Origin of the sequence: Paenibacillus taichungensis, assembly GCF_047302525.1 — a bacterium.
Classification (GTDB): Bacteria; Bacillota; Bacilli; order Paenibacillales; family Paenibacillaceae; genus Paenibacillus; species Paenibacillus taichungensis_B.
In genome coordinates, this window is the sequence record NZ_CP168020.1 from 2,013,419 (window position 1) to 2,128,761 (window position 115,343).

The window sequence follows — 115,343 nt, forward strand, 5'->3', positions numbered from 1 at the left end:
GGGTCCGGATATGATTGGTCTCGGTGAAGTAATGAACTTCCCTGGGGTTGTGTACGGGGACGAGACGATGATCGGTGAGATTCAGGCGACGCTCCGAGCAGGCAAGGTGGCAGACGGTCACTTCACCTGGGCAGCGGATGACTGGCGTCTGCCAGCCTACGCAGCAAGCGGCGTTACGGGGGATCATGAATGTGTTACGAAGGAAGATGTGGTGGAACGCCTGCGGCTTGGCATGTACGCCAAAATGCGTCAGGGCTCCGCATGGCATGACGTTGCGGAAACGATCAAAGCCTGTACAGAGCTTGGCCTGGATACACGTCGCATGATGCTGGTGACTGATGACAGAAGTTCAGAATCGCTGCTCAAAGAAGGTCATATGGACTTTGTTGTGCGTTTGGCCATTTCTCAAGGGGTGAAGCCAGTTACCGCTTTCCAGATGGCGACGATTAACACGGCTGAACGTTTCGGTGTAGCTCGCGACATTGGTGCGGTTATTCCGGGGAATATCGCCGATATTATTTTGCTGGATGGACGCCTGGCTGATGTCCGTGTAGGCATGACGATTGCCGCAGGGCATGTCGTGGCAGAGAACGGCAAAATGACAGCGGTCTGGGACAGCTTCACATACCCGGAAGAGGCGCTGAACACTGTAAAGCTGGAAGCCAACATCCAGCCGAAGGACATGGAGCTGTCTGCGCCGATTACCGAAGGTACGATTGGAGCAAAAGTCATTCATGTGACGGAGAATCATGTGGATACCAAGGAGAAGCATGTTAATGTCACGGTGGAACATGGCAATGTAGTCATCTCAACATCAGGTGAAATCTGCAAAATTGCGGTGCTGGAGCGTCACAAACAAACGGGGAATCGCGCCGTTGCTCTTGTTGGAGGGATTGGCTTCACAGGTCCTGCGGCCATTGCGATGACCGTTGCACATGATAGCCACAATCTGCTCATTATCGGGAATGATGACGCATTGATGGCTGAGGCGGGCAACCGGGTCATTGGAATGCAGGGCGGTGTAGCCGTCGTGACTGCCTCTGGTGTGACCGAATTCCCGTTGCGCATTGCAGGCTTGATGTCCACGGAATCTTTTGAAGTGGTAGCAGTTCAATCTGCGGCTATAAGTGAAGCGTTACAGTCTGCGGGCTGTACGTTAAATAACGCATTTATGACGCTGTCTCTGCTGGCGCTTGTTGTTATTCCGGAATTGCGCTTGTCTGATAAAGGACTGGTACGCATTTCGGCAGAAGGCATTGAGCTGGTATCCCTGTTTGATGAGATGGTGGAGAATACGCCAGCTGCTCCAGCTGGTAATTAACGAATAATAGCGTGTCCATTCTTCCTTGAAACGGGGAGAGAAGTATAGGTCGCCTTTGGGCGGCCTTTTTTTATTTTCACAGGAAAACGCTTACTAGGTCTTGAGTCGTCTGTTGTACATATGCAAAAAATGACCCATGTTGAGGTGAAATTAAGCTTAAATTAAAAAGTTTTTCATAAATGAGACTTTAGAACTATAAATACAGAAGTGTGAATACCCGAAATAATGTTATATGATTCTTTCGTCGTGAGTCTAAGAGATGATGTTGCATATAAAAGCAATGTAAATAGTCGTACTTCGAAATAGTATCCAAAGAATGAATATAAAACGACAGAATTTCATCCGGATTTGCACGTTAGAGCTGAATAACATCAAAGGGAGTGTACAAATATGAAAAGCAAAAAGAGATACCAATTCATTTTGTTAATTAGTTGTTTCATGCTGTTTACGGGGAATACTTATGTTTGCAAGGCCACTGCACTTGGCTCAGTCGACAGTTATGAAACCATCCATGGAACGGTACAGGGATCCGTAAGAGCGACCTGGGTATGGGATACCACACAGATTCAAAATAACCCTCAGCTAGTGCTGAAGTTTGCCACAACGAACAAAATCAATACGATCTACCTACAAATGAATCGGGATGTAAAGCTTCCGTACTATACATCTTTCATTCGTCAAGCCAGAGAGAAAAATATTGCTGTGGACGTTATGGATGGAAGACCTGCCTGGGGACTGACGGAGAGCCGGGGTCAAATTGCAGATTTTCTGGACTGGGTTGAAGCGTATCAAAATCAAGTAGAGCCCAATGAGAAATTTGCCGGCATTCATCTGGACATTGAACCTCATGTACATCCAGAGTGGAAAACCAATCAGGCCAGTGTGATTACGCAGTGGCAGGGGAACGTTCAATACATCGTCGATCGGGCTGCACGGATGAAGATGCCTGTAGCCGCTGACCTGCCTTTCTGGCTGGATGGTTATAAAATTCCGGGTTCCACGATGAATGTAAGCAGCTGGATGATCCGCAAGTTTGACTCGATTACCATTATGGCTTACCGGGATACGGCTGCGGCCATCTATAATGTAGCGAAGGATGAGCTTGAGGAAGCGTCACTTTTGGGTAAAACGGTATCGATTGCCGTGGAGACCAAGCAAAGCAAGGAAGGCGATTTTATTACCTTTTATGAAGAGGGTACAGTGTATATGGAAGCACAGCTCAAGCTGGTAGAGAAAATGGCAAGTGTGCATTCGTCCTTTAACGGATTCTCGGTGCATGAGTATAGCTCATGGGAGACATTGAAAAAGTAAATGATATTCCATTCATCAGAATGATAAAGAAGGTGCTAACGACCGAACGGGCTGTAGCACCTTCTTTGCGTCTGCTATCTAAATATAAGTGGAGAACATTAAACAATCGTCAGTTCAATGTGCTGAGTGCCGTACCGGAAAGACGTTTAAGCTTAGACCAGTGCAGGTTCCATCGCCACTTTCTCATAAAACATTTTGCGATATTGGGACGGGGTAATGTTCTTGTGTTTTTTGAATGTTGTAATGAAATAGCTCAAATGCTCAAACCCGACGTCCATGGCAATATCCACAATTTTGTGATCGGTATTCTCAAGCTGATAACAGGCCTGCTGGATGCGATAATAGTTGATATAGTCGACCGGACTTTTCTGCACCATCTGTTTGAAAAAGCGGCAAAAATGTCCTTCGCTCATGTTGGCCTCATCTGCCAGTTCTTTTAACTTGAGTGGTTCGGGATAACGCTTGTGAATATAGCTTAGCACTGATTTCAGGCGCTCCACTTTATCATGACTGCCTGACGGAACGGTGCCTTTGAGTGCAGCAGGTCTCATATGTTCAAACATTTGTGCAAATATTAGATAGAGGTAAGCTTTTGTTGTCATCTCGCAGGTTGGTGTCCCGGCGGCATGATCGGCGAAAATCCGTTTCAAATGAAAAATAATTTCTTGTCCCCAGGCTTCATCGGTTTGGATATGGTAAGGGGGGAGAACCGTTTTGTGTACTAGCGGGCCAATGAACTTCTCCTGTACAGCATCGAACGTCCGACTGCCTAACAGCTCCGGGTTAAATACGATGGATGAAAAAACACAGGGGACATCGCCTTTCAGATAGCCTGCGTGAATTTCCCCCCGATTGATAAAGATGGCTTCTCCCGCCTGAACCTCTACCGTATTCATATCAATTTGAAAAACAGCACTGCCCTGAGTCACCATGGTGAACTCCATCTCATCGTGCCAGTGGCAATCGAGAATGCTGTCGCCATTCAATTGTTGAATATCCGGGTACACACTGACTGGATACATGGCATTGCCGTGAATCCGGTCTTCCCGTAATCGTTCACGTTCCATATGAGAATCTCCTTTTGCATCATTATTAATGTAAACGTTCCCATAGATTGGTGGTGTTTATAAAGAATCGGATAAGAAATATCAGAATCGTGATATATTTGGTCAAAATATGAGAAGAAATTCGTTATTAATGTCAATATTATTATAGTATAACCGAAGGGGGAAAGAAAACATGAAATTTACTGATGGATTCTGGATGACTCGTGAAGGGTACCACGTTCAAAACCCGACTGACATTCGTGATATTGTGCAAAAAGAGGATTCTTTGACCGTATATGCGGCAACTAAATATATTCGCACCAAAGGCGACACTTTGAACGGTACATTGCTTAAAGCAACGTACAGCTCACCTATGCCTAACGTTATTCGTGTAACCTTGAACCATCATAAGGGCAGAGTGAAGATAGGGCCTGAATTTGAGCTTAACAATCAAGATGCGAAAGTTGACATCTCAAAAAATGAACAAGGCGCTGTTTTGAAAAGCGGCAATCTGGAAGTTCATATCGACAAAACGAACGGTTGGGACGTCAGCTTCCTGTATGGAGGAAAACGGATTACAGGTAGCGGTCAAAGAGCGGCTGGTTATATTACAGGTCCGAGTAAAGAAGCGTACTTCCGCGAGCAGCTTGATCTCGGCATTGGTGAATACGTTTATGGACTCGGTGAGCGCTTCACGCCGTTTGTTAAGAATGGCCAAGTGGTTGACACTTGGAATGAGGACGGCGGTACAAGCAGTGAGCAGTCATATAAGAACATTCCTTTCTACTTGTCCAATAAAGGATATGGCGTATTTGTAAACCATCCTGAACGCGTATCGTATGAGATTGCATCTGAAAATGTATCTAAAGTGCAGTTCAGCGTAGAAGGAGAGACTTTGGAATACTTCATTATCGGCGGTGATAATCCAAAGGATGTACTTGATAATTATACTAAATTAACAGGTAAACCAGCGCTTCCACCGGCATGGACGTTTGGTCTGTGGCTGACAACATCATTCACAACGGATTATGATGAAGCAACGGTTAACCATTTCGTAGATGGCATGGCTGAACGTGATCTTCCGCTTTCTGTATTCCATTTTGACTGCTTCTGGATGAAGGAATACCAATGGTCTGATTTCGTATGGGATGAAGCGATGTTCCCAGATCCGGAAGGTATGCTTGCACGTCTGAAAGAGAAAGGACTTAAAATCTGTGCGTGGATCAATCCATATATTGCAGAAAAATCCTACTTGTTCGATGAAGGCATGGAGAACGGTTATCTGGTAAAAACAGCTGATGGCAGCGTATGGCAATGGGATATGTGGCAAGCAGGTATGGCTCTGGTTGATTTCACGAATCCGGATGCTGTTAATTGGTATAAGAGTAAGCTGGAAGTTCTGCTTGATCAAGGTGTCGATTCATTCAAAACAGACTTTGGTGAAAGAATTCCGACAGATGTCGTATACTTCGATGGCTCTGATCCGGTTAAAATGCACAACTATTATACACAGCTCTATAACAAAGCTGTATTTGAATTGCTTGAAGAAAAGATTGGCAAAAACGAAGCTGCCCTGTTTGCACGCTCTGCAACAGCAGGTGGTCAACAGTTCCCAGTTCACTGGGGCGGAGACTGCTCTTCTACTTATGAATCCATGGCTGAATCACTTCGGGGCGGTCTCTCGCTTGGACTTTCCGGTTTCGGATTCTGGAGCCATGATATCAGTGGCTTTGAAAGTACAGCAACCCCTGACGTATACAAACGTTGGGTACAATTCGGACTTTTATCTTCTCACAGCCGCTTACACGGAAGCACTTCGTATCGTGTGCCTTGGCTGTTCGACGAGGAATCCGTGGACGTTGTTCGTGACTTTACCAAACTCAAAATCAGCTTGATGCCGTATCTCTACAATTCTGCGGTGGAGTCGACTGTAAGAGGTATTCCGATGATGCGCGCTATGCTGCTGGATTTCCCAGAGGATCCAACAACATACACTCTGGATACTCAGTACATGTTTGGTGATTCGATCCTGGTGGCTCCAATCTTCAACAAGGAGGGTGATGTTCGTTATTACCTGCCTGAAGGTACATGGACCAACTATCTGACAGGTGCCAAAGTTGAAGGTGGACGCTGGATTAGCGAAAACCATGACTTCAAAACACTGCCAATGATGATCAAACCAAACAGTCTGATTGCAGTCGGTGCTGTAGATAGCAAACCGGATTATGACTTTGCGGATAATGTGTCCCTTCACTTGTTCGAACTGGCTGACGGCAACTCCGCTCAAGCGGCGGTTGTGAACCAAAGTGCTGAGCAGGAGCTGGTTGTTAACGTATCCCGTAACGGCTCTGTTCTGGAAGTTCGTGCTGAAGGTGCAGGCAAACCATGGAATCTCGTGCTGCGTGGCATCGAGAGTGTATCCGGCGTAGAGGGTGGTTCCCAAGCGTCTGGTGCAAATGGTGTTGTCGTTACGGCAGCTGCAAGCTCGCTTACAATTCAACTGTAATGTTTATTGGATAAACAGAAGGACGGTGCCGCAAGGTGCCGTCTGTTTGTCTACTGTCGTGCCATTGGAAGTATGGTTCTAGCAAAGAAATGGTAGTATCATTTATAGATTGAACTGAACTTTTACATGAGAACGTAGAGGACAGAAATAACCTGAAGAAGCGTAGCGTTCGCCTTTATCCCCAGATTTGCTCCTTTGTAAAAGTGATTCAAAAAAAATCTGGGGATAACAGCGATCGGAAGGTTGTTCTGTCATCGAAGTGGTAAATGTAAATATTCTTTAGTTCAATTTATAAAGCGACAGATAAAGATAGGGGACTATACCAAATGAGTACAACGAATTCAGGTTTACACCAAACCATTACAGCAGAAATGCTGCATAAGTTGGTAGAAAATACTTTTGGAACCGCTACCATTGTGAAGAGTTTTGCACTTTTGCAGGGTGGACTTTTTAATACAACGTATCGAATTCAGCTTGAACATGCGTCGTACGCGGATGTGATATTACGTTTGGCTCCAGAGCGGGTAGAGATGCCGCTGGGATCTGCTGGAGATCCGTTATTTTCATTTGAACGTACAATGATGTCTGCTGAACCTGTTGTTTATGAATATTACGGTAAAGCAGGCATTCCCGCTCCAAACATAATTGCCTGTGATGACAGCGGATCGATCATTCCGAGAACCTACATGTTTATGGAGTTTATACCCAGTAAGCAATTGGATCATCCATCGATTTCGGAGTCAGATAAAGAGCGATTATATCATCAGCTCGGCGCTTATACCGCTGTCATGCATCAGTTTGGGGGTGCATCGTTTGGCTGGCCGCAGGGCGATGGGACGATTAAAGGCTCGGATCATTGGTCCGAGGTGCTGCACTCTTTTGCAGAAGAGACGGCACTCAAAGCTTCAATAGCCGGGTATATGCCAGGTGTGGGGGAAGAAATCGCAGATTTGTTCAAAATAAATAAGGATTTATTTGATCAGGTTACTGTTCCAGTTCTTGTTCATAACGATCTGTGGGAAGCCAACGTGCTTGTCCATGAGGAGAACGGGCAGCTAAACATTGCCGCCATCATTGATGGGGATCGTTCCATGTTTGCGGACAGGCAGTTTGAGGCTATTTTATCGACAGAATCATCAGCTGGTTTTCATGAAGGTTATGGCCGGCCACAGGATATGTCCGATGAGGGACAGGCACGCCTTCTTGCCTATCGCATACTTTCCTCTTACTTTAACGCATATGTGCATGAACATCAGGTGGATCAGCCGGAGGCAGGACAGAAGTATCGTGAGCGTACACTGGATCTATTGAAAGAATGGAAGAGATTTCAAACTTAACGAATAAGTAGGAGGGTTTAGTATGAAAGAGTATATTCAATATCCGATGTGGGACGCAACATTACCATTGGAAGAACGATTGAATGACTTGATTGCGCGTCTGACAACGGAGGAGAAAATCCGATTAATTCCTACACGCGAAGCCGCAGTACCCCGATTGGGAATACCCGGTTACAATGTGGGAGGAGAAGCGGCTCACGGGGTTGCCTGGATAGGTGAGGCTACCGTTTTCCCGCAGCCGCTCGGTCTGTCGAGCACCTGGAATACCAAGCTCATGCGCGAGATTGGTTCCGTCATCGGAGATGAAGCCAGAGCATACCACCATCGTGCACCGGAGCGTCACGGCTTGACCTTATGGGCGCCAACTGTCGATCTGGAACGGGATCCGCGCTGGGGGAGAACGGAAGAAGGTTATGGTGAAGATCCCGTATTGACAGGTGAAATGTCGGCAGCTCTTGTGAAGGGTATGCAGGGTAATCACTCTTTCTATCTGAAAATGGTAGCGACGTTGAAGCACTTTTTTGCCAACAATAATGAGAAGGATCGGTTAAATTGTTCATCCAGCATCGATCCGCGTAACTTGCGTGAATATTATTTAAAAGCATTCGAGACGCCTTTCGTAGAAGGTGGGGCCTTGTCCATGATGACAGCCTACAATTCGATCAACGGCACACCAGCCATTGAAAGTCCATATGTGAATGATGTGGTCAAGGGTGAGTGGGCCATGCCTGGATTTATCGTGTGTGATGGGGGAGACTTGTCCCAGACGGTCAATTATCACGGTTATCATGCCACGCATGCGGAATCGGCGGCAGGGGCATTAAAAGCAGGTGTGGACTGTCTGACAGACGAGGTTGACTTAGTCGTATCTGCCTTGGAAGAGGCGCTTGAGCGAAACTTGCTGGAGGTCGAGGATCTTGACCGGGCCATTCGCAATATTTTTGGCGTGCGGATGCGGCTTGGGCAACTGGATCAGACGGGACTTAACCCGTATGCTTCGATATCGGAATCTGTATTGTGTGCGCCTGAACATGCCAAATTAAGTTATAGAGCAGCAGCTGAGTCTATCGTTTTACTCAAAAATGACGGACTGCTTCCGCTCCAATCGGAAAGATTGCAGAAGGTTAGTGTAATCGGTCCCCTTGCGGATGTGGTCTATACTGATTGGTACAGCGGTACACTGCCTTATCGTGTTACCGCTTTGGAAGGACTGCGCAAGCAGCTTGGCGGTGCGGAAGTATCTTTTGCAGATGGGAATGATCGCATCACCCTGAAGACAGGCGATGGAAAGGTGATCACGCTCGGTGCTGAAGGAAAGCTTGTAGCCGTGCCGGAAGGCAGTGCGGAGGACGCCGAGTTCATCCATCAGGACTGGGGCTGGGGAAGTCACACGCTTCGCAGTGTGAAAAACAATCGCTATGTTTCGTTAACCGAACAGGGCATCTATCAGGCGAATGCACCTGAGATTGGTGGCTGGTTCGTCAAGGAAGTGGTACAGATTGATTCACAAGCGGATGGAAACAGTACGTTGCGTACATGGAACGGATTGCCATTGGTGCTGAATGAACGTCAGGGGCAACTGGTGCTGTCCCCAACGCAGGAACAAACAGCCGAGGACTTGAGTTCATCTGGTAATCCGGATGCCACAGAAGGGACGCAGGAACCTGCTGTGTTCAAGCTGGACGTTGTTGCTAACGGAATAGAGCAGGCATTAGAAGCTGCACAGAACAGTGACGTCTCCGTGGTCGTTGTTGGCAATAGCCCGTATATTAACGGCAAAGAGGAAATCGATCGTCCAAGTCTGCTGCTTCCGCCAGAGCAGGCCCGACTGGTGAGAGAGGTCTGCCAAGTGAACCCTAATACGGTCGTTGTCATTGTTGGCAGTTATCCATTTGCACTGCAAGAGTTGAAAGATGTGGCTCCGGCAATCGTATACCTGACGCATGCAGGCCAAGAATTGGGGAATGCGGTTGCGGATGTTCTGCTCGGAAATTATGCTCCTGCTGGCAGACTGAACATGACATGGTATGAGGATGAATCACAGCTTCCTGACATCATGGATTACGACATTATTCATAACAATACAACCTATATGTATCATGAAGGTCCAGTCCTGTATCCCTTTGGTCATGGGTTGACCTATTCGGAATTTGAGTATAAGGCGATTCGAGTGGAGCGGGCACAGGGATCTTTTGGAGATGATGTGCTGAAGATTGAAGTGCAGGTCGAGAACAAAGGGGAGCGTGCCAGCGATGAAGTGGTGCAGCTGTATGGGCACGCTCAAACTTCACGGGTGAAGCGCCCACAACGTCAGTTGATCGGCTTCCGGCGGATTCATCTTGCGCCAGGCGCAGTGGAAAATGTTTCTTTCGAAATTCCTGCTCAGAAACTGGCCTTCTGGGATGTCACTCGTGACAGATATTGTCTTGAAACAGCCACCTGGTCGATCATGGCTGGACGTTCCTCGGCAGATATTCGTCAGACCGCAGAAATCCAAATCGAGGGTGAAACTATTCCTGCACGCGCGCTGAATGTGCCTACGTTTGCGGAAAATTACGATGCATATGCAGGTGTTCTGTTGGATGAGTGTCTGGAAGGTCGTTCAGCCGTCCGAGCCATTGCTTCAAGCGAACCGCTGTATCATGAAGGTCGTTCTTCCTGGATTTCATTCCACGACAATGCTTTCCGGCAAGCTAGTGAGTTTGAGTGTCGGGTGGCTGCCTTCGGAGAGGGTGGCGAATTGGAGATTCGGGCGGAAGGTCCGGAAGGCCCACTGCTCGGCACTTGTGTCGTTCCTGGTTCCGCTGGAACAGTTAACGGGAAGAATCTTCAGTGGAACACAGCTCGCTGTTCCCTGAAGGCAGAGCGTGAGATCGAGCAGCTCTGCATTGTTTTCAGGGGCGGTGCAGCCCTTCAACAATTTGTGTTGAAATAAGTTGATTTGTTGATCTTCATAATGCATAGCGAAAAGGCTGTCCTGACACTGAATTTAGTGCGACAGCCTTTTTGCGCTGTCATCCCAAGTGACCTTTTTTACATAGGCCGTATATTCAGCTGCAGAACAACCCACAATAACGTTGTTGTTTTCTGATTCTGTAAAGGTGGTTGAGGTATGAAAGATAAAAAGTGGGACCTCGTCGCACTCGCTTCCATCCCGGTTATTATGACACTGGGTAACTCTATGCTGATCCCCATCCTTCCCCAGATTGAGCGTGAATTGAAAGTGTCCTCATTCAAGGTCAGCATGTTAATTACGGTTTATGCGGTCGTCGCAATCCTGCTCATTCCACTTGCAGGATATCTGTCGGATCGATTCGGCAGGAAAGCCGTTATTATCCCCAGTCTCATCATTGCAGCCGCAGGAGGCGCGGTAGCAGGAGGAGCAGCCTGGATGCTGAATGGAAATGCGGCATACTGGAGCATTCTCGGTGGCAGACTTTTGCAAGGGATAGGGGCAGCAGGGGCATTCCCGATTGTCATTCCATTGGTGGGTGACATGTTCGATGATGAAAACGAGGTGAGTAAAAGCCTTGGCATTATTGAAACCTCGAATACCTTCGGCAAGGTACTAAGTCCGATTTTGGGTGCAGCTTTGGCTGTATGGATTTGGTATTTGCCTTTTATGGCTATTCCGGTACTTTGTGTGCTTTCATTGGTCCTGGTTATTTTCCTGGTGAAAACACCCAAGAGGAAGGAAGAACCAAAGAGCTTTCCCGAATTTGTTGCTTCCATCCGCAGTGTGCTGAAAGAAAAGGGCCGCTGGCTGTATGCGATTTTTGCGATCGGCGGTATTTGCATGTTTGTTCTCTTTGGTGTGCTCTTTTATCTGTCGGAGACGTTGGAATCGGAGTTCAAATTAAAGGGTGTACTTAAAGGACTTGTACTTGCTATACCACTGGCAGCCTTGTGTCTGGCGTCTTTCTTTGCTGGAAAATGGATAGGAAAGAACAAGACACGGATGAAATGGCTTGGTTTTATCGGACTTGCTGTTTTAACAGTATCTCTTGGCGTGATCGGGCTTTTTGACAACATTTATGTAGTTGTTGGTTTGTTCACCCTTGGTGGAGCGGGAATAGGCGCTACACTGCCATGTCTGGATGCTATGGTTACTGAAGGGGTGGACAAGGAACAACGCGGCACCATTACGGCGTTATTCAGCAGCATGCGTTTTATCGGTGTGTCTCTCGGTCCTCCTGTCGTGTCATTGTTGATTTCTTCCCACCATTTCCTTCTGTTTGGTATTCTCGCCGCATCCGGGGCAGTGGGAGGGCTACTCACGTTATTGGCAGTCAAGCCAGATCAGGGAAATCAGCCTACATCAGGCAGTGGTCAAAATCAACGTGAACATGATTATGATGAAGTGAAACAGCCCGGTGGTTATCTGCCAGGGCGGAGAAAGAAAAGTCCACTCTGATTTAAAATATAAAAATGCGTTTACTCTGAGGGATGTATCTCTCCTCACAGAGTAAACGCGTTTTAATGAATCGAAGGATAGCAGTGTATTTGCATCAATTATCTTTTTGCTGAGTAGTTGTGTTATTTTCAGATGCAGTTTCGGTATGCTCATGCCGATCGGAATCCTGCGCAGCGATATGTGTATGAGACAATAGCGGATGCACAGGCACCGCAAAACCTCCATTTCGTTTCCCTTGAATCAGGTATATCAGGAGAAATAGGATCATGAACACAGTGGAATAACGGTACATATCGGTATAACTTGTTATGGAAGCAATAGCGCCCAGCAGAAGTGCTCCCAGAGCAATCCCCAGATCCAGCGTATTCAGAAACATGCCGTTAGCCATACCGCGCTGTGAGGGGGATACAATCTGAATCATCCAGGTCTGCATGGAAGACTGTATCGAACCATATCCGATTCCATATAAAAATGCAGCGACAAACAAGATGGACATCGACGAAGCGTAAGAGAGCATGATCAGTCCAGCAGCGATGAATATCGCTCCGGGAATCAGTAACGCTTTTGGACCTTTACTGTCATAGATCCGACCTGCAAACGGTCTAACCAGCAGTACAGCGAGAGCATTAAACAAAAAGAACAATGCAGGGTTAGCCAGGTTGGCTTCCTTTCCGTACAAAACGATGAATCCGACCAGTCCGCCATACGTGATGGACAGCAAACAATTCAATACACTTGGCAGAATCAGTTTGCGGTTGAAAGGTGTCTTTACCTTGGTGCCTGATATTGCAGCAGTTCCAACGGGTGGCGTTGGTATCGCCTCATCATTGACCCTACGAGCTTTCTTGCGTGTCAGTGAATAGCTGAGCGGATAGATGACCACAATAACACCTGCCGTACATAACATGAGTGTCACGAACCCGGCACCCTGAAGCACGGTGACCCCAATAATGGGACCCATGGACATGGCCAAGCTTGTGGACAGACCGAAATAGCCCATACCTTCACCCATCCGTTTCACAGGCACAATATCCGACGCCATAGTCGGGAAAGCCGTGCTACTCATACCGAATCCGATACCGAACACCATCCGCAGCAACAACAGGACCGCAATCCCAGCAGCAAAATAATATCCAAGTGTAGCGAGTAAGGCAACTGTCAGGCCAATATAGATCATGGCATTACGAAGACCCTTCTCTAATGCTTTGGCTGAATAGAGCCGGGCAGCAATGGCGCTAAGGGCAAAAAGACAGGTAAAGAGGCTGACTTCAAAGGCATTGGCGTGAAAACGGTCCTGCACATAAGAAGGCAGTGGGGATACAATCATGTGAAGTTGTAGAAAGAGTAGAAAGTTACATAACATGAGCAGGATAAAATCGGTGGTCCATAGTTTGACTTGCGATGATTGTGATTTCATTAGTTGTTCATTCCCCCTTGGTGTAAAATTCGTTACAGGTTGCTGTTCATGAGGGAAAGAGTATGTCTAAATGCTTCCATCTGGTCTTCGGGTATACCTTCAATCAGATTTTTATTCATTTCTCTTTCGAGCGGAACAAGCTGGTCAAGCAATTTTTTTCCTTCTTCGGTCAAATAGAGCAAGTAGGCTCTGCGATCCTGTTCACTGGTCCGGCGCTCGACCCAGCCTTTCTTTTCCAACAGATCAATAATGCGGGCAGTTGTGGGCTGGTCCTTATAAACGCGAGTAGCGACTTCCTTCTGATTCACGCCTTCGCCTCTGCCGATATTGAACAAAACGGAAAACTGCTCTGTCGTAATATCATAGGGTTTGAATCGTATGGCTAGTAAAGCCGACGCCTTGCGATGTGTCATGCCCAGCATGAATCCAATGGATTGATCGAGCGAATAGTCGTTCCCCATATAATCCTCTCTTTCTTTAAGCAAAATAGCCTCAATTCATTTACTTGTTATAACAACTATATGCTAAACAATTAATTTTGTCAAAACGGATTTATGAATATCAGCGCAGTGATAAGATCCGTTCATATGTGAATTCACTTTGGAATAACCGTTATGCGAACATTGAAATATGCAAACGTTGGAAATTACTGATAAAATGGAAGTGCCGCTGTATCGCGGTAATTGGGCTACATGATGGTGAGGTTACGAAGACGAATCTGCTCCAGCTAATTCTGGAGCTGACTGAGGAGAGCTGAGTATGCTGAAGAACATTCCCGCAATAATACCTCCGGAACTGCTAAAGATCATGTCTGAAATGGGCCATGGAGACGAGCTGGTACTGGCTGATGGCAACTTCCCCGCAGCTAGTCATGCCCAGCGGCTGATTCGCTGTGATGCGCTCGGTACAGTGGAGTTACTGGATGCCATTTTAAGTTTGTATCCACTCGATACGTACGCTGAGCGTCCGGCAGCCGTTATGCAGGTCGTCAAGGGGGATCAAGTGGTGCCCATCATCTGGGAAGACTATCGCAGGCTGATTCTTGACCATGAGGGCATAACGGATGCCTTTGATCATGAAGAGCGTTTCGCGTTTTATGAGAGAGCTTCTCGCGCCTATGTCATTGTTGCAACCGGTGAACGTGCGCAGTATGCCAATTTGATTTTGAAAAAAGGGGTCATTTTCCCAGATACAGATCCTTACCCACAAGCGAAAAAAGTTGAACTGAACTGAATTCAAAGTCAAGGCGACGGGGCGGAAGAAGCCTCGCTCGTCTTTTTGCCTTTCCCGAAACGCAGCCAGTAAACAACAACATACAATATAGGCATGCATTCGATAAGTACGCCATATGTAGCAATGGCGAAAGAACGAATGGCTAATTCATAAGAAGCCGCGTCTTTTGCATACTGAAGTACATATGAAGCCGCTGTTCCTGCCAGCAGATAGACGACCGTCCTATCCTTCCGGACCCCAGTAAGTTTAGCAAGACAAATGGATGCGACGTATAACAGAAACGAGCTGCGCGTAAACATGGTCGTAGACCAGATGGCAATCAGGAAGGGATCCAGGTTATCCAGAAAATCGCCGTAACGGGCAAAACGTATCATCTCCAGCAAAGGGTAGCGAAGACTGCTGGCTTCGTAAGGTCCAAAATTCATTAAAGTAAACATCCAGAACACGATAATGAATAATGCAAGTGTAGAGCCTGCAAATAACATACTTCGTAGAAGCGGCCGCCTGAAAGCAATGGCAGGGGCGAGGAATAGGAACATCATCCATTCTGAAAACCAAGGCATGGTTGAAATCGAGCCTGTCAATATTTCTTTCAGATCATGATGAGTTACCATGGCAAGAAGGACGTCAGGATTTCCTCCACCCATTACAGCAGGCATGAGAAAAGTAGACGTGAAGACTTGCACCAGAAATATCCCTTCTGATAAATAGACAATGGTAATTAAACCCGAGCGTGCTGAAAGGCTGATACATAAAATGGTTATAGTTGCTGTCAGCCATATGGGTGTCTCGGGTAAATACATGGATTGCAGAAAAACGATGAAATTCTCTACGTCAACAGATATCAAATACAGGCACAGCAACACAATGAGACCGAGGAACAGCTTGTGAATGACCTTACCCACAATTTCTTCACCAAAATCAATCCAGGGTCGATCAGGGTGAACGGCTCCCAATCTGTATGTGAAAAAGAGAAGAATCAGACTAATCGCAAACCCGCCAAGGATGGATATCCACCCTTGATAACCGCTCATTTTGAACAAGCGCTGCAGAAGGAAAGCAATGGGTTCGGAATATAGGTAGACAAACATAAAACGGTACGCCTGTCCGGCTGACAATTTGATCATGGCGTGCTCCTTTCTTAGCCAAACAAGCGGTCTGCCCAGCCAAAGACCAGCCTGATGACATCATTGGGATTAGGCCAGCTCGGTACAGAGACAGCCAACGTATTCCACAGCAGAAATATCCCCAGCAGAACGAAATAGGTCCGTTTCATTCCTTTTTTGCTGGACTTAATCATGGGCCACTCGAGTATGTACAGTACGGCAAACAAAACAACAGCAATCATTGGTTTACCTCCTAAAGTGGCCTGAAGCTTTCCTCTGTTCCTATCAGTAGCTGGATTCCGAACCTACGAACTGGATGTTGATTTGGGCATGCACATTAAACTGCAATTCGTTTTTGACATAATCATTCCAAACGGGGCGCAACTGTTCCCAGACCCGAGGATAAGCCCATTCTAGGCGATAACCGAGCATCAGAATATCGGCTTTCTTACGTTGGCCGGTCCTTATTGCGTCTGTTAGAAAGGTGCTCACTTTTTCATTGGCCTTTTGCTCGATCTGTTTCACACCCACAATATCTTTTACCTTGAGAATCGGAATCACGGAATTCAGCTCTGCTTGCCCCCGCAAAGTGATGTCAAAGAAAGGTTGTCCATTGACAAGCCTGACCTTGATTTTGGAATTCATATTATAGACCGTCATGCTCGCTTTCTCATCATCGGTTTCCACGGAGACGGCCAAGGTATCCAATTTGCGATTGGCCCAGGCGATGGTCCTTGTTTCATCGGGCGAGATCGAATCAACCATCTTCATCTGTTTGAAAAGAGCGCCACCTCTCTGACTGGTCCATTGCTTTCGTCTATTATCCTCACTTGCCATCGCGGTTCCTTTTGATTCCAGCAAGGGGGCGGCAAAGCCCTGATTCATTTTGTCAGCCATAAGTACACTGAGCATTTGCGTCTTTAACATGTTTTCTTCGGTTGCAAATTCTCTTAACACATCGCTGGGTGTTTCTTCGAAAACCGGAGTCAGATCAGCCACGTCTCTGGCTCTGCCCTTCGAAACCATGACGTAACTGCTAAGATGGAACAAAGGTTCACGTGAGATCCATTCCATCGCATCTTGAATTCCCTCTCTGGCGTATGCCTCACCGAATACCACTACCCGTGTGTGCCCCCAGGAAATCTTTCGTGTGAGATCTGTTTGGATTTTCTCCATGGCGTCAGCGATGGTGGATGCGGTAGCCGAAACGAGAGCATATGGATTTTTTCCGGGCCCCCCCGTTCCTTCCGGAGAGAGACGGTTGGGCAGTGGCATACTTAGTGAAATATCGATTTCACCCGGTTTTTCACCTTTATCAACATACATGGCTGTAATAAACGTACGTTCATTTATCTCTACTTTGGACCAGCAGCCACTGCACAGTAAAACGCATATCATAACGACACTCAGTTTGGTTGTAACCATCAACGTTTTCATGTTTTTTGCCTTTTCTTATTAGCATCTTCGTAGGCTGCTGGTCGCTTCTTCATCAGGAACCAAGGCACACGAACGATAGTATCCTTGATATCACGCAGCACGAGGGGGGCAAAGGGCTGCATGTATGGTACGCCAAATGAACGCAGACTAACCATGTACCAATAGATCAGATAGATCGAGATCACAATGCCGAACAGACCCAGCGTTCCGCCCATAAACAGTACCGGAAAACGAAGTAGCCGGAAGGCCAGTCCGAGCTCGAAGTGCGGGATGATAAAGGCGGCAATACCTGTGATGGATACGACAATAACCAGTGGTGCTGAGACTATCCCAGCCTGTACAGCCGCCTGACCAATAACAATCCCACCGATAATAGACACCGTTTGGCCCAGCGGCTTCGGAATACGAATCCCCGCTTCGCGCAAACCTTCAAAAGTTACTTCCATAATGAGCGCTTCAATCAAGGCAGGGAAGGGAATGTTTTCTCTCGCAGAAGCAATCGTAATCAGCAGGTTGGTCGGAATGATTTCCGGGTGAAATGTAGTAACGGCGACATAAAAGGATGGCAGCAGGAAGGCTATAAAGGCAAACAACAGACGAATAAGCCGGATAAAGGAGGCAGAATAAAATCGTTGATAATAGTCCTCCGAAGACTGCATTAAAGAGAAAAAGGTTACCGGAATGAGCAGGGAAAACGGTGTTCCGTCCTGCATGACCCCGATCCGTCCTTCAACCAGTGCAGCAGCCACCGTATCCGGCCGTTCGGTATATTGATATTGCGGAAAAGGAGAGAGCGGATGATCCTCCAGAAATTCAGATAAATAACTCACGCCCAGGCTGCTGTCCATATCAATATTACCAAGGCTTTCCAACACATTTTCCAGAATGTCCGTTTTGCATAACCCTTGAATATATACAACGAACACCTCGGTTTTAGTATATTTTCCAATGGTGAATTTGATCATCTTCAAATCAGGGTGTTTAATTTTGTGCCGAAGCAGAGACATATTCACATGAATATCTTCGATAAAGGCTTCCTGGGGCCCTACAATCACGACTTCGTTGGTTGATTCCGGTACGGAACGTCTTTGATAATTTTGAAGTGAAAAATGGATCATTCCCGAAATACCCTCGATATATAAGGCTGCATTACCTGACACGATATTATCCACTATTGCTTCTGGTGAATTCGAGTGGTGGCTGTTAAGAGTGAAAAATGATCCGGTCACGACACGAGTAATGAATTGATGATCTATTTCATTTCGTGAGGCTTCCTCAAGCAATGGTTTGACGATGGCTTCCCGCATGGTAGGGGTATCCACAATGGACTGAATATAGATGAGTTCACAATGGAAAGGTCCAACTTGAAAAGGCTGATAGATTATGTCGGCAACACCCAACAGATTAGCTTTAACCTGTTCATAGATATTGTCTTTTTCCATTTCAGTTTCGCCTCCCTATGCTGTAATGCCGAGCCTGTAATCTGACTATAGTGTGCGACGCTTCCACTGAAATATACTTTTAAGTTTGGATTATCGAAATATATTACAAACTTTGATGCAGATGATGAATGGGGAGATTTTCGGATCTGCCTTAAAATAAGAGGATGGAATGAAGTAGGTAGACGTTGTACATAAGGAGATGAGGGAAGATGGCGTATCGGATCAGACGTGCTGAGCTTAGCGATGTTAACGGAGTGGCACAGTTGTTAAATGACTATAGAATGTTTTACGAACAGCGTACCGATCTGGAGGGAGCAAGTGAATACATAAAAGAACGAATGGAACGCAATGAATCCGTAATTTTGATTGCAGAATCGGAATTGGAGACAGAAAAGGAAGAGGAGTGCAGTTTGACGAATAGACCCTTAGCGGGTGAGTTTGGTGGATTTATACAGCTGTATCCTAGCTTTAGTTCAGTGTCCATGAGGCCAATCTGGGTACTAAATGATCTGTACGTACATGCGGATCATCGCCAGCGAGGAATTGCGCGTAAGCTGCTGGAAGCTGCACGACTATGGGGAAATGAGAGTGGGGCTGTACGAATAGTGCTCTCTACGGCGATAAGCAACAAGAAGGCTCAGGCATTATATGAGTCGGAAGGCTATACGCTGGACACCAAGTTCATGTATTATGAACTTCATATATAAGAAAGACTTGGAGAACCCTAAAGTTCAGGATAAGCAGGAGGGATTAGCACAAAATGATGCAATGGATAGCCATGATCACGATGTTGATCGATCATATAGGAGCCGTCTTTTATCCACAGGTGGGTGAGCTGCGGATCATTGGTCGGATAGCTTTTCCAATCTATGCTTTTGCCGTTTATATCGGTTATAAACATACGCGCAACGTACAAAAATACATATGGCGATTGTTCTGGATAGCAGTGATCTCTCAATTGCCGTTTATGGCGGCTTTTAATCATTTTTCGCTGAATGTGGTATGGACATTGTGGTCTGCCCTGCTTGTATTGATCGTGCTCGATAAACTTCCGGTACGTATGCTGAGTATCCCGATTGTCGTCGGTGCAGGCTTGATCATGGAAATGACCCATATGGATTACGGTATGTATGGCTTACTGCTTGTATTGCTATTCCGTTACTTCCAGGGTCCAGTACTGGTAGTGGCTCATCTACTCTTAAATGTGTTGTATATTTTTCTGCACAGCAGCTCTATTCAGATGTACAGCGTGATTGCTACGGCAGGAATTGCAATGGCCCAGTATTATAACGCAGGCTTCCGTCTGAAAGGTCCGCGTTGGATTTGGCGTTATTTTTATCCTGCACATTTGGCTGCCATTGCCTTGATCCGCTTGATTTGAGAAGCCTTCATGAAGAAAAGAAGCCACCTTATCCGTCATCACTGACGTTGAGGTGGCTTCTTTATATTCATTAATGGATGCAATATATGCATTCACTTTATTGGAGTTATTCCATTGTTGGCGAAGTACCAAACTGCGGTCGGACGGCCTTAGGGAAATAACCAATCTCGATGGCATGTTCCAGCATTTTTGAGATGAAATGATCATCTGTTTTGGCGCATGTAATGCCGGCTGGTTCCACATAAGCGGTTGTTACAGGAGAAGCATACACATATGCCGAATCCTTGGCACCGTCTCCTTCAAGCTGGGCGATAGCCAGTTGAAGCGCCTCAGGGTCCTTGCTCACACTGCCATCGAACAACCAGCTGGTGTATTCTGCAAAAGGCAGAGTCTCCACTTCATATCCAGCCCGATTTACAGATCGGATCAGATCATCATAGCTGATAGGTTCCGGGTTACAGATATGGAATACACGTCCTGCTGTATCCTGACGTAATGCCAGATGTACAATTGCCTGACTTGCATAATCAATAGGTGTAAAATCAACCATCCAGTCGGCTGCCGGAGCTTTGCCCAGCAATAACATCGCTTTAATCATACGGTAAAAGGCGTTGCTATCGATATTAGACTGGAAACGTCCCGTCTCGGAATGACAGGTCAGGTTACCTGCACGATAGATGCTCACAGGTACACCTTCTTCAGCAGCAATCATAAGCACTTTCTCGGCTTCAAGCTTGCTGTCCGAGTACAGGTTGTCCACGTGCAGGTCCGCTGGGAAGCGATCATATTGCAATGAAGACTCCCACTGTCCACTGAGTGCAAGATCTTCCGGTATCCCCATCGTGGATACATGGTGGAAGGAGGCACCTGGTTTACTGCGAACGAGCTTAAGCAATGCGGTGGTTCCATCCACATTGGTTTTGGCGAATTGTGCTACATCCCCGAAATGTCGTACATCCGCAGCGCAGTGTATCACACGGTCAATTCGTTCTTGCACGTAAGTTGTCTGCTCGACTGAAAGACCAAGATTCGGTTGCTCCAGATCGCCTTCGATAATCTCGACGCGGGATGCGAGGAGAGGTAGCAGTTCCGGTCCAAAGTAACCTTTCATGACGCTGCTCAGTCGTTCCATCGCAGAGCTTCCGTCTGCGGGGCGGCGAACAAGAGTATAGATGCGTGTATTCGAAGTTAGAATTAACTGTTGCAGCACATGGGATCCAAGATATCCGGTAGCTCCTGTCAGGAGCACATGCTCGGGATTCAGAATTTCCGGATATCCAATCTGGGATTTCAGCTCTACAGGATGTTCTGACAATTGGGTGATTACGCCGTCATTCACAGAGGAATGGGCAGTTTCTTCTTTAGCTTGAGCCAGCGTCTCCACGCGTTGTGCCAGGGCACGAATTGTTTTCTCGGCAAAAAAGTCGGCAATTTTCAGCTGTGGATAATGCGGCTTCAGAATGACCAATACATGGATGACCCGAAGAGAATCGCCACCAATGGCGAAGAAGCTATCCTCCACACCAAAGTCATCGTGCTGAAGAATTTCTTTCCAGGATTCCAGAATAATCGCTTCGGTTTTCGTCTCCGGTAGTACCCGATCAGGTCGATCTTCATGACGCTCTACATGTGGCAGAGATACCATCGCTTTGCGATTTATTTTGCCTGTCGGTGCGATCGGCATTTCATCAAGCTGACAAATCCATTTAGGTACAAAATAGGAAGGAAGCTTAACCGTCAGCTCGGCTTTAATGTCTGCAACGGAAAGTGTACTGCCATCTTTGGATGTAAAGTACCCTACGAGCATGTTTTGACCATCCGATTCTTTTTTCGGAATCACGGCAACATCCTGAACTTGATCAAGACGGGCAAAATGGTCCTCAATCTCACCAATCTCAATTCGGTGACCTCGGATTTTTAACTGGGAGTCGCTGCGTCCGACATATTCCAGCTGTCCGTTATCGAGCATTTTGGCAATATCGCCAGACTTATAGATTTTCTCATCGATGGCAAATGGATTTTCAATGAATGCCTGCGCTGTACGCTCTGGCTGGTTCAGATAACCTTTGGCCAGGGCGGGTGTTGCTATATATACCTCGCCAGGAACGCCTACCGGGCATAACTGCTGTTCTTCATTGACGATATACACTTTATAGTTATGAATCGGTCTGCCGATTGGAATGTTAACGACACTTTCCGGAACTTGCTCACTAATTCGATGGGTCGCTGTTGCTACCGTACATTCCGTAGGTCCGTATACATTGACGATATCAATTTGGTTGCCGAATTTGCGCTGGAAGGCACGAACCTGCTCACCATACAGTGCTTCTCCAGCCACGGTAATGATTTTGACTTTGGCCAGCTTGTGGAAGCCTTCATCAGATAGGAAGGAAGCAAGCTGGTTGAAAAAGATGGTTGGCAGTATTGTAATAATCGTTGTGCCTGTGCGCTCAATTGCACTTGCAAATTCTTCAACGGATACACGTTCTTCCGCCGACAACAGGTACAGTTCTGCTCCGTAGAACAAGGCGCCAATCGTATCCCACACTGATGCATCGAAGCTGTATGTAGCAAACTGGGTTAATACGTCACCTGGTTGAATATCGCAATCCCGTTGCACCACACTACCGAGATTGGCAACACCCCGATGGGCAATAAGTGCACCTTTGGGCTTGCCGGTAGATCCCGAGGTATAGATGATATACGCCAGGTCGTCTGGCTGAATATCCAGATTGGGGTTGCTTGCTGCAAATCCGGCAAGGCGTCCGTCCACGGCCAGGATTTGGCGAACGGTAGTAATTCCTGAGAATAACCGTGAAGCTTCAGGTAAAGAGGACTCTTTGGTCAGGACAAATGATGAAGCTGTATCTTCGACAATATAACTGTTGCGTTCTTGTGGATGCTCAGGATCGACAGGAACGTAGACTCCGCCAGCTTTGAGAATACCGAGCAAAGAAATAATCGTTTCCAGACTCCGCTCCATAAAGATGCTGACGAATTCTCCTTTTTGCAATCCGTTGGATAACAGCACACGGGCAACCTGATTGGCACGTTCGTTCAATTCTCTATAGGTGTACCGACCAGTTGATGACGTAATTGCTGGCGATTCCGGATATTCGGCTGCTGTTGCTTCGAACCAGCCATGAATCGTCTGATGCTCCGGTTCGAGAACGGCGGTATCATTCATTTCTCGGTATAGCAGCCGGTCTGAAGCGGATAAAATGTCCACTGTGCCGATGGCCTTGTCTTGGTCACGCAACATAGCCAGAAGAAGAGTCTGATAGTACTCTGCATATCTTGTGACCGTAGATTCATTTAAAAGTGACCTGTCATAGAACAGATCCAGCGTGAGCATATTCTGATCATCACGAATATTCCAATTTAACAATTGAGGAGCTTTAGGCAGCTGTACACTGTTAAACATGAACAGCGTTTCCGGATTACCTCCCGCTTGGAGCGTGTAATGAAGCTGGAGTTGATCTGAAATCTGATGAATCAGATCTTTAAAGGTTAACTTGCCTTGAATCTGCAATAACACATGGGAAGCTGCCTGATCGGGAGCCAGCGTGCCGATGGCAAGTTCCTGCTCAGCTGATAAACGGAACAACAAGGCTGCGTAGGCAGACAATAAAGCTGGATACACGCCCTCTGAGCCGAATTTTTGTTTCAGTTCCCGACCCAGGGACGATTCCAGTGAAATATGAGTAGACTCATAAGTGAATGATTGTTGACGGCGCCCAAAATCCAGTGGAATCTGAAGAACCGGCAGGCCAGATTCCACTGTTTGGGGAGATGATGATTGATTTTCGACCACTTCAGTTGTTCCTCCTTGGTTCAAACTGTTCAAGTTGTGGGTTGAATTATTGTTTGCTTACATTAAAATGCGAAATCAGTTCTTGCAGTTCCTCAGACATGCTGTTCAAACGGGTAGAGGAATCAACAAGTGTAATCAGTGATGCTTTTTGTTCATCAACGGATGAAGAAATCCGTTCACTGTTGTCAGCTGTCTTACTCACACTCGCAGACAAATCATCCGCAGTTGCGGTCATTTCTTCTGTACCTGCAGAAATTTCTTCTGTAGCACTGGATACTTCCTGAATCTGATTCGATACTTTCTTGGCTGCTTCAAGAATTTCTTCGAACAATTGACCGGTTTGATCAGCTACACTTAGCCCGGTATCCACTTCAGACGTTCCTTGTTCCATCGCACGAACGGCTTGTCTGATTTCTGCCTGAATCTCCTGGATCAGTACAGCAACCTGGCTCGTGGATTGTTCGGACTGCTCGGCAAGCTTACGTACTTCACCTGCTACAACCGCGAATCCTCGGCCTTCTTCACCAACACGTGCTGCTTCAATGGATGCGTTGAGTGCAAGCAAGTTCGTCTGGCTGGAAATGCCTGAGATGATGTTCAGAATATCGCCAATTTCCTGAGAGCGGCTCTCCAGAACCTGAATGGCAGAAGCGGTGTTTTTAACAGATTCCGTAATCAGATTCATCTGTTCGGACACCTGACGAACCACACTGTTTCCTTGTTGGGATCGACGTTCCATCTCATAGGCCTCATCAGCTACGCTCGCTGAACTGCTGGCAATAGTCTGAATGACGATAGCCATCTCGGACATCGCACGGGCACTATCCCGGGTTGCCTGTTCCTGTGCACGAATATTGGATGTAATCTGAGTAACGTTGCTATTAATAGAATCAGCATTCTCGCTGTTTCTTTCGGAGACTTCATACAATTCCTTGGCAGACTCGTTAACTTCTTGCGAAGTGAGTTGCACTTTGACAATGGTGTCGTTGATCTTGCGAACCATGGTATTGAACTTTTCGTTCACAATGCCCAGATCGTCTTTGCCTGTCGGAATTTTGACATTCAAATTACCCCGGCTTACGTCATCAATCCCTTTGATCAGGTGACGAATAGGGGAAAGCGTGTTTTTGACAACAAGATATTGGATAATCAGGAACAACAGCAGGAACGCTACCAGGATGATAATTCCGTTCTTAAGCAATTTGTTCAGTCCGGCAGGTACTGCTGATGCGTCTGCATCGACTGCAAAGTAAGAGTAGATCTTGCCGTTACTATCCTTGATAGGATAAGCAATGGTTGTCCAGGTACCGAAATCGTCGGAATAAAATGTGGTGAACGTCGGGCGATCAGTATTCAGCATTTCTTTCAGTGCATTTGCCACAACGACAGGCTGTTCATACATGTCCCCGATATTTACATTTTCACTCTGGAAGGCTTCCTTTAGATTGGTTGGCATAGCAACAAGGGAAGTTAACCGCTTGTTATCTCCACCCAGCTCGACGCCAAAGATGTAGGCTTGTGCAATGTTAGGATAATATTGCTGCATTTCATCGAAATAGGCACGCAATTTGGTTTGTGCTTTTCCATCATAATTGCCTTCTGCAATAGCAGCCTGCACTTCGGTGGAATCAATACCCTCTGCCCATTTCTTGGTAATTTGTTCTACTTGGCCATGTAGCTGGTCGACGAGAATCGTTTTTTGAAAGTAATAGCTGCTGGCAATAAGTGCCACGCCGATAATAATAATGTTAGTAAATGAAAGCAACAGATTTTTGGAGAAAAAAGACATGCTTTTCCAACTTAATGATTTCACTAAAGTCCACTCCTGATCTTCTTTGAATTGATAATATGCTGATGTCTTCATGATGCAAATTAAGTCATTCCCGTATCCCCTCCAAAGGCATAATATGAGACCATGGTCTTGGGTTCCTGGTCGCTATGTAGAGATATTTTTACCTAGATACCCATGGGTGTCTAATTATTAAAACACATCTATACTTAATATGTCGTATAAAATGTCGTCAAATTGAATAGTTTTGTTAAAACTTTTTTAATATTTTACGTATTTATGGACATATGAAAGTAAGATGTAGGTATTTAGAACTGTTTATTTAAAATAATTCCCATTTTTTAGTTTCATTCTGTATTCTATAACATGGTGGGTTAAAAAACATCCTAAAACATTGAAAAAATAGTGAAAACGACAGAAAACGGACTTTCTTCTGCCACACAAATAAGATATCAGGGAGGAGAATCTAACCAAGAATGTACATAAGCAACATCAATGATACATGTGAAGCAGAGAAACAGGCCAAGTCTCCCAGTTGAACACGTCATGCACAGATATACATCGGAAGCGGTTTTATCTATAATAACTACAGTATGCATTTCTCAAATCATGAGCAGGCGGGGGTTTATAGATGAATCTTAAACAGATAGCAGCTGAGCGCGCGGCAGAATATGTTCAAGATGGAATGAAGGTTGGATTGGGTACAGGGTCAACGGCGTATTACGCTATTTGTCGAATTGGTGAGAGGGTACGCGAAGGGTTGAACATTCAGGCTGTAGCTACTTCGGAAGCATCGGACAAGCTCGCCAAAGAGTGGGGAATTCCGATCGTTCCATTTGATCAAATTGGACGTCTGGATCTGACCATTGACGGTGCAGATGAAGTTGACCCCGAGTTTAACCTGATCAAAGGTGGCGGCGGTGCGCTTTTGCGTGAAAAAATTGTAGCTGCAAACAGCGACAAACTGATTATTGTGGCCGATGGCAGCAAAGCCGTACAAAAGCTGGGAAAATTCCCGTTGCCAGTTGAAGTGGTTCCGTTTGCTTCAGAATGGACCTTCCAGGCGCTGGAGAAACTTGGGTGTCACCCGGAATGGCGCATGGATGGGGATCAACGTTATCTTACGGATAATGGAAACCTCATTGCAGATTGCCGCATGGAAGCCATAGAACATGCTGCGGAGCTTAACGTTCAGTTAAATATGCTCCCAGGTGTTGTCGATAATGGACTGTTTATTAAAATGGCGGACACCGTCATTCTTGCGAAGGATGATGGCAGCATCGATGAGCGTCATCGTTCATGAACGGAAAGTGAGGTCATTGCATAGATGAGGGAAAACCCGTTAGTGGATGGTGAGATTGTTCTTCGATGTGTGGAGAAAGAGGATCTGACTGAACTCTATGAATTGATCTACAGTGAAGACGTACCGGAATGGAAACAATGGGATGCGCCATATTATGCCCTTGAACATGAGAGCTACGAAGACTTCGAACGGAGCATGTTAAGAAGACTTGAAGCAACTCAGAGCAATGCTGATCCGGAATCCATTCGAATTATTGAGTTGAATGGCCGAATCGTCGGTACAATCAGCTATTATTGGGAACATCGTCCATCCTTGTGGCTGGAAATGGGAATAGTGCTATATCGATCAGCCCAATGGGGGCGCGGGATCGGCACGCGAGTAATTCAGATGTGGTCCAGTCACTTATTCGAGCAATTGCCCCTGGCCCGGGTTGGATTGACAACCTGGTCAGGCAATGAACGGATGATGCGTTCAGCTTCGAAGGCTGGACTGCAAGTGGAAGGACGTATGCGCAAATGCCGCATCGTGGATGGCAAACATTATGATTCAATTCGTATGGGAATGCTGCGCGAAGAGTGGGAGCAGATACGATCTTCAGGCGCAGGTCGAAATGTAAACAACTGATGGAGGATTAAGAAATGCCGAACAACGAGGACAATCGGGAACTGTCTTTACAATTATTTGTGGTTCTCGCTCGCGCATATAATTCCGTTACATCCAGGTCCAACCGGGATATCCAGAGTCATGGACTGAATACGACAGAATTTGGCGTGCTTGATTTGTTATACCATAAAGGGCCGCAGGCGTTGCAAAAGATCGGTGAGAAAGTGTTAATGTCCAGTGGCAATATCACGTATGTTGTGGACAAGCTTCAGAACAAAAATCTGCTGATTCGTCGAGCATCCAAGGAAGATCGGCGTGTCATATACGCTGAATTGACGGAGGAAGGAAGACATCTGTTCACACAAATCTTTCCTCAGCACCACCAGGTGATCATTGATGCGGTGGATGGACTGGAACCTTCGGAAAAGGCAGATGCAATTCGTTTGTTAAAAAAGCTTGGACTCGCCGCAGAGGGGAAAACTGACTTGCGTTAATAACGCAGGTCAGTTTTTTTATATGAATGTATGCCATTCGTCGTTCATGTATAATGAATAAATAGGTTGTATTTGAACGGGGACGATCGAGGCTGTTGAAGTTGCTGCAAAAGATTGAGTGAGGCCTTCGTATAAGCAGTAGGGCTTAATTCGCGATTAGGAGAGTGATCATGTGATGTCTAATTCTAATGAACATGGCGAGATGAAATCATCGCACAGAACGAATGAATCGTTATCCAATCAGATGGTTCACGGCAAGGAGAACCAGGAGCAGAATCGTACATCTCTTCCGATATCAATCTTGCTGGCAGACGATAACGTCATAAATCGGCAAGTTGTGCAAATGCAACTCAAAAAGCTGGGCATGACGCAGGTGGATGCCGTCTCTAATGGGGAAGAGGCTAGCGAGGCTTTTCTCAGCAATAAATATAGTATGATCCTGATGGATAACATGATGCCTGTAATGGACGGACTGGAGGCGACACGCCATATCAGAGCCATAGAACAGGATAAGTTGTGGCATCCCATTCCGATTATTGCGATGACAGGAAATGTTATGGATGGAGAGAAAGAGAAATGTTTTGAAGCCGGAATGGATGATTTTATTGGTAAACCCTTCACGCTTGAAGCTCTAAACAACGTGATTCAGAAGTGGCAACAAGCATCTTTGTCCGGAGAAATTACGAAACGATAGATAGTATACATACATGTTTCACGTGGAAGATCGACTGAAAGAGAGGGAAATGTTCATGTTATTATACAGCCTTGCCGTTCTGGTGCTGATCGTTCTTGCCTTACTATGGTTAGGTGGACTTTACTTCTTCAAAACCGCCATTCGGCGTGCTCCAAAATCATTTCTGGTTGACAATCCGAATCTGATGCCCGAACCGGATAACGAAATAATAAGCAGTGCGTCTGACTTGACGTGGCTTGATACGCAGCCAACCAAAGATATATATGTTGAATCCCATGACGGATTAAAGCTGCATGGAACATGGCTTCCTTCCCGCAGGGGATCGCAGCAACCAACAGTTATCCTGGCTCATGGTTATTCGGGAAAAGGCAGAGAGATGGCAGGTTTTGCGCGCTTTTATGCTGAAAAGATGGGCTACAACGTGCTCATGCCGGATGATCGGGGTCATGGCCAAAGTGAGGGCAATATCATCGGATTCGGCTGGCTGGACCGTAAAGATTATGTTCAATGGGTCCATTGGGTTCTGGGCAAGCTCGGTACGGAGACGGAGATCATTTTGCATGGAATTTCGATGGGAGGCGCTACAGTATTGATGACAGGTGGTGAAGCTCTCCCTGATCAGGTAAAGGCCATCGTATCGGATTGCGCTTATACCTCCGTGAAGGAGGAGCTGACCTTCCAGCTCAAACAGCTATACAAGCTGCCTGCATTTCCGTTTATTCCCGTTACCAGTCTTATCTCTAAATGGAAGGCAGGCTATTTCTTTGGGGAGGCATCGGCACTAAATCAACTCGCCAAAGTTCAAGTTCCTGTTCTTTTTATTCATGGTGAGGCAGATTCGTTTGTACCGACGGAAATGGTTTACAGACTATATGAAGCTTGTCCGACAGAAAAGGAACTGTTGACAATTCCCCGTGCGGGTCATGGAACAGCGTTTCAAGTGGATCGTACCCGATACGAGCAGGTACTTGAGTCCTTTTTGACCAAGAACCAGCAGCATTCATCTGATTCCAATTAAGCATCCTGGGTATTAAGTAGAAGATGTACTTAAGGGGAGGTGCGAGATGCCCTATACACCTAGAGTTTGTTCGTATTGTCATGAAAAAATGGCAGAAGATGAGTTCAAATGCAAATCCTGCGGCAATCTGGTTACTACCAAAACGGTTCAGCCTGAACAACCCTACATGATTGAAAATGACGAAGTAATATTGGATCGATATTCGATTGTGTTGCTTGTTCTGTTGACACTGTTTCTCCCTCCGGTAGCCATGACCATTGGCGGCGTGATGTTATTTAATGACAATACGTATAAGCAGGATACAGGTAAATTGCTCGTCACCGGGGCATTTGTAGTGATGGTTATTCTCACCATTATTCTGTTTGCAGGTTCGGGGACATTGACGATTAACATCTAAGCTATGGAGGTGCTTTTATGGGAAATGAACAATTTGAGGCTGCACGGAAAGCAGAGGCAGGTTACCATTTCAACTTCTATCAGAATAATGAATTATTTGCATCCGGTACCTGGATGGCGAGGCCCATGCCTATGGTTATGGACATGCTTGAGCGTCTACTTGCCCATAAGACGGAACTGCGAGTTCTTGATTTGGGATGTGGTGTAGGCAGACATACGATACCCATTGCACAGCGTCTCGGGCAAACGAACAGTGAAGTTATCGGGGTGGATTTGCTGGATGAGGCTGTAGATGGACTTCGCAAATATGCGAAAGAATATCAGGTTGATCATATCGTGCAAGTAGAGAAGGCGGATGTTGAGCATTACGCTGTCAAGCCGGATCATTTTGATTATATTGCTGCTTGCTCTTGCCTGGAACATGTTTCAAATAAACAAGCCTTAGTGGAGGCTATTGAACGTTTGCAAGTGGGAACTCGTACAGGCGGCATCCATTGTATCACGATGAGTACGAGTGTAGAGGAAAAGGAAATCAACACAGGTCGGGAGATTGAGCCGTTGATTGAGTTGAATCTGCCCACAGCTGAAGCTATCGCATTACTGGAGAAGGCTTATGCTAATTGGAACATTCTGCTTCAGGAACATGTAACACAGACGATCGAAGAGGAAAAATATGATGAACCGACACAGTTCCGTTGTGAACTGCTTCGTTTCGCTGCACAGAAGCAGTAGCAGCCTGCCGGGATCGCGTAGTAAGGTCCCGGCAGTTCGTATTACTCAGTAGCTTAATAGGAACATCACAAGAAGCGTCATGGGACAGGGAACATCATCACACCAGAACATGGGGGATCAGAATGAGTACATATGTGATTGGGATGGATGGTGGGGGAAGCCATACACGTGTGGCATTGGCCGATGAGAACGGAAAGGTTTTGACTTATGTGCAAAAAGGCGGTTGCAACCGCTATCATGATGCCAATGCAGAGCAGAATGTATTGGAGGGCATTGCTGAAGCCATTCGCGGAGCTGGGTTAGAAGTGAAGAAGATTGCTTCCATTCAGGCGGGGATGGCAGGCCTGGATCGGCCTGAAGATACAGTCTGGGCTGAAGCGTTACTCGCCCAAACCGGTATATTAGGCAGAATCAGCGCAGTAAATGACACGCATATTGCACATACGGCAGCTTTTGGCGGTGAGCCGGGCATTGTAGCTATTGGAGGCACAGGTTCTCTGATTCTGGGTAAAACGGAACAAGGGATCTGGCTCCGCAATGACCAGTTCGGCCACTATGCGCCAACAGCAGCTCGCTTTTTGGCTTATGACGCGGTGCATTCCATCCTTGCGGGACGTTATGTTCCGCAGGATCAACCCTGGATCGAACAGATATTAGCCTATTGGAATGTAACTTCGATTCCGGAGCTTGCTGCACTGGGCGTATCAGGTTTTGCTGAAAATAGACAGGCCATCAATCGGATATTTGGTCAAATGGCTCCTTTAGTTACCGAAGCAGCAGCCGAAAATATTCCCCTTGCGGTCAGAGTATGTGATTCAGCAGCGGATACGGCCGTTGTGGGTATTCTCATGCTTGCATCGTGTTTTAAAGATCAGCAGGTGCGCATGACGCTAACAGGAAGTTGTCTGAGTACACCTTATATGGTGGAGGCCGTTCGAAAGGGGCTGGATGCAGCCTATAAACCGGGTGGACAACAGATTCATTACATTACCAGCCATGTGCCGGCAGTCGGAGGTGCGCTGCTGGATGCATATCATTTGGCAGGAATTCAGGTGCCTGAAGGTATCACGTCTGATCTCCAATCGGAGCTGAAACTGCATATGACTTGAACTTTTAAAGGCTAACGACTACAATACGATAACGGAATCAAGCAAGTTATAGGAGGAATCAGGGTGTTAATTCAATTGAAATCACGCATACAGGAGCCGGAAGTGCAGGAGCTGTTGTCCTACTCGGTCTTTCCCGACCCGGATCACCTGAATCGTGCGTTACAACAGTATGTTAATAAGGACGAGCTGCATTTGGACGGTTATGAAGACGAAGGCCAGCTGATCGGTCTGATTGGATATGAAAGTACAGGAACGAGTGAGATCACTATTCATCACATCGCTGTCCTGCCTGAGAACCGTTTTAAAAATTATGGTCGTGGCATGATTTCACAGGTGCTGGCCAAATATAACCCCGACAGACTGATCGCAGAGACCGATGTGGAAGCGGTAGAGTTTTATCGAAATACGGGATTCGTAGTGTACAGCCTGGGTGAGCTGTATCCGGGTGTGGAGCGCTTCCGCTGTGTATTGGAGAAGGACGAGGAGCAAGGCGAAGACTAGTAACTGTCTACTACTGTGTAACGTAAAGAGAGCATAATCATAACAGGATGTTGGATTTGGCGAAGCAGCTGAGTCGGACGTCCTGTTTTTTTGTCGTTTGTTTAATAAAAATAGGAAAAACGTATTGCTTTGCAATATAGTTTCATTATAGAATAGTTTCATTGAAGAATAGTTCTATGAGTGAACTATATTTTTAGGGAAGGAGAATGAAGAATGAACACACCGGATGCTAGAAGTTTGGTTAACCGCTATTTGGATGCTTCTTTCCTGGTAACCAAACGGTTTGATACCCAGATACGTGAACGCCTGGGCCAAACCATTACCACAGATCAGTTCTGTGCACTTCGTATGATCGAGGAGAAACCGTTGTGTACGCCCTCTGATCTCGCAGAACTTCTGTGTGTAGGCAAGAGCAGTATCACTGCTCTGGTCAACAAGTTGGTGGATCGGGATCTGGTCCATCGGGCCGGGGATGAGCGCGACCGCAGAGTTGTTTATTTGACCCTGACGGACAATGGACGGGAAGTATACAGGGAAACGGAACAGGAAATACAGCAGCTTCTGGAACCGTATTTGGTCCATTTCAAACCGGAAGAGGTTCAGAATTTCATTGAATCTTTTGAGAAGCTTGCTGCTCTGCTAACGCATGAAGGAGGACAGGAGAACGAATGAGAACGATTTTGAAAGCGCGATGGTGGTTGATGGGGCTATGGGTTGTTGTGGCCGCCGTATTAATGTTCACCGCCCCTAACATGAGTGAATTGATTCGGGAAAAGGGACAGTTTTCGGTTCCTGAAGGACACTCTTCCACCCAGGCAGCGGCGATTCTGGAAGAAGCCGCAGCACAAAAGGGAGAGCAGCAGGGCAGCCAGTTGGCTCTTGTATTTTATAATCCGGATGGTTTGGGTGCCGAGGGTAAAGAAGAGGCAGAACAGGCCGTTAAGAAACTGGAGGCCGAAAAAGAGAAACTGGGCATTCTGTCCATACTGGAACCGTTCTCTCAACCAGAATTATCAGACAAAATGATCTCTGCCGATGGCAAGACGATCCTAACGTCGCTTTCCATTGATCAGGGAGATCGTACAGTCAAGGAAATGCGCGAAGATCTCAATGAAGCTTTGTCATCGGTCAATGTGGAGCATTACATAACCGGTAAAGGCTTAATTGATGAGGATACGGTGGAAAGTTCCCAAGAAGGACTCAAAAAATCGGAGTACATTACCGTAGTATTTATTTTGCTCATCCTGTTCCTTGTATTCCGTTCTTTTGTCGCTCCATTTGTTCCACTGCTTACGGTGGGGATCAGCTACATTGTTTCACAGCAGATTGTTGCGTTCCTTGTGGACGGACTAGACTTCCCTATATCGACGTTTACGCAGATCTTTATGGTGGCAGTCATGTTCGGGATCGGTACGGACTATTGCATCCTGTTGATTAGCCGGTTCAAGGAAGAATTGGCTCATCATGAAAATACGTGGGATGCCATTATTGCTACTTATCGAACTGCAGGCAAAACGGTATTCTTCTCCGCACTCGCCGTGCTGGTTGGATTCATTGCCATTGGTTTTGCACAGTTTATGTTATATCGTTCCGCGGTAGCAGTTGCTGTTGGTATTGCCGTGATGATGCTGGCATTAGTCACGATTGTTCCATTTTTCATGGCAGTGCTGGGCAAAAGGCTGTTCTGGCCTTCCAAGGGTTCACTGGAGCATGCCGAGAGCAAGATTTATGGTGCAGCCGGTCGTTTCTCCCTAAAACGTCCATGGGCAGCCCTGCTCATCGTTGCAGCGGTATGTGTGCCATTGCTGGCAACTTACGACGGCAAATTGTCGTTTAACAGTCTTGATGAGATTGGTGAGAAATATGATTCGGTCAAAGCATTCAATATCATTTCCGACAGCTTCGGTCCTGGTGAATCCTTGCCGGGTCAGGTCGTTATCCAGAATGATGAAGCCATGGATAATGCCAAATATATGGCGCTCGCCGAAAAGATCAGCCGGGAAGTGGAGAAGGTGCCAGGGATCTCTGGTGTCCGCAGTATGACACGTCCAACCGGTGATGAGATCAAAGATTTTGAAGTGACACAACAAGTAGGCACATTGTCTGATGGTTTGGGCGAAGGTAAAACGGGTCTGGATAAAATCCGTGATGGTCTGAGCGAAGCCAGCAGTCAGTTAAGCAAAAATGAACCCCAACTTAAAGAAGCTGCGGATGGGGCTGGAGAACTGACCAAAGGTACTTCCCAATTGCAGTCTGGTATTACACAGTTGTCGGAAGGACTTCAGCAGATTGAAAAAGGGATTCGTGACGGCTCCTCGGGCGCCGGTGATCTAAAAGCAGGTCTGCAGAAAGCCAAAACGAGTGCGGATCAACTTGCACAGGCAAACAATCAGCTGCTTCAAGCCTATCGTCAGGCAGGAGCAGGTGTAGCTGCACTGGGTGATGTTGTAGGTGAACTGCAACAACAGCTCAAAGGTGTATCTACAGCGTTGACCAGCTTGAATGAATCGTTCACAGCGCTTGAAGAGCGCTATCCTGAGTTGCTGCAAGATGCCGATTATCAGCGGGTCAAAGGAACCCTCGGTGAAACAGGTACCGGCACGGCACAGCTCGCTCAAGGTTTAGGTCAAATTCAAACCAAGCTGGGCGAAGCCGCGGCTGGAATCAATCAGGCGAACGTTGGCTTTGCGTCCGCAGCATCCGGACAGAAGGCACTTGCCGATGGTCTGGGTCAGATTGTGACGGGAATCAGTCAGTTACAATCCGGTCTCAAACAGGCCGCTGACGGTCAAGGTAAAGTGATTAGTGAAATTCCTTCAATCCAGAATGGACTTGGTCAGCTTCAGGGGGGTCAGGAGAAAATTCAGCAAGGCTTCTCGGATCTGAGTGGTCAACTGACTCAATTGACAGATGGTCTTAATCAGAGTGTAGATGGAATCGAACAGGTATCAGGTGGACTCGATTCAGCACAGGACTACCTGACACAATTGCAAAACTCTCCTGATTCCGATCTGGCAGGCTGGTATGTTCCTGAAGAAGCACTGAATAGTAAGGACTTCACACAAGTATTCGATACGTATCTGTCCAAAGATCGGAAAACGATGACAATTGACGTTATTTTTGCCGAGAATCCATATGGAACTGAAGCGATTGATCGTGTGCCGGATATCGAAGCTGCTGTACATCGTGCCGTACAGGGTAGTGCACTTGAAAAAGCGGATATTGCAATTGGCGGGGTAACCAGTACATTTGCAGATCTGCAGGAAGTCTCCAACAACGACTACACACGCACAGTTATGCTGATGCTTGCAGGAACGTTTATCATTCTGGTCCTGCTGCTCCGTTCGGTTATTATGCCGCTGTATCTGATTGTCTCGTTGTTGCTGGCTTATTTCACATCCATGGCCCTGACTGAAGCGATCTTTGTGAATATACTTGGGTTCTCGGGTATCAGCTGGGTTACACCGTTCTTCGGCTTTGTCATGCTGATTGCACTGGGTGTGGATTACAGCATCTTCCTGATGGACCGTTTCAATGAGAACAAAGGCATGAGAGTACAGGATGCCATGCTATATGCCATGAAAAACATGGGTACGGTTATCCTGTCTGCAGCCGTCATTCTGAGTGGAACCTTTGCCGCAATGTATCCATCGGGAGTTCTTTCGATGATGCAGATTGCGACGGTTGTACTCAGCGGACTGATCTTGTATTCTCTGTTGTTCCTGCCATTCTTCGTTCCTGTAATGGTGAAAATGTTTGGCCGTGCCAACTGGTGGCCATTCCCGAACAAGGAACAGGCAGATTCCGTTGATTCGGATCGTAACATAGGTATGTAATCAAATGATATATGAACAGCCCCGCTGGATTCCCGGCGGGTTTTTTGTATGGTTTTGTGCAAAACATTGGTGAAACGAACAAATAAATGTGTATGCCTACGGACACCATCCCGCGCCTTGTCTCCGTTCCTCTCATACGATATATAGGAATTGTATATGGAGTAGTTTATAACACAGCAGAGAGGGGCGGCGGGATGGTATATCGATATGTGGCTATAGGAGATTCATTAACGGTAGGTACAGGAGCGCTGCTGGGCACCGGCTTTGTTCCTTTATATCGGAGAATGGCAGAAATGAATGTGCGTACGTTTGTATCGATGGATAATTTGGGAGTGAATGGACTTACGTCAGGGGAAATGCTGCAGATGATATCCAACAATCCAAGAGTACGGCAATCGCTGCGTGAGGCGGATATTATTACGTTGTCGATTGGTGGGAATGATCTGATCCGTACATTCAAAGCGAGCGGCGGGATCCCGAATGCAAGTAAGATGACACAGGTGCTTGGGGATACTCGCAGTAACGTGTCACAGATTATGAGGCACATCCGGCAGTTGAAAGGAAACAGTGTATATATGGTCCGTACGATTGGGTTGTACAACCCGTATCCGCAAGCGGCAGAAGCTGCATACTGGGTGCGGCAATATAATTCCTTTCTGAATGGTGCAGGATCGGGGAACTATGCCTGTGCTCAGGTCTATGACCGGTTTGAAGGGCGTGAACGTGAACTATTATTTTGGGACAGGGTTCATCCAAATGCAAAAGGCTATCGCGTGATTGCAGAACAATTGAATCGTACAGGATACTATCCATTTGCCTGATCAGCAGGCAGTGAAGCTTATAATGACTATTACCTCGAAGCTGACTAGACCGAAAGAAATACTTCCGTTAAGATGAGGACATATAGAGGTTGTATTACGTGAGATAAAGGAGTTATTTTTGGTGCACATCATCGATTCAGGTTCCCTAAACGATTCAGAACAGCAGCTCATATCCACAGTTTTATCCTCATATGGCTTCACGTCCAATTGGAAAGCTCAGCGTGGAAAGGGAGGCATGAACAACTCTACCTTCATGGTAGATGTAGACGAAGAATGTTACGTGCTGAGGCAGTATGAAACGCATAATGATCAAATGAAAATTGCTTTTGAACACGAGGTGCTGTCTGCCTTGTCACGTTCAGAGTTTGAGCTTGATGTGCCTGCGCCCGTTAGCCTTCCTGATGAGAAGCATGCAACATTTCTTGCTGTGCAGGATCGTTCCTCGGGCCGGAGCAAAATCGTGACGTTGTTCCATTATCGTGAGGGCCATAATCCCGTGTGGAATACACCCGATCAGCTGAGTGGGCTGGGCAGGGCGGCTGGCATGCTGTCTTCCGTTATGGCGCACCTTCCCATATCCCTGGCTCCCGTTTATCCGCCCTATTATCAGATTCAGGAAGCTTACCCGCTCTGTTCACCGGAGAAACTGTTACAACTGTGCATCTCACCCCTGGATACGCTGATGGCATGTGCGGATGACTTGCAGAAGCTGAAGGTTGTATTGCCAGACTTATTCAATACGCTGCGAGGCATGGAGCTTTTGCCACATCAACTGGTCCATGGGGATTTGAATGCATCCAATGTATTGGTAGACTCTCAGGATATCATATGTGCCATTTTGGATTTTGAATTTGCCACATGGGATCTGCGGGTAATGGAGCTAGCTGTGCCCATGTCTGACCTTCTGACGATGGACAAGGAGCAGGCATGGATGTGGGAGGCTTTGGAGGGACTAATCCAGGGATTCAGGCAACAGGTCAACCTGGAACCAGAGGAGCTGAGCGTGATTCCAGCGCTTATTTTGCTTCGAAGTCTGGATGTGGTGATGCATTTTATCAGTCGGTTGTTCGAAGGTACAGATGAGCCTGAAGTGGCTGTGCAGCAAATCAGGAAGCTGAGAGAACGGGTGGACTGGATGAAAGGTAATGAGGAACGGCTACGTGAGCTGCTGATTTAGCTCTGCAACATGTGGATGTATAACAAAAGTGCACTGATTTATGCCTTGAGGCAAGAATCAGTGCACTTTTTATTTGGTGAAATCGTTTATCATGAATGAATGGATGGATGCGTACATTTCAAATTCACGACGTCGAATTCAATGCTCAATTTAACGTAACCAAACAGCTTTACAGTCCACGCTTGCGGAACCAGCTGCGTACAGCCCAGCGACGCTCCTGGCGCTTCTTATATTTTGGCAGGGAGCGATACACGTTAAGTGATTGCTCGTAGGCTTGCTTTGCATCAGCAGTACGTCCAAGGGAGCGGTACACCGAGCCGAGCAGATAATACGCTTCACTGGATGAGGAATGAATCTCCTGGAATTGCTGAACGTATGCCAGCGCTTTGTCCCGGTGAGTATCCTTGAATGCACCTGCAAGTGTCAGATAAGGACGTCCATATTTCACCCTTGGATTAATATCCAGTGCCTGCAAAATATGACGCTCTCCTTCTTCCGTTTGGCCCAGATGAAGCTCAGTTGTGCCCAGCTCCTCCCAGTATTCGGCTGATTGCTCGTAAGGACGTTCCAGTTCCAGCAGCAAGGCATGAGCTTCGCTATAACGTTTGCGTTCAATCAACAGACGTGCCAGATCCAGCTTGGAAGAGACTTCATTCGGACTCATGGCAAGCTGTTGCCGGAGCCGTGAGATGTTACGCATACGTTTAAGTGGCTTCATGAAGCTTGGCATCACCCCAACATAGCGACGATCCAGGAAATACAGAATAATGAGGAAAATAAGAACAGCCAAGAACGGATTGCCTACAATCCGCCACAGCAGGCCAAAGATTAGAAATTTAATCAGCACGACAAAGTCAACTCCAATTATGATGTAATCGCATTTCGAACACTTAAAATATATTTGGATTGGTCCAGCGGGTTAACTCCTCTGCGTTTCCGCGTATGGGTCACCTCCGAAGGACAATCCTGATACCCGGCAAAAGAAGTCGTGAGCACCCCGCGTCCGCTCGTCTCTGAACGCAGCTTCACAGGATAATCCATGGAGCTTGCCAGAGGCATACGTCCTTCAACGATACATCGTCCGCCTCCGATGATCGGCGCTTCAAAGGTTGCCCTCATATGTACCAGATCACTGAGCGCTTTGCCACCGTACTCCTCAGGGACGGTTAACCGAAAATTCAGAATGGGTTCCAGCAGGGTTGTACCGGTGCTTGCCAATCCGTCCATGATCCCCATCGGCGTGGCTACCACAAAATCCAGTGGATGGGTATGCCAGACATGGTGCTCTCCTTCAATTAGCGTGATGCGCAGGTCGGTAACTTCCCATCCCAACAACCCCTGAGATAGCGCTTCGGGAATGCGGCGCTCCACTTCATTCTGATAACGAAGCAGGAGATGATCCGTGCGGACGGTGGATGAGTAGACCAGACCGCTGCCACGCGGCAATGGCTCAATGCTGAATCGAAGAATGGCCCAGCAGGGCTTGGGCATCGTATACGCGATGAAGCCTTCCCCAGAAGAACGAGGAGTTTCCTTATAGATGACGGATGGCGGGTCGAATACGACATCCAGTCCGAAGCGACTCATCAACAGGCTGGACAGAATCTCAAGCTGAATGGTTCCCATTACTTTAAGATGCAGTTCCCGTTCATCAGGTAACCATTGCAAATCGAGCAGGGGATCTTCATCCGTCAGCTCTTGCAATGCTGCTACAAGGTCAGGATAACGAGCCGTGTCTTTACCATGGACCTGCACAGTCAACAAGGGAACAGCCAGCTGGGGTACAGGAGGCACACCTTCGGGGCTGCCAATAATATCACCAACATGGGTTTCGCTTAGTCCGTACAGTGCGGCGATCTGTCCGGCATGAACAGCACCGGTATCCGCCCATTTCCGACCATCCATTCGGCGAATCTGTGTCACTTTCTCTTCCAGCTTCCGAGTGGAGTTATAGATCGTATCCCGATTATGCACGCTGCCACCATACATACGAACATAGGCTGTACGGCCCATCGTTTTATCCCGTTCAATTTTGAATACAACCCCGGATACTGAAGGTTCTTGAGGCTGTGCAGGTGCAGGAAGAAATTCGATGATGGCATCCAGCAGCTCAGTTACGCCGATCCCTTTGCCAGAAGCACCATAACAAATGGGGAACACTTCTCCCTGATGCACTTGTTTGCGAAATGCTGCATCTAGCTGGTCAACAGGCAGCGTTTCACCATTAATGTAGGCTTCCATCAGATCTTCGTCGAGTTCGGCCAGTAATTCAAAAAGGCCGGGGATAGATGAAGAAGAACCCTTCACTTGCGTTTGGCTCTCATTCCATAAGGAGTCAATGCCCTCGAACACATCTTCATTGATACAAAAGGATTGGATCTCGCATACGAAGAGAGAGAGACTGGAGCGGATCTGATCGATAACCGTCTCAGCAGAGGCGCCAACCCGATCCATTTTGTTAATATAAATCAGGGTAGGAATTCCAAGAGAGCGGAGAGCATGCCAGATGGTCTCGCTTTGGGATTGAACCCCTTCCACGGCGGACACAATCAGAACGGCTCCGTCCATAACACGCAGGGATCGTTCTACCTCAGAGCTGAAATCGATATGTCCCGGAGTATCAATCAGATCGATAATCGTATCTTTCCAGATCAAAGAGGTCATAGCCGCCTGCACGGAAATGCCTCGTTCCTTTTCAATATCCAGAGAGTCTGTGGCTGTTGTTCCGTCATCTACGCGACCTGGACTACGTACGACACCGCTTTGAAATAACATATGTTCTGTTGTTGTTGTTTTCCCTGCATCGACGTGTGCGAAGATGCCGATATTTCTGCGATTCAATTCGTTTAACATGGGATGTAAGGCTCCTCTGGCAGCAGAAACGCATCGTTTCCGACATTGTAATTCAGTATTATAACATACCACACGAATAGTATGGAAGAATATGTTACACACAGACAAATCTCTACATTTCAGGATGTCGTGACAATCACGTTTGATCCTGACTCTTCATGGTTTTACGGTAAGCAGCGGGTGTGGTACCCGTCAGTTTCTTGAATTGACGATAAAAATGGGGCAGGCTCTCAAAGCCGCAGGCATCGGCAACAACGGCCATCGTCTCATCACTTCGAAGAAGGTGCTCTTTCGCCATAATGACCCGGCGGGCCAATGCATAGTCAGTTAGCGTCATGCCGGTATACCTTTTGAACGCACGGCTGAAGTGCGCCGGGGATACGGCCGCCTGCCGTGCCAGTTCCGGCAAGGAAAGGCCACTGCGCAGCTCTTCATCCATATGAGTCAGCGTAGAGGAGAGCCAGCCTGGTCCAGGAACACTTCTGGCAGGACTTGCAGGACCAACTGCCTCCAATCGCTCCAGATAAATAAGTAAGAGTTGCAACCGCAGCAGAGCGGCGTGGGCACTCAGGTGATGTTCTAACTGGAATTCTGCATGAATGTCGTCAATTAACGCGGCAACCTGGGCTTGCTCCTTGGCCTGCAGATGCCTCTTGTACACCCTGCGTTTGCGGCAGCGTTCAAATAGAGAGAGCATGGCTGACGCATTGCCTCCCGCTGTGGAGGCCAGTAATCCTGGACTGAAGAACAAGGCCGACGAAGTCACCGGATTCCCGGCATCCGGCAATGCGCGATGTACCGTGCTGCCAGGAATGATGAACAAATCGCCCTCCTGCATGTCCTCAAGACCGGTATCAATGAAAATGGTGCCCTGACCCCGGTATACATAAATAATTTCATGCCAGTCATGAAGATGATCCGGCAACTCGTTCTGGGGGGACTTGGTATCTGCATACACCAGACGAAAGGGAATCCCCGATTCCGCCTGAATGGTTGTACGAACGGGTGAACGTTCCATTCGATCTCCTTTCGAAACAGTGGCTACAAAAAAAGAGAATACACCTGATCATGAAAGAGTACATTTACCGCAATATAAGCAATTAAATTTCCTTTTATTGATGATACAATGAATTTAAAGCGTTTTCAATGGAAGTGTAAGCGGCTGTGTGTCGTGCAGCGGGACATCTGATGTTGACAAATAAAACGATGAGGTGAGTGTTCATGTCGGCGAGCACGAAAAGACCAAGGCTAAAGCTGAATCTGCTTGGAAGTGATAGCCAGCGCAAGTGCAAAGAAGTGATGGAACGTCCCGTAAAGGTACTACAGATTGGGGAAGGCAACTTTCTGCGTGGGTTTGCAGATTGGATGCTTCATGAGAGTGCCAGACAAGGCAAATTCCATGGCAGTGTTGCTGTGACCCAGCCTCGGCCTGGGGGAAAGGCAAAGCTGGAACAAATTCGTGATCAGGACGGATTGTATACGATGATTACCCGGGGGCTGTCACAGGGAAAAGTAGTGGAACGTACGGAAATGATCTCGATTTTTTCACAGTGTATTAATCCGTACGAAGAATGGCAGGATTTTCTGAAACTAGCGGAATTGCCTTCCCTGGAGTTTGTCATCTCCAATACAACCGAATCGGGATTGAAATATACGTATTCAGAGTACACGCAGGGTGAACCGGTACAATCATTTCCGGGTAAACTGACGGTCTTTTTGCATCAACGTTATCTGCGCTTTGATGGGGATCCATCCCGAGGATTGATTCACCTGCCGTGTGAGTTACTTGAGGGCAACGGGGATGTACTGCGCAGTTGTGTGCTGCGGCATAGTGAAGATTTCGGTTATTCTGAAGGCTTCCGTTCATGGATTGAGAACCATAACTTGTTCCTGAACAATCTGGTTGACCGGATTGTCACGGGTGCACCGACCAAGGAAGAAGCCGATTCCCTGACCAATCGCTGGGGATACGAGGATCAACTGGTCAATACGGCAGAGCCGTATCATTTCTGGGCCATCCAGGCAGATGAAGCACTGGACAAGAAACTCCCCCTAAAACAGGCGGGACTCAACGTACATTGGGTGAAGGATTTGAAACCTTTTCAACTGCGCAAAGTTCGTATTCTGAATGGTGCTCATACCCTCATGTCTTCGCTCGGCATTCTGCAAGGCAAGGAACATGTAAGAGAGACGATGGAAGACCCGCAGTTTGGCTCATGGGTCAGAGAAGCGGTACATCAGGAGATCGTACCTGCACTGGATATGCCGGATCATAATCTGGATCAGTACGCAGCTGAAGTGTTTGAACGTTTCCTCAATCCGTATATTAATCACAAGCTGCAGGATATTGCATTAAATACAGTAGGAAAGTTCAAGGTCCGTGTGCTGCCTACACTTTTGGCCTATGAGCAAAATCAGGGGAGCTGGCCTGCCCGGCTCGTAAAGGGATTTGCGGGACTATTGTGTCTATATCGTCCAGTGGCTACGCCAGATGGTTATATGGCACAGCGTCTGAACGGTGAGTCTGTCCTGCTTCGGGATGATGTGGATGTATTGGCTGCACTCGCCAAGCATTGGGATAGTTATGATCCTCTGAAGAGGGATAAGCAGCAATTAGAGCAGAGTGTAGCTGCTGTATTGTCTGATGTATCGATCTGGGGAGAGAATCTGGATGATCGAGAGGGGCTTCGCGAAGCACTCGTTTACGAAATTGGTTTGCTGGAAGGTGAGAGTTAATGAACACAACACGTACAGTCAATGACTGGATTGCGATTCAACCGCAGGATGATGTCATTATAGTTCTTCGGGATTATGTAAAAGGGGAAAGTATTACACTGCCAGACAGCACTGCTTTTACACTAAGGGAAGATGTGCCCAAAGGCCATAAAATTGCTGTGCATACCCTCGCACCGGGCGAGGATGTGATGAAATATGGTTTTTCCATTGGGATAGCCAAAGAACAGATTGAGCAGGGGAGCTGGATTCACAGTCACAATCTAAAAACAGGACTTCACGGATTACTTGACTATCAGTATCAGCCAGGACCACCTGTTCAGACGGACATGCCTCCGGAACATCTGCGTTCATTTGATGGGTATCTGCGCCCTAACGGTGAAGCAGGTATCCGTAATGAAATCTGGATTGTAAATACGGTCGGCTGCATTAATAAAGTATGTGAGGCTTTGGCTCGTATGGGCCAGTCACAGTTCGGCAGCAGGGTGGATGGTGTTTACCATTTCCCGCACCCGTTCGGCTGCTCGCAGCTGGGAGATGACCTGAAATATACGCAGCAGGTACTGGCTTCCCTGGTGGAACACCCGAATGCTGGCGGCGTGCTAGTCATTGGTCTGGGTTGCGAAAATAATCAGGTAGACCAGTTCCGCGAATGTATCGCACCGGAATATCAGGGAAAAGTCCGTTTTCTCAAAGCGCAGGAAACAGATGACGAGCTTGAGGAAGGACTGCGTCTGATGGAAGAGCTAGTGGAACTCGTCGAACATGAACAGCGTCAGCCGCTACCTCTGAGCAAGCTCAAAATTGGATTGAAGTGCGGCGGTTCGGACGGTCTTTCCGGGATTACGGCGAACCCGCTCGTTGGCTCCGTTGCGGATATGCTGGTTGCTGCTGGAGGTACGGCCATATTGACCGAAGTTCCCGAGATGTTTGGTGCAGAGACCATTCTGATGAATCGGGCGGCCAATAAGCAGGTATTTGATGATTTGGTAGGCTTGGTGAACGGTTTCAAGCAATACTTTGTGAACCATGGTCAGAATATATATGAAAATCCTTCACCAGGGAACAAAGCAGGCGGGATTACCACGCTGGAAGAAAAATCTTTGGGATGTACCCAAAAGGGAGGACGTTCTTCCGTAGTTGATGTGCTTCGTTATGGCAAACGTGTCACTCAAACCGGCCTGAACATCGTGGAGGCTCCGGGGAATGATCTCGTCTCTGTTACGGCACTGTCTGCTGCTGGTGCGCACATTGTTCTTTTCACGACAGGTCGCGGAACGCCGTTTGGAGGCCCGGTACCTACCGTCAAGATTGCAACCCAATCTGACCTCGCAAATCGGAAAAAGCACTGGATCGATTTTAACGCAGGTCAACTGCTGGAAGGAAAGACGATGGAAGACGTGAAAGTGCAGCTGTTCAGTCAACTGATCGATATTGCTTCAGGACGGGCGCATACGCTCAGCGAGCAGCATGGATTTCGGGAAATTGCAATATTCAAGGATGGAGTCATCCTGTAATGGTATTCGTTCGTTGCTTTATATCAGTTGCATGTATGATAAACGTATATACAGCAAATCCCGGTAGCCCTTTTCGGCTTCCGGGATTTGTCGTTTACAAGTATTTCAATCAATGTATCGCAAAGGATTTTTTGATTTTGGTGAGTGCGGCAGCAGAAGTATGTTTCTCCAATTGTTGTACCAGGAGTTCGCTCGCATCTGCAACGCTGCCCTCAAACGGCTTAATAGCTTGACGCTTCATCCAGCAGCCTGAGGTCTCATAAGCAGAGCTGTTCCAAGCAACTTTGCCTTCAGCGAGGCCTTCTTTTTCTTTGGTGCCGCAGATGACAATAGCGCTAATGCCTTGAAGGTCCAGCAGCCCCTGGTCAAATGCTTTTTTGTCCTCTTTGGCCCCAAAACCTGCCTGTGAACGCAACGTACGTCCATCAATCCCCTCATGCTTCTCGATTATCTCATACAGTTTGAATGCTTCTCGAGAGAGCAAACCCGCGTCATATTGTTCTTTCATGACTCTGGAGTCCGCTAGCAGACGGTGCACCCATGGGAAATATTCGCGTGAGACAAGAATGGCTTTATTTTTGAGAAATTTGCCATAGGCAGCGATCCCTTCCTCAGCCAGACGTGAACGCCACAACCAGGGATCAAGCGCGTTATCCTTGTGCCAGTTTTCTTTAGGCGTTATGGAGGACAGTGAAGGGTATTCAGGAAATAAAGGGGCGAGTGGGAGCAGTCCCACAGCCTCTATTCGCTGCACAGCTTCTTCGTAAGTTACGATCGATTCATGCTCATTCATCATGATTTTGGCAAGCTCCTTTTTAGCGTGTGCTACAACGATTATTGTTGGAAGTAAGATACATCTGGTATACTTCCTCGGCATGTTTGCGAATCTCGCAGCGAAGGTTCTCGGGTTCAAGTACTTCTGCTTCACTTCCAAGTCGATAAAAAAATCGTACGGCCCAGGCCCACTCACCGGGAGGGCAAAGAAAGGACAGTTCCCATACATCCGGAGCAATCTCGGTCATCCGTTCTCCAATATGCTTGTCCTGTTCTGCCTCGATCATTCCGCTGTAACTCAGACGTGCGGTAACACGTGTCGGAGAAGGTTCGGGAGATTTCGGTTTGCTGCGCTGTCGCTTTGCCTGTTCTGCCAGCTGTTGTGATTCAAGCAGCTCAACTGGCGTAACGTCCAGAATACGGTCTGCCCTGAACAGGCGCTGTTCACCATGCTCCTCCGAATACGCTTCACAATACCAGAAACCGGCTGAAGCATAGATTCGAATGGGGCAGATCGTTAGCCAGCGTTGACGGGAAGCAGAGCGGTATAACATACGCAGCCACCCTTGCTCCGGGATACAAGCCAGAAGCGGTTCCAGATGATGAAGGATGTAGTTTCGCTCGGGAACATCATGCTGCAGTTGTTTGAGCATGGGATCCATCCTTGCTTTGACATCATCCGGAATAATGCTTTTGATTTTGTCCATTAATGTCCAGCGTTTCTCTTGAAAAGGGGTATCTGCATAATGGCTTAGGCCTTCGAGAGCAAAGATGAGAGTAGCTGCTTCAACCGGGTCTAATTGCAGTGGGGGCAGTACATACCCCTCCATAAGTCTGAAGCCGCCTCCGGGACCGGAGATAGCAATGATCGGGACATTCATCTCTGAGAGAGATTGGATATCCCGCAGGATGGTACGGCGGGAAACTTCAAAATTTTCTGCAAGTGAATGTGCCGTTTCGTGACCGTGCTGCAATGCCATAACGATGGCGGCAAGCCGATTTGTTCTATTCATGTCAGCCACTCCGTTTCGAGGGTTGCGCCGCCGGAAAGGATGCTGGAGTGTTCCTCCCATTGTAGCAGTGTATAAGTGACATCATGATTGTCACCAATATTTCGCACGTTATATTATTTATTCTATACAGTGCAGCGACTACTTTCGGAGGGCCGCTTCCTTTTCCCGGCGGTGCGTCGTTAAATTGTGTGTCTCGTCCAATTCGCTTCGCTTCTCGGTATTTCCTTCTAACCGATAGCCTCACAAATAATGACAAAAACCCGTATCCGGTCTAAACGGATACGGGAAGTAGCAGATTGAAACAAGTTCAATCATATAATACTTTAAATTTTAACAATTGACACCCTTTTAAGCTGCAAATATAGATCAATGCGATTTCCATGTAACATGTTGTATCATCAATTTTCGAATATTATTTCATTTCAAGCAGTTGCACACCGCGTCCTTCAATCTCGATCGTACCTGAAAGGGACCGATCTGTGAGCAAATCATTAGCCTCAGCTTTGCCCAAATCATAGGATTGAGCGGTAGCATTGTGATTCATGACAAACAGGTACTGTTGTCCATCCTTGGTACGAGCAGTCACTTCAACACCTTCCGGAGTATCTAGAAGAGAATCAATATTTTTGGTTGCAGCCAGTTGTCCCAGCAAGCCGTCCAGGAATCGATCTTCCGGATCGGAAGCTACATACCAGGCTTCACCTTGACCAAACGTGTTTCGGGTTACCACAGGCATGCCTTTGTAGAAGTCGTCTCCATACTCGGCAATGATTTCTGCACCTTCACTGTGCAGCAAGTCACACAACATGCCGCAACCATATTCTCCTTGAAGATCGCCATAAGCCTCTTTCATGACAATACTGTTTCTTTGCTCAGGCAGCAGTGCATCAATTTCTTCGACCCAGATACCGAGCAGTTTGCGAAGTTCGCCAGGATAACCCCCGGTTGTTACGATATCACTCTCATTGACGATACCACTGAAGAAGGTTGTCAGGAATGTACCACCTGCTTCAACGAACTTCTCCAGTTTGGCCGCAAAGCCTGGTTTAACCATATAGAGTACCGGAGCGAGCACGATGTCGTATTTGCTGATATCGGTATCCACACTAACGATGTCCACCTGAATGTTGCGGCGGAAGAAGGCAGCGTAGTATTTGTGAATTTGATCTACATAGTTCAGTGCAACGGTAGGTCCGCTGGATTTCTCGATCGCCCACCAGTTGTCCCAGTCAAACACAATTGCCACTTTGGCTTCAACAGTAGCATCCAGCGTTTTATCGCCCAGCAGCTGTAATTCCTTGCCCAGCTCCGCGACTTCACGGAATACACGGGTATTCTCATGACCTACATGTTCAATTACTGCACCGTGATACTTCTCGCAGGCGCCAATGGAACGTCGAAGCTGGAAGAACATGATGGTATCGGCGCCATGGGCAACGGACTGGTAACTCCACAGGCGCATAACGCCGGGACGTTTCAGTGAGTTATAGGGTTGCCAGTTCTGCTGGCTGGGTGTTTGCTCCATAAGCATGAACGGTTGACCATCTTTCACTCCACGCATCAGATCATGAGCCATAGCCGTGTAACTGACCGGAGTTGCGAGACCCGGGTAGCTGTCCCAAGAAACGATATCCAGATACTTAGCCCATTTGAAGTAGTCCAGCGGTTTGTAAAATCCCATTAGATTGGTTGTAACCACCGAATCCGGGATATGTTTTTTGATCGCATCATACTCCAGCCGGTAACAATCAAGTATACTGTCGGAGTTAAAGCGAGAGTAATCTAGCGAGATTCCCTGGAAGGTCGAGTTGTTGTCCCCCGAGTGTTCGCTCAGATTACTTGGAAGTACAATCTCGTCCCAATCATAGAACGTGTGTCCCCAGAAATTGGTGTTCCACGTTTTGTTGACATTATCCAATGTCTTATAGCGCTCTTTCAGCCACACGCGGAAGGCTTTCTCGCAGTTTTCACAATAACAGTCGTCGCTGTACTCGTTGGAAACATGCCATACAAGAACAGCTGGATGATCTTTGTAATGTTCCGCCAGTTTTTCTGCAATCTTCTCAGAATATTTGCGATATGTTGGACTGTTCGGACAGGAGTTGTGGCGTCCGCCGAATTTACGCTTACGCCCATTAGTATCTACACGGAGCACATCCGGATATCTCTTCGCCATCCATGCAGGATGGGCAGCAGTGCTCGTTGCGAGGCAAGTATAGACACCGCTTTCATAAAGATTATTAATATATTGGTCAAGACCTTCAAAATTATAAGTCACTTCATCAGGCTGAATCAGTGCCCATGAAAATACGTTGATGGTGGCAATATCAATACCTGCCAGTTTGAACATGCGCAGGTCTTCAATATGGGTTTCGTGATCCCACTGTTCAGGGTTGTAGTCACCGCCATAGAACATTTTGGGTAATTTGCTGCTAATCAATGTGTTCACCTCTTGTATAAGAATAATTTTATATTATATGATTCATATGACTTTTAAAATATAAGAAAAGTAATGATGAGTATAAGAATACGGAAATATATTATTAAACTTTATGCCCAAAGGAGAGCATGCTATGCTTGTTTCACCTCACTATCAGCGCTATTTTATGACCCCACGGGATCAGCCGCTTCCGCTCTACATCGAAAGTATAGGGTATAACGGCAATCAGGAGAATGTGTACAGACCTGCCGGATATCCTTGTTATCACTGGCTTCAGACGGTGAAGGGAACGGGAGAGTTCAGATTTGCAGGTTCAACTGTACTGCTGGGAGAGACATCCGGCATTTTGCTGCCGCCGAATGAGCCGCACGAGTATGTACGCTCGCAAGGAGAATGGGAGACACTTTACATTACATTTGGAGGCTCTCAGTGCCCGGCCATTACGGAGTCACTTGGTTTGGGGGAGGCAGCCCTTCACCAGTGGGACTCAGAGAGCCCGCTTGAATATTATGGCAGGGAAGTGCTGGGTTCCATCAGCAGTGACCAGGATTTATCCGGCTTGGAAGCGTCAGCGGACATGTACCGATTTCTGATTTTGCTCAAAAAACATGGCATGACAGGCAGTCGTTCTTCGATTTCCCATGCCGTGGAACGGCTGGCTCCTTTAATTTCATTTATGAATGAACACTATGCCGATCCCGAAATCGGTCTTGAACAGATGGCCGCCATACCAGGCATTACGCCTAGGCATCTGAATACCCTTTTCAAACAATCCTTTGGCATGACCGCCTATAGTTATTTCATTCTCCTCCGTATTCGCAAATCGAAAGAATGGATGACAGGGGACAGCAAACTAACCGTCAAGGAAACGGCAGCGAAGGTTGGTTTTCGGGATGCGAGTCATTTTGTGGCTACATTTCGGCGGATTGAGGGCGTAACTCCGGAGCAGTATCGAACGTTATATTAATCATTCTGAAGTATAACTGTGCTATAAAACACTGTTCAAGCATGAGGATTCCGTGTAACCTGTTACAAATTGAACAAAAAGTGATGCCAGGAAGGTATTGATGCGCAAGGGTGCTACCCGTTATGATGATATCGATTCCTTAGAATGGAAAACGACTATACGGATCAACGTATCCGTTCAACTTAGAGAGGATGATAGAAGTGACATCAACTATACCATTGTGGGACCATGCAGCACCTTATGCGGCTAAGGGTCATGAGGATGAAATGCCCCATCTGATTCCATTTATTCAGCCCGGTTCCGAGAGCGCTGTCATTATCTGTCCGGGTGGGGGCTATGGATTTTTGGCCGATCATGAAGGAGCTCCAATCGCTGAATTGCTGAACCGTGCGGGAATTAGCGCATTTGTGTTGAAGTACCGTGTGGTGCCTCACCAGCATCCGGCACCCATGGCAGATGGACAGCGTGCGATCCGTTATGTACGGGCTCATGCCGAGCAATTTGGCATTCAGCCTTCCAAGATTGCCGTGCTTGGTTTCTCGGCGGGCGGTCATCTTACAGCCACGTTGGGAACCTTGTATGATGAGGGTCAACCAGATCACGAAGACCCTATTGAAAGGGAGAGTTCACGCCCGGATCGGGTTATTCTTTGTTATCCGGTAATTACGATGGAGTCCTATGGACATGCCGGATCTCGTGAAAATCTGCTTGGGTCAGATGTGTCTGCTGAACAGATCAAGGCTTTCAGTGCGGAGCAGCAGGTGAAAGCCGACGCTCCTGAAGCATTTATCTGGCATACGAGTGATGATCAGGCGGTCCCTGTAGAAAACAGTTTGCGTTACGCGCTTGCCCTGGGTGCACACGGCATTCCTTATGACTTGCATGTATTTGAAAAAGGTTCACATGGTCTGGGATTGGCAGAAGAGGACAATGCCGTTCGGGCTTGGTCTGATCTGTGCCTGACCTGGCTTAAGAATCAAGGGTGGTAATGCGGCACCTGGCTGATCTATGTCTTTCCTGAATATGAAAAATGAACACGAGTGATCTCACATATTTTAACGCTTATGAGAGCGAAGGAGAAACGACAATGAAATTGCAAAAGAATGATAAGCTGCTTTTTATCGGGGATTCAATCACTGATTGTGGCCGTGAACATCCTGTTGGTGAAGGTAGTTCTGGACTGGGGCATGGCTATGTGGCGCAAGTGTATGCCTTGCTGCGTTCCATCTACCCGGAATTGATGTTACGGATTCAAAATGTGGGTAATAGTGGGAATACGATCCGTGATTTGAAGCAGCGCTGGGACCGTGATGTGCTTGATCTCAAACCAGATTGGCTAACCATCATGATCGGGATTAATGATGTATGGCGTCAATTTGACAATCCACTATCCACAGACTCGCAAGTTTTTCTGGAGGAATATGAATCCACACTGCGTGATCTGGTTGCTTCTGTTCGTCCTGGCTTGAAAGGACTTGTTCTGATGTCTCCTTATTATTTGGAAGCCAATCCGGAAGAGCCGATGCGGGCTACGATGGATATATACGGTGAAGCTGTTCGCAGAGTAGCGGCTGAATATGATGCCATTTTCGTGGATACACAGGCCGCATTTACTCCATTCTGGGATCATTTCTATACGTCCGTGCTGACTTACGATCGGGTTCATCCCGATGCAACAGGCCATATGGTGCTTTCCAAAGCGTTCCTGGATGCCATTGGTTTCGAATGGTCAGGCGGCGTCAAATCTTAAAAAGGGACGTGATGGCATGAGCAACTTGAACATTGCAGTACATACCCCGGCACTGTTGGGCGAAGGTCCAAGCTGGGATGCTGAACACAATCGATTATTATGGGTGGATATTGAAAGCTATAAGATCCATGTATACGTTCCGGCTACAGGAGAAGATCGGACTTATGATGTTGGCGAGCATGTAGGTGCGGTTGTGCCATACCAGGATGATAAGGTTGTCGTTGCTTTGCGCAGTGGATTCCACACCTACAACTTGCTCACGGGAGTGTTACAGCCGATTGAAGATCCGGAGAAAGGCAAGGACAATAACCGTTTCAATGACGGGAAGTGTGACGCGCTTGGACGCTTCTGGGCAGGGACGATGAGCATGAACAATGAAAGCAAAGCGGGGGCATTTTATTGCCTGGAGGAAGGACAGCCTGTTCGAACGTTGTTCAGGGATGTATCTACATCCAATGGTTTGGGCTGGAGCCCGGATCAACAGAAGATGTATTACATTGATACGCCGACACGATCCATTGACCGTTTTGATTTTGATCTGGCTGCTGGAGAAATAACGAACCGGACAAGTGTAATTGCTATACCGGAGGAATTTGGCTATCCGGATGGAATGACAGTAGACAGTGAGGGAATGCTGTGGGTTGCCCACTGGGGCGGAGGAAGAGTCACTCGTTGGAATCCGCATACAGCAGAGCTGATGCAACAGATTGAGGTACCTGCAGATCAGGTGACATCCTGCTGTTTCGGAGGGCCTGATTTGGAGGACTTATATATTACGACTGCGCGAATTGGTATTCAAGAAGAACGGCTGACGGAGACGACGAATGCTGGATCTCTATTTGTAGTCAGACCGGGTGTGAAAGGGCAGAAAACCTACGCTTTTGGCGGGGGAGCACAGTCGGATACAAAATAAATGAAGGACCGTGTTACTAGAACTTTGTTCTTCGTCTATAAAATATTTATCAATGGAGAAGGGTGCTGTTTTAAACAGCATCCTTTTTTTATGTTTTCAAAAGCGATATGCAGAAAAAAATACAAAAAATAAAATTTGGGCAGAAGGGGTTTTTTAATTGCCATCGAATGTTATTTATTGCAAGGTTAATCCAATGAATGGTAATCGAAATTGATTTATGAAAGCGTTTTATAAAAATGGAGAGGAGGTGGGGCTGGTTGCCTGTTCCAATGCATTAAATGTCTGACACTGCACTCATCAACATGATGACACAGCGGGGTTTACCGGATGCGATGAACATATTGAAGAGGAGGCTAAGTAATTATGAAAACGTTTTTGGGAAAGCTGCGGGTGATGAGTTTGACAGTTGCCGTTGCAGCAGTTTCACTGGGCGTGCTCGCTGGAACCACAGATGCGGCACCGAGTGATTCATACCAGTGGAAAAATGTCGTAACCGGGGCTGGTGGCGGTTTTGTGCCGGGGATTATTTTCAATGATGCAGAGAAAGATTTGATCTATGCCCGGACGGATATCGGGGGAGCCTATCGCTGGAATCCTGCGAATGAGAGTTGGACCCCGCTCACCGATTTTGTAGGCTGGGATGACTGGAACAAAAACGGTGTCGATGCGCTGGCAACAGACCCGGTTGATCCGAATCGAGTGTATATGGCTGTCGGCACGTACACGAATTCATGGGACAAAAACAACGGCTCCATCCTGCGCTCTACGGACCGCGGTGATACTTGGCAGACCACCACTCTTCCGTTCAAAGTCGGCGGTAACATGACGGGACGTTCCATGGGGGAACGCCTGACCGTTGATCCGAATAAAAATAGCATTTTGTATTTTGGTGCACGCAGTGGCAACGGACTCTGGAAAAGTACGGATTACGGCGTAACCTGGAACAAAGTAACGAGCTTCCCGAATCCCGGTACGTATGTGGAAGACCCGTCTTATGAATATACCAGTGACATCGTGGGTCTTTCTTGGATCACGTTTGACAAATCAACAGGTTCTGCTGGACAGGCAACACAGACCATCTATGTCGGGGTAGCCGACAAAAATCAAAGCATATACCGCAGTACAAATGGAGGCGCAACGTGGAGCGCTGTTGCTGGACAGCCTACAGGCTATTTGCCTCATCATGGGGAACTGGATGCTAATGGAAATCTCTATATCTCTTACAGCGATGGTGCAGGCCCTTATGATGGGGAAAAGGGAGACCTTTGGAAATTAAATACGTCTACAGGGGTATGGACCAACATTAGTCCAGTGCCGAGCAGCAGCTCGGACAATTATTTTGGATACGGCGGACTGGCTGTAGATGCTCAGCATCCTGGTACACTGATGGTGGCAACCCTCAACTCTTGGTGGCCTGACGCGAATCTGTTCCGCAGTACGGACAGTGGAGCTACTTGGACCCGCATTTGGGAATTTGAAGGATATCCAAACCGCAAAATGCGCTATACACAGGATATTTCGGCCGCTCCTTGGTTGACCTTTGGGACGAATCCTGCACCGCCTGAAGTTTCTCCAAAGCTGGGCTGGATGATTGGCGATCTGGAGATTGACCCGTTTGACTCTGACCGCATGATGTATGGGACAGGTGCGACCATCTACGGCACGAAAAATCTGACAGACTGGGATGACGGGAACAAAATCAATATTTCAGTGATGGCCAAAGGGATCGAGGAAATCGCAGTTCTGGATCTGATCAGCCCGCCAAGCGGTGCACATTTGTTAAGTGGAGTAGGGGATGTCTCGGGATTCCGTCATAACGATCTGGATCAGGCACCAGCTACCATGTTTACCAGCCCCAACTACTCTTCTACGGAAAGTCTGGATTTTGCAGAGTTAAGTCCAAATACCATGGTTCGTGTAGGGAAAGCAGACTATACTGCTGATCCGAATGCAAAATCCATTGGTTTATCCAGCGACGGTGGGACCACGTGGTATAAGGCGAACGCAGAGCCTGCCGGTACAACCGGAGGAGGAACCGTAGCTATCTCGGCAAATGGTAACCGACTTGTATGGAGCACCTCAGACAAGGGTGTGCATTATTCCACTGGCGGCAATTCATGGACAGCGAGTTCAGGTATACCCGCACAGGCAAAAGTGATCTCCGACCGGGTAAATCCGAACAAATTCTATGGATTTGCTGCCGGTAAAGTCTATGTGAGCACCAATGGGGGGGCCTCCTTTACTGCATCTGCGGCTATCGGGCTTCCGGTAGAAGGAAATGCAGTTCTGGACGCTGTTCCAGGTACGGAAGGCGAACTTTGGTTTGCAGGTGGCAGTGAAGAGGAAGGGCCATATGGTCTGTGGCATTCCACCGATTCAGGAGCGACCTTTACCAAGCTTGCGAATGTGGAGGAAGCGGACAGCATCGGTTTTGGTAAAGCGGCACCTGGGCAGAACGTGGTCGCGCTGTACACGATTGCTAAGATTGATGGAACACGTGGATTTTTCCGTTCCGATGACGGCGGGGCGAATTGGGTACGGATAAACGATAATCAGCATCAATATGCACGTGTGACCACGATTACAGGTGATCCACGTTTGTATGGAAGAGTGTATCTGGGTACGAATGGACGAGGCATTTTATATGCTGACCGTATTGGTGGGAACAATGGCGGTGGAGAAGGTGGAGGCGAGACTCCGGTGACCAGTTCGACCATCACACCAGTGAATGTGGAATTTGACAAGAATACAGGCAATCAGGCAGATATTCCTGTCACGTTGACACTGAACGGAAACACGCTTAGTGCAATACGTAATGGAAGTACAACGCTGGTTTCAGGGACGGATTACACATTATCCGGCAATCAGGTCGTGTTGAGTAAAACCTATCTGGCTTCTTTGCCCAAGGGAAGCGCAGCGTTAACCTTTCATTTCAGTGCAGGCAATGATGCGATTCTGAATCTGACGATCAAAGACACGACGGCTGTACCCGCAGGAGCCATTCGAATTGAGATGTTCAATGGAACGACTTCAGCAACGGGGAACTCCATTAACCCCAAGATCAAATTAACGAATACAGGTACTTCGGCCATTAATCTTTCCGACGTCAAAATTCGTTACTATTATACGATCAATGGCGCTCAAGCCCAAAACTTTTTCTGTGACTGGGCAACAGCTGGAAACGACAATGTTACAGGGGCGTTTAGCGCGCTGTCGACCCCAGTGACCGGAGCAGATTCCGTGCTGGAGATTGGTTTCAAAACTTCTGCGGGTTCATTGGCAGCGGGGCAAAGTACTGAAATTCAGGCACGGTTCTCCAAAACAGACTGGACCAACTACACTCAGACGGATGATTATTCGTTTGCTCCAAGTCAAACAGCCTATACTGACTGGAACAAAGTAACGGGATATATTGCCGGAAGTCTTCAATGGGGTATCGAACCTTAGACCTGAACTTAAAATGAAAGTATGACTTAATTTAAACGTACATCGATAAGAAGTCCTGGCGCGCCGAAAATGATTCATGGCGCGCCGAGGCTTCTTATTTTGTCGAAATATAGTGTACACTAAAGAGAGTTTCCATTGCTTAAACGTTCGTTTTGAGATATAAAAAGAAGTACAAAACTTTTAAATTAATGTAACCGCTAACACGGGGATGCCATTCTATCCGATATATGATGGTATATCATGCACAGACATAGAAGAAAGATTAGACAAGGGGGTCAAGGGTCATGAACCGGTTGTGTAAGGTGCTGATTGTTGACGATGAGTTTCTTGTAAGGCAAGGCATTAAGCACCATATGAACTGGGAAGCTGAAGGTTTTCAGATTGTAGGTGAAGCTTCCAACGGGGAAGAAGGGCTTGAACAGGTACACTCATTACAGCCGGATATTGTCATTACGGACATCGTGATGCCTGTGATGGATGGGGAAACATTTGTCAGGACGTTAAAAGCCAGTCATCCGCAGATTGAGGTTATCGTACTTAGCAGCTTCAGTGAATTTGAATATGTACGTTCAACGCTCCAAAATGGAGCAGCAGACTATATATTGAAACCCAAACTGGATACCAATGAATTATTACAAGTACTTCAGCGTACGGCTGGCAAAATTCCCGAATTGCAGTTTGAGCCTTCACATGATGGGTGGAGGCTCGGACAACTGATGGAAAAGATGCTGTCCGGTTTTACGTTGGATGAGGAAAACGAGATGCATGTGATTAGGGAGACGTTTCCTCACCGATGTTTCCGCTTACTCGTATATAAGCCGCAGGATACACAAGCACATGTGCACAAGCTGGATAACGAGCAATTGGAGTCCCGGTTACGGGATCTGCTCCCTGATGTGGAGTGCGCAATCGTTCCGGCCGAAGGCTTGTCGCCAGTGGTGCTCCTTAATGTTGAGCCTTCGAAGGATGAATGGATGGTGCAGCGAATTAAGGAGTTGGCGAGCGAGAATAAGGACGGGCAGGACGGACCTTGCTGGGTGCTGAGCGACAGTTTCTCTTCATTTGAAGAGATGGGGGACGTATATCGAACACGTCTGATCAAGCTAATGGAGTATCGCTTTTATTATGAGGACCGTTCTATTCTGGTGTATGGCGAACTTCCGCCTCTTCACCCTGCAGGATATCAGTTCAATGTGAACATGTTTTTGCAGCATGTGAAGCGAAATCGAACAGAAGCCGCAAGAGAATATTTGCAGGAGCATGCCCTTACGTTGGGACGGGATTATATTGCGGATGTGTTTGAAATTAAGTCCTTTCTGGGCAATCTGATCTTTAACGTAACCATCACCTTGGCTGATATGGATGTGCAGTCCGCTGCACTGGAAGAGAGCAAGTATGCCTATTTCAAACATGTGGATGGCGCCTCTAGTCTAACAGAAGCGATGAATGTGCTGGATCAGTTCATGGCTGAGGTACAGGAGTGCACGACTGGAGAGGGCGCAAGACGAAGTGATCCGAATATGAAAATGCTGCTGGAATATATGCATCAGCACTTTGATCAGCCACTCGGACTTGCCGAAGTAGCCAAGCATTTTCATTTTAATCCATCGTACTTGTCCAGTTATTTCTCTTCACACAAAAAAGAAGGCTTTAACGAATATTTGAATAAAATTCGGATTGAAAAGGCAGAGGAACTCCTCCGCTCAGACGATGTTACCATTTCCGAAATTAGCAGCATGGTAGGGTATTCCGACCACAGTTACTTTTGCAAGGTGTTCAAAAAATTTACCGGACTGTCACCGAGCCGATACCGGCGAAAATTCTGGGCATAACGTCAGAAGGAAGAAATAAATGAAGAAATGGATGAATGCATTCTCAAGGCTTGGACTTTTCCCAAAACTGTTCCTCGTTATGTTCGTTAGCATCATTCTTGTCTCCGTGCTCATTCTATGGACATCGATTCATATGTCGACCAAGCTGTTTACCGAGACGTTCAGTATTACGAACTCCAAGGTACTTAGCCAGATCAAAACGAACTTTGAATCCTTTAACGATGCGATTGCTGCTGTATCCAATAATGTTAGCCAAAGCGGGGCAATTCGTGGTTATCTGTCTGAGGGGGAGGGTGACTCCCTCACGATGGCAAAATCCTATTATAATATGAGAGAAACGATGGACCGGATTCAATCAATTACGGAGTCCTATGAAGTTGGTATAACGATTAGCGGTATTAATGGGCGTACGTATTCCACCGATCGATCTCATCTTCGTTTATCAGCAGATGAATTGAAAGAGCAGCCGATTACGCTGGAAGCAGCGGCCAGTCCGAACCGGATCATTTTTGACGACTATCAGACGAATGATGAGACTGCCCAGCAGATGATCTCAGCGACCAAGGCATTGACGGATCGTGCCGAAAACCGACTCTACGGTACGTTGTATGTCACCATGAGAGAGAACGCATTTCGTCAGTTCTATAGCAGTTTCACGAGTAGAGGCAACGATGTGGTTATCCTGAATGATGCGGGGGAGATTGTATCGTCCAATCGTGTAGAATGGATCGGCACCACTCAACTCGAATTGCTGACCTATGCCAGAGAAATGAATAACGAAAGTGTAAAAGGTGTAAATGCGCGTGTCATGGATCAGGACAGTGTGGTACTGTCCGAGTACTTGCCATTTTACCGGTTTTATATCGTAAACGTGGTCGATAAGGATCTCGCGATGGGGCAGCTGATTGACATGAAGACGATTGCTCTGATCTGTGCAGCCATTGTAGCAGGAGCGCTTATACTGGTGTTTCTTATTACGAATCAGATCACCAAGTCGCTGCGCAGACTTGTGAAGCAGATGTCCAATATAACCAAAAGTGATCTGGACAACTATATTCCAGTCAGTGGGAGTTATGAGAGTCGACAGTTAGGTCACGCCTATAACTACATGCTGGACGAACTTCATGACTATGTGGATCAGCTGGTACTTACACAGCGGGAGCAGCGAAATGCCGAGCTAGCGGCGCTGCAAAGCCAGATTAATCCTCATTTCCTGTACAATACCCTGGCTTCCGTGAAAGTCCTGGTTCAGCAAGGTAACAAGGACAGGGCTGCCGAAACCATTAATGCGCTAATCTCCTTATTGCAGAATACGATTAGTAATGTGAGTGAGACGATAACGGTGGAACAAGAAGTAGAAAACCTGAAAAACTATGTATTCATTAATCATGTCCGATACGGAGGACGTATTAAAGCAGCCTTCTACGTAGCTCCGGATTGTACACATTATCACGTACCCAAACTGGTGATTCAGCCCTTTATCGAGAATGCCTTCTTCCATGGATTCATTTCCAAAGAAACAGGCACCATCCATGTGATGGTCTCCAGAGCTGGAGAGTCATTAATATGCGAGATTATGGATAACGGGGACGGAATAGAAGGATTCTCCATGGGTGAGTCACTGCCCAATCCAAAGAATAATCGGCAATTGTTTAGTGGTATTGGTATCAGGAATGTACATGATCGCATAGAGCTATTGTACGGGGCACCTTATGGTGTAACCATAATGAGCAAACCGGGAGAGGGAACAAGAGTTACTGTTACACTCCCGTTGATTACGAGCTAAGCGATCGGGTTTGATTGAATGCAAGAGCGTTACTTTTATGAAAAAGTGGCTTTAATAGAAGGTCTTCCTGTTTTGTCGGTGACAACACGGGAGGGCCTTTTTGGTGCTCAGAGCCTAAGAATGTAGCCTGACTTGTAAAATATTCAGATCAAAAAAGTACAAAATCAAAAGAAATTACAAAAAAACAAATTTAATGCAAGCGGTTTCTGTAAAGGTTTTCATTGTGGCAATAAGATGACAAATCAACACAAAATTATTACTAACGAATGAAGATTTGGGAATGATAAGATGAATTCATCGAGAGCAAACGCTTTCAGAAAACGCAAACAAATTACACACAAAGAGGTCGAAGGGGAGTTGAATCGTTTGAAAAAAATGTGGGTACTGATGCTCGTTACTGTCCTGCTGTTGTCTGCATGTTCTTCCGGTGGTGGAGGGAACAAGGCAAGTGAGGGTGAAAAAACCTCTAATGAAATTACGATCTGGGCTTGGGATAAAGCGTTTAACGTCGCTGCATTAGAAACTGCAAAAGAAGCCTATCAAAAACAAAATCCTGATCTGAAAATCAACATCATTGAATATGCTCAAGCTGACATTATCCAAAAGCTGAATACAGGTTTGAACTCGGGAACAAGCAGCGGCCTTCCGAACATTGTCCTGATTGAAGATTACCGTTCCCAAAGTTTCCTGAACGCTTACCCTGATGCGTTTAAAGATATGTCCTCTACAATCACTGCTTCCGATTTCGCAGATTACAAACTGGGACCAACCGCTTTTGATGGCAAACAGTTCGGAGTTCCGTTTGACTCTGGCGTAACAGGTCTCTACTACAGAACAGATTTGCTGGAGCAAGCAGGCTACAAAGCAGCCGACCTTCAGGACATCACATGGGATGATTACATCAAAATCGGTAAAGATGTGAAAGCCAAAACTGGCAAAGATCTGATCACACTTGATCCTAACGATCTGGGTCTGATCCGTATGATGATTCAATCCGCAGGTTCATGGTATTCCAAAGAAGATGGTAAAACACCTGATCTGGCTGGCAATGCAGCGTTGAAAGAAGCATTTGTAACGTACAAAGCAATGATGGATGCAAATATCGTTAAGTTGAACTCCGACTGGAGCCAATTCGTGGCAGCATTCAACAATGGTGATGTTGCTACCATTCCTACAGGAAACTGGATTACACCATCCGTGCGTCAAGAAGCATCCCAATCCGGCAAATGGGCGGTAGCACCACTTCCTAAAATGGCTGGACAATCGAATTCTGTACACGCATCGAACTTGGGTGGCAGCTCTTGGTACGTCATGAATAATGTTGCTGGTGCAGACCAAGCTGCTGATTTCATGGGTAAAACATTCGGTTCTGATAAACAATTGTATCAAGATTTGTTGAACAACATTGGTGCGATCGGCACGTACAAACCGGCAGCAGAAGGCGAAGCGTTTGATAAAGCCGACGAGTTCTTCGGTGGACAAAAAGTGTTTGCTGACTTTGCAAAATGGACGCAAGAAATCCCTAGCGTAAATTACGGTATCAACACATATGCCATCGAGGACATTCTGGTTGTTGAAATGCAAAACTTCCTGAACGGCAAAGCGATTGATGACGTTCTGGCTGATGCACAGAAACAAGCTGAAGCACAATTAAACTAAGATGATCCACGGTAACTTATAGAACCCAAGGAAGCATCGGAGCCGTTCCACTGTCTGGCACAAGCAACAGCCGACCCGGACATGGTGGAAGGCTCCCTGGGTTCTATCCATGTTACACGGAGAGAGAGGAGCCATACTGTGAAAGCCATGAATACAGGAGACAGTCTCCAAAAGAAAAATAATTTGACTGGATGGGCTTTTATTTCGCTCGCTGCTATCGGGATCGTTGCATTTTACTTCTATCCGATGCTGCAAGCGCTGCTCTTATCGTTCAAGTCGGGTGTAGGAGCCAATCTTGAATTTACGGGCCTGGATAACTATAAAAGATTATTCATTGACACAACGTTCCGTACTGCCGTATCCAATACATTTCTGTATTTGATCATTCAAGTGCCTGTCATGATTATTCTCGGTTTGTTTATTTCCGTTTTATTGAACGACAGTACGTTGCGCTTTCGTAGCTTCTTCCGTACTGCCATCTTCCTTCCTTGCGTAACCTCATTGGTTGCCTACTCTGTCGTATTCAAATATCTATTCTCTTCTGACGGAATGGTTAACCAATTCCTGATGAATCTGCACCTGATTGCTGAACCGATTCAATGGATCACTGACCCGTTCTGGGCTAAAATTACGATTATAATCGCCGTTACTTGGCGTTGGACCGGATATAACATGATTTTCTATCTGTCATCTCTTCAGAACATTGATCAGTCGATCTATGAAGCTGCACGGATTGATGGCGCAAATGCTTTCACGCAATTTTTCAAAATTACCGTTCCATTGCTCAAACCGATTATCCTGTTCACCTCCATTACATCGACGATTGGTACATTGCAAATTTTCGATGAGATTATGAACATTACCAAAGGTGGTCCGGGTAATGCGACGATGTCCATCTCCCAGTACATCTATAACCTTTCGTTCAAATATTCACCGGACTTCGGATATGCGGCAACCGTTTCGTATTCCATCGTGCTGATGATTATCGTATTGTCCATTATCCAGTTCAAAGTGGCAGGTGAGAGAAATGGCTAAAGCAAAAGCAAAACGTATATTCACATATGTCTTTTTGTCCATCGTTGCATTTGTGTCCATCTTCCCGTTCTTCTGGATGCTTGTCAGTTCGACCAATGCTTCTGTAGATGTCACCAAAGGCAGACTGCTTCCTGGATCGGTTTTCCTTGATAACTTCAACAAATTGCTGGATTCGACCAATCTGGTACAGGCACTTGGAAATTCGGCGATTGTTTCCGTTATTTCCACGATTCTTGCTCTGCTGATTGGTTCCCTGGCCGGATATGGATTCGAAGTATATCGGACGAAATCACGTGATATCGTATTTAACATTCTGTTGCTGTCGATGATGATTCCGTTCGCAGCGCTGATGGTTCCTTTATACCGGATGTTTGCTACGATCTCTGGTTTTGCACCGTTCATCGGTATCAACACCATGGCCGCAGTTATTCTGCCGACCATCACAACGGCGTTCCTGATCTTCTTCTTCCGTCAGAACACCAAAATGTTTCCGAAAGAGATGCTTGAAGCAGGCCGGATTGATGGTCTGAGCGAAATTGGTATCTTCCTGAAGATCTACATGCCAACGATGAAAACAACATATGCAGCCGCTGCGATCATTACATTCATGAGTAGCTGGAATAACTACCTGTGGCCTCTCGTGGTGCTGCAGACGCCAGATCAACAGACGATTCCGCTGTTAATCTCGAACCTCGGTTCCAGTTATTCACCGGATTATGGTGTCATCATGACCGCCATCGTCATCGCAACATTACCGACAGCCATTGTATTCTTCATTATGCAAAAACACTTTGTGGCAGGTATGGTTGGTTCTGTCAAGTAATGCATTATTAACAAACCGTCTGAATGGACGTCGATGCAGAAAAGAGAGAAGAGGACGCCTGACATGGCGTGCCTCTGTCTTTCTGTTTGTTTATGTTTGTTTAGTGAAAAGGAAAACAACAATCTGTACTGAATAAGTAATAAATATATTTGTTTTGAGAGGGAGAGAGAGCCGAATGAAAGCAACACAAGCAGATATCAACTGGCTGGGCGATGTGAGCGTATTTGAAGTAAACCGCCTTAACGCTTACTCGGATCATCGCTATTACCGTACTATGGAAGAAGCGAAAGCATCCGGTGCAATGGCTATGCGTTACGATCTTAACGGAACGTGGAAATTTAATTATGCGATCCGTCCGGATTGCCGCCCCGAAGCTTTTTACAAGCAGGACTTCTCCAGTGATGGTTGGGATGCTATTGAAGTGCCGGGTCATATTCAGCTCCAAGGGTACGGTCAGATCCAATACGTAAATACACAGTATCCTTGGGATGGCTTAAACGATCTGCGTCCACCTGCATTACCGCAGGACCAAAACCCGGTAGGCAGTTATATTCGCACATTCCATTTACCAACAGGCTGGCAGAACAGTCCAGTATATATTTCGTTTCAGGGTGTGGAATCTGCATTCTATGTATGGCTTAACGGACAATTTGTCGGATATGGGGAAGACAGTTTTACGCCATCCGATTTTGATCTGACACCATTCCTGCAGGACGGAGAGAATAAACTGGCTGTGGAAGTGTATCAACGCAGCACAGGCAGTTGGTTGGAGGATCAGGATTTCTGGCGGTTCTCCGGCATTTTCAGAGATGTGTATCTGTATACTGTGCCGGCTGCGCATATTCGAGATGTTCGGGTTGTAACGGATCTGGACAAGTCTTATACCCATGGTACGTTAAACGTTGATCTCAAGCTTGAAGGGAAAGCCGCTGCTGGAGCCAAAGTGGAGGTTGAACTGCGGGATGCAGAAGGCAACACGGTGAAAACATTTGGTGGTATTGAAGTTACCAATGGTCTGGTGAGTTTTCGTGAGGAGATTGGAAAAGTAAATCTGTGGAGCGCGGAGATTCCTTACCTGTATCGTCTGTACATTCAAGTATATGATGCAGCAGGCGAGCTGTTGGAGGTTGTACCTCAGGCCGTTGGCTTCCGTACATTTGAAATGATCGATAAAGTGATGCACATCAATGGTAAACGTATTGTTTTCAAAGGCGTAAACCGTCACGAATTCAATCCGCGTCGCGGACGTGCTGTAACCAAGGAAGATATGCTGTGGGATGTTCAGACGATTAAACAAAACAATATGAACGCTGTTCGTACATCTCACTATCCAAACCAAAGCCTATGGTATGAACTGTGTGATGAATATGGATTGTATGTGATTGATGAAATGAACCTGGAGACGCATGGATCATGGCAGAAACTAGGTGCGGTTGAGCCTTCGTGGGTTATTCCTGGTGACCTTCCAGAGTGGCATGATATCGTTATGGATCGTGCGGTGTCGATGGTAGAGCGGGATAAAAACCATCCGTCCATTCTGATCTGGTCTTGTGGTAACGAGTCTCATGGTGGTGAAGTGATCTATAAAGTTTCGCAATATTTCAAATCGGCTGATCCTACACGTCTTGTTCATTATGAAGGGGTGTTCCACGATCGTCGCTTCAACGATACGAGCGATATGGAATCACGCATGTATGCCAAACCGGCGGACATTGAGGAATTCTTGAACGCGAATCCGGAAAAACCATATATCAGCTGTGAGTACATGCATGCCATGGGTAACTCCATTGGCGGTATGCATAAGTATACGGAATTGGAAGACAAGTATCCGATGTACCAGGGCGGATTCATCTGGGATTACATCGATCAAGCCATGTACAAAAAAGATCGTTACGGCAAAGAGTTCCTTGCTTATGGCGGAGATTTCGGTGATCGTCCTTCGGATTATTCGTTCTGTGGAGACGGCATTGTGCACGCAGACCGCAAAGTGTCTGCCAAGATGCAGGAAGTCAAGTTCCTGTACCAAAACATCAAGCTGTTCCCGGATCGGGAAGGTGTGAAAATCGTTAACGATAATTTGTTTGCGGACACGTCTGAATTCGAATTGGTTTACAGTCTGGATCGTGAAGGCCACGAAGTGCTGCGTGGAACACTGGCGGTAAATGTGGGCCCGCAAAGCGAGACCATTGTGAAACTTCCACTTGATGTGGAATCTCTTGCTGGTGGGGAGTATGCAGTGAATACCGCGATTGTATTAAAAGCAGCAACATTGTGGGCAGAAAAAGGCGATGAAGTTGCCTTTGGACAGTTTGTATTTGCTCAGGACAAGTCGAAAATTGTGGAGTCCGATCTGAAACTGATAAATGAAATTCAGGTCGTTGAAGGGGACGTTAATATCGGGGTAAGGGTAGGCCAGACCCATGTCCTGTTCTCCAAGGCTTTCGGAACTTTGGTATCCCTGAAGCTGTCAGGTCAAGAGACGATTGCACAGCCTCCAATGCCGTTGTTCTGGCGTGCGACCACCGATAATGATAAGGGTACTGCTATGGGCTTCGAGCTTGGGGCTTGGTATGCTGCAAGTCTGCTGCCTAGATGTGTGAACTGGAAAGCGGAACAAAACACGGATCAATATCGGATCGAATTCACGTACAAACTTAATATTTCGGCAGATGTACAAGTGAAAGTGGCTTATACCGTCCGTGCAGATGGTAGTGTGCATGTGCATAATACGTATAAAGGAACGGCAGGTCTGCCAGATCTTCCGATTCATGCGCTTTCCTTCAAGACATCACCGGAGTTTGAAAATGTGGAATGGCTGGCGATGGGACCGGAAGAAAACTATGCGGACCGTGCATTTGGCGCACGACTGGGCATCCATGACAGCAAGGTAGTGGATACCGTTGCTCCATATCTTGTACCGCAGGAGTCGGGCAACCGTACGGGTGTACGTTGGGCCAAATTGACCGACAACGCGGGACGTGGCTTCAAAATTGAATCGGCTGCAGTTCCGGTCGAGCTGAATGTATCTCCATATACGGCATTTGAGCTGGAGAATGCACAACATGCATATGAGCTGCCTCCGGTGCATTATACGGTTGTAACGGTAGCCGGCAAACAAATGGGCGTTGGTGGTGACGATAGCTGGGGCGCACCGGTTCATCCGGAGTACCGCATCGCCTCGGACGGCGAACTGCAATTTGAATTTGTCATTCGTGCGCTGTAATAGCGCTATATAAGATGTAGCTAAAGGATAGAGGTCTCCAACACTGGGGGCCTCTGTTTGTTGTTATCAGATGGTGAGCTATGAAACCGCTACCGTATCTGTTTCGTACTGTACTGGACATGGATAAAGGGGGGGCTTCTTTTGAGCAGAAAAGCAAAGACAGGTGTATGGGTAACGATTCTCGTCATACTAGGTATCATCGTAGGATGCTTCATCTGGTATTTCAACACGGCTTCAGGTGAACGTGCGCTGAAAACGATGCGGTCCAACAACTCCGGTGGTCTGGAGCGTGTGGTTAACGTATACAGTAATTCGGGGGAATTGATTCATACGTATGAGGGGAAGATTGATTTGCAGGATACGGAGTATGGAAATAAAGTGCTTTTTGATCTGAATGGCAAACGGATTGTGATTTATAACGCGACAGTGATTAGTGAAGAGAAATAAATGAAGGTGATATGGAGAGTTCAGGCAGGAGCATTCCGATGACACTCTTTCGCTCATATGGTAAAATTAAGGGAATGAAGTTGAGAGGTGATTAGAGGCATGTTCATGGGGATGTTGATGGTCCTGATTGCCATACTGGGAATGGGCGCATTCTATTGCTTAATCGCTTATTTCCTAATTCGCCTCATTTCCAGAAAAGCATTCAAGCGCATCTTAACCAAGTATGAAGCAATTGAAATAGTGGTATGGGCAGCAATGGTGTTCTTCGCGATCGTGATGATTAAGAATCAGTCATGGAATATGTTGTTGCCTGTAGTTCTCCTTATGGTTTCAATGATTAACCTGCGCCGTTCAAATCGGAAATACAGAGAGATGAGCAAAGAGATGAACAAAGAGGGACTTTAATATGATACTGGATAAATCCACAGACACCTCAGGGTTAACACAGGTTGCTGCCCTTTCGGATGAATTGCAGCCAGTGTTTGATAAAGCAGAACGTAAATATCAAGCGTGTGACATTGAGCTGTTCTTTGTTTTCAGATGTCTTCCTGAAGAATATGAGAGAAAATCGACGGTCAGGTATGCTAAGAAGGAGAATACGATTTACTTTGATATGACGGTCAGTGACGGTCAGTGAGGATCAGTATAAAACGTTTAGCAAAAGCAGACAGCGATATGAATTGAGTCATTATTTCTATGCTTTTCTGAGCGACAAACTGAAGAAATATAAGATCGAACACTTGGATCATACGGAATTTATGAATGACATGGAAGAATGGCTTAAAGAAATTGAATGGCTACAATCCGAATTCGAGGCCAGTATGGATGAATATGGGGAATAGTGTTGTCTGAGGGCAACGGTTTTATAATTGGTCGGTTCGGTTATAGTACATAATTTTAGATAACAAAAAGAAGCCCTCTTTCGAGAGCTTCTTTTTCATGGGAGAGGAGAAACCGGACGAAGAGCTTATGGGGAAACGTAAGTCTTCTCCGCGGTTGTCTACGACACTTGTGATGTCGATAATTAAAGGATGGCCGGAAAGTTTCCTTTTTATACATATCCGTCAACAATTGCGTCAACAATTTTCTTGAGAGAAAGCAGACGCACTATTTTTCAAACTGAACCCGATTGTGGTACGATAGCTTTATCAATAAACTTACATAGAGAGAAAAGGTGACTCATCAGTGAGAGTGGTATCTGGGAGTGCGAAAGGCAGACCGCTGAAGGCTGTTCCTGGCACAGGAACGCGGCCGACCACCGACAAGGTGAAGGAAGCGTTGTTTAGTATGATAGGCCCGTATTTTGAGGGCGGTACAGCATTGGATCTGTTTGCAGGCAGTGGTGGTCTCGGTATTGAGGCGCTGAGCCGCGGCATGGACAAGGCTGTTTTTGTTGACTTGGAATCGAAAAGTATTGAAGTGATCCGTGCAAATCTGAAGGCAACCAAGCTGGAAGATCAGGCGGCCATATACCGGAATGATGCGAGTCGTGCATTGAAGGCGCTCGCCAAGCGAAGCACACAATTTGATCTCGTATTTCTTGATCCGCCCTACCGTATGAAAAATGGGGACGAGTTAATGCTTACAATGCATGAACTGGATCTGCTTGAATCGGAAGCGACCATCGTGCTTGAATATGAATCCAAATATAGTTACCCTGAGCAATTCGGCCCGTTTGAACAAACGCGCAAGGCATTGTATGGGGAGACAGCTGTATCCATCTATTATTATGCACCTGCTGCAACAACAGAAGATGGAGAACCTAGCACAGCGGAAGAGGAGGCTCCTCATGAGTGAAATGATACATCGTCAGGAACGAATTGCCGTATATCCAGGGAGTTTTGATCCCGTAACCATGGGCCATCTGGACATTATTGCCCGGGCGTCCAAGCAGTTCGATCGCGTCATCGTGGCTGTATTGAATAATATGAGCAAAAATCCATTGTTTACGGTGGAAGAACGCAAGAGTCTCATTACAGAAGTCACGAGTCATCTGCCTAATGTGGAGGTGGACAGCTTCCGTGATCTGACGGCAAATTATGTACGGCAAAAAGATGCTCAGGTCATTGTCCGTGGTATCCGCTCTGTGACAGATTTTGAATATGAGCTTCAGCTGGCTTCGACGAACAGCAAGTTAAATCCGGATGCGGAAACCATTTTCATGATGACCAATCCAAAATATTCTTATCTGAGCTCCAGCATCGTCAAGGAAATTGCCCACTACCACGGAGATGTCACCGATCTGGTCTCACCTGAAGTGGAAGTTGCGCTGCGTCAGAAAATTAGCGAGAAAACCGGCGGTTAAACCAGAAGGTCAGCCCAGATAGGCAGATCATGACGGTGAGCAGCAATGCCAGACCGATACAGGCAGCAGGGAATCCAATCCAGACGGCATCGATGATGTCGGAGGTGTTCATGCCTACCAGGGATTGCTTGGTTAGGAATGGTGACAAACCATTGCCCGGATTGTTCTGAAACGTGACCCAGACCTCGGAACTGTAACGGCTGAATGGCAGCCACAGCAGCAAGCTGATGAAAAATGCAACCAATGCATGAAGCAGGCGGATTCCGGCAAAATACAACATGGACGTTGTGGCAAGTCCCGCAGCTTTCAGCACGGCGGAGACTTGCAGATGAGAGCATAGACCTCCCCAGCCGAGGACGGCCGCAAGCAAGGACATTAGCATAACGGATGTCAGTGGGCTCTGACTTAGGTGATAGGTTCCCAGATGGAGTTCCAGCAGTGAGGGCCAAAAAGCAACTGAAGTACCGGGGGTGATATAGAGGGTGAGCAGCCGAACAAACACGGCAAACACAATCATATATCCTCCGGTCATCATTAAGGTTTGTACAGCTTGGGAGACCGTGTCACCAAGCAATTTGCCGAACCCGCGTCCGTCACGTTCCTGGGCTTCGCGGGCTGCAAACATCATCTGGGACCATAGGCTCCGTCGTTTATACGAAGAAGGATTTGCAGTTGAGTGTTTTTCCCCTTTTGATTCCTTGGGTAGGAGACGTACTCCGATCATGGTGGCAATCCAGCCACTAACCCAGTGAACGATCAGAAGGAAATATCCGGCAGCAGGCTGGTGAAGAAAAGCAGCACCGATGACAAGTATAATCATCAATGGATTGGCGAAATGAGATGCTGATGCGACAATACCCGCCTGTTTGGCGGTAATTTGTTGATCCTGCACTAGACGGGAGGCGGTATCTGCTCCTGCCGGAAAGCCGCCGCACATGCCGACAACAACAGCCAGTCCGGCTTTGCCCGGCAGACGGAACCAGCGCTGCATTAATGGCCCTAATAAGACGCCAAGTGCGTGGGTAAAGCCGAATGCAGTCAGCATTTGGGATAACATCAGGAATGGAAGCATGGCTGGAAAGATGATTTTCCACCAAATGTCCAAACCTTGAATAGAGGCATCGAATGCATCTTTCGGAGATACAACTACTGCAATTACCAGCAATAAAGCGCCTGTACTCATAAGTACCGTTCGTAACGGTCCAGAGCCCGTAACTTCGCTCTGCATTGTCATTGTTTCACCTCATATGCATAGTGCCGCATACACTCGGCCAGGATTAGTTGTGGACGGCCGAATGACGTCCGTGGACGCTTCGGCCTTGACCGGATAAGCTACTGTAAACAGCGGCCTATCCGGCCTGTACCATTGTATGCAAAAGCATGAGAGTGTTAGACTTATAATTATTGAAAGATACGCAAAGAACGGGGGCTCATGCAATGAATCGGATTCGGAAATCTGGCGGATTCAGAGCTTCGATCTTTGTGATCGTGGTGGCTCTGGTCGTCTATGTTGCGGTATATATGCCAACGCCATATATCATTTATATGCCTGGTAGTGCCGACGAAGTAAAACCCATGGTTACCGTGAAAGAGGGGGATAAGGAAGAACGCGGTGTGTTTATGATGACGACAGTGTCGGCAACATATGCCAATGTGTTTTTGCTAGGAACCTCCTTGTTTAATCGAAATGCTCAAGTAGATAAAAAAGAAGATCGGCTGCGCGGCAAAAGTGAAGCAGAATATTCTGCCGAACAGGTCTGGTTCATGAGTGATTCACAATCCTCGGCAATGGAGGCGGCTTATGAGCAGGCGGGAGTGAAATACTCCATTGTTCCTGAGCATATTTTTGTATTTGGGTTGTCTGAAGATCCAAAACCTAAGGGAGATATTGAGCCCGGAGATATTATTTTGGGTGTAAACGGAACGGCGACTCCCGACAATACGGTGCTGTCTGAGCAGTTAAAGAACAAAAAGGTCGGAGATACGGTCGAGATGCAATTGGAGCGAGGTGGGGAGACCATCAGCCGCGACGTTCAACTCATTGAAGTAAAAGACAGCAAAACCGGTGAAGTTCGCCCGGCACTGGGTGTCATGATCGGTGCGGTTCAGAAAGTGAAAGCAGAAGATCCGAATAAACAGATATCCTTCACAGATACTCAGGTAGGTGGTCCATCTGCCGGACTGATGTTCACCCTCGAGATTTACAATCAGTTGACCCCTGGAGATTTGACGAAAGGTCACCGGATTGCTGGCACAGGCACGATTACCAAAGAAGGTGTAGTTGGCGCAATTGGTGGCGTTGTGCACAAAATTGTTGCGGCGGACCGGAAAGAAGCGGAGTTTTTCTTTGTGCCAAAGGACAATTATAAAGAAGCTGAAGCCAAGGCTGAACAGATTGGTACCAAAATGAAACTCATCCCTGTCAGCACAGTGGATGATGCGCTGGCTTATCTGAAAACCTTGTCTGTCAAATCCTAACACAATTATTCTCAATAAATAGAATGGTTGAATGAATGAGGAAGATGTGAAATCCCCCTATTGCAACGATGCCGAATCGGTGTGCAATAGGGGGATTTTGTTTGAGTAATCGATATTAAATAACGCATCATCAACGGAGTCTGATCAATCTTATAACCAATAGATCAGGATTGCATCAAACTATGCATAAGCGTTGGCTCCGGCAAAAACTTGTGAGTCGATCCAATTGAACAACACTGAAGACGTCGAAATCTTTTATATTCAACCAGCTATGGATATGACTGAACGTAGAATCAGAGCCTCACAGGTGGGTCATAGTAGTCGCTGTACATCATGCGTGTATCGGTATGTTCGCAGGCGAGTGCATATGCTGCCTGAGCTTGTACATCCAGCTCCAACTGGTTATGGACAAAGGTTGATGGTTTCAGCAGAACGGGCAGAGAAGCCGTCTTTTTCATCTGTTTCAAGAGGCTCTGTCCTTGTGCATTAAACCCCAGCACTCGAAGATATGCTGGCCCTTCAGCCAGCTTTTCGGGCGAACATTCTGCCTTGGTATGATTCAGCAGGATATGGGTCAACATGCGCTGTAGCTTTGTGCGTGTGTACCGTTTCGTTTTAAGTGCGTTCAGCAATGCCTCGACTGAAGGCTCCGGGAGCTGAGCAAGTGTGCGGCTCAGCCTGTGTTCAAGTCCTTCCGTGACCTCGGCGATCTGCTCCAGCTCAGAGGCACGGCGTGTGGCCGCGATGTGCAGCAGCGGCTGTGCAAAGCGCTCCCAATGCACGGGAGCGCGCCCTTCCTGCCATTCCCGTCGCAGAATGGCAAGGGTTGCCGCCGGCATGTATGGCGCGGCGGCTTCGGGCCCGTCCGCCATCAGCAGGCGGCGGACGGCAGTTGCACTGGCGATCGCCCCCGGTCCGGGCGTCGCCTCATGATACGCGGCACCGGTACGCGCCGCCGTAAAGGGCTTGATCGCGCTGCCCAGCCGTTGCAGCGCGATCAGGTAATGCAGCCCAAGCGAATTGTTGGGCTGCCCCAGCAGTACAGCGGCGTTGTCCGCATCGACGCCGCCAGGCGCCAGTGCCGCCGCCGCACCTGCGTATGCTGCGGGATAGCTGGCGCCTTCCCGCAGGCGGCGCGCGATGTCCTCGCGCAGCACTGCGGGCTCCACAGCCAGCACGCGCGCAATGCGCTGCAGGCTGTCCAGGTCGCCGGACTCGCTGCCAAAGCAGAGCGAGCCCACCACGCCTGTGCGGTGCAGCAGTGACACCGCACCAAAGGCGAACCACTCGGCCGGTTGTACAGCATAGGCAACCGGCAGTTCAAGCACCAGATCGGCGCCAGCATGCAGCGCCATCTCAGTGCGTGCCCTTTTGCCCACGATGGCGGGTTCGCCGCGCTGGAGAAAAGGGCCGCTCATCACAGCCACAACAACGTCTGCTCCACTGAGCCGCCTTGCTTCACTCAGATGGTAGACATGTCCGTTATGTAAAGGGTTATATTCAACAATGACGCCAACGGCTTTCATATGAGAATGCGCTCCTTTCGGTAAATGTTCAATTGGGGATCAATCTTTCTCTTCCTAGCCCGATTATATGCGAGCTCATCTTGTTCCATAATAGGACATGGATATACCTTTGTTCAAATCATATCGCAGTGTATACGAGGAAAAAGAAAAGAATCCTTCAGGTCGATATAGCCGGAACCCGCCTTCAAAATGCATGACTTGTAGTTTAACTTACAGTAAGCCTATAATGTATCAGAGATCGAATGCGGATTAGGATCGTCATTTTTAAAAAGGGTGTAAAGTTAAAAGTGTTGACAAACGTCTTGAAAAATCGGTATAATGATTTTTGTTTGTTAAGTCAATTTCATAATACTTTTAACGAGGAATCGTCAGAATACATACAGTCAGGAATATGATGTGTTGCAAGAGTCAGGCTTGACCTGTATAACTGTCGTTAGGCGTTTAACTTTAATTATGAGATTGGTTTCGTTTGGAGTGATGGGAAATGTTAATGCCATTTCGCAAAGTGGCTACCAGTGATGGTCCCCTGCAGTTTAATGAACAGTGGGATATCAAGGAACTGGTTTCTAACCGACAAGATATCACAGCCGTTACCCCGCTGACCGCAGATTTATCTGCAGAGTTCAGAGAGGGAGACGTTGTGGATGTTCATGGCAAGCTGACAGCAGGAGTGGACATGTTGTGCTCCCGGTGTCTTAAGCCGATTAATGAACATTTTCATATTGATTTTCATGAGCAATTCAAGAAGGGAAAGCAGCCAGAGGAATTGCACGAAGACGACGATACTTTCTATGTGGATGGAGATAGCGTTGATCTGAAGGGTTATGCTGAGGAAGCTTTTCTGCTGAATCTTCCGTTTATACCGCTGTGTAGCGATACATGCAAAGGGTTATGCCCCAAGTGTGGCCATGAGCTGAACGAAGGTGACTGCGGTTGTGATAACCAAGTTATCGATCCGCGGCTTGCAGGGCTCAAGGATTTTTTTAAATGAGCATGATTGAAAATCGAACATTGTAACAACTACCTGCAAAGGTTTATTTTGATAAGGAGGTGGGAATAATGGCAGTACCTCAACGGAGAACATCCAAGACGCGTCGCGACAAACGTCGCACTCACTTTAAATTGGCAGTACCGGGTATGGTGAAATGTGAACAATGTGGCGAGCTGAAGCTTAGTCACCACGTATGCAAAGTGTGCGGAACGTACAAAGCAAGAGAGATCATCTCTCAATAATAGCTAGACATCAAGTAGCACTTCATTTCGATGAGGTGCTACTTTTTTTAGACTATAACATCGCAAAAATGACTACCTTTACCTGTATTCTATCTTCGTGAATATAGTTCAATATACGTTTTTGATATTTTAGTAAGGCTCGTTACTGGTTATGTTCGGGACTGTGAAGCCAGGCTCCGTAAGGCAGGATTGTTTTTGTTCAGCCAGCCTTTCTTTTTGACACGGGATGAGATATACTATAGTTTAGTACCAGGTTCTAAGATTTGACGTTACATAAACATGAACCATAATTCGTGTGAGAACGCCCCTGCTAATCAGGGATGCAATTATAGAAGCAATGTTAAGAATGTTGAACTGACCGGATTGGGCGGTTCCTTAAACGATACAGCGGGGGGTGTCAGGCATCGAACGTGTACCGAAGAGACAGAGGCAGCAGCAGTTAACCAAAATGATCGAAGACAACCCGTTTGTGACGGATCAGGAACTTACACGCCAATTGAAGGTGAGTATTCAGACGATTCGTCTCGACAGACTGGAGCTTGGGATTCCCGAGCTTCGGGAGCGGATGAAACTGATGGCGGAGCGTTCCTATGATCAGGTGCGCTCCTTGCCCCTGCATGAGATTATCGGTGATATTGTGGACTTGCAACTGGACAAGAGCGGGATTTCCTTGTTTGAGATTAAGGAAGAACACGTATTTTCGAGAACGGGCATTGCTCGGGGACACTATGTTTTTGCACAGGCTAACTCGTTGGCTGTAGCCGTTATTAATGACGAGATTGCTTTGACGGCGTCCGCAGACATTCGTTTTGTTCGTTCGGTTCATTTGGCAGAGAAATGTATTGCAAAGGCATATGTGAGATCGATCCCGGGTCAAAAGGGTAAAGCAAAAGTTGAAGTGTTTACTTATGTTGGTGAAGAAATGGTGTTTCAAGGCAACTTTGTAATCTACCATTCAGGTGGAGAAGACAGCGTAGAAGGAGGTCATTTGGAATGAGAATCGTCATTGATGCCATGGGAGGCGACAATGCACCCGCGTCAACAGTAGAAGGCGCGATTGCTGCCGCTAAGGAATGGGCGGATACCGAGATCGTCCTGATCGGCGATGAAGCCAAGCTGGAACCCCTTCTGAGTCAGTCAGGTGCGAAACCTGCTAATCTGACTATTCGGCATGCTTCCGAAGTGATCGGTTCGGATGATGAACCGGTGAAGGCAGTCCGTCGCAAGAAGGATGCCTCCATGGTGGTTGCAGGTCGTATGCTTAAGGAAGGCGAAGCAGACGCCATGATCTCTGCGGGCAATACCGGAGCGCTGATGACTGCCGGCTTGCTTGTAGTAGGCCGTATGGAAGGTATTGAGCGCCCGGCGCTTGCGCCCATGATTCCAACGATCGATGATGTGGGTGTACTTGCACTTGATCTTGGTGCGAATATGGATGCCAAACCGGAACACCTCGCACAGTATGGTCTGATGGGGAGCTTGTATCGGCAAAAAGTACAGGGAATCGCGTCACCAAGAGTGGGCCTGCTCAATGTGGGAACAGAGCCTGGTAAGGGGAATGAGTTGACCAAACATGCCTATCCTTTGCTGGAGCAACTTCCGATTCGTTTTGTTGGTAATGTAGAGGCTCGCGATGTGCTTACAGGTGCGTGTGATGTGCTTGTATGTGATGGATTTGCCGGAAATATATTGCTGAAATCGCTCGAAGGCACAGCAGGTGCCATTTTCGCTCTGCTTAAAGAACAATTCTCATCGTCGCTCAAAAGCAAACTGGCTGCTGCGGTGCTCATGCCTGAGCTGCGCGGTTTGAAACGGAAACTAGATTATACCGAGCATGGTGGTGCACCACTCCTCGGTTTGAGCAAACTTGTGGTGAAAAGTCATGGATCAGCTGATGGCAATGCCATAAAAAATGCTGTGCGCCAAGCACGGATTGCAGTACAGAACCAGCTGGTGGAGAGCATATCTAAGGAAATTAGCGGGAAGTGAGTGAAGACATGAATAATTTGCGCCCGGTAGGGGTTATCGGTACAGGTAAATATGTACCTGAGAAAATTTTGACAAACAGCGATTTGGAGAAAATGGTCGATACGAATGATGAGTGGATCGTCAGTCGTACAGGAATCAAGGAGCGTCACATCGCTGCACCGGATCAGGCGACTTCAGATCTGGCATACGAGGCAGCGATCAAAGCACTTGAGTCTGCTGGCATGACTGGCAGCGATCTTGATCTGATTATTGTGGCAACTATTACACCGGATTCTTCATTCCCTTCTACTGCTTGTATTTTGCAAGATAAGCTTGGTGCCAAGGGCGCTGCGGCATTTGACTTGTCTGCTGCCTGCTCCGGATTTGTATACGGTCTGGCAACAGCAACGAGCTTTATCCAAAGCGGCATGTACAACAATGCACTTGTTATTGGTGCAGATTGCTTGTCTCGTATTACTGACTATACCGACCGTAATACCTGTGTGCTGTTTGGCGATGGCGCGGGTGCGGTTATCGTTGGTGAAGTGCCGGAAGGCCGTGGATTTAAATCATTCGATCTCGGAGCTGAAGGTGCGGGCGGAAGCCTGCTTCAAATGGAGGGCGGAGGTTCCCGTCTACCTGCATCCGTAGAAACGGTTGAGAACAAAAAACATTACATTTACATGAATGGCCGTGAAGTGTTTAAATTTGCAGTACGGGTGATGGGTACAGCGACAATCGAAGTTCTGCGCAAGGCTGGCCTGGAACGTACGGACGTGGATCTGTTTGTTCCTCACCAAGCCAATATCCGGATTATCCAATCTGCAATGCAGCGACTTGAGCTTCCTGAAGAGAAAGTTGTAGTCAACGTGGATAAATACGCTAACACATCCGCGGCTTCCATTCCGCTTGCTCTGGTAGAAGCTGCTGAAGAAGGCCGCATGAAAGCCGGAGATACCGTGCTTATGGTTGGTTTCGGTGGCGGATTGACGTGGGGCGCATCGGTACTCGTTTGGTAAACTAGACAGCTGGGAGAGATGAATTGGATGGGTAAAATAGCATTTGTATTTCCCGGACAGGGGTCGCAGACTGTGGGCATGGCCAAGGACGCGTATGAGTCTGTGCCTGCGGCAACAGAGATTTTTCGCACAGCCGATGAAACGCTGGGTTTCTCACTGAGCAATCTTGTTTTTGAGGGACCAGAGACCGAGTTGAAACAGACATCGAATACACAACCGGCTCTGTTGACAGCAAGTATTGCATTGCTTGAGGCTTTTAAAGAAAAAGGAATTCAGCCTGATTATACGGCCGGACACAGTCTGGGTGAATACAGTGCACTGGTCGCGGCGGGCGTTCTTTCATTCGCGGACGCGGTAAGTATTGTGCGGGCACGCGGTCAATATATGGAACAGGCTGTTCCTGGTGGACAGGGTGCAATGGCTGCAGTATTGGGTGCGGATCGGGAAGCGCTGGGGGTGCTTTGCCGAGACGTATCCGAAAGTGGTCATGCAGTTGAACTTGCCAACATCAACTGCCCGGGACAAATCGTGATTTCCGGTGTGAAGGAAGGGGTAGCTGCTGTCGCTGAACGGGTCAAGGAAGCGGGCGGCAAACGTGCCATCACACTTGAAGTAAGCGGTCCGTTCCATTCTTCCTTAATGAAGGATGCAGCAGAGAAGCTGGCTGAGAAACTGAAAACTGTTTCGTTCTCACCTGGGACGGTCCCTGTAGTCGCTAATGTGACTGCAAGACCTGTGGAAGACGGTAAGGTTCAGGATTTATTGACAGCTCAGGTCTATTCTCCGGTTTTATGGGAAGACAGTGTGACATGGCTTATTGAGCAAGGTGTGGATACCTTTATCGAGATTGGTTCTGGCAGTGTGTTAACAGGTTTGATTAAAAAAACAGATAAAACCGTTAAACTGTACAATGTGAACAGTCTTGAGACGCTCGAAGCAACGGCAGCAGCACTAATTTGATTAACCATGATTAGATTTGGGGAAAGGAGGAATGATTATGTCTAAACCATTACAAGGCAAAAATGCGCTCGTTACCGGTGCATCCCGTGGTATTGGGCGTAGTATTGCACTCGCTTTGGCCGAGGCAGGCGCCAACGTGGCCGTGAATTATGCGGGCAGTCAAGCGGCAGCTGAGGAAGTAGCGGAAGCGATTCGCGCCAAAGGTGTCCAGGCAATTACGATTCAAGCGAATGTGGGCCAGATGGACGAAGCCGAACAAATGGTCAAAGCTACGATTGAAGCGTGGGGCAATGTTGATATTCTTGTTAACAATGCTGGCATTACCCGTGATAATCTGATCATGCGTATGAAAGAAGAGGAATTTGATCAGGTAATCGAAACCAATCTCAAAGGGGTGTTTAACTGTCTTAAGGCGGTTACGCGTCCAATGATGAAGCAACGGTCTGGTAGAATTATCAATATCTCCTCTGTTGTGGGTGTGCTCGGAAATGCTGGACAAGCAAACTATGTTGCTGCCAAGGCAGGGGTTATCGGTTTGACGAAGGCATCTGCACGTGAGCTTGCCTCCCGCGGCATCACAGTTAACTGCGTTGCACCAGGATTTATTGAGACCGATATGACGAAGGAATTGTCCCAGGAGATCGTGGACAACATGTTGAACGGTATTCCATTGTCCCGTCTGGGCCAACCGGATGAAATCGCCGGTGTTGTCACGTTCCTGGCTTCAGAAGCTTCATCTTATATGACAGGGCAGACACTGCATGTTGATGGTGGCATGTACATGTAATTCTTCCCGGACTTGAACAATAGTCGGGGAACAGGCGCTGGACGATCCGAAATGCCGGAAAAAGGCCGGGTTCCCCGGCCGGGAGCCGCATATGTCTTCTATGGCATTTTGCCTGCGATTCTCGTATAATACCAAGGAGGAGGTGAACCGGATGTCCGATGTATTGGAGCGTGTAAAACGCATCGTCGTCGACCGCTTGGGCGCAGACGAAGCTGAAGTTACACTTGAAGCATCTTTCAAAGAAGATTTGGGTGCTGATTCTTTGGATGTAGTGGAATTGGTCATGGAATTGGAAGATGAATTCGATTTGGAAATCTCTGATGAAGATGCAGAAAAAATCACGACCGTAGGTGAAGTTGTAAACTACATACAATCTCATACCTAAAGTCAATTCAGTCCCGCACCTGTTTTCGAACAGGCGGGACTTCTCATCATTCATTGGTTATTCTCATTCCGCAAGCGGCGCTGGTCAAACGGATCTTCGGATCCTGCTTGGCTAGACGTCTGCTTGCGGATATTCCCACAAAATACTTGCGTAATGCAGTCGATATAGAGGTGAGTCGGTTTGAAACAAAGAGTTGTAATTACCGGAATGGGCGTAATGACATCGCTCGGAAAAGATTTGGAAACGTTCTGGGGCAGTTTAATGGCAGGCAAGTCCGGAATCTCTCAGATTGAGGCGTTTGATGTAAGTGAATACACCACTCAAATTGCAGCCGAGATCAAGGATTTCAACCCGGAAGAGTACATGGAACGCAAAGATGCACGTAAAATGGACCGTTTTGTTCAGTTCGCTGTAGCAGCTGGTTTCAAAGCCGTTGAAGACAGTGGTCTGAAAATTGACGAGAACATTGATGCAGAGCGTTTTGGTGTGTCGATCGGATCGGGTATCGGTGGATTGGGTACTTGGGAGGACCAACATAATGCATTGCTGCAAAAGGGTCCTAAACGCGTAAGTCCATTTTTCATTCCGATGATGATCTCCAACATGGCTTCTGGCCAGATGTCGATTTCTCTCGGGGCGAAAGGTCCTAACATCAACGTGGTAACGGCATGTGCTACAGGAACGCACTCCATTGGAGATTCCTTCAAGCTGATTGCAAACGGTGATGCGGATGCAATGATTTGTGGCGGTGCGGAAGCAACCATTAGACCAACTGGTCTGGCTGGGTTCTGTGCAATGCGTGCCATGTCTACACGTAATGATGATCCGGCTAAGTCGAGCCGTCCTTTTGATACGGAACGTGACGGGTTTGTTATGGGCGAGGGCGCGGGAGTTCTGATCCTTGAATCCCTTGAACATGCTCAAAAACGTGGTGCTCGTATTTATGGCGAAGTAATTGGTTACGGTCTCACTGGCGATGCACATCACATGACGGAGCCTGATCCGGACGGAGCAGCTCGTTGTATGAAGATGGCTCTGCGTAATGCGGGTATCGAACCAGAAGAAGTGGACTATATCAATGCACACGGTACATCAACACCTGTAGGTGACAGATCCGAAACGCTTGCGATCAAAAAAGCGTTTGGCGATCATGCGTACAAGCTTGCGGTGAGTTCAACCAAATCGATGACAGGTCATATGCTTGGTGCTGCTGGTGGCGTGGAAGCCGTAATCTGCGGATTGTCGCTGACACATCAGACGCTTGCTCCAACAATCAACCTGGAAAATCAGGACCCGGAATGTGATTTGGATTATGTTCCAAACGTTCCACGTCAAACTAAAGTCAATATTGCCATGTCCAATTCATTTGGGTTCGGCGGTCACAATGCCACCATTATTCTCAAAAAATTTGAAGCATAAGGGGCTAGTTCGTTTGAGTGAAGATCTGAAGCAGTTACAACACAAACTTCAAATCAAATTTGACAACAGGCAGCTTTTAAAACAAGCGTTTACCCATGCTTCTTATGTAAACGAACACCGGTTCAGTCAGCATCAGGATAACGAGCGTCTGGAGTTTCTGGGCGATGCGGTACTGGAACTGACTGTGTCGGAATACTTGTATCACTTGTTTCCTAACCGGCCGGAAGGTGAATTAACTAAGCTGCGGGCATCCATTGTCTGCGAGCCTTCCCTCGTCAAATTTGCTGAAGCGTTGGGTTTTGGGCAGTATGTACTTCTTGGTAAAGGTGAGGAACTGACGGGAGGACGAACTAGACCGGCTTTACTAGCGGATGTGTTTGAATCTTTCATCGGTGCATTGTATCTGGATCAGGGATTGGCGCCTGTCCGGACATTTCTGGATCAGCATGTATTTCCGTTGATCGTTCTGGGCAGCAAGTTGCAGATGAGCGATTACAAAACGGAATTGCAGGAACTCACTCAGCATCACAATATGGGAGCTCTCGAATACCGTATTGTTGAGGAACGGGGCCCTGCCCATGAACGGGAGTTTGTCTCCGAGGTCCATATGGGTCAAGAACGGCTTGGCAGAGGTACAGGACGTTCCAAAAAGGAAGCCGAACAACAGGCTGCATCCGCAGCGCTGGATCGACTGAAGCTTCCGGAAGCCTGAGCTTTACCGTAAGCGCATAGACAAACGAAGAGCAAAGAGCAGCCCGCGGGTCCGCCTGGCGGAATTTATCGGCCGGACTGCTTTTTGCTCTTTTTTTTGTAAAGAGGTTCAGGGCTAGCTGCTCCTGTTAGTTTAACTATAGAAGTTGAACCTGAGTTTTACACCAAAACGGAGAAGACAGAAATAACCTGAAGAAGCGTAGAGTTCGCCTTTATCCCCGGATGTTCCCTTTATAAAAGGAATCAAAAAAATCTGGGGATAACAGCGATCGGAAGGTTGTTCTGTCATCGAAGTGGCAAGTGTAAAATAGGCGCTAAATGCAACATTTGAAATTTGCAAGAGGAGGTGACGGGAAACCCTATGTTTTTGAAACGGATTGAACTGGGTGGATTCAAGTCATTCGCCGACAAAACGGAAATGGAATTCGTTCGTGGCATAACCGCTGTTGTAGGTCCGAACGGAAGTGGCAAAAGTAACATTTCAGACGGCATACGCTGGGTTCTTGGGGAACAAAGCGCCAAATCACTGCGTGGTGGCAAAATGGAAGATATTATTTTTGCCGGCAGTGATGCACGGAAGGCTGTTAATTATGGTGAAGTTTCGTTGACGCTGGATAACGAAGATCATGCGCTTGCTTTGGATTTTGGTGAAGTGACGGTAACGCGTCGTGTACATCGCAGCGGAGACAGTGAATATTTTATCAACAAGCAGTCGTGTCGGTTGAGGGATATTACGGAATTGTTTATGGATACCGGGATCGGCAAGGAAGCTTACTCGATTATTGGACAGGGACGAATCGAAGAGATTCTGAGTACCCGTTCAGAGGATCGCAGGGGGATCTTTGAAGAGGCATCAGGTATTGTTAAATATAAATCTCGCAAACGGGATGCTACTCGCAAACTGGATGAGACGGAACAGAATTTGTTGCGCATTCATGACCTGGTCACCGAGCTAGAAGACCAGATTGGTCCGTTAAAGGAACAATCGGAGAAAGCAATCCACTACAAGGAATTGCGTGGACAGCTGAAATCACAGGAAATCTCCATGTATGTGTATCAAATTGAACAAATTCACGCTTCCTGGAGCAAAGCAAACCAACGACTTGAATCGTTGAAACAGGAAGAAGTCGGATTGGCGGCTATCGTATCCACTCATGATGCCAAGCTGGAAAGTGACCGGAATGCACTGCGTACGCTGGAAACGGAGACGGAACAGCTGCAGTCGGCCTTATTGCAATTCAGTGAAGCAACGGAGAAGAGCGAAGGGCTAGGAGAACTGCTCAAGGAGCGTTCGCGTCATCTGCAGACGAACCAGGAACAGCTTAAAGTGACGCTTGCAGCGAGTGAAGAGAGACATCGGGAGCGTGAAGCCGAGTTACTTGCATTACGCGAAAAGTTTGCCAAGCTTGAACTGGAATTGAGTGACGTAAGAAACCGCCTTTCCGAAGAAGAGGCCAAACTTATCGGTGTTACTGGCGGCATTAGCCAACAGCAGGAGGAAAGCCTTAAGGGCAACTTGCTGGAACTGATGAATCAGATGGCTCAGACACGAAATGAAATTCGTTACGCCGACCAACAGAAAGAAACGCTGGAACGGCGAATGAATCGCGCGACTGAGGAATCCGGCAAGTGGGAAGGCCAGAAGGAAACGCTGGAAGCCCGCAAAACGGAGATTGAGAAAAAAGTTGTTCGTTTGGGCAAGGAAATCAGTGATCTGCGCGGTGGATATATTACGGAAAGTGAACGTCTCCAATCGTTGCAGAAGCTGCTCGAAGAAAGCCGGGGAACTGTCCGTAAATGGGAGCAGAAGCGTGAAGCCCAGGTCTCCCGTCGCGATACAATGAAAGAGATGCAGGATGATTTTGACGGTTTCATGTTGGGTGTCAAAGAAGTTCTTAAGGCATCACGCAAAGGTACACTGAACGGGGTTCATGGAGCCGTTGCAGAGCTCGTTAAAGTGCCTGAGAAGATCGAACTTGCGGTAGAGACAGCGATGGGCGCTTCCCTGCAGCATGTCGTCATGGAGAATGAATCGGTTTCCAGACAGGCGATCGCTTTTCTGAAACAACGTCAATTGGGCAGAGCTACGTTCCTCCCGCTGGATGTTATTCGTGCACGTACCATTGGTGCGGGTGAACGTTCGATGATCGAAGGCATGGATGGTTTTGTGGGAATTGGTGCGGATCTCGTACAATACGAATCCCGTTATGCTGCGATCATTGGAAGTTTGCTCGGTAATGTCATTATTGCGGAGAAGTTGGAGGATGCCAATAAGATCGCGGCTCGCTGCCAATATCGTTTCCGGGTCGTAACCCTGGAAGGCGATGTGGTTAACGCGGGTGGTTCGATGACTGGTGGTAGCCAGCACAAGAAAAATGTAAGTCTGCTCAGTCGCAAACGGCAGCTGGACCAGCTGGACCAGGATATTTTGGATACCGAAAATCAGATCGTAAAACTTCATCGCAGTGTGGATGATGTAAAAACTCAACTGGAGCAGTGCCAGGACAAGCTGGACGAGCTTCGTCAGTCTGGAGACGACACCCGGAATGCAGAACAGCAGGCTTCAATGGAAATGAAGCAGGTTGAGCATGAGCTGCGTCACGTACTGGAACAGGTTGCCGTAGCCGGGCAGGAAAAGAGCGGGTTTACCGAAGAAATCAAAGAGATGGATATAGCCCGCGATGTCGCTGTGAAGAAGCTGGAGCAGCTTGAGGAAGAAGAGAAGGCGACCCATCGTGCCATTCATGCCGCAGAATTTGCGCGCAAAGCGAATGAATCCGCGAAGGAGGAATTGCAGACCCAGCTCACCGAACTGAAAGTGCGAGAGGGAAAACTGGATCAGGAGCGATTCTCCAACGAGGAGCAATTACGGCGTTTGGAGCGCGAAGTGGATTCACTGGTGAAGGATCTTCGTCAAAATCGTACGTTGCTGGCCTCCATGGAAGCCGATCTGAAGAAAACAGAGACTGAGAGTGTTAAACAGATTGAAGATCTTAACCAATACAAGCTGAAAAAAGCGGAATCTGCACAGGAGCTGGACTTCAAGCGTGCTGCCCGAAGCGAGCTGTCGAAGAAGCTTGAGCTTGCCGAGAATGAAACGAAGGAACAGCGTACACAGCTGAAAGCTGTTGAGGAGCAGATGCGACAAACGGAAATTTCCGTGAATAGACTTGATGTTGAGTTGGAAAATATTTTGCGCAAATTGATGGATGAGTATGAGCTCGGCTATGAACTTGCCAAAGAGCGTTATCCAGTACCGGAAGATGTGGAGAGCACACAGGCTGAGGTTCAGAAACTGAAGCGCAGCATTGCAGCTCTCGGCGACGTCAATCTGGGAGCCATCGAAGAATTCCAGCGGGTTAACGAACGGTATGAGTTCCTCAGCACGCAGAAGAATGACCTGGTTGAAGCCAAAACAACGTTGTATCAGGTCATTCGAGAAATGGAAGACGAGATGGCCAAACGATTCAAGGCAACGTTTGATGCGATTCGGCGGGAGTTCGGCACAGTCTTCACCAAGTTGTTTGGCGGAGGACGCGCCGATCTTGTACTAATGGACCCTGAGCGCTTGCTCGATACGGGCATTGATATTGTCGCCCAGCCACCAGGCAAAAAGCTGCAAAACCTGCAGCTATTATCCGGTGGGGAACGAGCATTGACCGCGATGGCATTGTTATTCGCTATACTGCATGTTAAGCCTGTACCGTTCTGCGTACTGGATGAAGTGGAAGCGGCACTGGATGAAGCCAACGTGGTGCGTTTTGCCCAGTATTTACGTGAGTTCTCGGAACAAACACAATTCATCGTTGTTACACATCGCAAAGGCACAATGGAAGAAGCGGATGTGCTGTATGGCGTCACGATGGAAGAGGGCGGAGTATCCAAGCTCGTTTCGGTTAAACTGGAAGATGAGGAAGCTGTCATTGCCTAATCTTTGAGTTGGTTGTCACGCATGAACTCATCTAATATCATTTAAACTAAGAAATGTACACGATGGAGGGGCTTTATGAGTTTTTTTAAAAAGCTGAGAGACAGCATTGCAAGCAAAACGGAGTCGGTTACCAAACAGTTCAAGGACGGGTTGGAAAAGACACGTAAAGGCCTTGTAGAGAAAGTGTCGGATCTCGTTATCCGCCGCAAAAAAATCGACGAGGAATTCTATGAAGAGTTGGAAGAGATTCTGATTGGAGCCGACGTAGGTGTCAATACGGTCATGAAACTGATTGAAGATCTGCGTGAAGAAGTCAAAAAACGTAAAATTGAGGATGCGGCTGAACTACAGCCTGTATTGTCCGAAAAACTGACGGATTTGCTTCGTGGCGAGCAGAATAATGAACTGAAAATGAATCCGGATGGCATTACGGTCATTTTGTTTGTCGGTGTTAATGGTGTGGGTAAAACAACAACGATAGGTAAGCTAGCCCATCGCTTCAAACAGCAGGGTAAAAAGGTCATTATGGCAGCAGGCGATACGTTCCGTGCCGGAGCGATTGAACAACTCGAAGTATGGGGACAACGTGCTGGTGTGGAAGTCATCAAGCAACAATCAGGTTCTGACCCTGCCGCTGTAATGTATGATGCAGTACAGGCTGCGAAGCAACGGGGTGCTGATGTATTGCTCTGTGATACAGCTGGCCGTCTGCAGAATAAGTCCAATCTGATGGACGAACTCAACAAAATCTATCGTGTCATTCAACGTGAAATTCCGGAAGCACCTCATGAAGTATTAATGGTGCTGGATGCAACTACAGGTCAGAATGCACTTAATCAGGCCAAACTCTTCGGAGAGAAGAGTGGGGTAACTGGACTTGTACTGACGAAGCTGGATGGTACCGCCAAAGGTGGTATTGTTGTTGCGATTCGTCAGGAGTTGGATTTGCCTGTGAAGCTGGTCGGACTTGGTGAGAAAATTGATGATCTGCAGCCATTCGACTCGGAGCAATTCGTGCATGCGTTGTTTGCCGGACTGATCCAAGAACAGCCAGCTGAAAGTGCTGAAGAAGAGGAAGCTAATTCCTAGAACCATTAATAAATAGGATGAATTAATAGCGTTAACCGTATTGCCAGTGATAGACGTGATAAGTGTCACGTGTAATGTCACTGGCAATACGTGTATAATGGGAATAAAGAAGGCAAGGCTAAAGGGCTAGAAAGGACGGTTGATATGGCCAATACTTATACCTATTCTCGCCGTGAAGAAGTCGCCAATGCGGTTACACATGGAATCGGTGCTGCACTCAGTGTAGCTGCACTGGTGCTATTGATTGTATTTTCGAGTATGAAAGGCACGGCTTGGCATGTGGTCAGTTTCACGATCTACGGGATCACCATGCTACTGCTCTATACGAGCTCTACACTCGTGCATGCATGGAAAGATGGGAAAGTGAAAGATTTATTTGAGATTTTCGACCATTCTTCCATTTATTTGTTTATTGCGGGATCGTACACTCCGCTTTTGTTTATTGCTGTTCGCGGCACACTTGGTTGGACCCTGTTCGGTGTAATCTGGGGAATCGCATTATTCGGCGTGATCTTTAAGGCGTTTTTTACGAAAAGGTTTCTATTCATGTCCACGATTTTCTATATTGCGATGGGCTGGCTCATCGTTATTGCCTGGCAACCGCTTATGGCTACCATTCCTACAGGCGGAATCGTGCTGCTGGTTGCTGGAGGCCTAATGTATACACTGGGTACACTTTTTTATGTGTGGCGTGGATTTCCGTACCACCATGCGATTTGGCATCTCTTTGTGTTGGCAGGCAGTATTCTTCATTTCTTTATGGTACTGCTGTACCTGACACCACTTCGCTAGGCCACGGTAGATAGCGTAAAACGAATCGGCTCCATCTGTGGAGACCCATTCGTTTTTTGTTCTATATAAAGGATACAGCAGGTCGTATTCTACTGTAGAGGAATGGCTAAGATCAACCGTATGGGAAAGAAAAATGAGTGCAAAATGAACGTTTTTATTGTGACAAGTATTTTTGCTTGACAACCTGATTTGTTTTAGGTATTATTAGGAACGTTGCAAGAGTGTAAAGTGTTTTTCCTTGACGAAGGGAGTGCCCCGTTATGAGTCAAGAAAACCGGCTTGAGAAGACAAACCGGATTAACTTGCTGTTTGCTTTCTATGAACTGTTACTTACCGAGAAACAGCAGACTTTTCTAAAGTATTACTTTCATGATGATTTCTCGCTGGGCGAGATTGCAGCCGAGTTCGAGATCAGCCGCCAGGCGGTATACGAGCATATCAAGCGTGCCGAACAAGTGCTGGAAAATTACGAAAGCAAGCTTGGCTTGCTGGAGAAGCACGAACGGCGCAACCGTAATCTTGAAGATTTGCAAAATGCATTGGAGCGCGCAGGTGTTTCCATTGATAACAACCAACAAATAAACGATATTATTCATCAGCTCAGAGAATAGTTCTTAAGAGTTGAACGAAACGTATCGGTCCTGAAAACAGTATTACAGCTTAAGGAGGTGGGATCATGGCATTTGAAGGATTAACGACCCGATTGCAGAATGTGTTCAGCAAGCTGCGTGGCAAAGGCAAGGTGTCTGATGAAGATGTTGCTGAAGCTATGCGCGAGGTACGTCTGGCATTGCTCGAAGCGGATGTAAACTTCAAAGTGGTCAAGGAATTCATCGCCAAGGTGAAAGAGAAGGCTGTTGGCAAAGAAGTGATGGAGAGCTTCACGCCAGGAATGGTCATTATCGACATCGTAAACAAGGAACTGACGGATTTGATGGGTGGAAGCCAGTCGAAGCTGGCTAAAGCGAACAAACCGCCTACGGTACTGATGATGGTTGGTTTGCAGGGTGCAGGTAAAACGACCACATCCGGTAAACTGGCTAAAATGCTGCAAAAGCAGAACAGTAGACCGTTACTTGTTGCAGGAGATATTTATCGTCCGGCAGCGATTAAACAGTTGGAAGTGCTCGGCGAGCAGATCAAAGCGCCGGTATTCACACTGGGAGATCAGACAAGCCCTGTAGAGATCGCACGTCAGGGTCTACAGCACGCCAAGGACAACGGCAATGACTATGTCATTATCGATACAGCTGGACGCCTGCATGTCGATGAAGAACTGATGGAAGAGCTTCGCCAGATTCACAGCGTAGTGAATCCCGATGAAGTATTGCTTGTCGTAGACAGCATGACAGGTCAGGATGCAGTTAATGTGGCAGAACACTTTAACCAGCAGCTTAATCTGACGGGTGTCGTTCTGACCAAGCTTGACGGAGATACTCGTGGTGGTGCCGCGCTTTCCGTTAAAGCAGTGACCGGTTGCCCAATCAAGTTTGCTTCCCTTGGAGAGAAACTTGATGCGCTGGAACCTTTCCATCCGGAGCGTATGGCTTCACGCATTCTCGGTATGGGTGATATGCTCTCTCTGATTGAGAAAGCACAGTCCAACATTGATACCGATAAAGCCAAGGAAATGGAACGCAAGATGCGTAATGCAGAATTCACGTTCGAAGATTTCCTGGAACAGATGGATCAGGTGAAGAAACTGGGACCAATCGATCAGATTATGGATATGATTCCTGGTATGGGCAAGATGAAACAAGCGAAGGACCTGAAAGTTGATGATAAACAGATGGGCCGGATCGAAGCGATCGTGTACTCTATGACGACCGAGGAGAAACGTAACCCGGATATGATCAACCATAGCCGCCGGAAGCGAATTGCTACAGGTAGTGGAACATCCCTGGCCGAAGTAAACCGTCTGATCAAGCAGTTTGATGAGATGCGCCGCATGATGAAACAGTTCTCGGATATGATGGGACCTAAAGGCGGCAAGAACAAAGCAATGAAGCAGCTCAAGGGTCTGGGCAAAGGAATGAAGTTTCCTTTCCGTTGATTCCTGGAACAGCTAAACGATATACAGATTTCATTGAAGGAGGTGAATTTTCAAATGGCAGTTCGTATTCGTCTGAAACGTATGGGTGCTCACAAAGCTCCTTTCTACCGCGTAGTGGTATCGGATTCCCGTTCCCCACGTGACGGTCGTTTTATCGAGGAGATCGGTTACTACAACCCGGTTGAACAACCGGCTGTTGTTAAGATCGATGAAGATAAAGCATTGCAATGGCTTCAAAACGGTGCACAAGCATCTGACACTGTCCGCAACTTGCTGAGCAAAGCGGGCGTGATGAAGAAGTTCCACGAGTCTAAATTGACTAAATAAGGTGCTGATTCGGAGGGTCATCTATGGAAGAATTAGTAGGCATAATTGCTAAGGCTTTGGTCGATCATCCGGAAGATGTGGCGGTTCGGACGGTTGAGAAAGATCGGCTTGTCGTATATGAGTTAACCGTTCATCCTGACGATGTTGGGAAAGTGATTGGTAAACAGGGACGAATCGCAAAGTCTCTTCGTACGGTCGTCACATCAGCAGCAGTTAAGATGGATAAACGGGTAACCGTCGATATCATATCTTAAAGATATACGAAAGGGGGTTAGGATGCATGTCCTAGCCCCTTTTCGTGCATGCTGAAACTTAAATAATAGGATTGAAATAGCTCGTCAAGTATGATTATCTGCGCAAGTAGTGAAGGGTACGGAATCGATTCTGAAGAAGCGTTAGGATAACAGCGATCCGAAGAACGATCCGTAACCGGAACGGTCGCAGGGAGATCAACACATATGAGTACCAATATGAATGGATTGTAGGAGGAAAGTATGGCAGAGTTTATGAATGTAGGTAAAATCGTCAATACGCATGGAATTCGCGGCGAGGTGAGAATCATGCCTTTAACTGATTTCCCCGAAGTACGTTTTGCGAAAAATGCAGAGTTGTTTTTCTTTACACCAGATAATCATCCAGTCATGGTTAACGTGGAATCTGCACGTTTGCATAAGAATATGTATATTCTTCGTCTGAAAGAGTATGGCAACATTAATGAAGTAGAGAAGTTTAAAGGCGGCATGGCTAAAGTGTTGAAAGAAAACTTGGCTGAGCTAGAAGAGAATGAATACTACTTCCACCAAATTGTTGGATGTTCGGTCATTACAGATGAAGGTGAAACACTCGGAACCATCTCTGAGATTTTGACTCCCGGTGCTAATGACGTATGGGTTGTTAAAACGCCAGCAGGCAAAGAAATCCTACTACCGGTTATTGATGATGTTGTTCTTGATGTGGACATCGACCAGCAACAAGTCAAGGTTCACCTGATGGAAGGGCTGCTGTAACATGAAAGTGGATGTTCTAACACTATTCCCGGAAATGTTTGACGGCGTATTCGGAACCAGTATTCTGGGTAAAGCCCAAACAAAGGGGCTTGTATCTCTGGGAGCAACAAACTTTCGGAATTTTGCGACCAATAAACACAATACAGTTGACGATGCACCTTACGGCGGAGGTGGGGGTATGGTATTAAAGCCGGATCCAATCTTTGCTGCTGTCGAGGATGTTTTAGAGCAACGAGGCGAAGCTGCGGCAACGATGAAACCGCCACGTATTATTCTAATGTGTCCGCAAGGTGAGACGTTCACACAGAAAAAAGCAGAAGAACTTGTACAGGAAGATCATCTGATTTTTATTTGCGGACATTATGAAGGCTATGATGAGCGTATCCGTGAATTTCTCGTGACGGACGAATTGTCGATTGGTGATTACGTGCTGACGGGCGGCGAGCTACCTGCGATGGTGGCGATTGACAGTATTGTGCGCCTTATTCCGGGTGTACTGGGTAATGAGACAAGTGCTGTAACGGATTCATTCAGTACCGGATTGCTCGAATACCCGCACTACACACGTCCTCCGGAATTCAGAGGTATGAAGGTGCCAGATATGCTGTTATCCGGACATCATCTGAATATTGATGCATGGCGCAGGGAGCAGTCCTTGCTTCGTACGCTGGAACGTAGACCAGATATGCTGGAGACGGCGGACTTGACGGATAAAGAACGGATTTGGCTAAATAAGATTCGTTCCGACCGTGAAAAGAATGCAGAGTAATTTGATGTATTTCGTTTGAGCACGTAAAATAATCTCATTCAAAAGCTTTAAAGACCAGCCTTGTGATATATAGGTTGGTCTTTTTCTGTATTGAACACTTTTGCCGCTTTGAACATTTTTGCATGTTCCGAAATAGGGTTGTATAAACTGAAGAATTTCTTTATGGTGATCTCAACTAGAAGCGTATGAACACGACATGCTGAGGAGGAAGAATATGAATCATCAGCCTTATGAAGTTGGCAGAGTGAATATAAGCGAAGCTGGAGAGCGCTGCAAAATGCTTCTGGGGGATCTGAATGGAGATGGCAGGCTTGAGATGCTGTTGGTACAGGCAGATGGGGGCATAGATGACCGTTACGTTCCACATCAGGTATGCTGTTTGTCGGCATATGATCTGGATGGAACATTAATGTGGCAGGTCGGAACACCGGATCCGGATGCAGGCGGTCCAGGATCAGACTATCCTGCTCAAATTGCAGATTGGGATGGGGACGGAAATAATGAAGTGCTGTGTGTAATGAACAAACAATTTCTTATTCTAGACGGAAGAACCGGAGAGATAAAGAAACGTCATGAGTTGCCTGAAGAGCAAGCGCATGACTGTCTTATTCTTGCAAACCTGACTGGTGACCAACACACAATGGATATCCTGCTGAAGGATCGGTATAAGACGTTATGGGCTTTAGACCATGATTTCAATTTGTTGTGGAAGCATGAGGGTAATATAGGTCATTTTCCGTGGGTATACGATATCGATGGGGATGGCAAGGATGAAGTGATGGCCGGGTATGACATGCTGGATCATAATGGAACATTATTATGGTCCTGTCAAAATCTTGATGATCACGCAGACTGTATATGGTTTGGCGATGTGGACGAGGACGGGGAAGTTGAAATTGTTATTGGTGGCAGTGTCACGGTGATGCTGGATCGGTACGGTAATGAAAAATGGCGTTATGAGGATTCGATTGAATCACAGCATATTGCATTGGGGAAATTTTATAGAGAAAGACAAGGATTACAGATTGCAGGCTTGGATCGGATTATTCGTGGAGATGAGAATGGCAAGGATGGACTATTTATGCTGGGTAGCGACGGAAAAGAACTGTGGAAAGAAGATCGTAAAACTCGTGGGTGGTTAACCATTATTGAGCCTGTACGCAACTGGGATGACAGCGGGCTTGACTATATCCTGGCTTATCGTCGAGGTGGGGGCGTCCTGCCAGCTTTGGTCAATGGTAACATGCAAACGGTTGCAGATTTCGGAAAAGAGGGCTACGCCGTACATGCCGACTTGTGTCAGAGCGGAAGGGAACAGATCATCATCTATGATGCACATGAAGCCGTAATCTATTCCAGCTCAGTGATGGATGTAACCACTCCAACCTCTTTGGACATAAAAAGAGCCCAGCTTCAGCCAAAAAGGCTGTATAGCTCGACTCTTTATCCAGGCGGGGAAGTATCAATCTAGCTTAATGACTGATCTCTACGACAGGAAGGATTTCCTGTGGGTCTGATTCGGGATGGAGCAATGCAGCCAAATCGGTTCCTGTTGTAACCGTTAATCGTGGGAGCTTCATAGGATTATCCCCAGGTCGAACAAATCCTGAGCGTACGGAAAAGGCCATGCGATACCCATTTTGCTGCAGCTGATAGATCATCTGCGTGCTGGTATAACCGAAAGGGTAGGCAAGATACGGCGTATCTATACCGGTTTCTTTCATTAACTTGACGTCATCATTCAGAAGACTTGTGTCGAGTCCGACTGGCACGTTGTCGCCGCAACGCATATATCCCTTGTGATGCAGATTATAGGTATGACTATTGAACTCAAAGACGTCTTTAGCGGCCTGCATCTCCTGTTTGGAGATAAATGTATTTTTGGCTGGATCAAAAGCCGAAGGCTGATCCTGAATTTTGCTGCCGATTACAAACAGGGAAGCATGGAAATTATATTTTTTGAGCACAGGGTAGGCTAAAGTATAATTGTTCTGATACCCATCATCAAAGGTGATGACAATCGACTTTTTGGGTAGGGAGATCTGTCCATTCACGTATTGTTCAAGCTGCTCCAATGTAATTGTATTGTAGCCTTCTTCATGCAAATATTTCATGTTTTCTTCGAAGTCTTCCAGATTAATGATCGATTTGTTGTTTGTTTCATGATTATTATTTTTGGGCTGTATGTAATGATACATCAGTACAGGTACCTCAGTAGCCGAACCTTGTGCGATGTGAAAGGTAGCCAGATCAAGTGCAGGTTTGCTGGAATAATCGGAGTGAGACATTAGAAATGCCTTACGTTTAACCATATCCCAGGACGTGCATGCTTTGTGGGACATTGCATTGGTAGGATGAGTTACCGCATACGCATACATTGTAATGGTACAAGTGAGTACTGCGAGTGCAGCAAGAGCGATTTTTTTTAAGTGTTTCATAAGTCAATTGGTTCTCCTTTTGCCATTTCATTTCTTTGTGGAATTACATTTTAGATGCATCAGCACGTAATCCAACAAGCTATATCATAGACGATCTTTCTTGACAGAAAGTTACAGTATTTTTTCCGTCTAATACTTGACTTATCCAAGAATACTAATTACGACTATCCATAGGGCGGAGCTTCTATGTGCATAAAGGAATCGTGCAGAAAAGCGGATGGACAGGGTATTTTAATGTGATTGTAATATGACTATAATAGAATTCAGCGACGTGCTTAAGATGATCGTTATAGGGGATAACGACTAATTGGAGTAAAGGGAATTAAAGGGGATTGAAGAACTAAGGAGTTCCGTCAGCAATTTGTTTATTTTTCCTTGTGTTTTGTTATGGTGCGTGATACAATAAGTCTGTTATGTGGAATACGGCGGTCCTCTATGGATAATGAAGGAGACAAGGTGTTCTCTGGAAGAAGTATGAACGCCTGTACGGAAGGAGGGAGTCATAGATGAATATCGTTCAAGCGATTACACAAGAACAACTTCGTAAGGATATTCCGAGTTTTCGTCCTGGTGACACTTTGAAAGTGCACGTTAAGGTAATCGAGGGAACTCGTGAGCGTATCCAATTGTTCGAAGGTGTTGTGATTAAACGCCGTGGTGGTGGAATCAGTGAGACTTTTACAGTTCGTAAAATTTCTTACGGTGTAGGTGTGGAAAGAGCTTTCCCGCTTCATTCCCCTAAAATCGATAGAATCGAAGTGGCTCGCCGTGGTAAAGTTCGTCGTGCGAAGCTTTATTATCTTCGTGAACTACGCGGTAAAGCAGCGAGAATTAAAGAAATTCGTTAATATAACGGATACCGGGGAGGGCTTGGAGACAAGCCCTTTTCGTTTTTGTCCGGGAAAAGTTGAACCGGAGGTGCACTTCCGAGTAAAATGGTATGGCGGCACACGCGCGAATAGTCCGGGAGGCTTGTGGAATCAGTTATTGAAGGACATTTGAATTGTGGATTAAATGTACTGGTAATGCTTGCGTGTAAGATTACATAACTGATGATGTGTAAAAACTGCTATAACATGTACTGTGAAGAGAGGAAGATCATTAATGGAACAGGAAGTTCAACAGGACCAGGGCAATACTGCCGAAGAGAAAGGCAGTCGATCCAAAAAAGCCAAAAATGAAATTTTCGAATGGCTCAAAGCCATCGTGATCGCACTAGTACTTGTCATTTTGATTCGGTGGTTGCTGTTCAAACCTTTTGTTGTGGACGGGCCTTCCATGCAGCCGAATTTTCATACAGGTGAACGTGTGATCGTCAATGAAATTTTATATGATATTAGGGAACCACAGCGCGGAGAAGTAATCGTATTCCACGTTCCAACCGAAGGCCGTGATTTCATTAAACGTGTCATTGCTGTCGCTGGTGATACCGTTGAGGTTCAGGACGATACAGTTCTCGTCAATGGTAAGAAAGTCGATGAGACTTACATTCAGGGAGCAATCGATGCTGCTGAAGCGAACGGTGGAACCTATAACGTGAAGGACTTCCCTAATGAACAATTCCCGGATGGGAAAGTACCTGAAGGTCATGTTTTTGTAATGGGGGATAACCGTCCGAACAGTACAGATAGCCGGATGATCGGTTATGTGTCACTGACGGATATTGTAGGTCGTGCAGATGTGATTTTCTGGCCGATCGGCGATATCAAATGGATTAACCATTAATATGAATGCAGGATATATAAGCAAAATATAAAGTGTACACCAAAACGTAGAGGGCAGAACAAATTTGGGGATAATAGAGATCGGAAGATTGTTTTGCCAGCGAAATGATACGGTGTGCATGTTATAGAAAAAGCTTGTATATCAACAAATAATGAGGTGAAGACAAGGTGACGATACAATGGTTTCCAGGTCATATGACCCGAGCCAGACGCCAGATTCAGGATAAGTTAAAGCTGATTGACGTGGTCATCGAACTGCTGGATGCCCGTCTGCCTGTCTCCAGCCGCAACCCGATGATTGACGAGATTTTACAGGGCAAACCCCGGATGATTTTGTTGAATAAGTCCGACTTGGCGGATGCGAAAGTGACGCAAGAATGGATTGAATATTTCAAAAAAGAGGGAATCACTGCTTTCCCTGTAGATGCTTCAACAGGTACCAACGTGAAAGACATCCCAACCCAAGCGAAGCTTCTCCTAAAAGAAAAAATTGACCGTCAAATAGCTAAAGGGATTAACCCTCGAGCGGTTCGTGGACTGATTGTTGGTATTCCAAACGTGGGTAAATCCACGCTAATTAACCGACTGGCTGGACGGAACATTGCGGCAACGGGAGATCGTCCTGGTGTGACGAAGGGACAACAGTGGATCAAAGTGGGTAAAGAAATGGAACTGCTGGATACCCCGGGTATTCTTTGGCCGAAATTCGAAGATCAAAACGTGGGTTATCGTCTTGCGGTAACAGGTGCAATTAAGGAAGAGATTCTGAATGCAGAAGACATCGCCTTTTTTGGCATCAGTTATCTGATGCGTTATTACTGGGATTCTCTTGAAGAACGATATGGACTTCAGGAGTTCTCCAAGGATGCGGATGATTCTGACAGCGTTGTTGCGATCATGGAACAGGTTGGTCGTATACGTGGTTGTGTTGTAAGTGGTGGTCGTATCGATTTGGAAAAAGCATCGCGAGCATTTCTGCGTGAACTGCGTGCGGGCAAAATGGGACGTTTCTCTATGGAAGCTCCTTATTAAATAAGACAACTGCCGAAAGAAGCGGCCGTTACCGGATTACCGGGAGCGGTCGCTTTTTGTCATACTGGAATTTAAAATAGAGGAACTTTGATTGATCTGGAAGGCGATTCTAGAAAATTGCACTTTATGGGATTGTATTGTACGTATATCTGGGTCTCTTAAAACATGCTATGATGAGGGATGAAGATTTAGCCTGCTCAATGCTGAATATCTTCAATTTAAGCCATCAGATACCGATAAAATAATAACTCACCATCGTATTATCATATGCTTTACAGAAGCTTATTTCTTATTTAATAGGATCTGATAGAACAAAAATCGGGAATCTACGTCTATATAATAAAATGATATAAAAGTGATGTGTTGAAGCAAGAGTGGGCAGAGGAGATGACACTGTAATGAATGAAATGAATGAGTTAATTGAATTGACGCAACTGGATGCCCTGGTTGAACCGAAAAAGAAGAAAAAAGAATTGGTGGAGCCCAAAGATCTGCTGATTTATGAGCGTGAATATTGGGAAAGTGGATTTGAACGTATTGCCGGAATTGATGAAGTGGGACGCGGTTGTTTATTTGGAGATGTAGTAGCGGCAGCCGTTATTTTACCTCGTGATCTGATTCTCGAAGGGGTTAATGATTCCAAGAAATTAACGGAGAAAAAGCGCGATGCATTATATGACATCATAATGGAAAAGGCGTTGTCAGTGGGAATCGGTTATGCGGATGCGGAAACGATTGATCAACTGAATATTAAGCAGGCTGCAAGGCTTGCCATGAAACGTGCAGTAGAAGCGCTTGAGGGCGTGCCAGATTATCTATTGGTGGATGCCGAAAAGGTAGATGTGAATATACCGCAGTTGTCCATTATTAAAGGTGATGCAAACAGTCAATCCATTGCGGCAGCATCCATTATTGCGAAGGTTACCCGGGATAGGCTTTGCAAGGAGGATTGGGATACGTTATATCCGGAATATGGTTTATCGATACATAAGGGATATGCAACGAAATTTCATCGTGAACAAATTATGGCTCGTGGTGCTACACCCATGCATCGTCGCAGTTTTCTCAGCAATCTGCTCGGAGAACAGCACACTTTATTTTAATTAACCATACACGGAGGGAGGGTGAAGGGTATGAATATAAGTTCCGTGATTCGTGGGTTGCTGGGAGATAGTAAACCGGGAAATGCCAAACCACTGGAGTTAAAGGAAGGTCAGGTTGTACGGGGTTCTGTGGTTAGTGTATCCGATGATGGAGCAGATGCGGTTCTTCAGATTCAGGGTGTACAGGTGCGTGCAAAACTGGAAACCCCGCTTCGCCCAGGTGAAACAACACTGCTTCAGGTTCAGCCTCCAGGTGAAAATGGCGTAACGGTAATGAAACCACTGACGGGTACATTAGCAGAACTGCCACAGGCATCTTTGAACAATATGCTTCAGGAGGTAGGTTTACCGGATACCAAGGGGAATCGGGAACTGCTGTTAGCTATGCAGCGAAGCGGATTACCTTTAACCAAGGATAATGTAGCCATGGTTCAAAATATGATAACAGCCAAACCTGCACAAGTGCCTGTTGAAGAATGGGTGCAGGCGACAGGTATTGCTTTTCAGCGTGGTCTTCCGGTTACAGCGGAAACGGTAAAGGGTCTGCATCAAGCTGTTTTTGGCCCGCCACTACATCAGTTGTTGAAGGGTTTGGCTGAACAACTGGAGTCTATGCTGACCCAAACCGCGGGTAAAACGCCGCCGACTGGTGAACAGGCAGCTTCTGTGAAACCAGCCGTCATGGCTGGATTGCCTGTTTCGTTGACTGGAGAGCAGACAGGAGAAGCTTTAACTGCATCAGGCGGTAACCGTCAGGTAGGAGGAACAACTGGTTTATCTGGGCAACCTGTGCCTGGGGCAGCTGCTGTTGATGCTCCAATGGCTGATGGATCCGAGGATACTGCTGCTGGTGGTGCAGTGAAAGGCAATGGGCAGAATGGTGCAGGAAATGCTGAGAATGCTGGGTTTAAGACTGGGGCCAGCCATGTTGAAACTGCTGGCAAGGTGGGTACAGGTATTCCGGCAGGAACCGGAATACCTGGTGAGAGCCCGCGTACTGCTGACGCGGGCTTTGCTGGGAGCCGCCCGGGCATGCCGGGGGCGGCAGTGGATGCTGCGGCTGGCCGAGTGATTGCAGGCCAGCCTGAGGGGGGCGCGGCCGGGCGAACCGACGGTCGCGGTGAAACGGCTGCTGCTGCGGGGCCTACCGCTTCCGCAGCAGCTCCATCGGCAGCGCAGCTGGCGCCCAAGCTGCTGGCGCTGTTGGACGCGCTGCGCAGCGCGTCCACAGCCGCACCGGCACAGCCTGGTGCGGCGACACAGGCCGCACCTGCATCGCAGGGCGGCCAGGCGGCTGCGGCTGCCGGAGGCGCGCCGCAGCTTTTGCCAGCCGGCGCGGATGCGCGGCCGGCTGGCGGTAGTGCCGCAGCACCTGCGGGAGCTGCGGCGGCGCCTGTCACCCACGAGGGGGACCCGTGGGTGGGGCGCGTGCTGAAGCTGCTCGGTGCGGAGCACGAGCAGCAGGCAGTGCACGGCGCGGCTGCGCAGGCGCGCGTGAGCGATGTGGCGAGTCCGGGAACCACGGACACGCTCAAGGGCTTGCTGCTGCAGCTTGCCAGCAGCGATGGTGCACCGGCGGCGCTCAAGGATGCCGCCGGACAGGCCGTGCAATTTCTAACAGGTCAGCAGTTATTGCTGACAACGGATCGCAGTGCTACCTTTGCCCAGATGCACTGGTTTATCCCGATTACCGGACCCGATGGAGAAGAGACGGCTTCCGTTCAGATTCAGTCCCGCCGTGGGCAACGCGGTGAATTGGATGCATCCAACTGCCGCCTGTGGTTTGATCTGGATATGAAAAGTCTCGGTCCAACGCTGGTGGATGTGCATGTTGTCAATAATATCGTCAGTCTACGTGTACTGAATGACCGCGAAGGGATGGGATCGATCCTGGAAAGTGGGCGTGAAGAGATCCATCGGGCGTTGGACCAGCTGGGTTATCAGTTACTGACTTTCAAGGCGGAACCCTGGCCTGTTGGCCAGGAACCGGGTGCCGAACGGAAAATGACTGCCTCGGACTACAGTCCTGAACAATACAAAGGGGTGGACATGCGGGTATGAAAGAGGATTCGCAACCGGACCTGATATCCAAAAAGGCCGTTGCTTTAAAATATGTACCTGGTGAGAGCGAAGCGCCAGTGGTCGTAGCCAAAGGCCGTGGCAAAGTAGCAGAGGCCATTCTGGATAAAGCCAAAGAAAACGGTGTGCCCGTTCAGGAGGATGCTGCACTTGTCGAAGTGCTTTCCAAACTAGATTTGGATGAACAGATCCCGTCGGAGCTGTATCAACTGGTTGCCGAAGTGTTAACCTATATTTATCGTGCTGACCGTTTGGCTTCTGGACGAGAGGAAGATGAATCATGGTAGAGCGCAGATCAGAACAGGGGCCAGCTTCAAAACTGACACGTCAGCAAAAAGGACGATTGGGTGAAGAAGCTGCTTGCGACTGTCTTCGAGAACATGATTATCGGATTCTCCGTCAAAATTGGCGTTGCCGAAGCGGAGAGATCGATATCGTTGCTTCCCATGAAGGCATGATTATTTTTATTGAAGTCCGCAGTAGAAGCGGAACTGGACAGTATGGAACACCCCAGGAGTCGGTAGATATTCGTAAAATGCAGCAGGTGCGTGCAACTGCATCTGTATATTTGCAAATGACAGGAGAGACGAACCATCAGATCCGTTTCGATGTGATTGCTGTCATACTAGATAAAGCAGGCGGAACCGTTTCGGTTGATCATATTATTAATGCGTTTTGAGTTCCTACTATATACGCGATTCTTCAGCTGTGTTAACCCGCAAGAAAGACACTTGAAAAAGTGACTCTCTTGTGGGTTGTTTTTTATTTTGAGCAGGATCATACCCGTATTGATTAAATAGCTACTTATAATGAAGAAAGGTTTATTCTATAAATCCCTTCGAGAGGTAAAAGTCGGAGTTGTCTTTTTGCATCCGAAATAACTAGAACAAAATAATGTTGTCAGCATTCCTTTGAATCCTATGAACCGATCAGTGTATAATCAAGATGGTAATCCAGTTTTGCTGCACCGTTTGATTTTTCATAAATGAGTTGATTCACATCGCAGGCTTGAACTGCGGTCACGGATAATTTTTATAATCTGGGAGGCATGGTCATGAGTAAATCTACCCAAACGGGTAACGCCGTAAGAGAAGCCATTCAAAATCGTCGTACAGTAAAAAAATTCAAAAAAGAAGCTGTTCCCACACAGCAGATTATTGATTTGTTGGACACAGCCGTATGGGCACCCAATCATAAATTGCGTGAGCCGTGGCGGTTTTTATTGTTTAGCGGAAATGGACTGAACAAGCTGGCAGACGCTATTGATGCAGAGATGGGAGAGGATAATAAGTTCTCTGCCAATATTAAGCAGGTCCCTGCCGTCATGATTGTTGTTATGGAAGAAGATCCGCGCCAGAATATCTGGGATGAAGATTTTGCAGCAGTGAGTGCATTGGTACAGAACTTCCTACTCGCGGCATGGAGTGAAGACATTGGCACGTTCTGGGTAACCAAGCCTTTCCTTTATGGACCAAAATTCCGTAAGTCCCTTGGCATTCAGGCTGGGGAAAAAATTATAGGCATGGTTTACATGGGGTATCCAGATGTTATTCCTTCTGCCAAAGAACGTACACCAGCCAAGGACAAGCTGACTATATTTGAATAATTGATCTTGTTCGCTATACATTCAAAAGAGATGCTTTATTAAGAGTAAGAGCCCCTGCACGTATCCCTCTTATACAGAGGATATTTATGCAGGGGTTTTTGACTTGTTAGTTTATATAACCGTAAGTTTGAAATCTACAGATATCTCGCTTGAACCTATCATGATACTGAATGGCGAAGGAACATATTTCCCTTTATAGAATTTATTACTGTATGACCCTCGCTCAAAATAAATTCAAATCCAGTTGACGATACTGTATCGCTTCAGCCACATGAGCATTCAAAATGACGCCATCATGATCCAAGTCTGCGATCGTCTGGGCCATCTTAATAATTCGATCATGTGCACGCATGCTCAGGTTCAGTGCTTGCAGTGTCTGCTGGAGCAGTTGATCTGCTTCTTCAGGCAGACGGATCGTTCGACGCAGAAGGGTTCCTGATAGCTGGCTATTCCAGCGAACTGAACTATTAGCATATCGTGCAGCCTGAATTAGATGAGCATGAATGACTTTGGCCTGCATTTCCGCTGATGAAGGAGAAGCGCCAGCCTTGCGCCACTCGCCTGGGGGAGGAACTTCGACCTGAAGGTCGATTCGGTCCAGCAAGGGTCCGGAAATTTTGGCACGGTACGCGGCCACGCGTGCAGGACTGCATATACATCTTTGATCGTCTGACTGGGCAGAGAGATATCCGCAAGGACAGGGATTCATAGAGCAGGCGAGCATAAATTGTGCAGGAAAGGTGAACGCGGCTCTAGCACGGCTAATGGTGACTTTACGATCCTCCAATGGCTGTCTCAATACTTCAAGGACTTGCCGCTGAAACTCAGGCAGCTCATCCAGAAACAATATACCCCGGTGGGCAAGACTTACTTCACCCGGCTTGGGGATTCCGCCGCCTCCAATTAGACCTGAAGTGGAGATCGTATGATGTGGTGAGCGAAAGGGCCTGTCTGCGATGAGACCATTCGAGGTATCTTTCAGCTTTCCTGCGGCACTTAGCACTTTGGTTACTTCCAGCGCTTCGTCTTCGGACAATGGTGGGAGAATCGTAGGCAGCCGTTTAATTAACATGGTTTTCCCCGTTCCTGGAGGTCCGACCAGCAAAATATTGTGCATGCCAGCTGCGGCAATCATGAGTGCACGCTTTACGTGATGCTGTCCCAGAACATCACTATAATCATCCTCTAGGAATGAAATATGTTTCGAGCGCTCGTGGTTATTCAAATCTTCGTAATCTGGAATTCGAACAGAAAGGTGGGCGTAGTCTTTTAAAACAATAGGCCCCGTATTTTGAATCGTTCCGTTCTTGCTCTTTGTAGCTTTTACACTCTCTGGGACAATATCTTGCAAATGACGAATGCCATATACCTGAATACCCCGGATCAGCGAAGCTTCTTCCAAATTATCGGCGGGCAGAAGAACGGAGGTGAAGCCTTGCCGTTTTGCCAAATCTACCATGGACAAAATGCCAGGTACAGATCTCACTGAACCGTCCAATGCCAGCTCACCCACCACCAATGTCCGTTCCTGCACAGGAAGTACTAGCTGACCACTTGTCGTAAGTAAACCAATAGCAATGGCAAGATCGAAAGAAGATCCTTCCTTGCGCAGATCAGCGGGGGCCAGATTAATCGTAATCCGTTGCAATGGATACTGGTAACCACAGTTTTTTATAGCTGCACGAACACGTTCAACCGCTTCACGAATAGCCGAATCCGGCAATCCGATAATAGACGTCTGGGGTAAACCATTCGACAAATCTGTTTCCACTTCAATTAATACTCCATCAATTCCATATAAACAGGCACTATGCAGTTTTCCGTACATAATAAAAGAAACACCTCACTTCGTCCTTGGCGCGCATAATACAGGCCAGTCTACGAATTAAGGTGCTTCCTCAGCTTCTAACAAGCATTTTATATAAAAGAAATCAGGGCGTCAACCCGTCATCGTCATAGCTGCTGTAGATCTATCCCTGACTTCTGGATTGTTAACAGTTTACCGCAGGATTAAAGAAAGTTCAGTTCCAAATCAATGTCGCGCTGTTGTGGAGGAGTATGTAGACGAGTGGTGAGCTGTTTCAACATATCAAGAATTTTTTTGTCACGTGGTCATATGTTTTCGAACATCTAAGCTCGATAGTATATTTTATACAATTAAATTTAACGCTATTAAATAGAATAGTAAAATCATTTGTGCTCAATTATTCTGTTTTTCTTCTAATTTATGTTAAGATAGATGAAAGGCTCCTTATAATTCGCAAATTCTAGCGGTTATAACATTTGTAAGCCTCTATTATAAGGAATATAGAATGCACAATAGGTAGGTGAGACAGTTATATGCAGAATGAAAGTTTGAAGCTGGATAACCAATTATGCTTTGCCATATACGCTTGTTCACGTGAAATTACGAAGATGTACCAGCCCTATCTTGAGGTGCTTGGGGTAACCTATTCTCAATACCTGGTCTTGATGGTATTGTGGGAACGTGAAGAATGTACGGTTAAGGAAATCGGAGAGGCACTTTACCTCGATTCAGGGACTTTGACGCCTCTTCTGAAACGTTTGCAGTCAGCAGGACTTATTCATCGCGAACGTTCAGCTCAGGACGAACGAAAAGTATTGATTACACTTACAGACGCTGGGCGGGAACTTCGCCATAAAGCCTTGTCTATACCTGAAGCGATCCAGGAGGATGCATGTCTGAACAGTACTGAGTTCGAATCTTTACTGGGGCAGTTTAAGGGCCTGCTTGAGAAAGTACATCAAACTAACACCAAAGAAACCAGAAAATAAAATGCATCAACGTATTACAATCAATCAAGAACCTTGGCTTATTAGCTGAGGTTTTTTCCATTAATATCCAAGCATTCACAATATGGGATCATACCCATATCAAAATACTGTCTATTAACCATTACTTTTTTAAGGAAAGCGTTTTAAAAACATGTTACAATGAATTGGGTTTAAGTGAAAATAGTCAACATTTGTCTTTTGTTAGTCTACCAACCCGCCTTGTTGCAGTCATGTTGATAGGAGGATTCGAGAATGAATATCCATGAATATCAAGGAAAAGAAGTACTGAAACAGTATGGAGTCACCGTTCCAAACGGAAAGGTTGCTTATACAGTCGATGAAGCGGTTGCGGCCGCAGAGGCACTGGGCAGTCCGGTGACTGTAGTCAAAGCGCAAATTCATGCAGGTGGCCGGGGGAAAGCCGGCGGCGTGAAAGTAGCGAAAAGTATCGACGAAGTTCGTGCTTACGCATCCGAAATTTTGGGAAAAGTATTGGTAACACACCAGACTGGACCTGAAGGTAAAGAAGTGAAGCGTCTTCTGATTGAAGAAGGATGCGATATCCGCAAAGAGTATTATGTGGGTGTTGTTGTGGACCGTGCCACAGGCCGCGTCGTAATGATGGCTTCCGAAGAAGGCGGTACAGAGATCGAAGAAGTAGCTGAAGCTACACCTGAGAAAATTTTCAAAGAAATTATTGACCCTGCAATTGGATTGCAAGTGTTCCAGGCACGTAAACTGGCGTACAGCATTCGTATTCCGAATGAGTTGGTGAACAAAGCAGTTAAGTTTATGCTTGCGTTGTACACAGCATTTGTCGAAAAAGATTGCTCCATTGCCGAGATCAATCCGCTCGTTGTTACCGGAGATGGAAACGTTATCGCGCTGGATGCAAAATTGAATTTTGATTCCAACGCTTTGTTCCGTCACAAAGATATTCTGGAACTGCGTGATCTGGATGAAGAAGATGAAAAAGAAATCGAAGCTTCCAAATACGACCTGAGCTACATAGCACTTGATGGCAACATCGGCTGTATGGTCAATGGTGCGGGACTTGCGATGGCGACGATGGATATCATCAAATACTATGGCGGCGACCCGGCCAACTTCCTCGATGTTGGGGGCGGTGCTACAACAGAGAAAGTGACCGAAGCTTTCAAAATCATTTTGTCTGACGCCAAAGTGGCGGGTATCTTCGTTAACATTTTTGGCGGCATTATGCGTTGTGATGTCATTGCCAATGGTGTTGTTGAAGCAGCGAAGCAGCTGGGCCTGACTAAACCGCTGGTTGTTCGTCTTGAAGGAACTAACGTGGAGCTTGGTAAACGTATTTTGGGTGAATCCGGCCTGAATATTGTTCCTGCTGATTCCATGGCCGATGGTGCACAGAAAATTGTTGCCCTCGTAAAATAAGTTCATTCCTGGGCAAATTGCTGCCTTAGTTCCGGAGCTGTCCGGTACTTGAAAAATAACCGTAAGGATGTGAAGCAACGTGAGTATTTTGATTGATAAAAATACAAAAGTCATTACGCAAGGCATTACGGGTTCAACGGGAATGTTCCACACGAAGGGCGCATTGGACTACGGAACCCAGATGGTAGGTGGCGTTACACCGGGTAAAGGCGGAACCAATGTTGATATCACGCTGGAAGATGGCAAAGTAGTCAGCCTCCCGGTGTTCAATACGGTACAGGAGGCGAAGGAAGCTACTGGCGCAACAGCGAGCGTCATCTACGTTCCTCCGGCATTTGCAGCGGATTCCATCATGGAAGCTGTTGACGCAGAGCTGGATCTCGTGATCTGTATTACAGAAGGTATCCCGGTACTTGATATGGTCAAGGTTGACCGCTTCATGGAAGGCAAAGATACCGTTCTGATCGGACCAAACTGTCCGGGCGTTATTACACCAGGTGAATGCAAAATCGGCATCATGCCAGGTTATATTCATATGCCTGGTCACGTTGGCGTGGTTTCCCGTAGTGGAACACTCACGTATGAAGCCGTTCATCAATTGTCTGCGCGTGGAATTGGACAATCTTCTGCTGTGGGAATCGGGGGCGACCCGGTTAAAGGCTCCGAGTTCATTGATATCCTGAAAAGGTTCAATGAAGATCCGCAGACACATGCTGTTATCATGATTGGTGAAATCGGTGGTACGGCTGAAGAAGATGCTGCAGAGTGGGTACGTGATAACATGACCAAACCGGTAGTTGGCTTCATCGGTGGTGTTACGGCGCCTCCAGGCAAGCGTATGGGTCATGCGGGTGCTATTATCTCTGGTGGTAAAGGTACAGCCAAAGAAAAAATTGCGAAACTGGAATCTTGCGGAATCAAAGTTGCTCCGACGCCAGCTGAAATGGGCTCGACTCTTGTGAGCGTACTTGAAGAACGCGGAATTCTGAATTTGTGCACGACACATTAATTCTTTTCCGTTATAATAGAAGAAACGGTACAGGAAATTTATTTTTCTGGTGAGCCGACTATTGATAATGCGGAAAAGGTAAGCAACCTTTTGTCCTGAACAGGGCGAAGGGTTGCTTTTTTGCGTTTTTTTACGGGGTGTAAAAGGGAGCTGTTATCTGCCTGTAAGAGTAAACGCTTGCATTCCGTTGTCACTTATCACACAATATGAGGGAAGATTTTCTTCCCGTTATGGGAGGTTTCTGATTTTGGAAGAGAGATGGATTTTGATTGGACTGCATGAAACGGATGGTATTGGTAAGAAAACAATCTCCAAACTGCTATCAGGACAACATCTACTGACGGATTTTCTGGATTATAAAGAAGGGGATTGGATTGCCGCGGGTTTACGCAGGGATCAGGCTACGCGTCTAACTAAGCAATTCAATGCCGACTGGATTGAGCAGAGACAAGAGAGTGTTTATAAACAGGGAATTGAAGTCGTTACCTATTTGGATCAGGACTACCCCATATTAATGAAGGAAACCGTTCAGCCACCCTGGGTAATGTACGGTCGCGGAGATCTGAATCTGTTGCACTCTCAATCCATTGCAATGGTAGGAACACGTATGCCTACTGTATACGGACGTAAAATTGGTGAGAAGCTGGCAGAGCAACTATGCAAGGCCGGCCTGACCATTGTAAGCGGGCTTGCCAGAGGAATAGATAGTGTGTGCCATGATGCGACTCTTCGTGCAAACGGCAAGACTATTGCGGTATTTGGGACAGGAATTGATAACATCTATCCGCCTGAAAATACAAGTCTTGCCGAACGAATTGCCGAAACAGGGTTGCTTTTGTCAGAATATCCTCCGGGTACACGTGCGCGTCAGGGATTATTCCCGGAACGTAATCGGATCATTGCAGGGTTAACCCTCGGTACGCTAGTCGTTGAGGCTGATATCCGAAGCGGATCACTCATTACAGCAGATGCTGCACTCGAAGCGGGAAGAGACGTGTTTGCAGTCCCAGGTCCCATTACATCTCCCAAAAGCCGAGGCTCGCACAATCTGATTCGTCAGGGGGCAAAATTGGTGACCTGCGCCACAGATTTATTGGAAGAGTTTCGATTGGACTTGCCAAATGCCGAGCAACTTCCTTACAATAGAGGACGTTCGGCGGAAAGTAGTGAAAGTTCCAATGAAGGAATATTCCCTGTCGTAAAACTATCTTCAGATGAACAACGTGTTATTTATCTGCTAGAGCAGGAAGAGCAATCACTGGATCAACTTGTGGAACAGCTCAACTGGGATTTTGGACATTTGCATTCAGTTCTGTTATCTTTAATCATAAAAAAGCAGATTAGCCAATTACCTGGAACCAAATACGCGAGGGTATGACAATGCTGCGATCAAGGCAGTATGTGAAAATAGATTATTAGCGGAAGTTAGTCCTGCTGCAAATGAAGTATGAATCATAAAAACAAGCAGCAGTTTCATGACTGAGAGGAGGATGAACCTATGGCGGATGCACTCGTAATCGTGGAGTCGCCCTCGAAGGCGAAGACGATCGGCAAATATTTAGGCAGCAAGTTCATCGTAAAAGCTTCGATGGGACATGTACGCGATTTGCCAAAGAGTCAGATCGGCGTTGAGGTGGAGAATGATTTTAATCCGAAATATATTACGATCCGCGGCAAAGGTTCAATTTTGAAAGAACTGAAGGATGCACGAAAGAAAGTGAAAAAAGTGTATCTCGCAGCTGACCCGGATCGCGAAGGTGAGGCTATTGCTTGGCATTTGGCCCATGCACTTGAACTGGATGAAACTGCGGATTGCCGAGTAGTATTTAATGAAATTACGAAACAGGCTGTCAAAGATGCGTTCAAAACGCCGCGTAAGATCAATATGGATCTGGTTAATGCGCAGCAGGCAAGACGTATTCTCGATCGGCTTGTAGGATATAAAATTAGTCCGTTATTATGGAAGAAAGTCAAAAAAGGATTGTCCGCTGGCCGCGTTCAGTCCGTGGCTGTCAAAATCATTATGGATCGTGAAAATGAAATTAATGATTTTGAACCGGAAGAGTACTGGAGCATTACTGCCAAACTGACAGCGGACGGAAATCCGCTTGAAGCCAAGTTCCATCAGTTGAACGGTACCAAAACCGAACTTGGCAGTGAGGCAGAAGTACAGGCCATTTTAAAACAGATCGAGGGCGCTTCTTTTACAGTCAAAGAAGTTAAAGAGAAGGAACGCAGTCGTAACCCTTCTGCTCCGTTTACAACGAGTTCCTTGCAGCAGGAAGCCGCACGTAAATTGAATTTCAGAGCTTCCAAGACGATGTCTGTCGCCCAACAGCTGTATGAAGGGGTAGACCTCGGAAAAGAAGGCACAGTAGGTCTGATTACGTATATGCGTACAGACTCTACCCGAATTGCAGCATCGGCTCAGGAAGAAGCCAAGGAATACATTATTGGTAAGTACGGTGAGCCATTTGCACCAGAGACGCCTAGAAACTATTCCAAAAAAGCAGCCAATGCTCAAGATGCGCATGAAGCGATTCGTCCAACTTCGATTTTGCGTGATCCGGATTCCATTAAATCGTTTATGAGTCGTGATCAATTCCGGTTGTACAAACTGGTTTGGGAACGTTTTATAGCGAGCCAGATGTCATCTGCCGTTCTGGATACACTATCCGTGGACATTGCTGCAGGAGATACGATTTTCCGGGCAGCGGGTTCAAAGGTTCGTTTCCAGGGATTCATGAAGGTATATGTAGAAGGTAATGATGACGGTACAACGGAAGAAGATCGTCTGCTGCCTCCACTGAAAAGTGGAGATGTGCTGGAGAATCGGGAAATTGAGCCGAAACAGCACTTTACACAGCCGCCACCACGTTATACGGAAGCAAGATTGGTTAAAACGCTTGAGGAACTGGGTATAGGGCGTCCGAGTACATATGCGCCAACGCTGGAGACCATTCAGAAGCGCGGATATGTTGCCATTGAAGAGAAGAAATTCATGCCAACGGAATTGGGCGAACTGGTCATCGAACAGATGGAGGAGTTTTTCCCGGAGATCCTGAATGTGGAGTTCACCGCGAACATGGAAGGTGATCTTGACCATGTGGAGGAAGGGTCGGAGGATTGGGTCAAAGTACTCGCAGAATTCTACGAATCTTTTGAGAAACGCCTTGAGTTTGCAGAAGAAGAAATGAAAGAAATCGAGATTGAAGATGAAGTATCGGATGAAATATGTGAGAAGTGCGGCAAACCGCTCGTTTATAAGCTGGGTCGTTTCGGCAAGTTTCTCGCATGTTCCGGATTTCCGGATTGCCGGAATACCAAACCGATCATCAAGGATATTGGTGTAACTTGTCCGAAGTGTAAGGAAGGGCATGTTGTTGAACGCCGCAGTAAAAAAGGACGTATTTTCTATGGTTGCGACAAGTATCCTGAATGTGATTTTGTATCATGGGATAGACCGTCAGCGAAACCATGTCCAAGTTGTGGATCACTAATGATTGAGAAACGGAACAAGCAGGGAACACGATTGCAGTGTACTTCATGTGATCATCAAGAGCCGGTAGAGGAACCGGAAGAAGACTGAGCGGATTAGCATAATGGGGGTAAATGATTTTGACGAATGAACAACAAGTAACCGTTATTGGTGCCGGGTTGGCAGGAACAGAAGCAGCTTGGCAGATCGCAAGTCGCGGTGTACGCGTAAAATTATACGAGATGAGACCGGTTGTGAAAACGCCGGCTCACCATACAGATAAATTTGCAGAACTGGTATGCAGCAACTCGCTTCGTGCCAATGGGTTGACCAACGCAGTCGGTGTATTGAAAGAAGAAATGAGAATGCTTAATTCTCTCGTCTTGGGTGCAGCAGACCGTCATGCCGTTCCAGCAGGTGGAGCACTTGCTGTGGACCGGGACGGATTTTCAGGCGAGATCACATCTACGCTTCATCAGCATCCACTCATCGAAGTTGTAAATGAAGAGCTGACTTCTTTGCCGGAAGACGGAATCGTTGTTGTTGCAACGGGGCCTTTGACTTCACCAGCATTGTCAGAGCAAATCAAGGCCCTTATGGGTGAGGAATACTTCTACTTCTATGATGCGGCTGCGCCAATTATCGAAAAAGATTCCATTGATATGAATAAAGTCTATCTTGCTTCACGTTATGATAAGGGCGAAGCAGCGTACTTGAACTGTCCAATGACAGAAGAGGAATTCGATGTGTTCTATGAAGCATTGATCACAGCGGAAGTTGCTCAACTGAAAGAGTTTGAAAAAGAAATTTATTTCGAAGGCTGTATGCCGATTGAAGTCATGATGAAGCGTGGTAAACAAACGGCTTTGTTTGGTCCAATGAAACCTGTAGGTCTCGTCAATCCGCATACTGGAGAACTGCCGCACGCTGTTGTTCAGCTTAGACAGGACAATGCGGCAGGAACGCTGTACAATCTGGTAGGATTTCAGACGCATCTGAAATGGGGAGAACAAAAGCGTGTCTTTTCTTTGATACCTGGACTTGAAAATGCGGAATTTGTTCGTTATGGCGTGATGCACCGTAATACATTTATCAATTCTCCCAAACTGCTTCGTCCAACGTATCAGTTCAAAGAGCGTCCGAACCTGTTCTTTGCAGGACAAATGACGGGAGTAGAAGGTTATGTAGAATCTGCGGCATCCGGTTTAATCGCGGGTATGAATGCAGCCAAAGCAGCGCTTGAACAGGAACTGGTGGTATTGCCGGTAGAGACCACGCTGGGCAGTATGGCACAGTATATTACAACAGCTGATTTCAAACATTTCCAGCCAATGAACGCAAACTTCGGATTGTTGCCGAAGCTGGAAACTAAAATACGCAACAAAAAGGAAAAGAATGAAGCACTTGCGCAGCGTGCACTGGATGGCATTGCCCGTTTTGCAGCAGCAGAAGGTCTAACCGTTCCGGAACGCGTGTAAATTAATCGTGGGAGGAGGCTGATATCATGGATATGTCATTTCATGCTACAACGATCTGTGCAGTTCGTCATAATGGCAAAGCAGCCATTGCCGGTGATGGTCAGGTGACCATGGGGCAAAGTGTTGTGATGAAAAATACAGCCAAAAAGGTAAGACGTTTATATCGTGGACAGGTTGTGGCTGGTTTTGCAGGTTCCGTAGCGGATGCCATAACCTTGTTTGAGAAATTCGAAGGCAAGCTGGAGGAGCACCATGGCAATCTGCAGCGAGCAGCGGTAGAGCTTGCCAAGGATTGGCGGCAGGATCGGATTTTGCGTAAACTGGAAGCACTCCTGATTGTTATGGATAAAACGGGTATGCTGCTGATTTCTGGTGGGGGCGAAATTATCGAGCCGGATGATGACGTTATCGCCATTGGCTCGGGTGGAAACTTCGCCTTATCTGCTGCGCGTGCGTTAAAACGTCATGCAGTGGGACTGGAAGCGAAAGATATTGCTCGTGAATCACTCCAGATTGCTTCAGAGTTATGCGTATTTACCAACAATAATATTATTGTTGAAGAGTTGTAAGGAAAGCAATCTCCCGTGATGGGGCATGATGATTAAATCGGCTCCAGTTACTTCGTGGAGATTCTTTGTCCTTGTAGGTAAGATTTATAATATTCTATCTCGTAAACAAGGTTCGCATACTGGTAGGAGGGAAGCTATATGGATACTCAAGCATTAACGCCAAGACAAATCGTTGCAGAGCTTGATAAGTACATTGTAGGTCAAAAACAGGCTAAAAAATCGGTAGCGGTCGCCCTTCGCAATCGTTATCGCCGTAGCCTTTTGCCCGAACATACCCAAGATGATATTGTACCTAAAAATATTCTGATGATTGGACCTACTGGTGTTGGTAAAACAGAGATTGCACGCCGACTGGCTAAGTTGGTAGGAGCTCCATTCGTAAAGGTGGAGGCTACGAAGTTCACGGAAGTGGGTTATGTTGGCCGTGACGTGGAATCTATGATTCGTGATCTGATTGAAACATCGCTGCGGATGGTCAAGTTGGAGCGTACAGAAAAAGTCAAGGACAAAGCGGAAGAGGCTGCCAATGAACGAATCGTACATATTTTGGCCCCTTCACAATCCAAATCCAAAAATCAGCGGAATCCGTTCGAAATGATTTTTGGCAATAATGGCAACAACACGCCTGAAACCGATGAGCAAGAACCGGATACGGGAGTAACCGAGCGGCGACGTAAAATCAAATTCGATTTGTTATCTGGCAAGCTGGAAGATGACATTATCGAGATCGATGTGGAAGATACCACGCCTAACATGATGGACATGTTCGCAGGTCAAGGAAATGATCAGATGGGGATGAACATGCAGGAGATGTTTGGCAGTTTATTGCCTCGTCGTACCAAAAAACGTAAACTGGCGATTAAGGAAGCTCGCAAAGTGTTGATTCAGGAAGAAGCGGGCAAGTTGATCGATATGGATGATGTTACTCAGGAGTCCATTCGCCGGGCGGAACAGACAGGTATCATATTCATTGACGAAATTGATAAAGTGGCCAGTCAAGGACGCGGTAGCGGCCCTGATGTATCCCGTGAAGGTGTACAGCGTGACATTCTGCCAATTGTGGAAGGGTCTACGGTAATGACGAAGTATGGCCCTGTCAAAACGGATTACATCCTGTTTATGGCAGCCGGTGCATTTCACGTAGCAAAACCCTCGGATCTCATTCCAGAGCTCCAGGGGCGTTTCCCGATCCGTGTAGAACTGAACAGCCTGACACTTGATGAATTTGTATCGATCCTTACTGAACCTAAAAATGCGTTAACCAAGCAGTATGTGGATTTGCTGCGTACGGAGAATATAGAGATTGAGTTCTCCGATGATGCTATTCGTGAGATTGCCAAGCTGGCTGAGTCCGTGAATCAGAATACCGAAAATATCGGTGCACGGCGCCTGCATACTATTCTGGAGAAACTTCTTGAGGATCTGTCTTTTGAAGCACCAGAACTTACGCTGGAGCGTATGATAATCACTCCGGAATATGTACGTGAGAAATTGAATGACATTGCACTTGATCGTGATTTAAGTCAATATATCTTGTAATATAGGTATAATGCTCTGTTCAGTGCGTGTTTGAAGTATGGATGACGGTATACAATGGATGAATAAAGATCACACGACTACACGGAAATAGGATATTCGGTCCTGGTTCCGACTGTAGTAGACTTTATTCAATCCACGTGTATGCCGTTTATTTTTGTTTTTGCCTAATATAATCTAGTATTATAACCGATAAAAGAGTTGGAGTTGTATAAGACTAGAGATATTCTAGGACTTGTGCCGCAGATATAATGTATTTAAGATTGTCGTCATGGTGGGAGCTAATAATTTATAATTCTAAAAATTCCAATAAAAGGATTTATTTTTTCCAAGTCTGGATATCGGTTTAATCAATGAGAGAAGATAAAATTGCGTAAATGCGCAAAATATGAATTTGATTGTATTGCAGATGTGACAAAAAAATATCGGTTCATCAAAATCTGCATGCGAGAGATAAATGTTAAAAAAGTGTTGGGGGAATTCAGTAAAATCAAATAATTCAATATGGATATTTTGTCAATTATCTATTTCATTGAAGATCAAAGAGTGTAGTTGAATTGATAAGAAAGCTTATTATATCGGTAAATATTTCTAATAAAAAACAGATTGAAGCATCTCAATGTATTTCAGGTTTGTATTATTATGATATGCCAAAACGTATAGAAGCATAGTATAAATTTTAAGAATGTTTAAGAGCTCAGATAGAGCACTTAAGCTTATTTTTGTTTTGGGCCCCAACATTTACGGAAAAATTCATAATTTGCAGAAAATACACAAAAAGCTCTGTCTTTCAGAAAAGATAGGGCTTTTTTCTTATTGTAATATATCCCAATCTCGAAGAAACTTATGTTATACGACAACATCAGAGTTAAT

97 protein-coding genes (1 of these 97 cut by a window edge) are annotated in these 115,343 nt (G+C 46.8%); 78 read left to right on the plus strand and 19 right to left on the minus strand.

Translation table 11 applies throughout. The features are described from left to right. Both ACDJ58_RS09325 and ACDJ58_RS09330 read left to right on the plus strand, forming a co-directional pair. On the plus strand, nt 1-1,321 hold the 3' portion of the coding sequence (locus ACDJ58_RS09325) for an adenine deaminase (protein WP_413377317.1). 536 nt of this gene lie to the left of the window's left edge; 1,321 of the gene's 1,857 nt are visible here — the last part of the coding sequence; its start codon lies beyond the left edge, outside the window; its stop codon occupies nt 1,319-1,321. A 390-nt stretch (nt 1,322-1,711) separates the two neighbouring features. Then, nucleotides 1,712-2,632, plus strand: a complete 921-nt coding sequence (locus tag ACDJ58_RS09330; protein WP_413377319.1) for a hypothetical protein — start codon at nt 1,712-1,714, stop codon at nt 2,630-2,632. 152 nt (nt 2,633-2,784) lie between these two features. Here the strand turns inward: ACDJ58_RS09330 and ACDJ58_RS09335 are convergent, their stop codons facing one another. Next, nucleotides 2,785-3,699, minus strand: coding sequence for an AraC family transcriptional regulator (locus ACDJ58_RS09335; protein WP_413377321.1), 915 nt, complete (start codon nt 3,697-3,699; stop codon nt 2,785-2,787). Nucleotides 3,700-3,871: 172 nt separating this feature from the next. Here ACDJ58_RS09335 and yicI point away from each other — a divergent pair, with 172 nt between their 5' ends. The 4 genes from yicI to ACDJ58_RS09355 all read left to right on the plus strand — a co-directional run bounded on the left by yicI (nt 3,872) and on the right by ACDJ58_RS09355 (nt 11,935). Further along, the gene (yicI, locus tag ACDJ58_RS09340; protein WP_413377323.1) at nt 3,872-6,184 is read left to right on the plus strand and encodes an alpha-xylosidase; all 2,313 of its coding nucleotides are present in this window, start codon (nt 3,872-3,874) and stop codon (nt 6,182-6,184) included. Nucleotides 6,185-6,510: 326 nt separating this feature from the next. Further along, nucleotides 6,511-7,521 carry a phosphotransferase gene (locus ACDJ58_RS09345; RefSeq protein WP_413377325.1) on the plus strand — a complete coding sequence of 337 codons (1,011 nt, stop codon included), beginning with the start codon at nt 6,511-6,513 and terminating at the stop codon, nt 7,519-7,521. A gap of 22 nt (nt 7,522-7,543) precedes the next feature. Then, nucleotides 7,544-10,456, plus strand: a complete 2,913-nt coding sequence (locus ACDJ58_RS09350; RefSeq protein WP_413377327.1) for a glycoside hydrolase family 3 C-terminal domain-containing protein — start codon at nt 7,544-7,546, stop codon at nt 10,454-10,456. Between the two features lie 177 nt (nt 10,457-10,633). Next, nucleotides 10,634-11,935 carry an MFS transporter gene (locus ACDJ58_RS09355; RefSeq protein ID WP_413377329.1) on the plus strand — a complete coding sequence of 434 codons (1,302 nt, stop codon included), beginning with the start codon at nt 10,634-10,636 and terminating at the stop codon, nt 11,933-11,935. Nucleotides 11,936-12,029: 94 nt separating this feature from the next. Here the strand turns inward: ACDJ58_RS09355 and ACDJ58_RS09360 are convergent, their stop codons facing one another. Then, nucleotides 12,030-13,352 (minus strand): MFS transporter, encoded by a 1,323-nt coding sequence (locus tag ACDJ58_RS09360; RefSeq protein WP_413377331.1) that lies wholly within the window; start codon nt 13,350-13,352, stop codon nt 12,030-12,032. Between the two features lie 32 nt (nt 13,353-13,384). Next, nucleotides 13,385-13,813 (minus strand): MarR family winged helix-turn-helix transcriptional regulator, encoded by a 429-nt coding sequence (locus tag ACDJ58_RS09365; protein ID WP_413377333.1) that lies wholly within the window; start codon nt 13,811-13,813, stop codon nt 13,385-13,387. A gap of 298 nt (nt 13,814-14,111) precedes the next feature. On the opposite strand from ACDJ58_RS09365, the gene ACDJ58_RS09370 reads away from it, so the two are divergent. After that, nucleotides 14,112-14,585, plus strand: coding sequence for an RbsD/FucU family protein (locus ACDJ58_RS09370; protein WP_379434652.1), 474 nt, complete (start codon nt 14,112-14,114; stop codon nt 14,583-14,585). Nucleotides 14,586-14,593: 8 nt separating this feature from the next. Here ACDJ58_RS09370 and ACDJ58_RS09375 read toward each other — a convergent pair whose 3' ends face one another. Genes ACDJ58_RS09375 through ACDJ58_RS09390 form a run of 4 tightly spaced genes read right to left on the minus strand, consistent with a single transcriptional unit; the run spans nt 14,594 to nt 18,570 of the window. Continuing rightward, nucleotides 14,594-15,712, minus strand: coding sequence for a GerAB/ArcD/ProY family transporter (locus ACDJ58_RS09375; RefSeq protein WP_413377335.1), 1,119 nt, complete (start codon nt 15,710-15,712; stop codon nt 14,594-14,596). A 14-nt stretch (nt 15,713-15,726) separates the two neighbouring features. Beyond that, nucleotides 15,727-15,933 (minus strand): hypothetical protein, encoded by a 207-nt coding sequence (locus ACDJ58_RS09380; RefSeq protein WP_413377337.1) that lies wholly within the window; start codon nt 15,931-15,933, stop codon nt 15,727-15,729. A 43-nt stretch (nt 15,934-15,976) separates the two neighbouring features. Beyond that, the gene (locus tag ACDJ58_RS09385; protein WP_413377339.1) at nt 15,977-17,128 is read right to left on the minus strand and encodes a Ger(x)C family spore germination protein; all 1,152 of its coding nucleotides are present in this window, start codon (nt 17,126-17,128) and stop codon (nt 15,977-15,979) included. Further along, nucleotides 17,125-18,570 carry a spore germination protein gene (locus tag ACDJ58_RS09390; protein ID WP_413377341.1) on the minus strand — a complete coding sequence of 482 codons (1,446 nt, stop codon included), beginning with the start codon at nt 18,568-18,570 and terminating at the stop codon, nt 17,125-17,127. Before ACDJ58_RS09390 ends, ACDJ58_RS09385 begins: the two co-directional genes overlap by 4 nt. 209 nt (nt 18,571-18,779) lie before the next feature. Here ACDJ58_RS09390 and ACDJ58_RS09395 point away from each other — a divergent pair, with 209 nt between their 5' ends. Further along, nucleotides 18,780-19,277, plus strand: a complete 498-nt coding sequence (locus ACDJ58_RS09395; protein ID WP_413377343.1) for a GNAT family N-acetyltransferase — start codon at nt 18,780-18,782, stop codon at nt 19,275-19,277. Nucleotides 19,278-19,330: 53 nt separating this feature from the next. Then, nucleotides 19,331-19,951: a TraX family protein gene (locus tag ACDJ58_RS09400; protein ID WP_413377345.1), complete on the plus strand. Its 621-nt coding sequence runs from the start codon at nt 19,331-19,333 to the stop codon at nt 19,949-19,951. A 106-nt stretch (nt 19,952-20,057) separates the two neighbouring features. Here the strand turns inward: ACDJ58_RS09400 and ACDJ58_RS09405 are convergent, their stop codons facing one another. Together ACDJ58_RS09405 and ACDJ58_RS09410 are read right to left on the minus strand one after the other, a co-directional pair. Continuing rightward, on the minus strand, nt 20,058-23,765 hold the full coding sequence (locus ACDJ58_RS09405) for an amino acid adenylation domain-containing protein (RefSeq protein WP_413377347.1): 3,708 nt from the start codon (nt 23,763-23,765) through the stop codon (nt 20,058-20,060). A gap of 46 nt (nt 23,766-23,811) precedes the next feature. Further along, a complete protein-coding gene (locus tag ACDJ58_RS09410) occupies nt 23,812-25,554 on the minus strand; it encodes a methyl-accepting chemotaxis protein (RefSeq protein WP_413379570.1) in 1,743 nt (580 codons plus the stop codon). Between the two features lie 631 nt (nt 25,555-26,185). Here ACDJ58_RS09410 and rpiA point away from each other — a divergent pair. The 13 genes from rpiA (at nt 26,186) to ACDJ58_RS09475 (ending at nt 38,238) form a co-directional block, all read left to right on the plus strand. Then, on the plus strand, nt 26,186-26,857 hold the full coding sequence (gene rpiA / locus ACDJ58_RS09415; protein ID WP_076289446.1) for a ribose-5-phosphate isomerase RpiA: 672 nt from the start codon (nt 26,186-26,188) through the stop codon (nt 26,855-26,857). Nucleotides 26,858-26,881: 24 nt separating this feature from the next. Continuing rightward, on the plus strand, nt 26,882-27,481 hold the full coding sequence (locus tag ACDJ58_RS09420; protein WP_413377349.1) for a GNAT family N-acetyltransferase: 600 nt from the start codon (nt 26,882-26,884) through the stop codon (nt 27,479-27,481). Nucleotides 27,482-27,495: 14 nt separating this feature from the next. After that, nucleotides 27,496-27,954, plus strand: a complete 459-nt coding sequence (locus ACDJ58_RS09425) for a MarR family winged helix-turn-helix transcriptional regulator (RefSeq protein WP_024630132.1) — start codon at nt 27,496-27,498, stop codon at nt 27,952-27,954. Between the two features lie 175 nt (nt 27,955-28,129). After that, on the plus strand, nt 28,130-28,648 hold the full coding sequence (locus tag ACDJ58_RS09430) for a response regulator (protein WP_413377352.1): 519 nt from the start codon (nt 28,130-28,132) through the stop codon (nt 28,646-28,648). Nucleotides 28,649-28,703: 55 nt separating this feature from the next. Then, the gene (locus ACDJ58_RS09435) at nt 28,704-29,666 is read left to right on the plus strand and encodes an alpha/beta hydrolase (protein WP_413377354.1); all 963 of its coding nucleotides are present in this window, start codon (nt 28,704-28,706) and stop codon (nt 29,664-29,666) included. A gap of 46 nt (nt 29,667-29,712) precedes the next feature. After that, nucleotides 29,713-30,063 carry a hypothetical protein gene (locus tag ACDJ58_RS09440; RefSeq protein ID WP_413377356.1) on the plus strand — a complete coding sequence of 117 codons (351 nt, stop codon included), beginning with the start codon at nt 29,713-29,715 and terminating at the stop codon, nt 30,061-30,063. A 17-nt stretch (nt 30,064-30,080) separates the two neighbouring features. After that, nucleotides 30,081-30,794 (plus strand): class I SAM-dependent methyltransferase, encoded by a 714-nt coding sequence (locus ACDJ58_RS09445; RefSeq protein WP_413377358.1) that lies wholly within the window; start codon nt 30,081-30,083, stop codon nt 30,792-30,794. Nucleotides 30,795-30,916: 122 nt separating this feature from the next. Continuing rightward, nucleotides 30,917-31,903: an N-acetylglucosamine kinase gene (locus ACDJ58_RS09450; protein WP_413377360.1), complete on the plus strand. Its 987-nt coding sequence runs from the start codon at nt 30,917-30,919 to the stop codon at nt 31,901-31,903. A gap of 63 nt (nt 31,904-31,966) precedes the next feature. Next, entirely contained in the window at nt 31,967-32,404 is a 438-nt protein-coding gene (locus ACDJ58_RS09455) for a GNAT family N-acetyltransferase (protein WP_413377362.1), read from the plus strand. A gap of 213 nt (nt 32,405-32,617) precedes the next feature. Next, nucleotides 32,618-33,076 (plus strand): MarR family winged helix-turn-helix transcriptional regulator, encoded by a 459-nt coding sequence (locus ACDJ58_RS09460; RefSeq protein ID WP_063564696.1) that lies wholly within the window; start codon nt 32,618-32,620, stop codon nt 33,074-33,076. Beyond that, a complete protein-coding gene (locus ACDJ58_RS09465) occupies nt 33,073-36,240 on the plus strand; it encodes an MMPL family transporter (RefSeq protein ID WP_413377364.1) in 3,168 nt (1,055 codons plus the stop codon). Before ACDJ58_RS09460 ends, ACDJ58_RS09465 begins: the two co-directional genes overlap by 4 nt. A 194-nt stretch (nt 36,241-36,434) precedes the next feature. Continuing rightward, nucleotides 36,435-37,061, plus strand: a complete 627-nt coding sequence (locus ACDJ58_RS09470; RefSeq protein ID WP_113052683.1) for a GDSL-type esterase/lipase family protein — start codon at nt 36,435-36,437, stop codon at nt 37,059-37,061. Between the two features lie 121 nt (nt 37,062-37,182). Beyond that, complete coding sequence (locus tag ACDJ58_RS09475) at nt 37,183-38,238, plus strand: phosphotransferase (protein ID WP_413377366.1); 1,056 nt, start codon at nt 37,183-37,185, stop codon at nt 38,236-38,238. 169 nt (nt 38,239-38,407) lie between these two features. Here the strand turns inward: ACDJ58_RS09475 and ACDJ58_RS09480 are convergent, their stop codons facing one another. The 3 genes from ACDJ58_RS09480 to ACDJ58_RS09490 all read right to left on the minus strand — a co-directional run bounded on the left by ACDJ58_RS09480 (nt 38,408) and on the right by ACDJ58_RS09490 (nt 42,109). Next, nucleotides 38,408-39,085, minus strand: coding sequence for a tetratricopeptide repeat protein (locus ACDJ58_RS09480; RefSeq protein ID WP_413377368.1), 678 nt, complete (start codon nt 39,083-39,085; stop codon nt 38,408-38,410). A gap of 17 nt (nt 39,086-39,102) precedes the next feature. Continuing rightward, a complete protein-coding gene (locus tag ACDJ58_RS09485) occupies nt 39,103-41,091 on the minus strand; it encodes a GTP-binding protein (protein WP_413377370.1) in 1,989 nt (662 codons plus the stop codon). Nucleotides 41,092-41,227: 136 nt separating this feature from the next. Next, a complete protein-coding gene (locus ACDJ58_RS09490) occupies nt 41,228-42,109 on the minus strand; it encodes a helix-turn-helix domain-containing protein (RefSeq protein WP_413377372.1) in 882 nt (293 codons plus the stop codon). Between the two features lie 203 nt (nt 42,110-42,312). On the opposite strand from ACDJ58_RS09490, the gene ACDJ58_RS09495 reads away from it, so the two are divergent. Further along, on the plus strand, nt 42,313-43,827 hold the full coding sequence (locus ACDJ58_RS09495) for a tagaturonate reductase (protein WP_413377374.1): 1,515 nt from the start codon (nt 42,313-42,315) through the stop codon (nt 43,825-43,827). After that, on the plus strand, nt 43,827-45,341 hold the full coding sequence (locus ACDJ58_RS09500) for a UxaA family hydrolase (protein ID WP_413377376.1): 1,515 nt from the start codon (nt 43,827-43,829) through the stop codon (nt 45,339-45,341). Before ACDJ58_RS09495 ends, ACDJ58_RS09500 begins: the two co-directional genes overlap by 1 nt. A 109-nt stretch (nt 45,342-45,450) precedes the next feature. On the opposite strand, the gene ACDJ58_RS09505 is transcribed toward ACDJ58_RS09500, so the two are convergent. The 3 genes from ACDJ58_RS09505 to ACDJ58_RS09515 form a co-directional block, all read right to left on the minus strand. Further along, a complete protein-coding gene (locus tag ACDJ58_RS09505; protein ID WP_413377378.1) occupies nt 45,451-46,137 on the minus strand; it encodes a hypothetical protein in 687 nt (228 codons plus the stop codon). Between the two features lie 19 nt (nt 46,138-46,156). Further along, nucleotides 46,157-47,128 carry a helix-turn-helix transcriptional regulator gene (locus tag ACDJ58_RS09510; RefSeq protein WP_413377380.1) on the minus strand — a complete coding sequence of 324 codons (972 nt, stop codon included), beginning with the start codon at nt 47,126-47,128 and terminating at the stop codon, nt 46,157-46,159. Between the two features lie 412 nt (nt 47,129-47,540). Then, entirely contained in the window at nt 47,541-49,568 is a 2,028-nt protein-coding gene (locus tag ACDJ58_RS09515; protein ID WP_413377382.1) for a beta-galactosidase, read from the minus strand. A 133-nt stretch (nt 49,569-49,701) separates the two neighbouring features. Here ACDJ58_RS09515 and ACDJ58_RS09520 point away from each other — a divergent pair, with 133 nt between their 5' ends. The 17 genes from ACDJ58_RS09520 to coaD all read left to right on the plus strand — a co-directional run bounded on the left by ACDJ58_RS09520 (nt 49,702) and on the right by coaD (nt 69,755). Continuing rightward, nucleotides 49,702-50,535, plus strand: a complete 834-nt coding sequence (locus tag ACDJ58_RS09520) for an AraC family transcriptional regulator (RefSeq protein ID WP_413377384.1) — start codon at nt 49,702-49,704, stop codon at nt 50,533-50,535. Nucleotides 50,536-50,735: 200 nt separating this feature from the next. Beyond that, the gene (locus tag ACDJ58_RS09525) at nt 50,736-51,524 is read left to right on the plus strand and encodes an alpha/beta hydrolase (protein WP_413377386.1); all 789 of its coding nucleotides are present in this window, start codon (nt 50,736-50,738) and stop codon (nt 51,522-51,524) included. 98 nt (nt 51,525-51,622) lie between these two features. Continuing rightward, nucleotides 51,623-52,285, plus strand: a complete 663-nt coding sequence (locus ACDJ58_RS09530; RefSeq protein WP_413377388.1) for an SGNH/GDSL hydrolase family protein — start codon at nt 51,623-51,625, stop codon at nt 52,283-52,285. Between the two features lie 16 nt (nt 52,286-52,301). Continuing rightward, a complete protein-coding gene (locus ACDJ58_RS09535) occupies nt 52,302-53,198 on the plus strand; it encodes an SMP-30/gluconolactonase/LRE family protein (protein ID WP_413377390.1) in 897 nt (298 codons plus the stop codon). A gap of 363 nt (nt 53,199-53,561) precedes the next feature. Further along, the gene (locus ACDJ58_RS09540; RefSeq protein WP_413377392.1) at nt 53,562-56,645 is read left to right on the plus strand and encodes a X2-like carbohydrate binding domain-containing protein; all 3,084 of its coding nucleotides are present in this window, start codon (nt 53,562-53,564) and stop codon (nt 56,643-56,645) included. A gap of 284 nt (nt 56,646-56,929) precedes the next feature. Continuing rightward, a complete protein-coding gene (locus ACDJ58_RS09545; protein ID WP_413377394.1) occupies nt 56,930-58,477 on the plus strand; it encodes a response regulator transcription factor in 1,548 nt (515 codons plus the stop codon). A 19-nt stretch (nt 58,478-58,496) separates the two neighbouring features. Beyond that, nucleotides 58,497-60,263, plus strand: a complete 1,767-nt coding sequence (locus ACDJ58_RS09550; RefSeq protein ID WP_413377396.1) for a cache domain-containing sensor histidine kinase — start codon at nt 58,497-58,499, stop codon at nt 60,261-60,263. A 366-nt stretch (nt 60,264-60,629) separates the two neighbouring features. Further along, complete coding sequence (locus tag ACDJ58_RS09555) at nt 60,630-61,922, plus strand: ABC transporter substrate-binding protein (RefSeq protein ID WP_413377398.1); 1,293 nt, start codon at nt 60,630-60,632, stop codon at nt 61,920-61,922. Nucleotides 61,923-62,069: 147 nt separating this feature from the next. Next, nucleotides 62,070-62,957 carry a carbohydrate ABC transporter permease gene (locus ACDJ58_RS09560; protein ID WP_413379572.1) on the plus strand — a complete coding sequence of 296 codons (888 nt, stop codon included), beginning with the start codon at nt 62,070-62,072 and terminating at the stop codon, nt 62,955-62,957. Next, entirely contained in the window at nt 62,950-63,780 is an 831-nt protein-coding gene (locus tag ACDJ58_RS09565) for a carbohydrate ABC transporter permease (RefSeq protein ID WP_274566358.1), read from the plus strand. Before ACDJ58_RS09560 ends, ACDJ58_RS09565 begins: the two co-directional genes overlap by 8 nt. Nucleotides 63,781-63,955: 175 nt before the next feature. Then, on the plus strand, nt 63,956-67,003 hold the full coding sequence (locus ACDJ58_RS09570) for a glycoside hydrolase family 2 TIM barrel-domain containing protein (protein WP_413377401.1): 3,048 nt from the start codon (nt 63,956-63,958) through the stop codon (nt 67,001-67,003). A 141-nt stretch (nt 67,004-67,144) separates the two neighbouring features. Further along, entirely contained in the window at nt 67,145-67,450 is a 306-nt protein-coding gene (locus ACDJ58_RS09575; protein WP_379434710.1) for a hypothetical protein, read from the plus strand. 105 nt (nt 67,451-67,555) lie between these two features. After that, a complete protein-coding gene (locus ACDJ58_RS09580; protein ID WP_413377403.1) occupies nt 67,556-67,855 on the plus strand; it encodes a hypothetical protein in 300 nt (99 codons plus the stop codon). A 1-nt stretch (nt 67,856) separates the two neighbouring features. Continuing rightward, nucleotides 67,857-68,087, plus strand: coding sequence for a hypothetical protein (locus tag ACDJ58_RS09585; RefSeq protein ID WP_413377405.1), 231 nt, complete (start codon nt 67,857-67,859; stop codon nt 68,085-68,087). Next, nucleotides 68,074-68,292: a hypothetical protein gene (locus ACDJ58_RS09590; protein WP_413377407.1), complete on the plus strand. Its 219-nt coding sequence runs from the start codon at nt 68,074-68,076 to the stop codon at nt 68,290-68,292. Before ACDJ58_RS09585 ends, ACDJ58_RS09590 begins: the two co-directional genes overlap by 14 nt. A 343-nt stretch (nt 68,293-68,635) precedes the next feature. Then, nucleotides 68,636-69,247, plus strand: coding sequence for a 16S rRNA (guanine(966)-N(2))-methyltransferase RsmD (rsmD, locus tag ACDJ58_RS09595; protein WP_413377409.1), 612 nt, complete (start codon nt 68,636-68,638; stop codon nt 69,245-69,247). A gap of 1 nt (nt 69,248) precedes the next feature. Continuing rightward, the gene (gene coaD, locus ACDJ58_RS09600) at nt 69,249-69,755 is read left to right on the plus strand and encodes a pantetheine-phosphate adenylyltransferase (protein ID WP_413379574.1); all 507 of its coding nucleotides are present in this window, start codon (nt 69,249-69,251) and stop codon (nt 69,753-69,755) included. Here the strand turns inward: coaD and ACDJ58_RS09605 are convergent. Beyond that, nucleotides 69,733-70,989: a nucleoside recognition domain-containing protein gene (locus ACDJ58_RS09605; protein WP_413377411.1), complete on the minus strand. Its 1,257-nt coding sequence runs from the start codon at nt 70,987-70,989 to the stop codon at nt 69,733-69,735. The genes coaD and ACDJ58_RS09605 overlap by 23 nt on opposite strands. A gap of 203 nt (nt 70,990-71,192) precedes the next feature. Between ACDJ58_RS09605 and ACDJ58_RS09610 the strand changes: the two genes are divergently transcribed. Beyond that, nucleotides 71,193-72,233 (plus strand): SepM family pheromone-processing serine protease, encoded by a 1,041-nt coding sequence (locus ACDJ58_RS09610; protein ID WP_413377413.1) that lies wholly within the window; start codon nt 71,193-71,195, stop codon nt 72,231-72,233. Nucleotides 72,234-72,526: 293 nt separating this feature from the next. Here the strand turns inward: ACDJ58_RS09610 and ACDJ58_RS09615 are convergent, their stop codons facing one another. After that, on the minus strand, nt 72,527-73,759 hold the full coding sequence (locus ACDJ58_RS09615) for a nucleotidyltransferase (RefSeq protein ID WP_413377415.1): 1,233 nt from the start codon (nt 73,757-73,759) through the stop codon (nt 72,527-72,529). Between the two features lie 484 nt (nt 73,760-74,243). Here ACDJ58_RS09615 and ACDJ58_RS09620 point away from each other — a divergent pair, with 484 nt between their 5' ends. From ACDJ58_RS09620 to ACDJ58_RS09715, 20 genes are all read left to right on the plus strand, one after another. Further along, nucleotides 74,244-74,750 (plus strand): YceD family protein, encoded by a 507-nt coding sequence (locus ACDJ58_RS09620; RefSeq protein WP_413377417.1) that lies wholly within the window; start codon nt 74,244-74,246, stop codon nt 74,748-74,750. Nucleotides 74,751-74,818: 68 nt separating this feature from the next. After that, nucleotides 74,819-74,992, plus strand: a complete 174-nt coding sequence (gene rpmF / locus ACDJ58_RS09625; protein ID WP_017689233.1) for a 50S ribosomal protein L32 — start codon at nt 74,819-74,821, stop codon at nt 74,990-74,992. 448 nt (nt 74,993-75,440) lie between these two features. Beyond that, nucleotides 75,441-75,989, plus strand: coding sequence for a transcription factor FapR (fapR, locus tag ACDJ58_RS09630; protein ID WP_413379576.1), 549 nt, complete (start codon nt 75,441-75,443; stop codon nt 75,987-75,989). After that, a complete protein-coding gene (gene plsX / locus ACDJ58_RS09635) occupies nt 75,986-76,981 on the plus strand; it encodes a phosphate acyltransferase PlsX (RefSeq protein ID WP_413377420.1) in 996 nt (331 codons plus the stop codon). Before fapR ends, plsX begins: the two co-directional genes overlap by 4 nt. A gap of 8 nt (nt 76,982-76,989) precedes the next feature. Next, the gene (locus ACDJ58_RS09640; RefSeq protein WP_063564927.1) at nt 76,990-77,979 is read left to right on the plus strand and encodes a beta-ketoacyl-ACP synthase III; all 990 of its coding nucleotides are present in this window, start codon (nt 76,990-76,992) and stop codon (nt 77,977-77,979) included. A gap of 27 nt (nt 77,980-78,006) precedes the next feature. Next, nucleotides 78,007-78,939: an ACP S-malonyltransferase gene (fabD, locus tag ACDJ58_RS09645; protein ID WP_413377422.1), complete on the plus strand. Its 933-nt coding sequence runs from the start codon at nt 78,007-78,009 to the stop codon at nt 78,937-78,939. A 37-nt stretch (nt 78,940-78,976) separates the two neighbouring features. Further along, nucleotides 78,977-79,726 (plus strand): 3-oxoacyl-[acyl-carrier-protein] reductase, encoded by a 750-nt coding sequence (gene fabG, locus ACDJ58_RS09650; RefSeq protein WP_063564667.1) that lies wholly within the window; start codon nt 78,977-78,979, stop codon nt 79,724-79,726. Between the two features lie 151 nt (nt 79,727-79,877). Then, a complete protein-coding gene (acpP, locus tag ACDJ58_RS09655) occupies nt 79,878-80,111 on the plus strand; it encodes an acyl carrier protein (RefSeq protein WP_024630176.1) in 234 nt (77 codons plus the stop codon). A gap of 180 nt (nt 80,112-80,291) precedes the next feature. Next, nucleotides 80,292-81,530: a beta-ketoacyl-ACP synthase II gene (gene fabF, locus ACDJ58_RS09660; RefSeq protein ID WP_064639091.1), complete on the plus strand. Its 1,239-nt coding sequence runs from the start codon at nt 80,292-80,294 to the stop codon at nt 81,528-81,530. Nucleotides 81,531-81,543: 13 nt separating this feature from the next. Continuing rightward, a complete protein-coding gene (gene rnc / locus ACDJ58_RS09665; RefSeq protein ID WP_024630178.1) occupies nt 81,544-82,242 on the plus strand; it encodes a ribonuclease III in 699 nt (232 codons plus the stop codon). A 360-nt stretch (nt 82,243-82,602) separates the two neighbouring features. Continuing rightward, nucleotides 82,603-86,172, plus strand: a complete 3,570-nt coding sequence (gene smc, locus ACDJ58_RS09670; protein WP_413377426.1) for a chromosome segregation protein SMC — start codon at nt 82,603-82,605, stop codon at nt 86,170-86,172. Between the two features lie 75 nt (nt 86,173-86,247). After that, the gene (gene ftsY / locus ACDJ58_RS09675) at nt 86,248-87,261 is read left to right on the plus strand and encodes a signal recognition particle-docking protein FtsY (RefSeq protein ID WP_076289481.1); all 1,014 of its coding nucleotides are present in this window, start codon (nt 86,248-86,250) and stop codon (nt 87,259-87,261) included. Nucleotides 87,262-87,405: 144 nt separating this feature from the next. Then, nucleotides 87,406-88,053 carry a PAQR family membrane homeostasis protein TrhA gene (gene trhA, locus ACDJ58_RS09680; protein ID WP_413377428.1) on the plus strand — a complete coding sequence of 216 codons (648 nt, stop codon included), beginning with the start codon at nt 87,406-87,408 and terminating at the stop codon, nt 88,051-88,053. Nucleotides 88,054-88,313: 260 nt separating this feature from the next. Next, nucleotides 88,314-88,664, plus strand: coding sequence for a YlxM family DNA-binding protein (gene ylxM, locus ACDJ58_RS09685; RefSeq protein ID WP_413377430.1), 351 nt, complete (start codon nt 88,314-88,316; stop codon nt 88,662-88,664). Nucleotides 88,665-88,729: 65 nt separating this feature from the next. Further along, nucleotides 88,730-90,106: a signal recognition particle protein gene (ffh, locus tag ACDJ58_RS09690; RefSeq protein ID WP_413377432.1), complete on the plus strand. Its 1,377-nt coding sequence runs from the start codon at nt 88,730-88,732 to the stop codon at nt 90,104-90,106. A 54-nt stretch (nt 90,107-90,160) separates the two neighbouring features. Then, on the plus strand, nt 90,161-90,433 hold the full coding sequence (gene rpsP / locus ACDJ58_RS09695; RefSeq protein ID WP_024630184.1) for a 30S ribosomal protein S16: 273 nt from the start codon (nt 90,161-90,163) through the stop codon (nt 90,431-90,433). Between the two features lie 23 nt (nt 90,434-90,456). Beyond that, nucleotides 90,457-90,687 carry a KH domain-containing protein gene (locus ACDJ58_RS09700; RefSeq protein ID WP_413377434.1) on the plus strand — a complete coding sequence of 77 codons (231 nt, stop codon included), beginning with the start codon at nt 90,457-90,459 and terminating at the stop codon, nt 90,685-90,687. A gap of 240 nt (nt 90,688-90,927) precedes the next feature. Next, nucleotides 90,928-91,440: a ribosome maturation factor RimM gene (gene rimM, locus ACDJ58_RS09705; RefSeq protein ID WP_413377436.1), complete on the plus strand. Its 513-nt coding sequence runs from the start codon at nt 90,928-90,930 to the stop codon at nt 91,438-91,440. Nucleotide 91,441: 1 nt separating this feature from the next. After that, nucleotides 91,442-92,209, plus strand: coding sequence for a tRNA (guanosine(37)-N1)-methyltransferase TrmD (trmD, locus tag ACDJ58_RS09710; RefSeq protein WP_413377438.1), 768 nt, complete (start codon nt 91,442-91,444; stop codon nt 92,207-92,209). A gap of 214 nt (nt 92,210-92,423) precedes the next feature. Further along, complete coding sequence (locus tag ACDJ58_RS09715) at nt 92,424-93,680, plus strand: hypothetical protein (protein WP_413377440.1); 1,257 nt, start codon at nt 92,424-92,426, stop codon at nt 93,678-93,680. A gap of 1 nt (nt 93,681) precedes the next feature. Here the strand turns inward: ACDJ58_RS09715 and ACDJ58_RS09720 are convergent, their stop codons facing one another. Further along, nucleotides 93,682-94,647 carry a polysaccharide deacetylase family protein gene (locus ACDJ58_RS09720; RefSeq protein WP_413377442.1) on the minus strand — a complete coding sequence of 322 codons (966 nt, stop codon included), beginning with the start codon at nt 94,645-94,647 and terminating at the stop codon, nt 93,682-93,684. 506 nt (nt 94,648-95,153) lie between these two features. Here ACDJ58_RS09720 and rplS point away from each other — a divergent pair. The 8 genes from rplS to ACDJ58_RS09760 all read left to right on the plus strand — a co-directional run bounded on the left by rplS (nt 95,154) and on the right by ACDJ58_RS09760 (nt 102,191). Then, nucleotides 95,154-95,495, plus strand: a complete 342-nt coding sequence (rplS, locus tag ACDJ58_RS09725) for a 50S ribosomal protein L19 (RefSeq protein ID WP_024630190.1) — start codon at nt 95,154-95,156, stop codon at nt 95,493-95,495. A gap of 256 nt (nt 95,496-95,751) precedes the next feature. Further along, nucleotides 95,752-96,372, plus strand: coding sequence for a signal peptidase I (gene lepB / locus ACDJ58_RS09730; RefSeq protein WP_063564656.1), 621 nt, complete (start codon nt 95,752-95,754; stop codon nt 96,370-96,372). A 167-nt stretch (nt 96,373-96,539) separates the two neighbouring features. Beyond that, nucleotides 96,540-97,403 carry a ribosome biogenesis GTPase YlqF gene (gene ylqF / locus ACDJ58_RS09735; protein ID WP_063564655.1) on the plus strand — a complete coding sequence of 288 codons (864 nt, stop codon included), beginning with the start codon at nt 96,540-96,542 and terminating at the stop codon, nt 97,401-97,403. Nucleotides 97,404-97,801: 398 nt separating this feature from the next. Beyond that, nucleotides 97,802-98,506 carry a ribonuclease HII gene (locus tag ACDJ58_RS09740; RefSeq protein ID WP_413377445.1) on the plus strand — a complete coding sequence of 235 codons (705 nt, stop codon included), beginning with the start codon at nt 97,802-97,804 and terminating at the stop codon, nt 98,504-98,506. A 30-nt stretch (nt 98,507-98,536) separates the two neighbouring features. Further along, nucleotides 98,537-100,567: a hypothetical protein gene (locus ACDJ58_RS09745; protein ID WP_413377447.1), complete on the plus strand. Its 2,031-nt coding sequence runs from the start codon at nt 98,537-98,539 to the stop codon at nt 100,565-100,567. Continuing rightward, nucleotides 100,564-100,872, plus strand: coding sequence for an EscU/YscU/HrcU family type III secretion system export apparatus switch protein (locus ACDJ58_RS09750; RefSeq protein ID WP_064639081.1), 309 nt, complete (start codon nt 100,564-100,566; stop codon nt 100,870-100,872). Before ACDJ58_RS09745 ends, ACDJ58_RS09750 begins: the two co-directional genes overlap by 4 nt. Next, nucleotides 100,866-101,264 carry a YraN family protein gene (locus ACDJ58_RS09755; RefSeq protein WP_413377449.1) on the plus strand — a complete coding sequence of 133 codons (399 nt, stop codon included), beginning with the start codon at nt 100,866-100,868 and terminating at the stop codon, nt 101,262-101,264. Before ACDJ58_RS09750 ends, ACDJ58_RS09755 begins: the two co-directional genes overlap by 7 nt. Before the next feature lie 375 nt (nt 101,265-101,639). Beyond that, the gene (locus ACDJ58_RS09760) at nt 101,640-102,191 is read left to right on the plus strand and encodes a nitroreductase (protein ID WP_413377451.1); all 552 of its coding nucleotides are present in this window, start codon (nt 101,640-101,642) and stop codon (nt 102,189-102,191) included. A 223-nt stretch (nt 102,192-102,414) separates the two neighbouring features. Here ACDJ58_RS09760 and ACDJ58_RS09765 read toward each other — a convergent pair whose 3' ends face one another. Further along, a complete protein-coding gene (locus ACDJ58_RS09765; protein ID WP_413377453.1) occupies nt 102,415-104,019 on the minus strand; it encodes a YifB family Mg chelatase-like AAA ATPase in 1,605 nt (534 codons plus the stop codon). Between the two features lie 512 nt (nt 104,020-104,531). Between ACDJ58_RS09765 and ACDJ58_RS09770 the strand changes: the two genes are divergently transcribed. From ACDJ58_RS09770 to hslU, 8 genes are all read left to right on the plus strand, one after another. Continuing rightward, entirely contained in the window at nt 104,532-104,987 is a 456-nt protein-coding gene (locus tag ACDJ58_RS09770; protein WP_413377455.1) for a MarR family winged helix-turn-helix transcriptional regulator, read from the plus strand. 252 nt (nt 104,988-105,239) lie between these two features. Beyond that, complete coding sequence (gene sucC, locus ACDJ58_RS09775; protein WP_024630201.1) at nt 105,240-106,400, plus strand: ADP-forming succinate--CoA ligase subunit beta; 1,161 nt, start codon at nt 105,240-105,242, stop codon at nt 106,398-106,400. A gap of 79 nt (nt 106,401-106,479) precedes the next feature. Further along, complete coding sequence (sucD, locus tag ACDJ58_RS09780; RefSeq protein WP_024630202.1) at nt 106,480-107,409, plus strand: succinate--CoA ligase subunit alpha; 930 nt, start codon at nt 106,480-106,482, stop codon at nt 107,407-107,409. Nucleotides 107,410-107,656: 247 nt separating this feature from the next. Further along, the gene (dprA, locus tag ACDJ58_RS09785; RefSeq protein ID WP_413377458.1) at nt 107,657-108,787 is read left to right on the plus strand and encodes a DNA-processing protein DprA; all 1,131 of its coding nucleotides are present in this window, start codon (nt 107,657-107,659) and stop codon (nt 108,785-108,787) included. Nucleotides 108,788-108,907: 120 nt separating this feature from the next. Next, entirely contained in the window at nt 108,908-110,998 is a 2,091-nt protein-coding gene (topA, locus tag ACDJ58_RS09790; RefSeq protein ID WP_413377460.1) for a type I DNA topoisomerase, read from the plus strand. Between the two features lie 23 nt (nt 110,999-111,021). Then, entirely contained in the window at nt 111,022-112,365 is a 1,344-nt protein-coding gene (trmFO, locus tag ACDJ58_RS09795; RefSeq protein ID WP_413377462.1) for an FADH(2)-oxidizing methylenetetrahydrofolate--tRNA-(uracil(54)-C(5))-methyltransferase TrmFO, read from the plus strand. Between the two features lie 26 nt (nt 112,366-112,391). Beyond that, nucleotides 112,392-112,934, plus strand: a complete 543-nt coding sequence (gene hslV / locus ACDJ58_RS09800) for an ATP-dependent protease subunit HslV (RefSeq protein ID WP_413377464.1) — start codon at nt 112,392-112,394, stop codon at nt 112,932-112,934. Between the two features lie 138 nt (nt 112,935-113,072). Next, a complete protein-coding gene (gene hslU, locus ACDJ58_RS09805; RefSeq protein ID WP_413377466.1) occupies nt 113,073-114,473 on the plus strand; it encodes an ATP-dependent protease ATPase subunit HslU in 1,401 nt (466 codons plus the stop codon). Nucleotides 114,474-115,343 lie beyond the last annotated feature (870 nt).

What these genes read in the sequence shown, in the direction of transcription:
- ACDJ58_RS09330 (WP_413377319.1), top strand. Translation starts at nt 1,712, where the DNA reads ATGAAAAGCAAAAAGAGATACCAATTCATTTTGTTAATTAGTTGTTTC.
- ACDJ58_RS09335 (WP_413377321.1), bottom strand. Translation starts at nt 3,699, where the DNA reads ATGGAACGTGAACGATTACGGGAAGACCGGATTCACGGCAATGCCATG.
- yicI (WP_413377323.1), top strand. Translation starts at nt 3,872, where the DNA reads ATGAAATTTACTGATGGATTCTGGATGACTCGTGAAGGGTACCACGTT.
- ACDJ58_RS09345 (WP_413377325.1), top strand. Translation starts at nt 6,511, where the DNA reads ATGAGTACAACGAATTCAGGTTTACACCAAACCATTACAGCAGAAATG.
- ACDJ58_RS09350 (WP_413377327.1), top strand. Translation starts at nt 7,544, where the DNA reads ATGAAAGAGTATATTCAATATCCGATGTGGGACGCAACATTACCATTG.
- ACDJ58_RS09355 (WP_413377329.1), top strand. Translation starts at nt 10,634, where the DNA reads ATGAAAGATAAAAAGTGGGACCTCGTCGCACTCGCTTCCATCCCGGTT.
- ACDJ58_RS09360 (WP_413377331.1), bottom strand. Translation starts at nt 13,352, where the DNA reads ATGAAATCACAATCATCGCAAGTCAAACTATGGACCACCGATTTTATC.
- ACDJ58_RS09365 (WP_413377333.1), bottom strand. Translation starts at nt 13,813, where the DNA reads ATGGGGAACGACTATTCGCTCGATCAATCCATTGGATTCATGCTGGGC.
- ACDJ58_RS09370 (WP_379434652.1), top strand. Translation starts at nt 14,112, where the DNA reads ATGCTGAAGAACATTCCCGCAATAATACCTCCGGAACTGCTAAAGATC.
- ACDJ58_RS09375 (WP_413377335.1), bottom strand. Translation starts at nt 15,712, where the DNA reads ATGATCAAATTGTCAGCCGGACAGGCGTACCGTTTTATGTTTGTCTAC.
- ACDJ58_RS09380 (WP_413377337.1), bottom strand. Translation starts at nt 15,933, where the DNA reads ATGATTGCTGTTGTTTTGTTTGCCGTACTGTACATACTCGAGTGGCCC.
- ACDJ58_RS09385 (WP_413377339.1), bottom strand. Translation starts at nt 17,128, where the DNA reads ATGAAAACGTTGATGGTTACAACCAAACTGAGTGTCGTTATGATATGC.
- ACDJ58_RS09390 (WP_413377341.1), bottom strand. Translation starts at nt 18,570, where the DNA reads ATGGAAAAAGACAATATCTATGAACAGGTTAAAGCTAATCTGTTGGGT.
- ACDJ58_RS09395 (WP_413377343.1), top strand. Translation starts at nt 18,780, where the DNA reads ATGGCGTATCGGATCAGACGTGCTGAGCTTAGCGATGTTAACGGAGTG.
- ACDJ58_RS09400 (WP_413377345.1), top strand. Translation starts at nt 19,331, where the DNA reads ATGATGCAATGGATAGCCATGATCACGATGTTGATCGATCATATAGGA.
- ACDJ58_RS09410 (WP_413379570.1), bottom strand. Translation starts at nt 25,554, where the DNA reads ATGTCTTTTTTCTCCAAAAATCTGTTGCTTTCATTTACTAACATTATT.
- rpiA (WP_076289446.1), top strand. Translation starts at nt 26,186, where the DNA reads ATGAATCTTAAACAGATAGCAGCTGAGCGCGCGGCAGAATATGTTCAA.
- ACDJ58_RS09420 (WP_413377349.1), top strand. Translation starts at nt 26,882, where the DNA reads ATGAGGGAAAACCCGTTAGTGGATGGTGAGATTGTTCTTCGATGTGTG.
- ACDJ58_RS09425 (WP_024630132.1), top strand. Translation starts at nt 27,496, where the DNA reads ATGCCGAACAACGAGGACAATCGGGAACTGTCTTTACAATTATTTGTG.
- ACDJ58_RS09430 (WP_413377352.1), top strand. Translation starts at nt 28,130, where the DNA reads ATGTCTAATTCTAATGAACATGGCGAGATGAAATCATCGCACAGAACG.
- ACDJ58_RS09435 (WP_413377354.1), top strand. Translation starts at nt 28,704, where the DNA reads ATGTTATTATACAGCCTTGCCGTTCTGGTGCTGATCGTTCTTGCCTTA.
- ACDJ58_RS09440 (WP_413377356.1), top strand. Translation starts at nt 29,713, where the DNA reads ATGCCCTATACACCTAGAGTTTGTTCGTATTGTCATGAAAAAATGGCA.
- ACDJ58_RS09445 (WP_413377358.1), top strand. Translation starts at nt 30,081, where the DNA reads ATGGGAAATGAACAATTTGAGGCTGCACGGAAAGCAGAGGCAGGTTAC.
- ACDJ58_RS09450 (WP_413377360.1), top strand. Translation starts at nt 30,917, where the DNA reads ATGAGTACATATGTGATTGGGATGGATGGTGGGGGAAGCCATACACGT.
- ACDJ58_RS09460 (WP_063564696.1), top strand. Translation starts at nt 32,618, where the DNA reads ATGAACACACCGGATGCTAGAAGTTTGGTTAACCGCTATTTGGATGCT.
- ACDJ58_RS09465 (WP_413377364.1), top strand. Translation starts at nt 33,073, where the DNA reads ATGAGAACGATTTTGAAAGCGCGATGGTGGTTGATGGGGCTATGGGTT.
- ACDJ58_RS09470 (WP_113052683.1), top strand. Translation starts at nt 36,435, where the DNA reads ATGGTATATCGATATGTGGCTATAGGAGATTCATTAACGGTAGGTACA.
- ACDJ58_RS09485 (WP_413377370.1), bottom strand. Translation starts at nt 41,091, where the DNA reads ATGTTAAACGAATTGAATCGCAGAAATATCGGCATCTTCGCACACGTC.
- ACDJ58_RS09490 (WP_413377372.1), bottom strand. Translation starts at nt 42,109, where the DNA reads ATGGAACGTTCACCCGTTCGTACAACCATTCAGGCGGAATCGGGGATT.
- ACDJ58_RS09495 (WP_413377374.1), top strand. Translation starts at nt 42,313, where the DNA reads ATGTCGGCGAGCACGAAAAGACCAAGGCTAAAGCTGAATCTGCTTGGA.
- ACDJ58_RS09500 (WP_413377376.1), top strand. Translation starts at nt 43,827, where the DNA reads ATGAACACAACACGTACAGTCAATGACTGGATTGCGATTCAACCGCAG.
- ACDJ58_RS09505 (WP_413377378.1), bottom strand. Translation starts at nt 46,137, where the DNA reads ATGATGAATGAGCATGAATCGATCGTAACTTACGAAGAAGCTGTGCAG.
- ACDJ58_RS09510 (WP_413377380.1), bottom strand. Translation starts at nt 47,128, where the DNA reads ATGAATAGAACAAATCGGCTTGCCGCCATCGTTATGGCATTGCAGCAC.
- ACDJ58_RS09520 (WP_413377384.1), top strand. Translation starts at nt 49,702, where the DNA reads ATGCTTGTTTCACCTCACTATCAGCGCTATTTTATGACCCCACGGGAT.
- ACDJ58_RS09530 (WP_413377388.1), top strand. Translation starts at nt 51,623, where the DNA reads ATGAAATTGCAAAAGAATGATAAGCTGCTTTTTATCGGGGATTCAATC.
- ACDJ58_RS09535 (WP_413377390.1), top strand. Translation starts at nt 52,302, where the DNA reads ATGAGCAACTTGAACATTGCAGTACATACCCCGGCACTGTTGGGCGAA.
- ACDJ58_RS09540 (WP_413377392.1), top strand. Translation starts at nt 53,562, where the DNA reads ATGAAAACGTTTTTGGGAAAGCTGCGGGTGATGAGTTTGACAGTTGCC.
- ACDJ58_RS09545 (WP_413377394.1), top strand. Translation starts at nt 56,930, where the DNA reads ATGAACCGGTTGTGTAAGGTGCTGATTGTTGACGATGAGTTTCTTGTA.
- ACDJ58_RS09550 (WP_413377396.1), top strand. Translation starts at nt 58,497, where the DNA reads ATGAAGAAATGGATGAATGCATTCTCAAGGCTTGGACTTTTCCCAAAA.
- ACDJ58_RS09560 (WP_413379572.1), top strand. Translation starts at nt 62,070, where the DNA reads ATGAATACAGGAGACAGTCTCCAAAAGAAAAATAATTTGACTGGATGG.
- ACDJ58_RS09565 (WP_274566358.1), top strand. Translation starts at nt 62,950, where the DNA reads ATGGCTAAAGCAAAAGCAAAACGTATATTCACATATGTCTTTTTGTCC.
- ACDJ58_RS09570 (WP_413377401.1), top strand. Translation starts at nt 63,956, where the DNA reads ATGAAAGCAACACAAGCAGATATCAACTGGCTGGGCGATGTGAGCGTA.
- ACDJ58_RS09580 (WP_413377403.1), top strand. Translation starts at nt 67,556, where the DNA reads ATGGGGATGTTGATGGTCCTGATTGCCATACTGGGAATGGGCGCATTC.
- ACDJ58_RS09585 (WP_413377405.1), top strand. Translation starts at nt 67,857, where the DNA reads ATGATACTGGATAAATCCACAGACACCTCAGGGTTAACACAGGTTGCT.
- coaD (WP_413379574.1), top strand. Translation starts at nt 69,249, where the DNA reads ATGATACATCGTCAGGAACGAATTGCCGTATATCCAGGGAGTTTTGAT.
- ACDJ58_RS09605 (WP_413377411.1), bottom strand. Translation starts at nt 70,989, where the DNA reads ATGACAATGCAGAGCGAAGTTACGGGCTCTGGACCGTTACGAACGGTA.
- ACDJ58_RS09610 (WP_413377413.1), top strand. Translation starts at nt 71,193, where the DNA reads ATGAATCGGATTCGGAAATCTGGCGGATTCAGAGCTTCGATCTTTGTG.
- ACDJ58_RS09615 (WP_413377415.1), bottom strand. Translation starts at nt 73,759, where the DNA reads ATGAAAGCCGTTGGCGTCATTGTTGAATATAACCCTTTACATAACGGA.
- ACDJ58_RS09620 (WP_413377417.1), top strand. Translation starts at nt 74,244, where the DNA reads ATGTTAATGCCATTTCGCAAAGTGGCTACCAGTGATGGTCCCCTGCAG.
- rpmF (WP_017689233.1), top strand. Translation starts at nt 74,819, where the DNA reads ATGGCAGTACCTCAACGGAGAACATCCAAGACGCGTCGCGACAAACGT.
- fapR (WP_413379576.1), top strand. Translation starts at nt 75,441, where the DNA reads ATGATCGAAGACAACCCGTTTGTGACGGATCAGGAACTTACACGCCAA.
- plsX (WP_413377420.1), top strand. Translation starts at nt 75,986, where the DNA reads ATGAGAATCGTCATTGATGCCATGGGAGGCGACAATGCACCCGCGTCA.
- ACDJ58_RS09640 (WP_063564927.1), top strand. Translation starts at nt 76,990, where the DNA reads ATGAATAATTTGCGCCCGGTAGGGGTTATCGGTACAGGTAAATATGTA.
- fabD (WP_413377422.1), top strand. Translation starts at nt 78,007, where the DNA reads ATGGGTAAAATAGCATTTGTATTTCCCGGACAGGGGTCGCAGACTGTG.
- fabG (WP_063564667.1), top strand. Translation starts at nt 78,977, where the DNA reads ATGTCTAAACCATTACAAGGCAAAAATGCGCTCGTTACCGGTGCATCC.
- acpP (WP_024630176.1), top strand. Translation starts at nt 79,878, where the DNA reads ATGTCCGATGTATTGGAGCGTGTAAAACGCATCGTCGTCGACCGCTTG.
- smc (WP_413377426.1), top strand. Translation starts at nt 82,603, where the DNA reads ATGTTTTTGAAACGGATTGAACTGGGTGGATTCAAGTCATTCGCCGAC.
- ftsY (WP_076289481.1), top strand. Translation starts at nt 86,248, where the DNA reads ATGAGTTTTTTTAAAAAGCTGAGAGACAGCATTGCAAGCAAAACGGAG.
- trhA (WP_413377428.1), top strand. Translation starts at nt 87,406, where the DNA reads ATGGCCAATACTTATACCTATTCTCGCCGTGAAGAAGTCGCCAATGCG.
- ylxM (WP_413377430.1), top strand. Translation starts at nt 88,314, where the DNA reads ATGAGTCAAGAAAACCGGCTTGAGAAGACAAACCGGATTAACTTGCTG.
- ffh (WP_413377432.1), top strand. Translation starts at nt 88,730, where the DNA reads ATGGCATTTGAAGGATTAACGACCCGATTGCAGAATGTGTTCAGCAAG.
- rpsP (WP_024630184.1), top strand. Translation starts at nt 90,161, where the DNA reads ATGGCAGTTCGTATTCGTCTGAAACGTATGGGTGCTCACAAAGCTCCT.
- ACDJ58_RS09700 (WP_413377434.1), top strand. Translation starts at nt 90,457, where the DNA reads ATGGAAGAATTAGTAGGCATAATTGCTAAGGCTTTGGTCGATCATCCG.
- rimM (WP_413377436.1), top strand. Translation starts at nt 90,928, where the DNA reads ATGGCAGAGTTTATGAATGTAGGTAAAATCGTCAATACGCATGGAATT.
- trmD (WP_413377438.1), top strand. Translation starts at nt 91,442, where the DNA reads ATGAAAGTGGATGTTCTAACACTATTCCCGGAAATGTTTGACGGCGTA.
- ACDJ58_RS09715 (WP_413377440.1), top strand. Translation starts at nt 92,424, where the DNA reads ATGAATCATCAGCCTTATGAAGTTGGCAGAGTGAATATAAGCGAAGCT.
- ACDJ58_RS09720 (WP_413377442.1), bottom strand. Translation starts at nt 94,647, where the DNA reads ATGAAACACTTAAAAAAAATCGCTCTTGCTGCACTCGCAGTACTCACT.
- rplS (WP_024630190.1), top strand. Translation starts at nt 95,154, where the DNA reads ATGAATATCGTTCAAGCGATTACACAAGAACAACTTCGTAAGGATATT.
- lepB (WP_063564656.1), top strand. Translation starts at nt 95,752, where the DNA reads ATGGAACAGGAAGTTCAACAGGACCAGGGCAATACTGCCGAAGAGAAA.
- ACDJ58_RS09740 (WP_413377445.1), top strand. Translation starts at nt 97,802, where the DNA reads ATGAATGAAATGAATGAGTTAATTGAATTGACGCAACTGGATGCCCTG.
- ACDJ58_RS09745 (WP_413377447.1), top strand. Translation starts at nt 98,537, where the DNA reads ATGAATATAAGTTCCGTGATTCGTGGGTTGCTGGGAGATAGTAAACCG.
- ACDJ58_RS09750 (WP_064639081.1), top strand. Translation starts at nt 100,564, where the DNA reads ATGAAAGAGGATTCGCAACCGGACCTGATATCCAAAAAGGCCGTTGCT.
- ACDJ58_RS09755 (WP_413377449.1), top strand. Translation starts at nt 100,866, where the DNA reads ATGGTAGAGCGCAGATCAGAACAGGGGCCAGCTTCAAAACTGACACGT.
- ACDJ58_RS09760 (WP_413377451.1), top strand. Translation starts at nt 101,640, where the DNA reads ATGAGTAAATCTACCCAAACGGGTAACGCCGTAAGAGAAGCCATTCAA.
- ACDJ58_RS09765 (WP_413377453.1), bottom strand. Translation starts at nt 104,019, where the DNA reads ATGTACGGAAAACTGCATAGTGCCTGTTTATATGGAATTGATGGAGTA.
- ACDJ58_RS09770 (WP_413377455.1), top strand. Translation starts at nt 104,532, where the DNA reads ATGCAGAATGAAAGTTTGAAGCTGGATAACCAATTATGCTTTGCCATA.
- sucC (WP_024630201.1), top strand. Translation starts at nt 105,240, where the DNA reads ATGAATATCCATGAATATCAAGGAAAAGAAGTACTGAAACAGTATGGA.
- topA (WP_413377460.1), top strand. Translation starts at nt 108,908, where the DNA reads ATGGCGGATGCACTCGTAATCGTGGAGTCGCCCTCGAAGGCGAAGACG.
- trmFO (WP_413377462.1), top strand. Translation starts at nt 111,022, where the DNA reads ATGATTTTGACGAATGAACAACAAGTAACCGTTATTGGTGCCGGGTTG.
- hslV (WP_413377464.1), top strand. Translation starts at nt 112,392, where the DNA reads ATGGATATGTCATTTCATGCTACAACGATCTGTGCAGTTCGTCATAAT.
- hslU (WP_413377466.1), top strand. Translation starts at nt 113,073, where the DNA reads ATGGATACTCAAGCATTAACGCCAAGACAAATCGTTGCAGAGCTTGAT.